90 protein-coding genes, 4 tRNA genes and 3 pseudogenes (2 of these 97 running past the window's edge) are annotated in these 115343 nt (G+C 70.3%); 46 read left to right on the forward strand and 51 right to left on the reverse strand.

The window, feature by feature from the left end; genetic code table 11:
- From mmsA to KQY30_RS23625, 4 genes are all read left to right on the forward strand, one after another.
- Positions 1 to 936, forward strand: the 3' portion of a protein-coding gene (mmsA, locus tag KQY30_RS23610) for a CoA-acylating methylmalonate-semialdehyde dehydrogenase (RefSeq protein ID WP_046504268.1). 564 nt of this gene lie to the left of the window's left edge; 936 of the gene's 1500 nt are visible here — the last part of the coding sequence; the start codon falls outside the window, past its left edge; it ends in the stop codon at positions 934 to 936.
- Between the two features lie 351 nt (positions 937 to 1287).
- The gene (asnB, locus tag KQY30_RS23615; RefSeq protein WP_217308542.1) at positions 1288 to 3129 is read left to right on the forward strand and encodes an asparagine synthase (glutamine-hydrolyzing); all 1842 of its coding nucleotides are present in this window, start codon (positions 1288 to 1290) and stop codon (positions 3127 to 3129) included.
- A gap of 204 nt (positions 3130 to 3333) precedes the next feature.
- Positions 3334 to 5979 carry an alpha/beta fold hydrolase gene (locus KQY30_RS23620; protein WP_217308543.1) on the forward strand — a complete coding sequence of 882 codons (2646 nt, stop codon included), beginning with the start codon at positions 3334 to 3336 and terminating at the stop codon, positions 5977 to 5979.
- The gene (locus KQY30_RS23625) at positions 5976 to 6833 is read left to right on the forward strand and encodes an ABC transporter permease (protein ID WP_217308544.1); all 858 of its coding nucleotides are present in this window, start codon (positions 5976 to 5978) and stop codon (positions 6831 to 6833) included. The genes KQY30_RS23620 and KQY30_RS23625 overlap by 4 nt, the downstream gene beginning before the upstream one ends.
- Positions 6834 to 6912: 79 nt before the next feature.
- Here KQY30_RS23625 and KQY30_RS23630 read toward each other — a convergent pair whose 3' ends face one another.
- Positions 6913 to 7722: a DNA-binding response regulator gene (locus KQY30_RS23630; protein ID WP_217308545.1), complete on the reverse strand. Its 810-nt coding sequence runs from the start codon at positions 7720 to 7722 to the stop codon at positions 6913 to 6915.
- A 347-nt stretch (positions 7723 to 8069) separates the two neighbouring features.
- On the opposite strand from KQY30_RS23630, the gene KQY30_RS23635 reads away from it, so the two are divergent.
- Positions 8070 to 8531 (forward strand): DUF1772 domain-containing protein, encoded by a 462-nt coding sequence (locus KQY30_RS23635; protein ID WP_046504277.1) that lies wholly within the window; start codon positions 8070 to 8072, stop codon positions 8529 to 8531.
- A gap of 41 nt (positions 8532 to 8572) precedes the next feature.
- On the opposite strand, the gene KQY30_RS23640 is transcribed toward KQY30_RS23635, so the two are convergent.
- Both KQY30_RS23640 and KQY30_RS36650 read right to left on the reverse strand, forming a co-directional pair.
- Positions 8573 to 10030 carry a multicopper oxidase family protein gene (locus KQY30_RS23640; RefSeq protein ID WP_217308546.1) on the reverse strand — a complete coding sequence of 486 codons (1458 nt, stop codon included), beginning with the start codon at positions 10028 to 10030 and terminating at the stop codon, positions 8573 to 8575.
- A 349-nt stretch (positions 10031 to 10379) separates the two neighbouring features.
- Positions 10380 to 10793 (reverse strand): fasciclin domain-containing protein, encoded by a 414-nt coding sequence (locus KQY30_RS36650; RefSeq protein WP_254407294.1) that lies wholly within the window; start codon positions 10791 to 10793, stop codon positions 10380 to 10382.
- 10 nt (positions 10794 to 10803) lie between these two features.
- Between KQY30_RS36650 and KQY30_RS36655 the strand changes: the two genes are divergently transcribed.
- From KQY30_RS36655 to kdpC, 5 genes are all read left to right on the forward strand, one after another.
- Complete coding sequence (locus KQY30_RS36655; RefSeq protein ID WP_254407295.1) at positions 10804 to 11019, forward strand: hypothetical protein; 216 nt, start codon at positions 10804 to 10806, stop codon at positions 11017 to 11019.
- 732 nt (positions 11020 to 11751) lie between these two features.
- Complete coding sequence (kdpF, locus tag KQY30_RS23650) at positions 11752 to 11841, forward strand: K(+)-transporting ATPase subunit F (RefSeq protein WP_217308548.1); 90 nt, start codon at positions 11752 to 11754, stop codon at positions 11839 to 11841.
- Positions 11842 to 11878: 37 nt separating this feature from the next.
- Positions 11879 to 13543 (forward strand): potassium-transporting ATPase subunit KdpA, encoded by a 1665-nt coding sequence (gene kdpA, locus KQY30_RS23655; protein WP_217308549.1) that lies wholly within the window; start codon positions 11879 to 11881, stop codon positions 13541 to 13543.
- Between the two features lie 131 nt (positions 13544 to 13674).
- The gene (kdpB, locus tag KQY30_RS23660) at positions 13675 to 15768 is read left to right on the forward strand and encodes a potassium-transporting ATPase subunit KdpB (protein ID WP_254407672.1); all 2094 of its coding nucleotides are present in this window, start codon (positions 13675 to 13677) and stop codon (positions 15766 to 15768) included.
- Positions 15769 to 15835: 67 nt separating this feature from the next.
- Positions 15836 to 16459: a potassium-transporting ATPase subunit KdpC gene (gene kdpC, locus KQY30_RS23665; protein WP_217308551.1), complete on the forward strand. Its 624-nt coding sequence runs from the start codon at positions 15836 to 15838 to the stop codon at positions 16457 to 16459.
- A 20-nt stretch (positions 16460 to 16479) separates the two neighbouring features.
- On the opposite strand, the gene KQY30_RS23670 is transcribed toward kdpC, so the two are convergent.
- Entirely contained in the window at positions 16480 to 17547 is a 1068-nt protein-coding gene (locus KQY30_RS23670; protein ID WP_217308552.1) for a YbhN family protein, read from the reverse strand.
- 244 nt (positions 17548 to 17791) lie between these two features.
- Between KQY30_RS23670 and KQY30_RS23675 the strand changes: the two genes are divergently transcribed.
- Positions 17792 to 17995 carry a hypothetical protein gene (locus KQY30_RS23675; protein ID WP_217308553.1) on the forward strand — a complete coding sequence of 68 codons (204 nt, stop codon included), beginning with the start codon at positions 17792 to 17794 and terminating at the stop codon, positions 17993 to 17995.
- 72 nt (positions 17996 to 18067) lie between these two features.
- Here KQY30_RS23675 and KQY30_RS23680 read toward each other — a convergent pair whose 3' ends face one another.
- The 3 genes from KQY30_RS23680 to KQY30_RS37185 all read right to left on the reverse strand — a co-directional run bounded on the left by KQY30_RS23680 (position 18068) and on the right by KQY30_RS37185 (position 22340).
- Positions 18068 to 20104, reverse strand: coding sequence for a tetratricopeptide repeat protein (locus KQY30_RS23680; protein WP_217308554.1), 2037 nt, complete (start codon positions 20102 to 20104; stop codon positions 18068 to 18070).
- Between the two features lie 272 nt (positions 20105 to 20376).
- On the reverse strand, positions 20377 to 21033 hold the full coding sequence (locus KQY30_RS23685) for a response regulator transcription factor (protein ID WP_217308555.1): 657 nt from the start codon (positions 21031 to 21033) through the stop codon (positions 20377 to 20379).
- The gene (locus KQY30_RS37185) at positions 21030 to 22340 is read right to left on the reverse strand and encodes a sensor histidine kinase (RefSeq protein ID WP_302185335.1); all 1311 of its coding nucleotides are present in this window, start codon (positions 22338 to 22340) and stop codon (positions 21030 to 21032) included. Before KQY30_RS37185 ends, KQY30_RS23685 begins: the two co-directional genes overlap by 4 nt.
- A gap of 132 nt (positions 22341 to 22472) precedes the next feature.
- Between KQY30_RS37185 and KQY30_RS23695 the strand changes: the two genes are divergently transcribed.
- Positions 22473 to 23243 (forward strand): class I SAM-dependent methyltransferase, encoded by a 771-nt coding sequence (locus KQY30_RS23695; protein WP_217308557.1) that lies wholly within the window; start codon positions 22473 to 22475, stop codon positions 23241 to 23243.
- 196 nt (positions 23244 to 23439) lie between these two features.
- Entirely contained in the window at positions 23440 to 24933 is a 1494-nt protein-coding gene (locus tag KQY30_RS23700) for an immune inhibitor A (RefSeq protein WP_217308558.1), read from the forward strand.
- Between the two features lie 100 nt (positions 24934 to 25033).
- Here the strand turns inward: KQY30_RS23700 and KQY30_RS23705 are convergent.
- From KQY30_RS23705 to KQY30_RS23745, 9 genes are all read right to left on the reverse strand, one after another.
- A tRNA-Arg gene (locus KQY30_RS23705) sits at positions 25034 to 25106 on the reverse strand.
- A 233-nt stretch (positions 25107 to 25339) separates the two neighbouring features.
- Entirely contained in the window at positions 25340 to 27559 is a 2220-nt protein-coding gene (locus KQY30_RS23710) for an FdhF/YdeP family oxidoreductase (RefSeq protein WP_254407675.1), read from the reverse strand.
- Positions 27560 to 27708: 149 nt separating this feature from the next.
- A complete protein-coding gene (locus KQY30_RS23715) occupies positions 27709 to 28221 on the reverse strand; it encodes an SRPBCC family protein (RefSeq protein ID WP_217308559.1) in 513 nt (170 codons plus the stop codon).
- 229 nt (positions 28222 to 28450) lie between these two features.
- Positions 28451 to 28810: a DUF6510 family protein gene (locus KQY30_RS23720; protein WP_367997433.1), complete on the reverse strand. Its 360-nt coding sequence runs from the start codon at positions 28808 to 28810 to the stop codon at positions 28451 to 28453.
- Between the two features lies 1 nt (position 28811).
- Entirely contained in the window at positions 28812 to 29570 is a 759-nt protein-coding gene (locus KQY30_RS23725) for a ferredoxin reductase (RefSeq protein WP_217308560.1), read from the reverse strand.
- A complete protein-coding gene (locus KQY30_RS23730) occupies positions 29540 to 30139 on the reverse strand; it encodes a molybdopterin-dependent oxidoreductase (RefSeq protein WP_217308561.1) in 600 nt (199 codons plus the stop codon). The genes KQY30_RS23725 and KQY30_RS23730 overlap by 31 nt, the downstream gene beginning before the upstream one ends.
- Before the next feature lie 143 nt (positions 30140 to 30282).
- Entirely contained in the window at positions 30283 to 31839 is a 1557-nt protein-coding gene (locus KQY30_RS23735; protein ID WP_217308562.1) for a PP2C family protein-serine/threonine phosphatase, read from the reverse strand.
- A 295-nt stretch (positions 31840 to 32134) separates the two neighbouring features.
- The gene (locus tag KQY30_RS23740) at positions 32135 to 32281 is read right to left on the reverse strand and encodes a hypothetical protein (protein ID WP_217308563.1); all 147 of its coding nucleotides are present in this window, start codon (positions 32279 to 32281) and stop codon (positions 32135 to 32137) included.
- 404 nt (positions 32282 to 32685) lie between these two features.
- Positions 32686 to 32758, reverse strand: a tRNA-Arg gene (locus tag KQY30_RS23745).
- Between the two features lie 307 nt (positions 32759 to 33065).
- On the opposite strand from KQY30_RS23745, the pseudogene KQY30_RS23750 reads away from it, so the two are divergent.
- From KQY30_RS23750 to KQY30_RS23780, 7 genes and pseudogenes are all read left to right on the forward strand, one after another.
- Positions 33066 to 34663, forward strand: a pseudogene (locus KQY30_RS23750) (dynamin family protein).
- A gap of 151 nt (positions 34664 to 34814) precedes the next feature.
- Positions 34815 to 36629, forward strand: a complete 1815-nt coding sequence (locus tag KQY30_RS23755) for a YfjP family GTPase (RefSeq protein ID WP_254407296.1) — start codon at positions 34815 to 34817, stop codon at positions 36627 to 36629.
- A 137-nt stretch (positions 36630 to 36766) separates the two neighbouring features.
- The gene (locus tag KQY30_RS23760) at positions 36767 to 37345 is read left to right on the forward strand and encodes a single-stranded DNA-binding protein (RefSeq protein WP_217308564.1); all 579 of its coding nucleotides are present in this window, start codon (positions 36767 to 36769) and stop codon (positions 37343 to 37345) included.
- 225 nt (positions 37346 to 37570) lie between these two features.
- Positions 37571 to 38995: a Cys-Gln thioester bond-forming surface protein gene (locus KQY30_RS23765; RefSeq protein ID WP_254407297.1), complete on the forward strand. Its 1425-nt coding sequence runs from the start codon at positions 37571 to 37573 to the stop codon at positions 38993 to 38995.
- 334 nt (positions 38996 to 39329) lie between these two features.
- Positions 39330 to 40994 carry an energy-dependent translational throttle protein EttA gene (gene ettA, locus KQY30_RS23770; protein WP_217308565.1) on the forward strand — a complete coding sequence of 555 codons (1665 nt, stop codon included), beginning with the start codon at positions 39330 to 39332 and terminating at the stop codon, positions 40992 to 40994.
- A 2-nt stretch (positions 40995 to 40996) separates the two neighbouring features.
- Positions 40997 to 41512 carry a thioesterase family protein gene (locus KQY30_RS23775; RefSeq protein WP_217308566.1) on the forward strand — a complete coding sequence of 172 codons (516 nt, stop codon included), beginning with the start codon at positions 40997 to 40999 and terminating at the stop codon, positions 41510 to 41512.
- A 14-nt stretch (positions 41513 to 41526) separates the two neighbouring features.
- Positions 41527 to 42279, forward strand: coding sequence for a hypothetical protein (locus tag KQY30_RS23780; protein WP_217308567.1), 753 nt, complete (start codon positions 41527 to 41529; stop codon positions 42277 to 42279).
- Positions 42280 to 42447: 168 nt separating this feature from the next.
- Here KQY30_RS23780 and KQY30_RS23785 read toward each other — a convergent pair whose 3' ends face one another.
- Positions 42448 to 42852: a globin gene (locus KQY30_RS23785; protein ID WP_217308568.1), complete on the reverse strand. Its 405-nt coding sequence runs from the start codon at positions 42850 to 42852 to the stop codon at positions 42448 to 42450.
- A 207-nt stretch (positions 42853 to 43059) separates the two neighbouring features.
- On the opposite strand from KQY30_RS23785, the gene KQY30_RS23790 reads away from it, so the two are divergent.
- Positions 43060 to 44160, forward strand: coding sequence for a methyltransferase domain-containing protein (locus KQY30_RS23790; protein ID WP_217308569.1), 1101 nt, complete (start codon positions 43060 to 43062; stop codon positions 44158 to 44160).
- Between the two features lie 168 nt (positions 44161 to 44328).
- Here the strand turns inward: KQY30_RS23790 and KQY30_RS23795 are convergent, their stop codons facing one another.
- The 14 genes and pseudogenes from KQY30_RS23795 to KQY30_RS23860 form a co-directional block, all read right to left on the reverse strand.
- Entirely contained in the window at positions 44329 to 45537 is a 1209-nt protein-coding gene (locus KQY30_RS23795; RefSeq protein WP_217308570.1) for an FHA domain-containing protein, read from the reverse strand.
- Between the two features lie 235 nt (positions 45538 to 45772).
- Positions 45773 to 47131: a VWA domain-containing protein gene (locus KQY30_RS23800; RefSeq protein WP_217308571.1), complete on the reverse strand. Its 1359-nt coding sequence runs from the start codon at positions 47129 to 47131 to the stop codon at positions 45773 to 45775.
- A gap of 124 nt (positions 47132 to 47255) precedes the next feature.
- The gene (locus tag KQY30_RS23805) at positions 47256 to 48671 is read right to left on the reverse strand and encodes a PP2C family serine/threonine-protein phosphatase (protein WP_217308572.1); all 1416 of its coding nucleotides are present in this window, start codon (positions 48669 to 48671) and stop codon (positions 47256 to 47258) included.
- Positions 48672 to 48675: 4 nt separating this feature from the next.
- Complete coding sequence (locus KQY30_RS23810; RefSeq protein ID WP_217308573.1) at positions 48676 to 51369, reverse strand: serine/threonine-protein kinase; 2694 nt, start codon at positions 51367 to 51369, stop codon at positions 48676 to 48678.
- On the reverse strand, positions 51366 to 52718 hold the full coding sequence (locus KQY30_RS23815) for a hypothetical protein (RefSeq protein WP_217308574.1): 1353 nt from the start codon (positions 52716 to 52718) through the stop codon (positions 51366 to 51368). Before KQY30_RS23815 ends, KQY30_RS23810 begins: the two co-directional genes overlap by 4 nt.
- An 88-nt stretch (positions 52719 to 52806) precedes the next feature.
- Positions 52807 to 53889, reverse strand: a complete 1083-nt coding sequence (locus tag KQY30_RS23820) for a glutamate ABC transporter substrate-binding protein (protein ID WP_254407298.1) — start codon at positions 53887 to 53889, stop codon at positions 52807 to 52809.
- Positions 53890 to 53900: 11 nt separating this feature from the next.
- Positions 53901 to 55304, reverse strand: coding sequence for a hypothetical protein (locus tag KQY30_RS23825; RefSeq protein ID WP_254407299.1), 1404 nt, complete (start codon positions 55302 to 55304; stop codon positions 53901 to 53903).
- A 298-nt stretch (positions 55305 to 55602) separates the two neighbouring features.
- Positions 55603 to 56570: pseudogene (locus tag KQY30_RS23830) on the reverse strand (N-acetylglucosamine kinase).
- Between the two features lie 77 nt (positions 56571 to 56647).
- Positions 56648 to 57913, reverse strand: a complete 1266-nt coding sequence (locus KQY30_RS23835; protein ID WP_217308575.1) for a 6-phospho-beta-glucosidase — start codon at positions 57911 to 57913, stop codon at positions 56648 to 56650.
- Positions 57914 to 57919: 6 nt separating this feature from the next.
- Entirely contained in the window at positions 57920 to 58831 is a 912-nt protein-coding gene (locus tag KQY30_RS23840; protein ID WP_217308576.1) for a carbohydrate ABC transporter permease, read from the reverse strand.
- On the reverse strand, positions 58831 to 59778 hold the full coding sequence (locus KQY30_RS23845; protein WP_217308577.1) for a carbohydrate ABC transporter permease: 948 nt from the start codon (positions 59776 to 59778) through the stop codon (positions 58831 to 58833). The genes KQY30_RS23840 and KQY30_RS23845 overlap by 1 nt, the downstream gene beginning before the upstream one ends.
- An 18-nt stretch (positions 59779 to 59796) precedes the next feature.
- On the reverse strand, positions 59797 to 61131 hold the full coding sequence (locus KQY30_RS23850) for an ABC transporter substrate-binding protein (protein WP_217308578.1): 1335 nt from the start codon (positions 61129 to 61131) through the stop codon (positions 59797 to 59799).
- Between the two features lie 135 nt (positions 61132 to 61266).
- Complete coding sequence (locus tag KQY30_RS23855; protein ID WP_254407300.1) at positions 61267 to 62508, reverse strand: ROK family transcriptional regulator; 1242 nt, start codon at positions 62506 to 62508, stop codon at positions 61267 to 61269.
- A 159-nt stretch (positions 62509 to 62667) separates the two neighbouring features.
- A complete protein-coding gene (locus KQY30_RS23860; RefSeq protein WP_217308579.1) occupies positions 62668 to 63768 on the reverse strand; it encodes a mechanosensitive ion channel family protein in 1101 nt (366 codons plus the stop codon).
- 268 nt (positions 63769 to 64036) lie between these two features.
- On the opposite strand from KQY30_RS23860, the gene KQY30_RS23865 reads away from it, so the two are divergent.
- Complete coding sequence (locus KQY30_RS23865; protein ID WP_046504717.1) at positions 64037 to 64573, forward strand: HNH endonuclease; 537 nt, start codon at positions 64037 to 64039, stop codon at positions 64571 to 64573.
- Positions 64574 to 64685: 112 nt separating this feature from the next.
- Here the strand turns inward: KQY30_RS23865 and KQY30_RS23870 are convergent, their stop codons facing one another.
- Positions 64686 to 67664, reverse strand: a complete 2979-nt coding sequence (locus KQY30_RS23870) for a beta-N-acetylglucosaminidase domain-containing protein (RefSeq protein WP_217308580.1) — start codon at positions 67662 to 67664, stop codon at positions 64686 to 64688.
- A gap of 281 nt (positions 67665 to 67945) precedes the next feature.
- On the opposite strand from KQY30_RS23870, the pseudogene KQY30_RS37480 reads away from it, so the two are divergent.
- The 3 genes and pseudogenes from KQY30_RS37480 to KQY30_RS23880 all read left to right on the forward strand — a co-directional run bounded on the left by KQY30_RS37480 (position 67946) and on the right by KQY30_RS23880 (position 70607).
- Positions 67946 to 68136 (forward strand): annotated as a pseudogene (locus KQY30_RS37480) (hypothetical protein).
- Positions 68137 to 68151: 15 nt separating this feature from the next.
- Entirely contained in the window at positions 68152 to 70353 is a 2202-nt protein-coding gene (gene malQ / locus KQY30_RS23875; protein ID WP_217308581.1) for a 4-alpha-glucanotransferase, read from the forward strand.
- Positions 70354 to 70373: 20 nt separating this feature from the next.
- Complete coding sequence (locus KQY30_RS23880) at positions 70374 to 70607, forward strand: hypothetical protein (protein WP_046504706.1); 234 nt, start codon at positions 70374 to 70376, stop codon at positions 70605 to 70607.
- Positions 70608 to 70784: 177 nt separating this feature from the next.
- Here KQY30_RS23880 and KQY30_RS23885 read toward each other — a convergent pair whose 3' ends face one another.
- Both KQY30_RS23885 and pepN (KQY30_RS23890) read right to left on the reverse strand, forming a co-directional pair.
- Positions 70785 to 71798 (reverse strand): MASE1 domain-containing protein, encoded by a 1014-nt coding sequence (locus tag KQY30_RS23885; RefSeq protein ID WP_367997434.1) that lies wholly within the window; start codon positions 71796 to 71798, stop codon positions 70785 to 70787.
- A gap of 153 nt (positions 71799 to 71951) precedes the next feature.
- Positions 71952 to 74528: an aminopeptidase N gene (gene pepN / locus KQY30_RS23890; RefSeq protein WP_217308582.1), complete on the reverse strand. Its 2577-nt coding sequence runs from the start codon at positions 74526 to 74528 to the stop codon at positions 71952 to 71954.
- Between the two features lie 128 nt (positions 74529 to 74656).
- Here pepN (KQY30_RS23890) and KQY30_RS23895 point away from each other — a divergent pair, with 128 nt between their 5' ends.
- The 3 genes from KQY30_RS23895 (at position 74657) to KQY30_RS23905 (ending at position 76615) form a co-directional block, all read left to right on the forward strand.
- The gene (locus KQY30_RS23895; RefSeq protein ID WP_046496803.1) at positions 74657 to 74887 is read left to right on the forward strand and encodes a ribbon-helix-helix protein, CopG family; all 231 of its coding nucleotides are present in this window, start codon (positions 74657 to 74659) and stop codon (positions 74885 to 74887) included.
- Positions 74874 to 75221 carry a type II toxin-antitoxin system PemK/MazF family toxin gene (locus tag KQY30_RS23900; RefSeq protein WP_217308583.1) on the forward strand — a complete coding sequence of 116 codons (348 nt, stop codon included), beginning with the start codon at positions 74874 to 74876 and terminating at the stop codon, positions 75219 to 75221. The genes KQY30_RS23895 and KQY30_RS23900 overlap by 14 nt, the downstream gene beginning before the upstream one ends.
- Positions 75222 to 75379: 158 nt before the next feature.
- Positions 75380 to 76615, forward strand: a complete 1236-nt coding sequence (locus tag KQY30_RS23905; RefSeq protein WP_217308584.1) for an MFS transporter — start codon at positions 75380 to 75382, stop codon at positions 76613 to 76615.
- Here the strand turns inward: KQY30_RS23905 and KQY30_RS23910 are convergent.
- Positions 76596 to 77633 carry an aspartate-semialdehyde dehydrogenase gene (locus tag KQY30_RS23910; RefSeq protein WP_217308585.1) on the reverse strand — a complete coding sequence of 346 codons (1038 nt, stop codon included), beginning with the start codon at positions 77631 to 77633 and terminating at the stop codon, positions 76596 to 76598. The two genes, KQY30_RS23905 and KQY30_RS23910, sit on opposite strands and share 20 nt — an antisense overlap.
- Positions 77634 to 77838: 205 nt before the next feature.
- Positions 77839 to 81144 carry a S8 family serine peptidase gene (locus tag KQY30_RS23915; protein ID WP_217308586.1) on the reverse strand — a complete coding sequence of 1102 codons (3306 nt, stop codon included), beginning with the start codon at positions 81142 to 81144 and terminating at the stop codon, positions 77839 to 77841.
- A gap of 270 nt (positions 81145 to 81414) precedes the next feature.
- Here KQY30_RS23915 and KQY30_RS23920 point away from each other — a divergent pair, with 270 nt between their 5' ends.
- Positions 81415 to 81870 carry an NUDIX hydrolase gene (locus tag KQY30_RS23920; protein ID WP_217308587.1) on the forward strand — a complete coding sequence of 152 codons (456 nt, stop codon included), beginning with the start codon at positions 81415 to 81417 and terminating at the stop codon, positions 81868 to 81870.
- 89 nt (positions 81871 to 81959) lie between these two features.
- The gene (locus KQY30_RS23925) at positions 81960 to 83123 is read left to right on the forward strand and encodes a serine hydrolase (protein ID WP_217308588.1); all 1164 of its coding nucleotides are present in this window, start codon (positions 81960 to 81962) and stop codon (positions 83121 to 83123) included.
- A gap of 294 nt (positions 83124 to 83417) precedes the next feature.
- On the opposite strand, the gene KQY30_RS23930 is transcribed toward KQY30_RS23925, so the two are convergent.
- Both KQY30_RS23930 and pepN (KQY30_RS23935) read right to left on the reverse strand, forming a co-directional pair.
- Complete coding sequence (locus KQY30_RS23930; protein ID WP_217308589.1) at positions 83418 to 84488, reverse strand: hypothetical protein; 1071 nt, start codon at positions 84486 to 84488, stop codon at positions 83418 to 83420.
- 181 nt (positions 84489 to 84669) lie between these two features.
- Positions 84670 to 87294, reverse strand: coding sequence for an aminopeptidase N (pepN, locus tag KQY30_RS23935; protein WP_217308590.1), 2625 nt, complete (start codon positions 87292 to 87294; stop codon positions 84670 to 84672).
- A 204-nt stretch (positions 87295 to 87498) separates the two neighbouring features.
- On the opposite strand from pepN (KQY30_RS23935), the gene KQY30_RS23940 reads away from it, so the two are divergent.
- Positions 87499 to 88122, forward strand: a complete 624-nt coding sequence (locus tag KQY30_RS23940) for a DsbA family protein (RefSeq protein WP_302185336.1) — start codon at positions 87499 to 87501, stop codon at positions 88120 to 88122.
- Between the two features lie 164 nt (positions 88123 to 88286).
- Here the strand turns inward: KQY30_RS23940 and KQY30_RS23945 are convergent, their stop codons facing one another.
- On the reverse strand, positions 88287 to 88928 hold the full coding sequence (locus KQY30_RS23945) for a superoxide dismutase (protein WP_217308592.1): 642 nt from the start codon (positions 88926 to 88928) through the stop codon (positions 88287 to 88289).
- Between the two features lie 260 nt (positions 88929 to 89188).
- On the opposite strand from KQY30_RS23945, the gene KQY30_RS23950 reads away from it, so the two are divergent.
- The 4 genes from KQY30_RS23950 (at position 89189) to KQY30_RS23965 (ending at position 92778) form a co-directional block, all read left to right on the forward strand.
- Complete coding sequence (locus KQY30_RS23950; RefSeq protein ID WP_217308593.1) at positions 89189 to 89773, forward strand: biotin transporter BioY; 585 nt, start codon at positions 89189 to 89191, stop codon at positions 89771 to 89773.
- A gap of 139 nt (positions 89774 to 89912) precedes the next feature.
- The gene (locus KQY30_RS23955; RefSeq protein WP_046501248.1) at positions 89913 to 90401 is read left to right on the forward strand and encodes a ribose-5-phosphate isomerase; all 489 of its coding nucleotides are present in this window, start codon (positions 89913 to 89915) and stop codon (positions 90399 to 90401) included.
- Between the two features lie 112 nt (positions 90402 to 90513).
- The gene (locus KQY30_RS23960) at positions 90514 to 91398 is read left to right on the forward strand and encodes an Fpg/Nei family DNA glycosylase (protein WP_217308594.1); all 885 of its coding nucleotides are present in this window, start codon (positions 90514 to 90516) and stop codon (positions 91396 to 91398) included.
- Between the two features lie 78 nt (positions 91399 to 91476).
- Positions 91477 to 92778, forward strand: coding sequence for an aminotransferase (locus KQY30_RS23965; RefSeq protein ID WP_217308595.1), 1302 nt, complete (start codon positions 91477 to 91479; stop codon positions 92776 to 92778).
- 74 nt (positions 92779 to 92852) lie between these two features.
- Here the strand turns inward: KQY30_RS23965 and KQY30_RS23970 are convergent, their stop codons facing one another.
- On the reverse strand, positions 92853 to 94088 hold the full coding sequence (locus KQY30_RS23970) for a GNAT family N-acetyltransferase (RefSeq protein WP_217308596.1): 1236 nt from the start codon (positions 94086 to 94088) through the stop codon (positions 92853 to 92855).
- Positions 94089 to 94192: 104 nt separating this feature from the next.
- On the opposite strand from KQY30_RS23970, the gene KQY30_RS23975 reads away from it, so the two are divergent.
- Positions 94193 to 95338: a PP2C family protein-serine/threonine phosphatase gene (locus KQY30_RS23975; RefSeq protein ID WP_217308597.1), complete on the forward strand. Its 1146-nt coding sequence runs from the start codon at positions 94193 to 94195 to the stop codon at positions 95336 to 95338.
- Between the two features lie 262 nt (positions 95339 to 95600).
- Here KQY30_RS23975 and KQY30_RS23980 read toward each other — a convergent pair whose 3' ends face one another.
- The 5 genes from KQY30_RS23980 to KQY30_RS24000 form a co-directional block, all read right to left on the reverse strand.
- Positions 95601 to 96854, reverse strand: a complete 1254-nt coding sequence (locus KQY30_RS23980; RefSeq protein WP_217308598.1) for an MFS transporter — start codon at positions 96852 to 96854, stop codon at positions 95601 to 95603.
- 149 nt (positions 96855 to 97003) lie between these two features.
- Complete coding sequence (locus tag KQY30_RS23985; protein WP_217308599.1) at positions 97004 to 98299, reverse strand: DegT/DnrJ/EryC1/StrS aminotransferase family protein; 1296 nt, start codon at positions 98297 to 98299, stop codon at positions 97004 to 97006.
- Complete coding sequence (locus KQY30_RS23990) at positions 98293 to 99348, reverse strand: NAD(P)-dependent oxidoreductase (RefSeq protein WP_254407301.1); 1056 nt, start codon at positions 99346 to 99348, stop codon at positions 98293 to 98295. Before KQY30_RS23990 ends, KQY30_RS23985 begins: the two co-directional genes overlap by 7 nt.
- A 431-nt stretch (positions 99349 to 99779) precedes the next feature.
- On the reverse strand, positions 99780 to 100640 hold the full coding sequence (locus KQY30_RS23995) for an oxidoreductase (protein WP_217308600.1): 861 nt from the start codon (positions 100638 to 100640) through the stop codon (positions 99780 to 99782).
- An 82-nt stretch (positions 100641 to 100722) separates the two neighbouring features.
- Positions 100723 to 101304: a winged helix-turn-helix domain-containing protein gene (locus KQY30_RS24000; protein ID WP_217308601.1), complete on the reverse strand. Its 582-nt coding sequence runs from the start codon at positions 101302 to 101304 to the stop codon at positions 100723 to 100725.
- Positions 101305 to 101494: 190 nt separating this feature from the next.
- Between KQY30_RS24000 and pstS the strand changes: the two genes are divergently transcribed.
- A complete protein-coding gene (pstS, locus tag KQY30_RS36670) occupies positions 101495 to 104284 on the forward strand; it encodes a phosphate ABC transporter substrate-binding protein PstS (RefSeq protein ID WP_254407302.1) in 2790 nt (929 codons plus the stop codon).
- Positions 104285 to 104512: 228 nt separating this feature from the next.
- Here the strand turns inward: pstS and KQY30_RS24020 are convergent, their stop codons facing one another.
- Positions 104513 to 105124 carry a TetR/AcrR family transcriptional regulator gene (locus KQY30_RS24020; protein WP_254407303.1) on the reverse strand — a complete coding sequence of 204 codons (612 nt, stop codon included), beginning with the start codon at positions 105122 to 105124 and terminating at the stop codon, positions 104513 to 104515.
- A gap of 97 nt (positions 105125 to 105221) precedes the next feature.
- Between KQY30_RS24020 and KQY30_RS24025 the strand changes: the two genes are divergently transcribed.
- A complete protein-coding gene (locus KQY30_RS24025; protein ID WP_217308603.1) occupies positions 105222 to 105692 on the forward strand; it encodes a nuclear transport factor 2 family protein in 471 nt (156 codons plus the stop codon).
- Here KQY30_RS24025 and KQY30_RS24030 read toward each other — a convergent pair whose 3' ends face one another.
- Positions 105693 to 106259 carry a TetR/AcrR family transcriptional regulator gene (locus KQY30_RS24030; RefSeq protein ID WP_217308604.1) on the reverse strand — a complete coding sequence of 189 codons (567 nt, stop codon included), beginning with the start codon at positions 106257 to 106259 and terminating at the stop codon, positions 105693 to 105695.
- A gap of 107 nt (positions 106260 to 106366) precedes the next feature.
- On the opposite strand from KQY30_RS24030, the gene KQY30_RS24035 reads away from it, so the two are divergent.
- A complete protein-coding gene (locus KQY30_RS24035) occupies positions 106367 to 107275 on the forward strand; it encodes an NmrA family NAD(P)-binding protein (protein ID WP_217308605.1) in 909 nt (302 codons plus the stop codon).
- Positions 107276 to 107352: 77 nt separating this feature from the next.
- On the opposite strand, the gene KQY30_RS24040 is transcribed toward KQY30_RS24035, so the two are convergent.
- Together KQY30_RS24040 and KQY30_RS24045 are read right to left on the reverse strand one after the other, a co-directional pair.
- On the reverse strand, positions 107353 to 107715 hold the full coding sequence (locus KQY30_RS24040) for a DUF397 domain-containing protein (protein WP_217308606.1): 363 nt from the start codon (positions 107713 to 107715) through the stop codon (positions 107353 to 107355).
- Entirely contained in the window at positions 107675 to 108526 is an 852-nt protein-coding gene (locus tag KQY30_RS24045; RefSeq protein WP_217308607.1) for a helix-turn-helix transcriptional regulator, read from the reverse strand. Before KQY30_RS24045 ends, KQY30_RS24040 begins: the two co-directional genes overlap by 41 nt.
- 152 nt (positions 108527 to 108678) lie before the next feature.
- Here KQY30_RS24045 and KQY30_RS24050 point away from each other — a divergent pair, with 152 nt between their 5' ends.
- Positions 108679 to 109089: an ATP-binding protein gene (locus tag KQY30_RS24050; protein WP_217308608.1), complete on the forward strand. Its 411-nt coding sequence runs from the start codon at positions 108679 to 108681 to the stop codon at positions 109087 to 109089.
- Here the strand turns inward: KQY30_RS24050 and KQY30_RS24055 are convergent.
- Complete coding sequence (locus KQY30_RS24055) at positions 109075 to 110286, reverse strand: cation:proton antiporter (RefSeq protein WP_217308609.1); 1212 nt, start codon at positions 110284 to 110286, stop codon at positions 109075 to 109077. The genes KQY30_RS24050 and KQY30_RS24055 overlap by 15 nt on opposite strands.
- 249 nt (positions 110287 to 110535) lie before the next feature.
- On the opposite strand from KQY30_RS24055, the gene KQY30_RS24060 reads away from it, so the two are divergent.
- Positions 110536 to 110730: a hypothetical protein gene (locus tag KQY30_RS24060; protein WP_046498879.1), complete on the forward strand. Its 195-nt coding sequence runs from the start codon at positions 110536 to 110538 to the stop codon at positions 110728 to 110730.
- A gap of 96 nt (positions 110731 to 110826) precedes the next feature.
- Here the strand turns inward: KQY30_RS24060 and KQY30_RS24065 are convergent.
- Positions 110827 to 110900: transfer RNA gene (locus tag KQY30_RS24065), tRNA-Gly, on the reverse strand.
- A gap of 167 nt (positions 110901 to 111067) precedes the next feature.
- Here KQY30_RS24065 and KQY30_RS24070 point away from each other — a divergent pair.
- The 5 genes from KQY30_RS24070 to clpX form a co-directional block, all read left to right on the forward strand.
- Positions 111068 to 111144, forward strand: a tRNA-Pro gene (locus KQY30_RS24070).
- Between the two features lie 184 nt (positions 111145 to 111328).
- Positions 111329 to 112756 (forward strand): trigger factor, encoded by a 1428-nt coding sequence (tig, locus tag KQY30_RS24075; RefSeq protein ID WP_217308610.1) that lies wholly within the window; start codon positions 111329 to 111331, stop codon positions 112754 to 112756.
- A 298-nt stretch (positions 112757 to 113054) separates the two neighbouring features.
- Positions 113055 to 113660 carry an ATP-dependent Clp protease proteolytic subunit gene (locus KQY30_RS24080; protein WP_217311289.1) on the forward strand — a complete coding sequence of 202 codons (606 nt, stop codon included), beginning with the start codon at positions 113055 to 113057 and terminating at the stop codon, positions 113658 to 113660.
- Positions 113661 to 113733: 73 nt separating this feature from the next.
- A complete protein-coding gene (locus KQY30_RS24085) occupies positions 113734 to 114414 on the forward strand; it encodes an ATP-dependent Clp protease proteolytic subunit (protein ID WP_269801364.1) in 681 nt (226 codons plus the stop codon).
- A gap of 147 nt (positions 114415 to 114561) precedes the next feature.
- A protein-coding gene (gene clpX / locus KQY30_RS24090) for an ATP-dependent Clp protease ATP-binding subunit ClpX (RefSeq protein WP_046498884.1) crosses the window boundary here: on the forward strand, positions 114562 to 115343 show its 5' portion. The gene runs 511 nt beyond the window's last position; the window shows 782 of its 1293 coding nt (coding positions 1–782); it begins with the start codon at positions 114562 to 114564; its stop codon lies off the right edge, out of view.

Consider the following 115343-nt stretch of genomic DNA (forward strand, 5'->3'; position numbering starts at 1 on the left):
GCCGCCGAGGCGGGGCTGCCCGACGGGGTGCTGAATGTCGTCCATGGCGACAAGGTCGCGGTGGACGCCCTGCTCGCGCACCCGGATGTGGCGGCGGTCTCCTTCGTCGGCTCCACGCCGATCGCCCGCTACATCCACGCGACGGCCTCCGCCAACGGCAAGCGGGTGCAGGCGCTCGGTGGCGCCAAGAACCACATGCTGGTGCTGCCCGACGCCGACCTGGACGCCGCGGCGGACGCGGCCGTATCGGCGGCGTACGGTTCGGCCGGCGAGCGGTGCATGGCGATCTCGGCGGTCGTGGCGGTGGGCGCGATCGGTGACGAACTGGTCGCCAAGATCCGGGAGCGCGCCGAGAAGATCAAGATCGGCCCCGGCAACGACCCGTCCTCCGAGATGGGCCCGCTCATCACCAAGGCCCACCGCGACAAGGTCGCCTCCTATGTCACGGGAGCGGCGGCCCAGGGTGCCGAGGTCGTTCTGGACGGCACGGGACACACCGTCGACGGCTTCGAGGACGGCCACTGGATCGGACTGTCCCTGCTCGACCGGGTCTCCACCGACTCCGACGCCTATCGCGACGAGATCTTCGGCCCGGTGCTGTGCGTGCTGCGCACGGCGACGTACGAGGAGGGCGTGGAGCTGATCAACGCCTCGCCGTTCGGCAATGGAACGGCCATCTTCACCCGCGACGGCGGTGCGGCCCGGCGCTTCCAGTTGGAGATCGAGGCCGGGATGGTCGGGGTGAATGTGCCGATCCCGGTGCCCGTCGGCTATCACTCCTTCGGCGGCTGGAAGGACTCGCTCTTCGGCGACCACCACATCTACGGCAACGACGGAGTGCACTTCTACACGCGCGGCAAGGTGGTCACCACCCGCTGGCCCGACCCGTCCGAGGCCCCGGCGGGCGTGGACCTGGGATTCCCGCGCAACCACTGAGTCCCGGAGGAGGTGGGACTCCGGCGCACAGGAGACTCCGGAGCATGTGAGCGGCGGCCCGTACGGACATCTCGTCCGTACGGGCCGCCGCTCGTCGTGGGCCGTTCGGGAACGGTTGATGAAGTCTTTGCCCGCTCCCCACCGCTACTCCGATCAAGCCTCCGGGCCACTTCAACGGCCGTGCCCCGCCCCGCGAGCCCCTCCCCCACCTCCTGCGGGGGACCGCCCGGACCGCCCGCTCCCGTGACCGGTGGCGCGACGGCCGCGTTGACCGGGCGCGGGCGTGGATACACGCTCGTAAGTTAGATGCTGGATACAACTGGTCCGGCGACCGGAAGCAGGAGGACACACATGTGTGGCATCACCGGTTGGGTCTCCTTCGACCGTGCACAGCTCGACGCCTCCGCGACGCTCGACGCGATGACCGCGACGATGGCGTGCCGGGGCCCCGACGCGGGAGGCACCTGGGTCAGCGGGCCCGCCGCCCTCGGACACCGGCGGCTGGCGATCATCGACCTGCCCGGCGGGCGGCAGCCGATGACCCTCGCGACCCCGCGGGGCACGCTCGCGCTCGTCTACTCCGGCGAGACCTACAACTTCACCGAGCTGCGCCGGGAGCTGGCCGGCCGCGGCCACCGCTTCCTCACCGACTCCGACACCGAGGTCGTCCTGCACGGCTATCTGGAGTGGGGGGAGGCCATGGCCGAGCACCTCAACGGGATGTACGCCTTCGCCGTCTGGGACGCCAGGTACGAGAAGCTCGTGCTGATCCGCGACCGGATGGGCATCAAGCCCCTCTACTACTTCCCGACCGCCGACGGAGTCCTCTTCGGCTCCGAGCCCAAGGCGATCCTCGCCAACCCGCTCGTCCGTGCCCGGGTCGGCCTCGACGGGCTGCGTGAACTGTTCGCCTTTGTGAAAACCCCTGGTCACGCGGTCTGGGACGGGATGCGCGAGGTGGAGCCAGGCACGGTCGTGACCGTGGACCGGAGCGGACTGCGCCGCCAGGTCTACTGGTCCCTGGAGACCCGGCCGCACCCCGACGACCAGGACACCACGGTGGCGCGGGTACGGGCGCTCCTCGACGACACCGTGCGCCGCCAACTCGTCTCGGACGTACCGCGCTGCACGCTCCTGTCCGGCGGGCTCGACTCCTCCGCGATGACCGCACTGGCCGCCCAGCAGCTCGCAGAGAGCGGCGAGAAGGTCCGCAGCTTCGCCGTGGACTTCGTCGGCCAGACCGAGCATTTCGTCGCCGACGCACTCCGCACCACCCCGGACACCCCCTTCGTCCACGATGTGGCGCGTGCGTCGGGCACGGTGCACCAGGACATCGTGCTCGATTCGAACGCCCTGGCCGACCCCGAGGTGCGGAGGCGGGTGATCAAGGCCCGTGACCTTCCCATGGGGCTCGGTGACATGGACGCGTCGCTCTATCTGCTCTTCCGGGCGATCAGGGAACACTCGACGGTCGCGCTCTCCGGCGAGTCGGCGGACGAGGTTTTCGGCGGGTACCTCCAGTTCTTCGACGAGGAGGCCAGGCGGGGCGACACGTTCCCCTGGCTGGTGCGGTTCGACGAGATGGTCGGGGACGACGCCACTGTGCTGCGGTCCGACGTGAACGCCGTCCTGGACATGCCGGGATTCCTGCGCGACAGCTATGCGACGGCCGTCGCGGGAATCGCTCGCCTCGACGGCGAGAGCGATTTCGAGTACCGGATGCGAAGGATCAGCTATCTCCATCTAACCCGGTTCGTACGGCTGCTGCTCGACCGGAAGGACCGGATGAGCATGGCCGTCGGGCTGGAGGTGCGGGTGCCGTACTGCGACCACCGGCTGGTCGAGTACGTGTACAACGCCCCCTGGTCGCTGAAGTCCTTCGACGGCAGGGAGAAGAGCCTGCTGCGGGAGGCGACGGCCGATCTGCTGCCGAGGTCGGTCTACGACCGGGTGAAGAGCCCCTATCCCACCACCCAGGACCCCAAGTACGGCATCGCTCTTCAGGAATACGCCAGGGATCTGCTCGCCGACCCCTCCCACCCGGTCTTCGCCCTGCTCGACCCCGCCAAGGTCCGCAGCGCGGTGGAACGGCACACTCCACAGGTCACCATGGCCTCCCGGCGCGGTCTGGAACGCACGCTGGATCTGGCGCTCTGGCTGGAGATGTACCGCCCGGAAATCATGCTGGACTGATCGCCGACTCCACCGTCCCGACTGCTTCTGACTACTCCTGCTCGCTTTTGACTGCCAAGGTGCTGAGGACTGCTCGGCGCCGCTCGGTACGGTGCGCGTACCGCGTCTGGAGTACATGGCGCAGCTTCCCTACTACCCGAGAAGGCCGCCCAGTTCCGACCGGCGCCAGCAGCGCCGGTGCCAGGGCCCGTTTAGGGTTCAATCATGGAGACCCGAACCCCCCACCGGTCCCGGTGGCGCCCGCGCTGGCTCGCGGGCGTGGCAGCCCTTGCCGTGCTCGCCGGAGCCGGTACCTGGACCGCCGTCGCCTCGGACGGCCCGCCCGCCGTGCACCAACAGGACCAGGTGCTGGACATGCCGGGCGCGCGGATCGACACCTCGTACTTCACCTCCGGCACCTCCGGCGACGGGCGCAGGCCCGCCGTGCTGATCGGGCACGGCTTCGGCGGCAGCAAGGACGATGTGCGGGCCCAGGCCGAGAAGCTCGCGCGCGACGGATACGCGGTACTGACCTGGTCCGCGCGTGGCTTCGGCAAGTCCACCGGAGAGATCGGGCTCAATGACCCCGCCCATGAGGTCAAGGACGTCTCGCGGCTGATCGACTGGCTGGCGAAGCGGCCCGAGGTCCGGCTCGACTCCAAGGGCGACCCCCGGGTCGGGGTGACCGGCGCCTCCTACGGCGGCGCCGTCTCCCTGCTCGCCGCGGGATACGACCGGCGGGTCGACGCGATCGCCCCGTTGATCACCTACTGGAACCTCGCCGACGCCCTCTTCCCCGAGGGCGTCTTCAAGAAGCTCTGGGCCGGGATCTTCTTCTCCACCGGTGGCGGCTGCACGACCTTCGAGAAGCAGCTCTGCGCGATGTACCAGCGGGTCGCCGTCTCCGGCACGCCCGACGCCGCCGCCCGTGAACTGCTGGAACAGCGCAGCCCGTCCGCCGTCGGCGACCGGATCGATGTGCCCGCGCTGATCATGCAGGGCCAGACCGACTCCCTCTTCCCGCTCGGCCAGGCCGATGCCATGGCGAAGGCGATCAGCGCCAATGGCGCCCCCGTCGATGTCGACTGGCTGGCGGGCGGACACGACGGCGGGGACCTGGAGACCGACCGGCTCGAAGGCCGGATCTCCTCCTGGTTCGACCGCTATCTCAAGGACGAGAAGGGCGCGGACACCGGACCCGCGTTCCGGGTCAGCCGTACCGGAGGAATCGACTCCACCGATGGTGAGACCAAGCTCCGGGGTGCGAGCAGCGACCGCTACCCGGGGCTGGAGAGCGGCGCCACCACTGTCCCGCTCAGCGGCGGCAGCCAACCCCGGACTTTCGCCAACCCGGCCGGCGCGAATCCGCCCGCCGTCTCGGCCGTACCGGGCCTGACCGGCGGGATCTCCCAGCTCTCCACGCTCGGCGTCGGGCTCTCCCGTGACTTCCCCGGGCAGTTCGCGGCCTTCGACTCCCGGCCGCTGGACCACTCGCTGCGGATCACCGGCTCGCCGACCGTCCGGGCCACGGTCAGCTCCAGCAGCGGCGACGCGGTGCTCTTCGCCAAGGTGTACGACGTGGGTCCCGACGGCCGGCAGCAGGTGCTGCCCTCCCAGCTCGTCGCGCCCGTACGGGTCACGGACGCTAAGCAGGGAAGGACCGTGGAGCTGACGCTGCCTGCCATCGACCACCAGGTCGTGCCCGGGCACCGGCTGCGGGTGGTCCTCTCCGCCACCGACCTCGGCTATGCCTCGCCGGTCACTCCGGCCGTCTACCGGGTCTCCCTGGACAGCCCGCTGACCGTGCCCACCGTGCCCGCCCTCACCACCGGATCCGCCGCGCTGCCCTGGTGGATCTGGGGGCTCCCGGCTGCCGGCGCGCTGATCGCGGCCGCGCTGCTGCTCACCGCACGCCGCCGTACCAGCGCCCCGGCGCCCGACCCGGCGCTCGCCGAAGTGCCCCTCCAGATCACCGGCCTGACGAAGCGGTACGCCAAGTCCTCCGACCGGTACGCGGTGAAGGACCTCTCCTTCCGGGTCGACAAGGGGCAGGTGCTCGGTCTGCTCGGCCCGAACGGCGCGGGCAAGACCACCTCCCTGCGCATGTTGATGGGGCTGATCAGCCCGGACGCGGGCGAGATCCGGGTCTTCGGCCATGCCATACGGCCGGGCGCCCCGGTGCTCTCCCGGGTCGGCTCGTTCGTCGAGGGCGCGGGCTTCCTGCCCCATCTCTCCGGACGCGCCAATCTGGAGCTGTACTGGCAGGCCACCGGCCGCCCCGCCGAGGACTCGCACATCGACGAGGCGCTGGAGATCGCCGGGCTCGGGGACGCGCTCGCCCGGGCCGTACGCACCTACTCGCAGGGCATGCGGCAGCGGCTCGCCATCGCCCAGGCCATGCTCGGTATGCCCGATCTGCTGATTCTCGACGAACCGACCAACGGTCTCGACCCGCCGCAGATCCGTGAGATGCGGGACGTGATGATCCGATACGCGGCCGGCGGAAGGACGGTCATCGTCTCCAGCCATCTCCTCTCCGAGGTCGAACAGTCCTGTACGCATCTTGTGGTCATGCACCGCGGGCAGCTCATCCAGGCGGGCCCGGTCGCGGAGATCACCGGCTCGGGCGACACCCTGCTGATCACCACCGCCGAGCAGGTACCGGAGCCCGTCGTCGAGAAGATCTCCGCACTGGCGGGGATCGGCTCGGCCGTACTCACGGACGCCGGACTGCTCGTACGGCTCGACGGCGCGAGCAGCAGCTCGCTGATCACCGAGCTGGTACGGCTGGACGTACCCATAACGGGCGTCGGGCCGCACCACCGTCTGGAGGACGCGTTCCTCACCCTGATCTCAGGAGGCTCCGCATGAGCGCGCTGATCGAGTCGGCCCCCGGCTACCGGGCAGGGCGCACCCTGCCGCTACGGGTCGAGGCGCTGCGCCAGCTCAGGCGGAGGCGGACCGTGGCGATGGCGGGCGTGCTGGCCGCGCTGCCCTTCGTCCTGGTCGTGGCCTTCGCCATCGGCGGCACTCCGGGCCCGGGCGAGAACAACCGGGTCACCCTGATCGAGACCGCGACCGCTTCCGGCGCCAACTTCGCCGCCACCTGCCTCTTTGTCTCCGCGGGCTTTCTGCTCGTGGTGCCCGTCGCGCTGTTCTGCGGGGACACGGTGGCCTCCGAGGCGAGCTGGTCCTCGCTGCGCTATCTCCTGGCCGCGCCCGTGCCCCGGGCCCGGCTGCTCTGGAGCAAGCTGGTGGTCGCGCTCGCCATGAGCGCGGCGGCGATGGTGCTGCTGCCACTGATCGGTCTGGTGGTGGGCACGGCGGCGTACGGCTGGCGGCCCCTCGAACTGCCGACGGGCGGCTCCCTGGCCTCCGGTGACGCACTGCCCCGGCTGGCTCTGATCGTCGCGTTCATCTTTGTCTCCCAACTGGTCACCGCGGGGCTTGCGTTCTGGCTGTCGACCAAGACCGACGCGCCGCTGGGCGCGGTCGGCGGCGCGGTCGGGCTCACGATCGTGGGCAATGTGCTGGACGCCGTCACGGCGCTCGGCTCCTGGCGGGAATTCCTGCCCGCGCACTGGCAGTTCGCCTGGGCGGACGCGCTTCAGCCGCAGCTCGAATGGGGCGGCATGCTGAAGGGCGCCGCGGTCTCGGTGACCTATGCCCTGGTCCTCTTCGCCCTGGCCTTCCGCGGCTTCTCGCGCAAGGACATCGTCTCGTAGCACCACCGTCTCGTAGCACTGGTGCGCATACGGGGGCAGCGCCCGTACGCGCACTCGCATCCTCAGATCCACCGGATCCTCAGATCCACCCCCTTCGAGCCGCTTCCGCGCCCGCCCGGAAGCGGCTCGTCGTACCCAGGGCGGTCAGCAGATCGCCCACGCGCCTGCTGTACGTACGGCTCGACATCCCCAGCCGCGTCGCCGCCGTCTCGTCCGTGAGCCCGGCCAGCAGTGCTTCCAACACGGGCCGCAGTTGTCCCGGCAGCACCCCGGGGGTGGGGAGCGCTGCCGTGGGAAGCTCCTCGCCGGTCTCCCACCAGGCCTGGTGCGTACGGACCAGAGCCTGGACGACCACCGGATCGCGGATCAGAAGCACTCCGTGATAATGGAGTTGGAGATCGATGGGGATCGCGGCGACCGTGCGGTCGACCAGGATCATCTTGAACGGGATGGAGTCCGTCTGCCTGGCCCGGCCGGGAAGCTGGCGCGGCAGCGGATACGGAAGCCCGGCCAGCCCATGCCGGGGCACGATTCTGCGCACACCGACCGAGGGCGCCCGCGCCCGTCCCTTACCGCCGGAGCCCGTTCCGGCGCCGCGACCGGGACCGGCACCGCCGTCCTGCCAGTCCTGGTCGCCCGCCGCCCGTACGCAGGCGCCCGCGAACTCAAGGAACTGCTCGGGAATGCACTGGCCCAGACAGCTCCCCGGATCGTCGAAGACCAGCAGCTCACGACGGGCGGAGCGGACCAGGGCCGTCAGTGTGGCCATCACCTGACGCACCCCTCGGATCTGCCGGCCGGGAGGGTGGAGCGTGTCCACCACGTCCTCCCGCACCACCGCCAACGACAGTGCCGACCTGTTGAGCACGGACCCTGGAACATCCGCCACGGCTGACCACCCCCGCCATCCCCTCGGAGCCGTACGCCACTCCATGTACGCACATCATCGCTCACCGTGACAAGTGCAGTTCAGAGAGTGGCGACTCCATGCCAGAGCCTCGGTAATCCGCCCTTTCCGGGGCACGCTGGTGATCACTTGGTATGAAACAAGACAAGCCGTCCGGGACAACCCGTGACAAGCGAGACAGACGAGACGGAGGGAGAACGGCCATGGGCAGCCAACGAGCCGTCTGTTGTTCACCGGCGGGAATGACCCGCACAGGTGACCGTCCACCCTGATCGAGGAGCACTCAAGAACGGCTCCACGCAGGGTTCTTGTACGAGATGATGGGCCCCATGCCCACTTTGCTGCTCGCGCTTTCCGCGATCTCGACGGGTCTGTACGCGGGGAACTTCCTCATATTCCAGACCGGTGTCATGCCCGCCCTCGCCCGGCTGACGGACGAGCAGTTCGTCCCGGCCATGCGCAGGATCAACGAGCTGGTGCCGCGCCCGCTCTTCCTGCTGACCTTCTTCGCCATAGTGGGCTTCCCGATAGCGGCCCTCGCCGTTCCCGTCGACGGCCGCTCCGAGAACCAGAAGTGGCTTCTGGTGGCAGGACTGGTCTGCGTGGTCCTCAACCACTTCATCACCATCGGCGGCAATGTCCCGCTCAACAACCAGCTCGCCGCGTCGACTTCCTCTCCCGACAGTGTGGTGCGCAAGGCGTTCGAGTCGCGCTGGAACGCCTGCCACCGGGCCCGCACCTTCTTCTCCGTCGTCGGCTTCATCCTGGTGGTCAGCGCCACCCTCTCGTAACGAGTCGGCGAAGGCGGGCGGGGCGGCAGGGCCGCGGGGCGTCAGACGACCTTGAAGTTGGCCATCATGCCCATCCCGCCATGGTCGATCAGATGGCAGTGATACGGGAACACTCCGCGATGACTGTCGAACGTCACCAGGAGTTTGACGGTCTGACCGGGCATCACCACCACGGTGTCCTTGCGCCCCGCCTCCGAGGCGGGGACCGGGCCCCCGTCGCGTTCGAGGACGCGGAACTGCACCAGGTGCATATGGAAGTTGTGCGGTATGAGCGTGCTGGCGTTGGTGACGGTCCAGATCTCGGTGGCGCCCCAGTTCACGGTCGTGTCGATACGGTTCGGGTCATAGCCCTTGCCATTGATGTAGCCCTGCTGAGTGGCGCCCGTTTCGTCCATGCTGAGCTGGAAGCTCCGCTCCACGGTGGCCTTCCGCGGCGTCGGCAGTGAGGTGAGAGTGGCGGGGACCCTGCTCGGGTCGTGCACCCGGGCACCGACGTCGAACCGCATGACCTGGCCGACCTCCTCCACCGGCCCCGGACCCATCACGTTCTTCAGGACGAGCTGGGTGCCCGGGCGGTACTGGGCGAAGTCGACGACCAGATCGGCGCGTTCACCGGGAGTGAGCAGAAGCTGTGTGGTCGGGACCGGCTTCTCCAGCAGTCCGCCGTCGGAGCCTATCTGGGTCATCGGGCTGCCGTCGGAGAGCTCAAGCGCGAAGAACCGCAGATTGGAGGCGTTGACCAGCCGGAGGCGGTATTTGCGCCCCTTGACCTTCATCACCGGCCAGGGCCTGCCATTGACCAGGATCGTCGTCCGGTTGAACGCGTCGTCCATCTCATAGACGAGCTGCGCGTTGGCGTCGAACCGCGCGTCGCGCAGGACCAGCGGCATCTCGAACTCACCGGACGGCAGCCCGAGGGCGTCCTCCCTGTCGTCGCCCAGCAGATAGACATTGGACAGCCCGCGGTACACATGCTCGGACTCCATGTGGTGCGCGTGGTCGTGCATCCACAGGGTCGCGGCCGGCTGGGCGTTGGCATAGGTGTACGTGCGGCTCGCACCCGGCGCGATCGTGTCCATGGCGCCGCCGTCGTCGGCCGGGGGGTTGTTGCCTCCGTGGAGATGCACCGAGGTCGGCATGGTCAGCGAGTTGACCTGCTTGACCACCACGGTCCGCCCGGAGCGGGCGCGGATCGTGGGGCCCGGGAAGGAGCCGTTGTAGGTGAACAGTTCGGTGGCGGTGCCCGGGAGGATCTCGCGCCGCGCCTTGGTCATCACCACCGAGTAGTAGTCGGTGGTCGCCGATCTGCGGACCGGTTCCAGGACCGGGGGCCGGGTGAGGGGCACACCGAACGGGGTGACCTGAGCAGCGGTCGAGGCCCCTGCCGTACTCCTGGCGCCGCGGCTGCTCAGCGCCTGGGCCGTCCAGCCGGTGGCACCGGTGACGCCGAGGGCTCCCGCGGTGAGCCCGATCCGTATCGCACGACGACGAGAAAGCACAAGGAAAACCTTTCCGGGATGCCGGGGAAAAGGAGTCGGTCCCCGTTCCGATCGCGGGGATGCTACCTATCCGAAAGCGAACTCCCGGTGGTGATCAATCCTGTGTGATGGGCGGTCATGCCGTTTGTGCCGTCTATCGCCGATTAGGGGTCCAGCACGGATCCAGTACAGGTCCAGCGGAGATCCAGCGCTCCTCCACCGGAATTTAGCGATTTCCGGCCAACTCCCCGTCGGTCGGGGGCCGGCCCAGGGAGCTGGGCGTACGGGCACGGCAAGCTCCTCGTACGCGCGTGACCGGCGCCCGGTCCCCTCCTGGAGGCCCGGGCGCCGGCGGGATGCGCCGGGGTGGTCAGCTCGGCGGCATCAGCACGGTGTCGACCGCGTACACCGTGGCGTTCTCGGTGGCGATGTCACCGCAGACGATGTTCGCGGTGTTGTCGACCTTGAACGACTGACCGGAGCCCGACGTGGTGAGCGTGCTGCCCTCCAGGGTCGTGAAGCGGCCGTCCGGGAGCTGCTCGGGGGTGATCTTCTTCTCCGCCACGGTGTAGTTCAGGAGTCTCCTGAGCTGCGCCTCGTTGGTGCGGAACTGGTCGAGCTGCGACTTGGAGAGCTTGGCGAAGGCGTCGTTGGTCGGGGCGAAGACGGTGATGTCCTTCGCGGAGTTCAGCTTGCCGGCCAGCTTGGCCTTCTCCACCAGGGCGACAAAGGTGGAGAGATGCGTGTTCTCCGCCACCGCGGTGACCAGCGGCTGAGTCGCCATCCTGGCGAAGGTGCCGTTGACGCCCTGCCGCAGCAGCGACGAGCACTCCGGGCCGAAGGGGGCCGCGCCGGGGGACACCGACGCGCTCGGCGAGGGCGATTCCGAGGTGCTCGGCGACACGGGCGGGCTCGGGGACACGGATGCACCGGGCGACGTCGGGGTGGTGGGCGACATCGGCGTACCGGCCGAGGGGGAGTGGCTCGATGCCGGGGCGGCGAGGGCCTGAGGTGCCAGGACTCCCAGCGAGACCGGGAGGGCCACCGCGGCGGCCGCGGCCATGGCTGTGGTGCGGAGACGGGTCCGGTTCATGGTTCGATTCCTCTTCCTGCGGGAGGAGGGCCCCGGCTCGGGCCCGGAGTCGCGCCCGGAGGCGTCGGCGGCGGCTGGGGCCGACGGGTCCTGGGCGGCGGGTCCTGAGACGGCCGGGGGAGCACGGGCCGGAGGTGCGGGCCCGGGGAGGGCGGCCCGGGGGTGCCCGGGCGTGATGCCGGAGGGGGCGCTCTCACCCGTCCGGCCTGTCACTTGTGCCGATCGTCTGCCGATCGATTGTTGGCCGTTGCTGTGTTCGATTGTGGTGTTCGATCAAGCCGCCCGTAAAGCGTAGTCCCGCCTCTCCGACCTCGGCATCTCGGGCGGAACACCCGGATCGCTGGTATGGGCCGCCTGCTCGGCTCAGTTCCCGCGCGGGTCGGCCGTGGGCCGGAACCCGCTCCGCCGCTTGTCCGGCGGCCCGTCCGGCCCCCGGTCGGCCGCCCGCCACTCGATCGGCTCCGGCGTGTCAGGAGGCGGCCAGTCGAGTGGCCGATAGCGTCGAATGCCCGCCGTCGGCAGGCGCCGCGCCCGGCCTCCCTTTTACCGTCCCACGTCACGGGGTGCAGATGTCCGACCTCATCTACATCGTGCTCACACTCGCGGTCTTCATGCTGATCGGCCTGGCCGCGAAGGGGGCGGGCCGGCTGTGAGCGCCGAGAATCTGGCCGGGCTGGCCATCGCCGTGCTGCTCGTCGTCTATCTGGTCTTCTGCCTGCTCTTTCCCGAGCGCTTCTAGGCCTCCGGCACGTGGAAAGGTCCAGGAAAGGTTCTTCATGAACGACCCCCTCGCCGGGTGGCTCCAGATTCTCGCCCTGGTGGTGGCGCTCGCCCTCTCCTTCCGGCCGCTGGGCGACTACATGGCGTACGTCCTGACCTCCCCCCGGCACTGGCGGACGGAGCGGCTGCTCTACCGCCTCGGCGGGGTCGCCGCCGACGCCGACCAGACCTGGGCCGCCTTTCTGCGCAGTGTGCTCGCCTTCTCGCTCGTCTCCGTACTGTTCCTCTACGCGTTCCTGCGATTGCAGAACCATTTTCCGCTCGCGCTGAACACCCCGGCCATGAACGCCGATCAGTCGTTCAACACGGCCGTTTCCTTTGTCACCAACACGAACTGGCAGTCCTACTCGGGCGAGTCGGCGCTCGGTCATCTCGTACAAATGGCAGGGCTCGCCGTACAGAACTTTGTCTCAGCCGCCGTCGGCATCGCCGTGGTCGCCGCTCTCATCCGGGGTTTCACCCGGCAGAAGACCGACCGGGTCGGCAATTTCTGGGTGGATCTCACCAGGATCGTGCTGCGTGTTCTGCTGCCGATCTGTGTCGTCTTCGCGATCGTGCTGGTGGCGTCGGGAGTCGTGCAGAACTTCCATGGAATTCAGCCGATCATGACTCTTTCCGGTGACATGCAGAGCATTACCGGCGGCCCGGTCGCCTCGCAGGAGGTCATCAAGGAACTGGGCACCAACGGCGGTGGTTTCTACAACGCCAATTCCGCCCACCCCTTCGAGAATCCGAGCGGCTTCACCAACTGGCTGGAGATCTATCTGCTGTCGGTGATCCCCTTCTCACTGCCGCGCACCTTCGGCACGATGACCGGCGACCGTCGCCAGGGGTACGCGATCGTCGGCGTCATGGCCCTGATCTGGGCGGCCTCCGTCGTCATCGTCACAGCGAACGAACTGAACAGCGTGAGCAGTTCGGCGGGCCATACGGCCGGCGGAATGATGGAGGGCAAGGAACAGCGCTTCGGCATCTGGTCCTCGGCGCTCTTCGCCGCGGCCACCACACTGACATCCTGCGGCGCCGTCAATTCCTTCCACGACTCGTACACACCGGGCGGCGGCGGAATGACGATCTTCAACATGATGCTGGGCGAAATCGCCCCGGGCGGCACCGGATCGGGCCTCTACGGCATTCTCGTCCTGGCGATCGTGGCCGTCTTCGTCGCCGGACTGATGGTCGGCCGTACGCCCGAATACCTGGGCAAGAAACTGCGCGGCCGGCAGATGAAATTCGCCTCGCTCTATATCCTCACCACCCCCGCCGTGGTGCTGACCGGCGCGGGGATCGCCATGGCGCTGCCCGGCGAACGGGCGGCGATGCTCAATCCGGGGCCGCATGGTTTCTCCGAGGTGCTGTACGCGTTCACCTCCGCCGCCAACAACAATGGCTCGGCCTTCGCGGGGCTGTCCGCCAATACCGTCTGGTACAACACCGCCCTCGGTCTGGCGATGCTCGTCGGCCGCTTCCTGCCCATCGTCTTCGTCCTGGCCCTCGCCGGATCCCTCGCCGCGCAGCAGCCGGTCCCCGTCACCGCGGGCACGCTGCCCACGCACCGGCCGCTCTTCGTCGGCCTGCTGACGGGCGTGATCCTGATCGTCGTCGGCCTCACCTACTTCCCCGCACTCGCGCTGGGGCCGCTCGCGGAAGGGCTGCGCTGATGCCCACGAACCCGGACCCGAAACCCGACGACGCCAACCCGGGCGGTACCGCCTCGGGTTCCGTGCCGGACCGGCCGCCAGCGCCGAAGGACCCGCTCGCGCCGAACACCCGCCGGATCTCCGGCGGACTGATGGACCCGCGCCAGTTGGTCACGTCCTTCCCCGGCGCGCTGCGCAAGCTCGATCCCCGCCTCATGTTCCACAGTCCCGTGATGTTCGTCGTCGAGGTGGGCGCGGTCTTCACCACCGTCTCGGCGATCATCAACCCCAGTGTGTTCGCATGGGTGATCACCGTCTGGCTCTGGCTGACCACGGTGTTCGCCAATCTCTCCGAGGCCGTCGCCGAGGGCCGGGGCAAGGCACAGGCCGAGACTCTGCGCCGTACGAAAACCGACACCGTCGCACGGCGGCTGCCCCGCGGTTGGAAGCCGGGCACACAGAACCCGGTCGAGGAGCAGGTGTCGGCCACACAACTCCGGCTCGGCGACCATGTGGTGATCGAGGCGGGACAGATCATCCCGGGCGACGGAGATGTGGTCCAGGGTGTCGCGAGTGTGGACGAGTCGGCGATCACGGGCGAGTCGGCACCGGTCATCCGTGAATCCGGCGGCGACCGTTCGGCGGTGACCGGCGGAACGAAGGTGCTGTCCGACCGTATCGTCGTACGGATCACCTCCAAGCCGGGCGAGACCTTCATCGACCGGATGATCGCCATGGTCGAGGGCGCGGCCCGGCAGAAGACCCCCAACGAGATCGCGCTGAACATCCTGCTCGCCTCACTGACCATCGTCTTCCTGATCGCGGTGGTGACCCTCCAGCCCTTCGCGATCTACGCGCACGCGGAGCAGCCGGTCGTCATCCTGATCGCCCTGGTCGTCGCGCTGATCCCCACCACCATCGGCGCGCTGCTCTCGGCGATCGGGATCGCGGGCATGGACCGGCTGGTGCAGCGCAATGTACTGGCGATGTCGGGGCGGGCGGTCGAGGCGGCCGGGGACGTCAACACGCTGCTGCTCGACAAGACCGGCACGATCACCCTGGGCAATCGGCAGGCCGCCGAATTCCTGCCGGTGGAAGGGGTCGGCGTCGAGGAACTCGCCGATGCCGCCCAGATCTCGTCCATCGTCGACGAGACCCCCGAGGGCCGCTCGATCGTCGTACTCGCCAAGGAACGGTACGCGCTGCGCGGCCGGGAGGAGGGCGAGCTGGCGGACGCGCAGTTCGTACCGTTCACCGCGCAGAGCCGGATGAGCGGGGTTGATCTGACGCTCCCCGACGGCGGCACCCGCTCCCTGCGCAAGGGGGCCGCCGCGGCGGTGATGCGCTGGGTACGCGAGAACGCGGGCGGCGGCGAGGCGGGCGCGGCCACCGGTACGGCCATGAGGGCGGCCGGCGGGATGGTGGACGGGATCTCGGCGGGCGGCGGCACTCCGCTGGTTGTGGCCGAGGCGATGACCAGCGGCGACGCGCGTGTGCGAAGTGCTCGGGTGCTGGGGGTGATCCATCTCAAGGATGTGGTGAAGGAGGGGATGCGGGAGCGGTTCGACGAGCTGCGCCGGATGGGCATCCGTACGGTCATGATCACCGGCGACAATCCGCTGACGGCCAGGGCGATCGCGGAGGAGGCGGGGGTGGACGATTTCCTCGCCGAGGCCACGCCCGAGGACAAGATGGCGCTCATCAGGAGCGAACAGGGCGGCGGAAAGCTGGTCGCGATGACGGGGGACGGTACGAACGACGCCCCCGCGCTGGCGCAGGCGGATGTCGGAGTGGCCATGAACACGGGGACATCGGCCGCCAAAGAGGCCGGGAACATGGTGGACCTGGACTCAAATCCAACAAAACTGATCGAGATCGTCGCCATCGGCAAACAGCTCCTGATTACGCGGGGAGCGCTGACGACCTTCTCGATCGCCAATGATGTGGCGAAGTACTTCGCGATCATTCCCGCGATGTTCGCGGTCGTCCATCCGGGACTCGACAACCTCAATGTGATGAGACTGCACAGCCCGACCTCGGCGATCTCGTCCGCGATCATCTTCAACGCGCTGATCATCGTGGCGCTGATCCCGCTGGCGCTGCGCGGGGTCCGCTACCGTCCGTCGTCGGCGTCCGCGCTGCTGAGCCGCAACATCTGGCTGTACGGGCTGGGCGGACTGGTGCTTCCGTTCGTGGGGATCAAGGTGATCGATCTGATCATTCAATTCGTCCCTGGTTTGCGCTGACCGGTCGGAAACGGCCTGAGCTGCGGAAAATCAATCTGATCGACGAGAAAGCGACTGCCTCGTGTCCGTGTCCTTCCGTACTGTTCTGCGGCATCATCTGTCGGCGCTGCGGATGCTGCTGGTGCTCACCGTGATCACGGGAGTCTGCTATCCGCTGGTGATCACGGGGATCGCTCAGATCGCCTTTCCCTCCGAGGCCAACGGCTCGCTGATCATCGATCACGGCGAGCCGGTGGGGTCGCGGCTGCTCGGCCAGAACTTCGATCTGCCGAAGAGGGGCGGGCGGCCCGGTGGACCGGACCCCAGATGGTTCCAGCCGCGCCCGTCGGTGGCGGGTGCGAGGGGGTACGACCCGACCAGCTCGGGCGCTTCCAATCTGGGTCCCAACAATCCCGTCCTGATCAAAACGATCAAGCAGCGCAGGGCCGCGGTGGCCGCCTTCGACGGCGTGGACCCGAGCCACGTGCCCGTGGACGCGCTCACCGCCTCGGGCTCGGGGCTCGACCCGCATATCTCGCGTGCGTACGCGAACCAGCAGGTCGAACGGGTGGCGCGGGCGCGCGGACTGAGCCCGGCGGTGGTACGGAAACTGGTCGCGGACCGGGTGGGGGGCGGGAGCGGCGGGTTTCTGGGGCAGGGGCAGATCGTGAATGTGCTGGAGCTGAATCAGGCTCTCGTGGGGGTGGGGTGACGTCGGCGGCAGGACAGAGCCTATTCAGAGGGGCGCTCGTGGGATGGCCTTTCTCGGTCCGGCTGCTGCGGCTGGTCCGGCTGCTTTGAGGGTTCTGGTTCGTGCCGGCGGCCGTTCCGTTTCAGGGTCAGTACGAGCCCCATCGCCCAGCCGACCGGCTGAAGCGCCCAGAAACTGACCACTCGGTAGAGAAGCGTGACCGCGATCGCCTCGTCGGCGCGCATTCCGTACAGGACGAGCAGCGCCGTAAGACTCGTCTCGACCACGCCGAGGCCCCCTGGCGTCAGGCGCAGGCTTCCGGCGAACTGCGTCAGCCCGTAGGCCACGAGGATTCCGGGCCAGGGCACGGCGATGCCGAGGCTCCACGTACAGGCGATCAGGCAGGCGAGATCGAAGCCCCAGTTGAGGAGGGCGAGAAGAAAAGGCCAGCCCCAGGGGCGTACCCCCGGCCGTGTACTGCGGATCTGCCGGCCCAACTGGGTCAGCGACTCCTCGATTTCGAACAGCCGCCGGGACCGCAGACCGATCCGCCGCCAGACCCGCCACGCGCGCCGCCTCACCCGGGGAAACCGCGCCAGACCCGCTGTCACGCCTGCCACCACGGCGACGAAGACCAGCACTCCGATGACCAGCGGCAGCGCTCCGGCCACCGGCCCCGACGTACCGCCCGCGAGCACGCCGGCCAGCAGCAGTACGAGCAGGCTCAGCGCGGACAGCAGCCCCGAGACCGCCAGCACGGTCCCGGCGAGCACCTGCCCCACCCCCCAGCGTCTGAACCGCCGGAACACCCACGCCACGGCGAACGCGGCCCCGCCCGGCAGCGCCCCGGCGATGGCATTGGCCGCCAGTACCACGGCGGACACCGGCCCCAGCCCCAGCCGCGCTCCGCCCGCGCGCAACAACCACCGCTGTAGCGCCGCCACGCAGACCAGCGAGGCCGCCTCGAAGGCGGCGGCCAGGATCAGCCGGGTCGGGTGGACGTGAGAGATCAGGCCGAGGGCGGTGACCAGTTCGTGGCGCCGGGTGATGGCGACGACCACGGCGGCGGCGACAAGTACGACGGCGACGACCCACCACACAGGCCGCACCGCCCGGGGCCCCCCACCCCCGGGGCCCCCGTCCCCCTGCTGATCGTGCCCCCGCTGGCGGGCCTCCACAGAGCCCACGATACGGCGCGGGGGTGCGTTGTACCTGTGCGTGGCACGCGGCACCTATCACCATGATCGACTAACCGCAAGCTGGCGTTTGAGCAGGCGCAACGCCCGTTACTGTTGGGCCGAACGGGGACGGGAGCGGGTTCTGAAAGGGCCCGCCGATACATGTAGGAGAGCTGTGTTCCCTGGCCGTGCCACTTTCGCCGCGGCAGTCGTCCGCACCCTGTCCGCCGCCGCTGTCACCGCCGCCGTCGCCGTCGCTGTGATCGGGATCGGTGCGACGACGATGTCCTTCGGTGGCTCCTCCGGCAGTTCCTCCGAGCGGTCGGGTTCCGACCGGTCGAGCACTGTGCTGGCGCTCGATGCGCGGTGGATGTGGTGACGCCGATGGACGGGGTCGGTCGCGTGGGCCCCTGACCGTCGTGCCACCCGGCGTACCGGCTCCCTGACCGCTTCAGGAGCCGGTCACGCCCCATTCGGCCAGAAGGTCCCGCAGCCCCTGCGCCTCGGTCCCGGCGTCGAGGCCCTCGTAAAGAGCGATCGCTTGATCGCCGTAGTGGCGCGCCGACGCCATGCCGTGGGAGGACAGCGCGAGGTGCGTGAGCCCGGCGAAGGCATGCGCCGTACCGAGCGGGTAGCCGATGCCCTGGGCTATTTCCAGGGCCTGTTCGTACAAGGCGCGCGCGGTTGCGAGCCGTCCCGACTCGCGCTGCATGTCACCCATGCCGAGCAGCGCGCGCTGCCTCTCGTGCGTGTTGTCGATGCTCCGGGCCACTTCCTCCGCCATCGTGAAGTGCAGCAGTGCCTCGCCCCTGCGGCCGGTGTCCGCGTAGGCCGTGCCCATACTGATCAAGATGCTGGCCTCGCCCATTCGGTCACCGCTGGCCCGGTCGCTCCTGAGCGCACGCTGGTAGTGGGCAAGCGCCAGGTCGGTGTTCCCCGTCGCCTGGTGGACGGCGCCCAGATTGGTGTCCAGGATGGACAGTTCCTGTCGTCCGCCGCGGAGCAGTGCGAACACCCGCGAGCGTTCGTAGTAGCGGCGGGCCTCCGCATGGCGGCCCTGGATGTAGCGCAGTTCGCCCAGGTTGTTCAGAGCCTTGGTCTGGCCCAGCAGATCACCGAGTCGCTCATGGATGGTGAGCATGGTCCGCACGCGTTGGTGGGCCGCTTCGTACCGTCCCGCGTAGTACAGGGCGATGCCCTGGACATTGAGGCATTCGGCCTCCCCGCGGAGGTCCTCGACCTCCCGGTACAGCCCCGCTGCCTCCTCCAGTACCCGTAGCGCCTGCTCACCCCGCCCCGCCGCCATGTGCGCGCGGCCCGACTGGAGCAGGGCGTCGGCGCGGCCTTGCGGGTCCTTGAGGTCCTGGAAGAGGGACAGGGCCTCGCCCGCGTGGCGCTGCGCCTCGTCGTGGTCCTTCTGCGCCAGCACATCCGCGTGTTCCACCAGCGTCCGCGCCAGCGCCGCGCGGTCGTTGTCCGCCCGGAGCGCCGACGCCGCCGCGCCGTACAGTTCCGCCGCGATGTCCCACGTACCCCAGAGTTTGAGCGAGGTGGCCAGTACGTGGGGGAAGAGGGCCGCGTACGCCGGAGCTTCGGCGGCGGCGCGGCGGGCGACGGCGAGGAGGTTGGCGCGTTCCACGGTGAGCCAGACCGACGCCTCGTCCGTGTCGGCGAACCGGAGCGCGTACGGGGATTCCTGCTCCGGCGCCAGGGGGCGCGTATGGCGGTGGGGGTGGGCGACGCCGTCGGCGCGGTGAGCGGTGGTCAGGTAGTACGCGAAGAGCCGGTCGACCGCTTCGTCGCGCTCCTTGTGAAGGCGCCGGTGTGTCGTGCGGTAGAGGGCGAGCGCCTCGTCGGGCCGGCCCGAGCGGTAGAGCGCCAGCATCAGCGAGGCGATCACCCGCTGGGCGAGGGGATTCTGCGCGGCCAGTTCGTGCAGTTCACCGATGAGGTCGGCGTGCCGCCCCAACTCCAGTTCCAGTCGTATCCGTTCCTCCCGTACACGCCGGTAGTCCTCGGTCAGCCGGGCGCGGGTGGTTGCGGCCCAGGCACTGGTGAATTCGGCGAGGGGCTCGCCACGCCAGTGGTGTTCGGCGGTACGCAGCAGGCCGAGGGCCAGATCGCGTTCGCCGCGCCCGGCCGCCGCCCCCGCGTCCTTGCGCAGCCGCTGGAAGCGGAGCAGGTCGATGTCCTCGGGATCGACGAGGAGTTGGTACTGCCTCGGGGAGGGCCGCTTCACCTGGGCCAGGTCGCCGACGCCCCGGCGCAGGCGGCCCCTTAACCGGGACAGATAGGCATGCAGGGTGTTCAGGCCGGTGGCGGGCGGGACGCCGTCCCAGACGCGGTCCATCAGGGCGTCCACCGTGACCGGTTCGCCCCGGGCGTGGACCAGTACGGCCAGCACGCAGCGTTCTTTCACCGTACCGAGCCCGAACTGCCGTCCTTCGTGCCACAGTTCCAGGGGTCCCAGAGCAAGAAGGTCCACCATCGCCCCCGATGCGTGTGGTTCTTCCTGCCGAATCCGGCAGCGCCCGCACGTTCGCGCGTAACCCGGCCCAGTCTTGCCGCACCGGCCGGGGAGCGGCAGACGCGCATGGAGGCGTGCGAGGCGCATGGCCCGGATTACCGAGGCGCGGTTACGGGTAAGGACGCGCGCCCCGCGCCGCTCTTTTGCCGCCGCGGTCCGGTCGTGTCGTACGGCTGCGTACCCCAGAGCGCACACCGGCCGGGCCGGACCGGGCCGGACCGGCACGGCGCAGGTCAGTCGTCGGTGCCGAGGCCCGCGTCGCGGGCCAGGAGGGCGGCCTGGACGCGGTTGCCGGCGTCGAGGGCGGTGAGGATTCGGCTGACGTGCGCCTTGACGGTGCTTTCGCGCATGCCGAGTGCTTTCGCGATCTCCGCGTTGGAGTCGCCGAGGGCCAGCCGGGCCAGTACGTCGGCCTCACGAGGGGTCAGCCGCGACACCTTGGCACGCGCTTCCAGGGCGGCCGGGCGGGCGGCGTGGTGGTAGTGGTCGATCAGCCGGCGGGCGGCGGCGGGGTGCAGCATGCCCTGGCCGCCCGACACCACATGGACCGCCCGGATGATCTCGCGCGGATCCGTGTCCTTGAGGAGGAAGCCGTCCGCGCCTGCGGTGAGCGCGTCGTACACATACTCGTCGAGGTCGAAGGTGGTCAGGGTGATCACCCGGGGCGGGGAGGGCAGTGCGCGGAGGTGGCGCGTGGCGGTGATGCCGTCCATGCGGGGCATCCGTACGTCGACGAGGGCGATGTCGACCAGGTGCCGGCCGGCCTCCTCGATGGCGGCCAGCCCGTCCGCGGCCTCGGCGACGACGGTGAGTTCCGGATCGGTGGCCAGCAGGTCGACCAGGCCCAGCCGCACCAGGGCGTCGTCGTCGACCACCAGGACGTTGATCATGAGACGGACACCTGGGGGAGAACCGTGCCCGGTGCGAGATCAGAGCCGGAGCACGGGTTGGCCGAAGACACCGGCAACCGGGCTGAGAGCCGCCAGCCGCCGCCCGTCGCCCCCGTGTACAGATGCCCGCCCAGCGCCGAGACCCGCTCCGCCAGACCTATCAGGCCATAGCCGCCGGACAGGGCGGAATCCGCGGGCAGCGCGGGTTCCGCGGGCGCGGTGGACGGCTCCCGTACCGCCGGAGGTTCTGCTACGGGACCATCGGCCGCGGCCTCGGGCGCCGTGAACTCCTTGGCGTCCACGACCGGACCGTTGACCACTTCGACCGTCGTGGCCGGCGGTCCGTAGTGCACCCGTACCCCGACCGGTGCCGTGCAGGCGTGCTTGCGGGCGTTGGTCAGGGCTTCCCGTACGAGCCGGTGTACCGCGAGCCGGTGACTGGTGGAGGCGCTCGCCGCGTCACCCGACACCTCCGAATCGATCAACTGGCCCGCGGCGCGCGCCTCGGCGAGCAGCTCGGCCAGATCCTGGAGCGCCGGTGCGGTGACAGCCTTCGTACGGCCCGTCCCCGTCGGGGCCTCCGAGCGCAGCGCTCCCAGCACCTCCCGCAGATCGTCCAGCGCCTGTCCGGCCGTGCCGCGCAACAGGTCTATCCGCGCGACGACCGCGGGCGGCAGTGACTGCGCATGCATCTGAAGCACCCCCGTGTGCAGCATCAGCAGGCTCAGCCGGTGGGCGAGGACATCGTGCATCTCGCGGGCGATCCGCGCCCGCTCCGCCGACCGGGCCTGTTCGGCACGGAGTTCGCGCTCCACCCGGAGCTGTTCGACCTGGCCCCTGAGCGCCTCCATCAGCCGGCGCCGGCTCCCCGCCCACATTCCGAGGGCCAGGGCCAGGCCCGCCAGCACGGGATTGCCCAGTCCGGTCCATGTGGTCACCCGCCCTTCGAGCAGCGACTGCCCCCGCGCCAGGGCGATGGCCAGCCAGGGCACGCCGGCGACGACGGCGATCGCCAGGCACACCCACATCTCGCGCAGCCGGCCGCGCGAGGTGAAGTGGTACAGCATCACCAGGAGGGGCAGCACACAGCCGCACGCGACGGAGGCCAGTGCGAGAACCGCCGTGGTACGGGCGATCCGGTAGCGGCCGAGGGCGGCGAACGAGGCGATCGCCCCCACCCAGGGGGCCGGATCGGCCAGCGTGCCCCCGGCCGAACGGAAGCCTTCCAGGATGGACAGGAGGGCGAGCACCACCACGGACGGCGCCTCCACCCACAGCGGAATACCGCGTCCGGGCTCGGATTTCACCGTGCCATCGTAGGGATCCGCGAAGAGGTCCGTCCCCGGCCGGACGGGCACGGGCACCCCCGACTTTCGTCGGGCATCGCCGTCGCACAACAGCCGATTCCGCTGCATCCGGCACTCCCTAGCGTTCTGGACATGGCACTTCCTTCGCTCCGTACCTCAGCATCCGGCACCTCGGCGGCCAGGCAGACCCGGGACCGGCGTACCCCGGCCCGGCGGTTCGCCGACCGCCGGCTGTTCTTCGCCGAGACGTTCCGGACGTTCCGTACGACCGGGGCCGTGACCCCCAGCGGCCGGCGCCTCGCCGAGGCACTTGCCGCGCCGCTGGCGCAGCCTGCCGGGAGGCCGCGCGCGATACTTGAGGTCGGGGCGGGGACCGGTGCGGTCTCCCGGGTGCTGGCCGGTCTGCTCGGCCCTGAGGACACGCTGGATCTGGTCGAGTCCAACCCCCGTTTCGCACGGGTGCTGGAGGCGGATCTGCATACCGACCCACGGCTGGCGCGCCATGGGAAGCGCATAGGCCTGATCGCCAAGCCGGTGGAGGAGCTGGATTCCGAAGCCCGTTACGACGTGATCGTGTCCGGGCTGCCGTTCGCCAACTTTCACCCCGGAGAGGTGTCCGACTTGCTGACGCGGTATCTGGCGGTACTCAATCCCGGCGGTCAGTTGACGTATTTCGGTTACCGGGGCACGGCACGGTTTCGCGCGCTGGTGGGTTCCTCACGCAGTCTGGCGCGGCACGGCGGGGTCGTGCATGTACTCGACTCGTTCCAGCAGGCTTATGCCACCGGCTGCCGCACCGTGTGGGCCAATGTCCCGCCGGCGCGCGTGTGGAGCCTGTCCGCCGGCCATGCCCGGCCGGACGCGGCGATACCGCCGCCCAGGTCCCCGGAGCATGACTTCTGACCGGGCCGTACGTCTCGCCACCCGTCGGCACTCGTCCCGCGTCCCTGCTGTGCGGCGCGGGCCTGTGGCGGGCGGTTGTTATTGCCATGTACCGTTCAAAGACTCGTTACTTGGTGGCGTATCGCCCGATGATCTACGCGCGGAGAGTAGGCCCTCTGTACGCCCACCGCCCCCCTCGTACACGGAGGTTTGACGGATGCTCGGATCAGGGAATTCCCGCCGCCGCAGACTCATCGGTGCCACCGTCGTTCTCGGTGCGCTCACCGCCGGGACCGCGGCTCAGACCGCCCAGGCCGTCCCGGCCGGCCAGGCCGCTCCGGGTGCTCAGGCGGCACCGGCCGCCGCCGCGGCCGCCCACCGGGTGCTGTTCGACAACGCCCATGCCGAGACCGCCGGCAACGCCGACTGGATCATCAGCACCAGCCAGCCCGACCCGCTGGGCCAGAACTCCTCGCCCACCTCGGACACCTCCTGGACCGGAGCCCTCTCGTCCTGGGGCGTGGCCCTCCAGCGGACCGGCGACTACAGCCTCAAGACCCTCCCGTCCAGCGGTTCGATCACGTACGGCTCGTCGAGCTCCACCGACCTGACGAACTTCGACACCTTCGTACTGCCCGAGCCGAACGTCCTGCTGACCTCGGCCGAGAAGACCGCGGTGATGAAGTTCGTGCAGAACGGCGGCGGCCTCTTCCTGGTCGCCGACCACACCGGCGCGGACCGCAACAACGACGGTGAGGACGCCGTCGAGATCATCAACGACCTGATGTCCAACAACAGCGTGGACAGCACCAATCCGTTCGGCTTCTCCGTCGACACCCTCACGGTCGGTTCCGACTACCCCCGTGCGATCAGCGACAGCGGCAACCCGGTGCTGCACGGTTCGTTCGGTACGGTCACCAAGAGCCTGATCGCGAGTGGCACCACCGCCACCCTCAGGCCCGCCGACAACTCCTCCGTCAAGGGCCTTCTCTACCGCACTGGTTACTCGGGCAACACCGGAGCGTTCTTCGCCACCAGCACCTTCGGCAGCGGCCGGGTCGCCTTCTGGGGCGACAGCTCGCCCATCGACGACGGCACCGGCCAGTCCGGCAACACCCTCTACGACGGCTGGCGGGACAGCGGCGCCACCAACGCCGCTCTCGCCCTCAACGCCACCGAGTGGCTCTCCTCGGGGACCGGCGGCGGTGGGGACGACGGCGGTGACGGAGGCGGCGGCGGCACCTGCACCGCGGCCCAGCTCCTCGCCAACCCCGGCTTCGAGTCCGGCAGTTCCTCGTGGACGTCCTCCAGCGGTGTCATCACCAACAGCACCGGCCAGGCCGCCCGCACCGGCTCGTACAAGGCATGGCTCGGCGGCTACGGCACAGCCCGCACGGACACCCTCTCCCAGACCGTGACCATCCCGTCCGGCTGCGCGGCCACCTTCAGCTTCTATCTGCACATAGACACCGCGGAGACCACCAGCACTGCCTACGACACCCTCAAGGCACAGGTGCTGAACAGCTCCGGTACGGTCCTCAGCACCCTGGCCACCTACTCCAACGCCAACGCCGCCTCCGGCTACACGCGGCGGAGCTTCGATCTCAGCGCCTACGACGGCCAGACCGTGACGCTCAAGTTCACCGGCGTCGAGGGATCCAAGCTCCAGACCTCGTTCGTCATCGACGACACGGCGCTCAATGTGAGCTGACGACGGGCCGCCGACACCCGGCTCCGGCTCGGCGGAGGGGGTGGTACGCGGTGTTCGTGCCGTGTACCACCCCCGGTACCAGGCGCTTCGCGCGTAGAAGTGCCCCCGGCAGGGATCGAACCTGCGGCCAAGTGCTTAGAAGGCACCTGCTCTGTCCACTGAGCTACGGGGGCTCGCTGACCTGCACAAACGCAACCCTCCGGCGCGGACCCGGCACCGGTGGGTACCTCCCTACAATATCTTTACAGCGGGCCTTCCGGAGGATGTCACTGTTCGGAGTGCTCGCTCATGGTGAGGACGTCCGGCGCGGCGGCGCGAACGCGGCTCGCCGGCGGCTGAACCGACGAAACCGACGGCGGCACCGGCCGGAGCCGGCGCCACCCTGATCCCCCCGTGGCTCGTACGGTTACTTCGCCACCCGCCGCATGGAGGGTTCGAGGCGGATGACGATCCCTTTGGAGGTCGGTGTGTTGCTGATCTCAGCGACGCTGTCCAGCGGCACCAGGACATTGGTCTCGGGATAGTACGCGGCGGCGCAGCCACGCGCGGTCGGGTACGAGACAAGGCGGAAATTGTCCGCGCGCCGCTCGATTCCGTCGCGCCACACACCGATGAGATCCACCTGGCTGCCGTCGATGAGGCCGAGTTCCTTGAGATCGGCCGGGTTCACCAGAACGACCCGCCTGGACCCGTGGATTCCGCGATAGCGGTCGTCCAGGGTGTACGGGATGGTGTTCCACTGGTCGTGGGAACGCATGGTCTGGAGTACCAGATGCCCTTCGGGAGCCTCCAGCATCTGGAATTCGTTCGCGGTGAACATGGCCTTGCCGCTCGGGGTCGGGAAAACGCCTTCGTTCACCGGGTTGGGCAGTCCGAAACCCCCGGGACCGGTCACGCGCTCCGTGTAATTCTCGAACCCTGGGACCACGCGGGCGATCCGCTGCCGGATGTTGTTGTAGTCCGCCTCGAATTCGGCCCAGGGCACATCGGCTGCGTCCGGCCTGTCGCGAAGGGTGAGCCGGGCGAGCTTGGTGAGGATGGCCACCTCGCTGAGCAGCTTCTTCGAGGCCGGTTCGAGCCGTCCGTGCGAGGCGTGCACCTGGCTCATCGAGTCCTCGACGGTGATGAACTGTTCGCCGCTCGCCTGCCTGTCCTTTTCGCTGCGGCCGATGGTCGGCAGAATGAGCGCGATGTCGCCGCAGACCGTGTGCGAGCGGTTCAGCTTGGTCGAGATATGGGCCGTGAGACGGCACCGGCGCATGGCCTGCTCCGTCGCACGGCTGTCGGGCGTAGCCCGTACGAAGTTGCCCGCGAGGCCCAGAAAGACCCGGGCGCGGCCGTCGCGCATGGCCCGGATGGAATTGACGGTGTCCCAGCCGTGCTCGGCCGGCGGGGTGAACGAGAATTCGCGCCCCAGTGCGTCCATGAAATTCTGTGGCATCTTCTCCCAGATGCCCATCGTGCGGTCGCCCTGGACATTGCTGTGGCCGCGCACCGGGCATGCGCCCGCACGGGGTTTTCCGATATTCCCGCGCAGCAGCAGGAAATTGACGATCTCCCGGATCGTGGGCACCGCGTGCCTGTGCTGTGTCAGGCCCATCGCCCAGCAGACGACGATCCGTTCACTGCGCAGCACCAGGTCGCGTACCTTCTCGATCTCGGGGCGCCCAAGTCCGGTGGCCGCGCGAACATCGCGCCAGGACAGATTGCGGACATGTTTGTCGAACTCGGTGAAACCGCTGGTGTGGTTCTGGATGAAATCATGGTCGAGCACTGTGCCGGGACGGGCGTCCTCGGCCTCCAGCAGCAGCAGATTCAGCGCCTGGAAAAGGGCGAGGTCGCCGCCGACACGGATATGCAGAAACCGGTCGGCGATCCGGGTGCCCCGGCCGATCACACCGCGTACCTCCTGCGGGTGCTTGAACCGGATGAGTCCGGCCTCGGGCAGGGGATTCACGGCGACGATATGGCCTCCGTTGAGCTTGGTCTGTTCCAGGGCGGTGAGCATACGAGGGTGATTGCTGCCCGGATTCTGGCCCACCAGAAAGACCAGATCGGCGTGGTGGATGTCCCGTAGACTCACATCCCCCTTGCCGACGCCAAGCGTTTCGTGCAGCGCCGCACCGCTCGACTCGTGGCACAGATTGGAGCAGTCGGGAAGATTGTTGGTGCCGAAGGCGCGTGCGAAGAGCTGGAATACGAAGGCCGCTTCATTACTGGCCCGCCCCGAGGTGTAGAAGACGGCTTCGTTGGGGGACTCCAACTGCCGTAGTTCTCCGGCGAGCAGGCCGAGCGCTTCGTTCCAGTTGACCGGCTCGTAATGGTCGGAGCCGGCGCGCTTCACCATGGGTTCGGTGAGCCGCCCCTGCTGGTTGAGCCATCGGTCCGATTTCCCGGCCAGCTCACTGACCGAATAACGCTCGAAGAACGGCGCCCGGATCCGCCGGGAGGTTGCTTCGTCATTGACGTGTTTGGCGCCGTTCTCGCAGTACTCGTTCTTGGTCCGATGCCCGGGTACGGGATCCGGCCACGCGCAGCCCGGGCAGTCGAATCCCCGGGTCTGGTTCATGTTCAGCAACGTCAGAGCCGTACGCTGGGGCGAGGTCTGCTCCAGTGAGTACTCCATGGCGTGCACCACCGCGGGCACACCGGTCGCCCAGGTCTTGGGGGAAGTGATGCGTGGGTTGTCACCGCTCGGGTCGGCGACCGGTGGTTTTCTCTGCACAAGCCTCAGCCTTTCGCATAGGGAATTCCGCCAATTCCGCCATCCGCCGCTCAGCCCGTGGGCCAGGTCGGAACCAGCGGGCAGCCCAGTGCGGGGTCGGGCCGTACTCGTCCGGACCGGATCTCGCCCCGCCAACTCCCGGTCTCCCGCCCCTGTACCTCGATGAATTCCTTGAAGGACTCCATCCCCCGGTCGACTCGGCGCTGTGCGAGATTCAGGGCACTTCCAGTTTTGTGGACCACTCCGCACGGCGTGAGATCCAGCCGCAGATTCACCCGTGTACGCCCGGAGTCGAGGGATTCGAAGGTGACCGTTCCTTTGTGCCGGGGCTCGGTCAGCATCAGCCAGGACAGTCGGTCATCGGGATGCTGTTCCACGATCTCCGCGTCGAACTCACGGGTGACCGCGCCGACTCGGGCGATCCAGTGGGTCAGCGCGCGCTGGGGCTGCTGAATGCTCTCCACCCCTTCCAGGAAGCGGGGAAAACTTTCGAACTGCGTCCACTGGTTATAGGCGGTACGGACGGGAACGTCGATGTCTATCGACTTCTCGATGATGGTCATACCGGCTGATCCCTCCGCTGCCAGTAACAGGGCGATTAGGAATGCGCGTGTCACGGGGATAGTCATGGGGATAAGTAATTTTCATTAGATACCGATACGAATCGGTGTGCATGTCGTCGGAACCGGACGTGTGTCGAACGGGTGACGGGAGGCCGGGGCTACGCACGCCAGGCCGCGCAAGCCCGGGGCGCACACATTGGGCCGCACACGTCCGGCCGTACGGGCGTCTTCAGGGGCCGAGGGGGATTCTGAGCGTGGTGGCTCCCCGCAGATCGAGCCACGCGCTCTCGGTTCCGCGGACCAGCCGCATGATCACCTGGTCGCAGTCGGGGCAGCGGGCCACCAGCCCCGGGGCTCGCCCGTACACCCGCAGCCGCGCCACCGGGCCCGTACTGCCGCAGTGGGCACAGCGGCTGAGGGCGCCGGTCAGATCGACGGCGAAGATCTCGGAGAGCGGCCCCGCGAGCGCATTGCCGTCTTCGTACGCGTACACCATGGGCTCTTCGCCGCGGGTCGGGCCGTGCGCGATTGGGCCGTGCGCGGTCTGGCCGTGCGCGGTCGGGTCGTGCGTGGGGTCCATCGGGTCCATGTCAGCCTCCGGTGGGACCGAAGCGTTCGGTACGAATGCGCTCCGGAGCATGGTTGTTGCCGACCAGATATGTGGCCGCCGTCTCGACAAAGCCCGTGGGGCCGCAGACGTAACAGGTCGGCTCGAAGTCCTCCGGCCACCCCCAGCGCGCCAGGTCCTCGCCGGTCAGCCGGCCTGCCGCCCGGGGCCAGCCGGACGGTGTGGTGCGCGTATACAGAAAGGTCGTGTCGAGTCCCGGTTCGCCGTGGCTCAGTTCCGGTACGTAGATACGGTCTTCGCTGCCGCGTACGGAGTACACCAGCCGGAACGGCACGCGGCTGCCCACCGCCCGGCGCACCCGGATCATCGACATCAGCGGCACCAGCCCGGATCCCCCGGCCACCAGCAGCACCGGCTCGGACTGCTCTTCCGGCCGCCATACGAACCAGCCGCCGACCGGGCCGCGTACCTCGACCGGATCCCCGACGGCCAGGTCGTCCGTCAGATACGGGGAGACCTCACCGTCCGCCACCCGCTGGACCGTCAGTTCGATCCGGTCGCCGTCCGGCGCGGAGGCCAGTGAGTAGCTGCGCTGGGTGCTGTAACCGTCCTCGGCGGTCAGCCGCAGGTCGAGATGCTGCCCCGGCAGATGGCCGGGCCAGCCGGGAACGGCCAGGGCCAGCGTCTGCGCCGTCGCCGATTCGTACCGCCGCTCGACCAGCTCGGCCGTACTCCAGCGCAGACGGTCGCCTAGTCGCCTTGGTACCGCTGTTCGCGCCATGGGTCTCCGTAGTCGTGGTAGCCGGCGCTCTCCCAGAAGCCCGGATCGTCCTCGGGCATCAACTGGATTCCGTGCACCCACTTCGCGGACTTCCACAGATACAGATGCGGGACCAGCAGCCTGGCCGGACCGCCGTGCTCCGGGGCGAGTGGGGCTCCGTCGTACTCGTACGCGATCCATGCCCTGCCGTCGAGGAGGTCCTCCAACGGGAGGTTGGTCGTGTAACCGCCGTACGAAAAGACAAGCGCGAAATCGGCGGCCGTTTCCACATCGGCGAGCAGGAGATCCAGCGACACGCCCTTCCAGGTGGTGTCGAATTTCGACCACTTCGTGACGCAGTGCAAATCCACTGTCGGCGTCTCCGCGGCCAGGTCCATGAGCCGGCCCCAGTCCCAGGCGTGCCGGACGCCGGTCTCGGTCGTGATCGTGAACTCCCATTCCTCGCGGCTCACGCGCGGCGTGGGCCCGGCGGACAGAACGGGGAAATCGAAGGTTTCGTACTGCCCGGGAGGCAGCTTCCGCCCTGACTCGGGACGTCGCCCGTGAAAACCACGCGAGATGACAGCCATGCTCCGCTCTCCTCCCTGGAGGATCGGCGATCGGGCGGTCGGCGGTACAGAACTCCCGGTCGGCGGTACCGAACTCCAGGGTGCGCCTTTCGCTCCGCTTTGTTCCACTCGGGTTCCGCTGGGGCGATCGGTCGGCTGAGCTGTCACCGAGGTCCGGTGCGTGCGAGCAGCAGTGCGACATCGTCCGAGGGCGCCTTCGGGCCGATCATCGTGTCGACGGTGTGGTGGCACAGCTCGGCGAGATCGGACACCGGTGCCATCAGTGCTTTTCTGAGCCGGCCCAGTCCCATGTCGATATCGGCGTTCCGGGTCTCGATGAGTCCGTCCGTATACAGGGCGACAATGCTGCCCTCGGGAAGTCCGACATCGATCGATTCGTAGGGTTCATAGGGCGAGAGGCCATAGCCGATTCCGGTTCCGCCGGGGACATCGACGAGAGCGACCTCGCCGGAAGGAGTACGGACCATGGGCGCCGGGTGGCCGGCCCGCGCCATGGACCAGATTTTCCGGGACGGGTCATAGACGGCATAGAGGCAGCTCGCTACGACGGTGCCATTGAAGCCGTCGGCGTTCTCGTTCTCATTGGACAGACGAACGGCCAAGGCGTCGAGGCGGGTGAGAAGTTCGTCCGGTGGCAGGTCCAGGGTGGCGAGGGTGTGAACGGCGGTCCGCATCTGGCCCATGGTCGCGGCCGCGCCAATGCCATGGCCGACCACATCCCCTATGACCAGGGCGACTCGGCCGCCCGTCAGCCGAATGACGTCGTACCAGTCTCCGCCGACTCCTTCGTGCATGTCCGAGGGAAGGTAGTGCGACGCCACCTCCACCATCGGTCCTCCGTAAAGGTCATGAGGAAGAAGATTGCGCTGAAGCGCGAGCATCGCTGACCGCTCGCGGGTATAGAGATGAGCTTTGTAGACATGCAAAGAAGCCCGGAGCACCAGCTCCTCGGCGAAAAGCAGGTCGTCGCGGGAGAACGGTACGGGATTGTCATTGCGTACGAATACGGCTATCCCCAGGACTTCGTCGCTCGTCTTCAGCGGCACCATCATCACCGAATGCATCCTGGTTCTGTTGATGACCTTGGCGCGGATGGGATCTTTGTCCAGCCAGGTGCCGCGCGACGTGTCCAGCACCGGTTCGAAGTGGGAACGGCCCGACTCCAGCGCGTTCAGAAAGGGCGAGGGCCGGGGCACATAGACCGCCTCGCCGAGGGCGAACGTGGACTCCGGCAGGCCGGGGTGGATCGATGCGACACCGGCGCGGCGGAATACCGGGATCCGCGCCCGTACCGGCTCCAGGCGATTGAGCGGCGGGGTCTCGCCGATGGGGACGGCGTCGGCGAGATCGACCGTTGCATAGTCGGCGAGGAGGGGCACGGCCATGTCCGCCAGTTCCTGCGCGGTCGTCATGACGTCCAGGGTGGTGCCTATACGCCTGCTCGCCTCGCTGAGCAGGGCGAGACGGCGCCGGGCGCGACTCCTCGTAACGTCGGTCAGTGTCATACAGACACCGATGCCGCTTCCGGCTGTGCCGACGACGGCATCGGCGGAATCCATTGAATCCAGGGCATCGATGGAATCGACGGCATCGATTTTCCAGAGCGACAACGAAATCACGCGGTCCTCGCCATAGCCGGAGACCAGCGGGAATTCATGATCGATGATCGGTTTCCCGTCCCGCAGGACTTGGCCGACCATCCGTTCGACGCTTCCTGCCCCGAATCCGCGCATGGCGTCACGCAGAGGCAGTCCCAGTACGCTCTGTGTCCCGAGCCGGTCCTTTGTGAACAGGGAGCTGAGCCATACACACCGCAGTCGGTGATCCCACACGCTCATGAGACCGGGAGTCCGGTCCAGGAGCGCACGTATGGTCATGGTTCCCACTTCCGGCCTGGGGCTCCGGCGGATGGCGTCCGACGCCCGTTAGATCGGCGTTAGAACGGCCAAGGGTACGGCCCACGATATCCAGCGCGGGAAAAGATGTCCTCGGGCGCTATTCGGAGAAGAGGGCGACGGCGCGTGGGAGCGTGTCGCGGTCGGTCCTGGAGAGCGGGTCGAGAAGAAAGGTGTGGATCGTCCGGACGTACGGACCGTCCCGGACGTGCGCGGGGTCGGGTCCGCCGCAGGACGGCATGGCCACGATCGGTGCGGACGACAGAGGGCGCGCCTGGGCCGCAGGTCCGAGTGGACGAGGCGAGGCAGCGCGCGGTGTGAACTCCCGTGTGCGGAAGAGTCCTTGACAGGTGCGCATACGGGAAGTCCTGCTACGGGGAGCGGTTGGCGCGGGACGCGACGACGGCGGTGCCGGCAGGAGCGGGCGTTCACGATGCCTGCCGCACTACCACACGCGAGCGGTTCCGTCGTAACGCCCTTCGTGGGACCGGCCGTTGGGCGCGGTCCGGAGCCCGGTTTCCGGTTCGCGCGACCCCGGATTAGGCTGATGCTGTCAACCCCGGTCCCGCCCCGTTGAAGAACGCGCCGTGACGGCTGCGAGGGCTGTGGACAAGCCCTCCGTGGGGGAGGGCCGTGCATCGCGCGTAGAAGCGCCCCCGGCAGGACTCGAACCTGCGGCCAAGTGCTTAGAAGGCACCTGCTCTATCCACTGAGCTACGGGGGCCGGGCGGTGGCCTCGGTGGCCTGGAGCCCTGGGTGGGTGGTTCCGTGACCTAGCCGGGACAAGGATAGGGCTCCGATCGCCTTGACCCGGTTGCTTCACGTGCGTGGCACGATGTGGAGGTTCGGTGAAGCGAACCGATAATCGCAGGCAGGTGCGATTTGCGCATCGCTTTTGGCCTCCCGCGCCCCGGGTGTTGTGCACTCGTTATGCCTGCGCCCCACTCGTCCCGTCTGTCCCCTGTGCTTGATCGGCGCGCAGAGATGCCTATACGCTTCAAAAAGGCTCCAAAATTGGGCATTCTTCGCATGTGGTGACCTTGGATGTACGGCCCGAGCTGATCGACGCACTTTCCGCACTGCGCGACTGTGTCGCTGCCGTGCGTCTGCCGCTGCCCCTCCCGGGCGCGCCGCGTGCCCGGCAGACCAGGGCCGAGCTGCTCGCGCAGCTCGACGACTATCTGCTGCCGAGGCTGCGGGACCCCGAGGCGCCCCTCCTCGCGGTCGTCGGCGGATCCACCGGTGCGGGAAAGTCCACACTCGTCAACTCCCTTGTGGGGCGGCGGGTCAGTGAAGCGGGGGTGTTGCGGCCCACCACACGTACCCCCGTTCTTGTGTGCCACCCCGAGGACCACCACTGGTTCGCCGGAATGCGGGTGCTGCCACATCTCACCCGGGTCTGGCTGCCGCAGCAGGAGGAGGACGGGGGGCCCGGCGCGGACACCCTGGGGAAGAACATGATCCGGGTGGAGACCGCCGCCTCCCTGCCCCGGGGGCTGGCGCTGCTGGACGCTCCGGACATCGACTCGCTCGTGGTGGACAATCGTTTGCTCGCCGCCGAGTTGATCTGCGCCGCGGACGTCTGGGTCATGGTCACCACCGCCTCCCGGTACGCGGACGCCGTCCCCTGGCATCTCCTCCGTACCGCCAAGGAGTACGACGCCTCGCTGATCACCGTTCTCGACCGGGTCCCGCACCAGGTGATCAACGAGGTGTCGCGGCAGTACGGGGCGCTGCTGAGGCGGGCGGGACTCGGCGACGTACCCCGGTTCACCGTCCCCGAGCTGCCCGAGTCGGCGGGCGCCGGGCGCGGGCTGCTGCCGGCCACCGCCGTCGCGCCGCTGCTGGGCTGGCTCGCGCACCGGGTGCAGGATCCGGCCGCCCGCCAGCAGGCGCTCGTACGGACCGCGGCCGGGGTGATCCATTCGCTGAACGTACGGATGCCGGAGCTGGCCGGGGCGGTGGCCGCACAGTACGCCGCCTCCGTGCGGCTCACCGCGGCCGTCGAGGAGGCGTACGCGGCCGAGGGCGAGCGGGTGCGCAGACAGCTTCAGCGCGGGGCGGTGCTTGCCGGGGACGCCCGTACGCGCTGGCGCGGCTACCCCCGGGACAGCTCGGCCCGGGAACTGCTCGACTCGCTGGCCGAGAGCCTGGGCGCGCTGCTGCAGTGCGCCGTCGCCGCGGCCGAGGAGCGGGTCACCGAGGCATGGCAGCGCGAGCCGGCGGCCGGGGCGCTGCCCGCACCGAGCCCGGACGGCGAGGGGGCGGAACGGGTCGGGATCGCCGTACGCCGCTGGCGCCGCGTCCTGGAGGAGCTGGCCGAGGAGGAGGTACGGCGCATCGAACGGGGCTCCGCGCCCGACGCGGAGACCGTGGCGGCCCTGCTCGCGGCGGCCCTGCTCGGGGGCGCCGGTCGCGGGCCGCGGGGGAGCGGCTCGCGGAGCGGATCGGGGCGAGGGGCGCGCTGCGGCTGCGCGACCGGGGCGGGGCGCTGGTGACGACGTACATCGACCGCGTGCTGCACGGGGAGCGCGACCGGCGGCTGGCGCCGCTCGACGCCCTTGACGTGACGCCGGAGCCGCAGGCCGAACTTATTGCCGCGCTGTCCGTACTCCAGAAGGAGAGATGAGACCGAAGTGGCTGATGTGACCTCTGTTACGGACAAGGCCGATAAAGCCAATGGATCCAGTGGGGCCGATAAAAATACCAGGGCGGATTATGTGAGTAATGCGGTCGATATGAATAAAGCGAATGTTGATAATAGTTCCGTTGCTGGGGGCGTGGTCGAGCCAGGCGTCTCCGGCGCTTCCGGCGAGGCATCCGGGGGCTGGGACGACGGACTGATCGCCCGTCGCGTCGCTGAGAAGGGCGCCGACAGCGAACTGGACGGCGTGGGCGATCTCAGCGGAGTGCAGGGCACGTACGGGACGCACGGCGTCCAGGGCCTGACCGGTGTCCAGAGCGGCGGTGACGCCGCCCCCGGCGAGAGCGGCGCGCACATGCCCATCGGCGGGATGTACGAGGGTCCGCTGCGGAGGCGTCTCGACGCGCTCGGCGAACTGCTCGGGCTCTCCAGGGCCCGGCTCGACGGCTCGCTCCTCGCCGAGGCCGGGCGGGTCCTGGACGAGGCGTCCGCCCGCCAGCGGCTCTCCGCGCACCACACGGTCGTCGCGATCGCGGGAGCCACGGGCAGCGGCAAATCGACCCTGTTCAACGCGCTGGCCGGGGTGCCGATCTCGGAGACCGGGCTGCGCAGGCCCACCACCTCCGCCCCCATCGCCTGTATGTGGTCGGACGGCGCGGCCGGGCTGCTCGACCGGCTGGCCATCCCGGGGCGGCTGCGGCGCAGACCGCTGGCGGGCGGCGACGGCGACGACCAGTTGCAGGGCCTCGTCCTCGTGGATCTCCCGGACCACGACTCGGCGATGGTCCACCACCGCGAGCAGGTGGACCGGGTGCTCGCGCTGGTGGACGCGGTGATCTGGGTCGTCGATCCGGAGAAGTACGCGGACGCGGCCCTGCACGAGCGCTATCTGCGGCCGCTGGCCGGGCATGCCGAGATCACCTTCGTCGTGCTCAACCAGATCGACCGGCTCCCCGGCGAGTCCGCGGACCTGGTGCTGGATGATCTGCGCCGGCTGCTGGACGAGGACGGCATGGCCCTCGGCGAGCACGGCGAGCCGGGCGCCACCGTCCTCGCGCTCTCCGCGCTCAGTGGGCAGGGCGTGGGCGAACTGCGCGAGCTGCTGGGACGATTCGTCCAGGAGCGGAACGCGCCGGCGCGGCGGCTCTCCGCCGATGTGGACGCGGCGGCCCTGCGGCTGCGCTCCGCGTATGTCGCGAAGGGGCGGCCCGGGCTCGGCGAGCGCTCACGCGAACAGTTCGCGGACCGGCTGGCGTGGGCGGTCGGCGCGGTCGCAGCGGGCGAGGCGGCGGAGCGCGAGTGGCTCAGGAACGCCGGGCGCGCGTGCGGGACCCCGTGGCTGCGGCTGTGGCGGTGGTACGAGAGCCGGCGGATGCCCGGCTACAAGCCGCCGCGGCCCCCGGTGGTGGTGGAGGAGGAGCTGACGGCGCGGCAGCGGGTCGAACAGGCGGTGCGTACGGTCGCCGAGGAGGCGTCCGCGGGGCTGCCCGCGCCATGGGCGAACTCGGTGCGCGAGGCGGCGGCACGGGGCGCGCGCGGGCTGTCGGAGGCGCTGGACGAGCTGGCGGCGAAGGCGGCGGCCCCGGGCGGCCGGCCGCCGCGGCCCGCCTGGTGGCCCGCCGCCGTGATGGCACAGGCCGTTATGACGCTGCTTCAGATCTTCGGCGGGCTCTGGCTGGTGGGGCAGATCGTCGGCGTACTGCCACCGGGGCTGATCCCGCCCGTGCTGGTGATGCTCGCGGGGATCATCGGGGGGCCGCTGGTGGAATGGGCGTGCAGTACCGCGGCGCGCGCACCCGCGCGGCGGTACGGGCAGGACGCCGAACGGAGACTGCGGGAGGCGGCCGCGGGTTGCGGACGGGCGAGAGTGCTCGACCCGATCGCGGCGGAGCTGATGCGGTACCGGGAGGTGCGGGAGCAGTACGTGGCGGTGTCCAGGGCGGGACGATGACGGGCGCCTCCTGGTGGGGCGGGTGACGGGGTTTTCCACAACTGGCCGGTAATACACAGGCTTCAGCGCGTTCTTTCCGTCCCGTGCAGCATGGAATCAGTCAATGAGCCAATGCGGCAGGGACGGGAGGAGCCGTTATGAACGACACCGTGGTGACGGTGGTGGGGAATGTGGCGACGGGCGTGGAATTCCGCGAGTCGGCCTCGGGCGGGGTGGCGCGCTTCAGATTCGCGGTGACCGCGCGCCGCTGGGACCGGCTCAAGAACGCCTGGGCGGACGGGCCGACGAGTTTCTACACGGTGTGGGCGTGGCGGACGCTGGGGGCGAATCTGGCCGCGTCGGTCTCCGTCGGCGAGCCGCTCGTGGTGCACGGCCGGCTGCGGGTGCGCGAGGACGAGCGGGAGGGGCAGCGCAGGGTCTCGGCGGACATCGACGCGTTGGCGGTCGGACACGATCTGACGCGCGGGACCTCGGCTTTCAGACGTGTGGCCAGGGCGGCTGTCTCCCTGACGGAGCGTCATAAGGCAACGACACAGGGGCAGGAGGGGCCGTTACGGGAACGGCCGCGGGAGCGGCACGGACCGGAGCGGCACGGCCGGGAGCCGTTCCCCGAGTCGGTCGCGGAGCCCGTGGCGGCGGGTCCGGCCGGGGGTGCGGGGGCCGTGGTGCCGGATCGGGGAGGTGGCATGATTCCCCGCGCGATCCCCGTTGCCTGAGCGGCAGTTGTGGAAATTTGTCGATATACCCAGGCGTATTCCATGGTTGCCTCGGAGTGTCGATAACGATTCCGATTCGGAACGGTTGCCGGGGCGTATGAGCGGGCATCCGTGGTTCCCTCCCTCCATAGGATTCGCGAGTACTCACGGGGCACTTGAGTCTGCCGGCGAGGCATCCCCCCAACGCGTTCTCACGCGACAGAACCTCGCCCGAAGGGGAATTCTGTGTTTTCTGCGATATCTGCGTCATCCGTACGGAGGCGAGGCACCGCCCGTCTTGCCGCCGCGGTTCTCGTATCGGGTCTGGTCGCGCTGGGCTCGCTGGCCGGTGCCGGTACGGCCGCCGCCGACGGGACTCCCCAGCACCCGGGCGGCGCCGCCGCGACCCTCGACGGGCTGAAGACCTACGACGGTGCCGTCCTCCACATCAACGGCAAGGACCAGCAGCTTCCCGCCGGACTGTTCGAAATGACCGTCGACGGCGGCGGCAAGCTCAAGACGTACTGCATCGACATCCACAACCCGACCCAGGAACAGGCGAAGTACCAGGAGACGCCCTGGGACCAGACCTCGCTCGGCGCCAACAAGAACGCCGGGAAGATCCGCTGGATCCTGGAGCACTCCTACCCGCAGGTGGACGACCTTCCGGCGCTGGCCGAGGCCGCGGGCACCGGGCCGCTCACCGAGAAGACCGCCGCGGCCGGCACCCAGGTCGCGATCTGGCGCTACTCGGACGACGCCGATGTCGACGCGAGCGACCCGCAGGCCGAGAAGCTCGCCGACTGGCTGGAGAACAGCGCCCAGGACAGCGCGGAGCCCAAGGCCTCGCTCACCCTGGAGCCCGGCGCGGTCTCCGGCAGGGCCGGTGAGCGGCTCGGTCCCGTCACCGTCCGCACCGACGCGGACAGCGTCACGGTGACGCCGCCCGCCGACGCGTCGGTCACCGGGGTCAGGATCACCGACAAGGACGGTGCTCCGGTCAGCACCGCCGCCAATGGCACGGAGCTGTACTTCGACGTGCCGTCCGACGCCTCCGACGGCACGGCCTCGCTCGGGGTCCAGGCCACCACCTCGGTGCCGGTCGGCCGGGCCTTCGCCGGGGTGACCAAGAGCCAGACGCAGATCCTGGCCGGTTCCAGCGACTCCACGGTCACCGCGGCCGCCACCGCGACCTGGGCCAAGCAGGGCGCGATCCCCGCGGTCACGGCGGAGAAGAACTGCGCCGAGGGCGGCGTGGACATCACCACCACCAACACTGGCGACGAGCCGTTCACCTTCGAACTGAAGGGCGTCGAGCACACCGTCGCGCCGGGGACCACGGAGACCGTGACCGTGCCGGTCGGCGAGGACGAGGCGTACGACATAACGATCACCGGCCCCGCCGGGTTCACACAGAACTTCACCGGTGTCCTGGACTGCGCGACCACCGGCACGCCCGGTCCGGTGACCGAGCAGCCCTCCTCGCAGCCCAGCGCTGCCTCGGCCGGCGGGGTCACCGCGGTCAGCTCGGGCAGCACGGGCGGGCTGGCCGAGACGGGCTCGTCCAGCGCGACCCCGATCATCGCGGGCATCGCGATCGCCCTGGTGGTCCTCGGCGGCGCGGCCGTCTTCTTCCTCCGCAAGAAGAACGCCTCGGCCCCGGAGGAGTGACCGGCTCCCCATGAGGTGACTCACGAGTGCTTGATGCCCCGAGAGTGAGCGCACCCCGGCGCTGAGTAACACGGCGCCACCACTGGCCCCCGGCATGCGACAGCGCGCTGGGGGCCGTCTCCGTACCGCACCGGGCGTGCGGCACCGGTCGTACGACACGGGCCGCACGGCACCGGCCGTACCGATACGCCCGTACTGATGCCCCCGTGCCGCTGTGCCCGTGCCGCCGTGGTGCTGGTTTCCATCGGGGGGTGGACGTCAGGCAAGATTGGTGTATCTGCCCTCACGCGGCGGAGCCGCACATTGGCCCTTCTCGACTGCCGGACGGTTTCTCTTGGCTGAGTACATCTACACGATGCGCAAGACGCGTAAGGCGCACGGCGACAAGGTCATCCTCGATGACGTGACGCTGAGCTTCCTGCCGGGAGCGAAGATCGGTGTGGTGGGTCCGAACGGCGCCGGCAAGTCCACCGTGCTGAAGATCATGGCGGGCCTGGAGCAGCCGTCGAACGGCGACGCGTTCCTGTCCCCGGGCTACACCGTCGGCATGCTCCTCCAGGAGCCGCCGCTGGACGAGTCCAAGACCGTCCTGCAGAACGTCCAGGACGGCGCGGCCGAGGTCATGGGCAAGCTCCAGCGCTTCAACGAGGTGGCCGAGCAGATGGCCACCGACTACTCCGACGCGCTGATGGAGGAGATGGGCAAGCTCCAGGAGGACCTCGACCACGCCAACGCGTGGGACCTGGACACCCAGCTCGAACAGGCCATGGACGCGCTGGGCTGCCCGCCCGGCGACTGGCCCGTCACCAATCTCTCCGGTGGTGAGCGCCGCCGGGTCGCGCTCTGCAAGCTGCTGCTCGAAGCCCCCGACCTGCTGCTCCTCGACGAGCCCACCAACCACCTGGACGCCGAGTCGGTCCAGTGGCTGGAGCAGCACCTCGCCAAGTACCCCGGCACCGTCGTCGCCGTCACCCACGACCGGTACTTCCTCGACAATGTCGCCGGCTGGATCCTTGAGCTGGACCGCGGCCGCGCCATCGGCTACGAGGGCAACTACTCCACCTACCTGGAGACCAAGCAGACCCGGCTCAAGGTCGAGGGCCAGAAGGACGCCAAGCGCGCCAAGCGGCTCAAGGAAGAGCTGGAGTGGGTCCGCTCCAACGCGAAGGGGCGCCAGGCCAAGTCCAAGGCCAGGCTGGCCCGTTACGAGGAGATGGCCGCCGAGGCCGACAAGATGCGGAAGCTGGACTTCGAGGAGATCCAGATCCCGCCGGGCCCGCGGCTCGGCGGCGTGGTCGTCGAGGTGGAGCATCTGTCCAAGTCGTTCGGCGAGAAGGTCCTGATCGACGACCTCTCGTTCTCGCTCCCGCGCAACGGCATCGTCGGCGTGATCGGTCCGAACGGCGCGGGCAAGACCACGCTGTTCAAGATGATCCAGGGCATCGAGGAGCCCGACTCCGGCACGATCAAGATCGGTGACACGGTCAAGATCAGCTATGTCGACCAGGGCCGCGCCAACATCGACCCGAAGAAGTCGCTGTGGGCCGTCGTCTCGGACGAGCTGGACTACATCAATGTCGGCCAGGTCGAGATGCCCTCGCGCGCCTATGTCTCCGCCTTCGGATTCAAGGGCCCGGACCAGCAGAAGCCGGCCGGGGTGCTCTCCGGCGGTGAGCGCAACCGGCTCAACCTGGCGCTGACCCTCAAGCAGGGCGGCAATCTGCTGCTCCTCGACGAGCCGACCAACGACCTGGACGTCGAGACCCTGTCGTCCCTGGAGAACGCGCTGCTGGAGTTCCCGGGCGCGGCTGTGGTCGTCTCCCACGACCGCTGGTTCCTGGACCGCGTCGCCACGCACATCCTGGCGTACGAGGGCGACTCCAAGTGGTTCTGGTTCGAGGGCAACTTCGAGTCGTACGAGAAGAACAAGATCGAGCGGCTCGGCGCCGACGCGGCCCGTCCGCACCGCGCCACCTACAAGAAGCTCACCCGGGGCTGAGGATGGCCCGGCACCTCTACCGCTGTCCCCTGCGCTGGTCGGACATGGATGCCTTCGGGCACGTCAACAATGTGGTCTTCCTCCGCTATCTGGAGGAGGCCAGGATCGACTTCATGTTCCGGCTGGCGCCCGGGGACGGCTCCCCGTCGTTCTCCGGCGGGTCCGTCGTGGCCCGCCACGAGATCGACTACAAACGCCCGCTGGTCCACCGGCACACGCCGGTGACCGTGGAGTCCTGGGTGACGAAGATAAACGCCGCGTCGCTGACGATCGCGTACGAGATCAAGGACGACGAGTACGCGGACGAGGTGTACGTACGGGCCTCGACGGTCGTCGTGCCGTACGACCTCGCGGCCGGGCGGCCGCGCCGGATCACCGAGGAGGAGCGGTCGTTCCTGCTGAAGTATCTGGACGACGACCACACCGGTACGGCCGGTAAGCCCGATGGCCCGGACAACACCGACAACCCGGACAACACTGGCAACGACGACGACAGCAAGGACGCCCTCGCGGCATGACGGTGCCTGTACCCATGACTGTGCGGAAACTGGAGTTCGCCGACGCGAGGGAGGCGGCCGATCTCGCCGCCTTCCTCGCCCGGCTGATCCACTACGACCGTGCCGCCGCCGTCCGGCTCCAGGCCGGGGGCGGCGCGCTCGCGGTGTTCGGCCGGCCCGCGTCCTTCGAGGTGCTGGCGATCCGTACGGCCAGACTCGCCGGGCCGTACGAGTTGGACATCACCGTCTCCGCCGGTGAACTGCTCGAAGCCATCGACGAACAGGCCGGCAGCGCGATGGTGCCCGCCGCCGTCACCGGGCCGCCCTGGGCCGGGGTGCTGCCGCCGCGCGGCGGCTGGCAGCGGGTGGCGGGGCTGCCGGGCGAGGAGGCGATCCGGGGCGCGCTGTCGGCGGCGGTCGCCGAATTCCGTTCCCGGGACGAGGGGTTGACGCCCGGCGACCGGACCCGGGCCGCGCGCGACCGGATCGGCCGGGAGATCTGGTCCCGTACCCTCGGCGACACCCGGCTGCCGCTGCGGGCGGTGCACGCCGCGCAGTCGCTGGGATTCCTGCGGCCGGTACGGGCGATGGTGTCCGCCCCGGCGGCGGCGTCGGCCACGGCGGTTCCTCCGGTGTCCGAGAAGCAGACGCAGCAGTCGAAGCCCGCGGTCCCCGAGCGGCCGTTGGCGCTGCTGGAGTCGGGGAGCTGGCTCCGGCTCCGTACGCCGTACGGCTCGATAGCGGTACGGCGCGCGGGACTCGGCGGCCTGACGGTCACCCCGGCCTGATCCCGCCTCCCGGCCTGATCCCGCTTCGTGCGGGATCGCGGTCCGTACTGAGCCTTGGTTTGCTCGGGATCCCGGCTCGTACGGGGTCCTCGCTCGTGCGGAATCGCGCGTCGTACGGAATCGCTCGCCCGTACCGGGTCCCGGCTCGTATCGAACCGTCCCCCGGCGTCAGCCTTCCGCGTTCACCATCGTGGCGGCGGCGTAGGTCAGATACTTCCAGAGCTGCCGCTCGTGCTCCTCGGACAGCCCCAGCTCGTCGACCGCCACCCGCATGTGCTTCAGCCAGGCGTCGTGCGCGGCGCTGTCGACGGTGAACGGGGCGTGGCGCATCCGCAGCCGGGGATGGCCGCGGTTGTCGCTGTAGGTCCGGGGACCGCCCCAGTACTGCATGAGGAAGAGCGTGAGGCGCTCCTCTGCGGGGCCGAGATCCTCCTCCGGATACATCGGGCGCAGCAGCGGATCCTCCGCGACTCCCTGATAGAAGCGGCGGACCAGGCGTCGGAAGGTCTCCTCGCCGCCGACCTGCTCGTAGAAGGTCTGCTCCTGAAGCGTGCCGTGCGGAATCTCGTTCACCCGTCCATCGTCTCAGACCGACCGGCCGAGGACCTTCGCCCTAGGACCGGCCCCTGATACGGAACCGACCCCTCCGAAAACGCACGGGCAGGAACCGGAACCGTACGGGGCGGGAACCACCCGCGCGCGTGAACCGCCCCCGGAATGAACCACCTCCACCTGCCGGGCCCACTCGCTTCCTGGGCGCTCACCCAGGACAGTGGAAGGATGGGCGCACACCGTGACGACGCGTACGGTCCCGACGACCCCGAGGCGGCAGAGGCACGCGCCGGGCTGGTCGCGGAGATCGCGCTGACCGGAGCGCTGGACGACCCCGCCTGGCGGGCGGCGTTCGAGGACGTGCCGCGCCATCTGTTCGTGCCGTACTACTTCGTGGGCCGGCCCGGCGGCTACGACCGGCTGTGGGGCGGGGACCGCGATCCGGTACGGCGGCGGCGCTGGCTGCACGGAGCCTATGTGGACGGGCCGCTGGCGACCCGGGTGCGCGACGGCGAGCAGATCTCGTCGAGCAGTCAGCCCTCCCTCATGGCCCGCATGCTGGCGGAGCTGGACGTACGGGACGGGGACCGTGTCCTGGAGATCGGCGCGGGCACCGGCTACAACGCTGCGCTGCTCTGCCACCGGCTCGGCGACAAGCTGGTCACCACCATGGATCTGGACCCGGAGATCACCGAGTCCGCCCGGGCGCATCTCGCGGCGGCCGGCTACCGGCCCGCCGTCGTCACCGGCGACGGCGCGCGCGGCTGCCCCGAGCGCGCTCCGTACGACCGGATCATCGCGACCTGCACCCTGCCGTCGGTGCCGACGGCCTGGCTGGAGCAGTGCCGTCCCGGGGCCCGGATCCTGGCGCCGCTCGCCACCGGGGTGATCGCGCTGCGCGTCGGCGGGCACGGCGGTACGGCCGGTGGAACAAGCGGCGCAATGAGCGGCGGTACGACCGGGGACGGTACGACCGGCGGCGGAACGGGCCGGGAGGACGAGCGCGGCACCTGCGCCGAGGGGCACTTCCTGCACACCGCTGCCTACTTCGTACCGCTGCGGGGCACACCGGGCACCGCGCTGATGCACCGGCCGCTCGGCGGACTGCCCCGGCGCGCCGTCGAGAACGACCTCTTCCGCTTTCTGCTCGCGCTCACCGCGGGCAGCCTCGATCCGCACGAGGCGCTCTCGCTCTGGGAGCGCGAGCGCCGCCCCGGGCGCGAGCGGTTCGGGGTCACGATCGCCGACGGCCGGCAGTGGGCGTGGCTGGACGACCCGGCGGGGCCGTACGCCTGGCCCCTGAGCCCGAGCCGTATCACCCGCGCGTGAGCCCGCGAGCCCCGGCAGCCCGCAAGCTCCGGTAGTCCCCCGAGCCCCGGCAGCCCGGCGAGCGCTGAGCGGCACCGGCCGGATGGTCGACCGCTCAGCCGCTCAGCCGCGCTCAGCCACTCGACGGCTGAGCCGACTCAGCCGCTCAGGCGCTCATGCCTCAGCCGCTCAGCCGCGGCGGATCGTGATCGTCGTCCACGCGCCCACATGGACCCGGTCGCCGTCCTTGAGCGGGACGGGGACATAGGGCTGTATCGGGTCCTCGGCGCCATTGAGCGTGGTGCCGTTGGTGGAGTTCTGATCGACCACGGACCAGGTGCCGTCCGGCTGGTGGACCAGGACCGCGTGCTGGTGCGAGACGCCCGGATCCTCCGGCGGGACCGACAGATCGATGTCGGGGGACTCGCCGGTGGAGTGCCGGCGGCGGCCGATGGTGATCTGGTTGCCGGAGAGCGCGAGCTGCTGCTCGGGGGAGTACGCCGGGAGGTTCAGCCCGGTGGCCTCGGGGCCGCTGCGCTGCATCATCGCCCTGAAGTACTCGCGGTCGGGTCCGATGACCGCGGTCCAGCCGGCCGGCGGCCCCGGCTGGTACGGCCGGGCAGGATCGGGGCGCTGGGATCCCGGCTGCTGGGACCTGTCCTGGCCGGGCGGGCCCACGGGACTCCGGCCGAGCGGTGCCTGGGCCTGAGGGCCCTGGGCGTGCGAGGGCGGCGGCAGCATCCAGTCGTCGTCGCCGGTCTGCTGCGGGCGCGGCGGGGCCGGGGGCGCCGAGGACTGCTGCTGGAAGACCGGGGGCGGCGGCGGACCCTGCTGCTGATACGGCGGCGGGGGCGGCGGGCCCTGTGACGACGGCGGGGCGGGCGGCTCGGGCGCCAGCGGCTCCGCGGGCCGGTTGAGCTGGGAGGGACGCGAACTCTGGTAGTCGTACGGGTCCGGCGGCCTGGGCGGACCCTGCTGGGCCTGGAAGCCCGGCGGCAGATTCAGCCCGGGCACCGGACCGAGCGGACCGCCGGGACCGCGCCCGCCGGGGCCTGCCGGGCCGCCCGGCCCACCGGAGCCGCCCGGACCCGTCGGGCCCGTCGAGTGCTGCGGAGCCAGCGGCGTGTAGGACGTCGCCGTATTGGTGAGGAAGTTCCAGCGGCACTCCTCGCAGTACGGAGCCATCGGCTCGCGCGGGGTGCGGCACTGGGGGCACAGCTCGGCCTGCGCGGTGGCCTCCGGGCCCGGGCGCGGAAAACCGTAACCGGGCGCGGGCGGCGGCGGGGGAGGCGGCGGCGGTACGGCGCCGGAGGCGGCGCCCGGTCCGGCCATGCGATGGCCGCAGACCTCGCACCAGTCCTCGGAACCCGACTGGTGTCCGTTCGGGCAGGTCGGCATGTCGGCGCTTCCCCCTCTCCTTGTCCGGCCCGGAGGCCGCGTACTTGTTGTCACCGCGCGTGGGCCGGTGCTTCTCGGCCCTGCCGGTGGCCTGCATCCCGGCGTGTTCCCGGTCTGCCTCGGTCTGCTTCGGTCTTCTTCTGTCTGTTCCGGATCAGTTCCGGACCTGATCAGGATCTGTTCCAGGCCTGTTCCGGATCAGTTCCGGGCCTGCTCTTGACGCTGTTTCGTGACGCTACTTCTTGACCCGGACGGTCTTGGTGGAGCGCGTTTCGAGTGTCATCTCGTCGGCGTCCGCGACCTTGGCCTTCAGTCGCACAGTACCTGTCGCGGCGTCGACCACGTCCACCACCTTCGAAAGGAGTTTCGCCGTATCGGCGTTTCCCGACGACGCGGCGAGCTGGACGGCGCGCCCCAGTTTCGCGGTCGCGCCATCGAAATCTCCTGATTTGCGGGCGTCGAGGCCCTGTTGGATGACCTGCGCCAGTTCGGCCTGGCCGGTGTAGTGCGCGACCTGCGGATTTATGGCGGTGGAGGCCGCCATGTCATCCGTCCACACCGCCCGTACCAGCCCCTGCGACAGCACTTCCGGGGCGCCGCCACCGGGCGCGGGAAGGATCAGGGAGACCCGCGCGGCGAGCATCTCCTGGCCGATCCCGGCTTCCGGAACCCGTACACACACGTGGTAATCCCGCGATTCGTCACCCCAGGAACCGGTCGGATAGTCACCCGCCCTCGGCCCCGCCTCGGTGCGCCGGCCCGTCAGGTCCTCGACCGTGGGCGCCACCTGCTTGACGAAACCGATCTCCGCGCCGACGGGCGTCCACAGCCGCAGCGCGACATCCGCGACCTCCTTGCCCATCGCGTTCTCCATCATCTGTCTGAAGTCCGCTGCCAGGCCTGCCGGGTCGGCGACGATGTCGGCGGTCCCGAGCAGCGCGGAGGCGATACCGGTGACCTCCTTCACCTCCCAGTCCGTACCGACGCCCCGCGCGTCACAGGTGAAACGGCCCGCGCAGGCGTCGAGCGTGGCCCGCAGATCGGCCGCCGACTCGTGTTCGTTGCGGCCGTCGGTGAGCAGGATGCCGTGCCGGATCGGAACGTCGGCGGTGGCCAGCAGCCGGTCGGCCAGCCGCAGCCAGGTGCCGATCGCCGTGCCGCCGCCCGCGCCGATGGCACGCAGGGACTCCTTGGCCATGCGCCTGGTCCCGGCGTCGGCCGTCGCGAGCCGGCCGTCGCCGGGGTAGATCTCCTTCGCCACATGCGTACCGCCGACGATCGCGAAGGCGACTCCGTCGCGCAGGGTGTCGATGGCCGCGGCGGTGGCCTCGCGCGCGTTGCGCATCTTCGTCGCCGGGTAGTCCATCGACCCCGAGCAGTCGACCATGATCACCACGGCCGCGTCCTGGCTGCTGCCCGGGCTCGGGGTGCGGGTGACGGGGCCTCCGGTCAGCGGGACTCCGCCGGTTGTGCCGCCCCCGGTGGAGGTGACCGTGACGATCGCGTTGACCTCGCGCCCGCCCTCGGGCAGATACGCGTTCTGGTACACGTCGACGGAGAACCGCGGCACGGTCGACTTGGAGAACTTCGCCATCTGTATCGGCTCCTTGACGCTCCACACAGCAGGGGCAAGCGGTCGGGGTCGGGGGTCGGTGACAGGTGATCGCACGTGCTACGGGCAGAGGGCCGGCAGCGCCGTGCGTACGGGCGGAGCGGGGTCACGCCGTGCTGCGGCCCTGTCCGGCGGATCCTGCCCCTCGTGGTGGTACGGCGAACGGCAGTACCGCCACTGTTACGTTGTCGTGGCCCCCGCCGTCCAGCGCGTGCCCGACCAGTACCCGCGCGGCGTGCAGGGGCCGTTCGGCGGCGTCGGGCGGCAGGGCCCTGGCCATCTCGTCGGCGCCCTCCGCGTAGTTCCACAGGCCGTCCGTGCAGACCACCACCACACCGGGGCGGTCCGGTTTGAACGACACGGTGTGCGGCTCCAGTTCGTACGCGTCGGCGCCGAGCCAGCCGGTGATGGCGTGGGCGCGCTCGTCCGCGTACGCCTCCGCCTCGTTCATCAGGCCCGCCGCGACCATCTGCGCGGCCCACGAGTCGTCCTCGGTGAGCCGGGCGGGCGGGCCCTGGCGGTCGTCGGGCACCCAGTACGCCCGGCTGTCGCCGATCCAGCCGACGATCAGCAGTCCGCTCGCGACCACCGCGCCGACGATCGTGCACGCCGGCGCGTTCTGATGGCGGTGCGGATCGGCGTCCAGGGCGCTGGAGGGCACCGGGGCGAGGGAGTTGACCGCCTCGGCGGCCACGACGATCGCGTCGTGCATGGCCTGCTGCGGATGCGTACCGCGCTCCAGCGCCCCGAGCAGGGACTCGTTGGCCGATTCGGCGGCGGCGGCCGAGGCCTCGTCGGGGCGGGTCGCCGACGAGACGCCGTCGCAGACGACCGCGACCACGGCGGGCGAGCCGTCGGGGAGGGCCGCGCACGACACGGCGAACGCGTCCTCGTTGCGGTGGTGGCGCAGACCGCGGTCGCTGACGGCGGCGACCGCGCCCAGTTCCTGTTCCACGTGGTCGCGCTCGCGCGGCTGGGCGTGCCCGCAGTTCTCGCAGTAGCCGTCGGTGTCGACACGGCCGGCGCGGCAGGCGACACAGAGCTTGGCACCGGCGGGCGAGGCCGGCGCGGGACCCCCGGGACCGGCCTGGGCCCCGGGAGCGGCAGGACCGGGCGGGTCGGCGAGGACCGCGGTGCGCGGATCGGCCGGTACGGTCCGGCCGCCTCCGGCGCCCAGTGGTCCTCCCGTCGCGGGAGCATGCGGCGCCGGCAGCTCGAAGTCGCCCCCGGGCCCGGGCAGCCGGGCCCCCGCCGAGTCCAGGCCCGGCAGTTCCTCCGGCCGGTGGACGGGCGCGGCCGAGCCGTCCGTACCGGCCGCGGCCGGCCAGTCCACGCCACCCGTGCGGGTACCGGAATCCGACGGCCCCATGGCGTTCATGACCAGGGTGGGACGGTCGGACGGGCGCGGCGGCACGACCGACAGGTCGTACCCGCAGGCTCCGCAGAACAGGTCACCGGACTCCAGCGGCTCCGTACAGCCTGGGCAGGTCGGCAGGTCGGCCGAATCAGGCATCTGGGACATCAATTCACACCCACGTCCGGGGGCGGAAACGGTTGGCCCGCTCCACCAGTTCGATCCTTTCCTCGCCGCGCTGAGCGAGCCGGGCGAGCACCCGGTACGAGCGTTCCAGTCCGAAACGCAGGCCGCGCTCGTCCAGTTCACTGCCGAGGAGCACGGCCTGTACCGGGCGGGACCCGGGACTACCGGAGAGTACCCAGTCCAGTGCCGTGCCCAGTACCTCCGTCGAGAGCCGCTCGCGCCGCACCGCGTCCAGACCGAACTCCCGCAGCGCGGACACCTGTTCGGCCGCGGCCGTCAGATCGTCGATCAGCGGGGCGTCCGCGCCGGGGCCGTGGGCGGGCGTGGCGAGGGACCGCTGCCGCAGTCTGGCCCGTACGGCGGCGACCCGCGCGGCCGTGTAGTGGATCGACGACTCGGGCACGGACTCCAGGGTCCGCACGGCACCGGCCCGGTCGCCGGAGGCGAGCTGGACCCGGGCCAGACCGAACGCCGCGCTGACATTGCTCGGGTCGGTCGTCCACACCAGCCGGTAGTACTCGGCGGCGTTGTCGAGTTGACCGAGCACCTCGGCGCAGACGCCCAGCGCCAGCTTGGGCGCGGGCTCGCCGGGGAACGCGTCGTAGACCGCGTCGAAGGAGAGCGCGGCCGTCTCGTGGTCGCCGGTGGCGAGCGAGGCGATTCCGCGGTACCAGACGACCCGCCAGTCGTCGGGGCGGTACTCCTCCAGCGCGGTCAGTGCCTCGGCGGCGGTGGCCAGATCGCCCATCTCCAGCCGGGCACGCAGCTCGCGCAGTCCGCGCTCGACGGACTCGGCGGGGGCCGCGGCCAGCGCGGAGATCACTTCGGCGGGTGCCGAGGCCAGCAGACCGGCCAGGAACCCGGCGTTCGGATCGTTCGGATCGACGAGCGGTACGGGCAGGGCCAGCGCGGTCGCGGCGGCGTCGAGCGGCGCCAGCCGGGGTCCGCTCGCGACGGCCGTGCCGAGGGGCGCTTCGATACGTGGTACGGGGAACTGGGCCGGGGCGTACGGCACTCCCGCGCCCGGGGTCCCCGGCAGGGCAGGCGTGACGGGTGCGCCCGGGACTCCCGCCGCTCCGGCTCCCGCCACTCCAGTGCCTGCCGCTCCGGCGCGTCTCGCGGATCTGCCGCCGCGTCCCGGCCGCCCCGTCCGTGCCCCCAGCCGGGAGACGTCCTCGGTCAGCTCCGCGAACAGCTCCGTGTCCGTGACCCGCAGCTCCGGGCCGAACAGCGTCGAGAGCGCGGGGCGCGGCCGGCCCGTCTGGAGCGCGACGACCTCCCGCAGCACTCCCATGAGCTGCTCGGCCATCTCCTGCGCGGACGCGAACCGCCGTCCGGGATCCGGGTCCGTCGCCCGTACCAGCAGCCGGTAGAAGGACTCGTACGTCCGGAACACCTCGATGTGGTCCGGATCGGGGAGCGAGTCCACGAAGACATTCGTATAGCCCTGGAAGTCGAAGGTCAGCACCGCCAGGGTGCGGGCGACCGTATACAGGTCGGACGCCACCGACGGGCCGGTCTCGGCGACCTCCGGGGCCTGGTAGCCGACGGTGCCGTAGATCGCCGACTCGTCGTCGTCCATCCGGCGGACCGCGCCCATGTCGATCAGCTTGAGCTGGTCCCCGGTCTGGATCGCGTTGTCGACCTTGAAGTCGCAGTACAGCAGGTTCCTGCTGTGGAGATGGCCGAGCGCCTCCAGCACGTCGATGCCGTACGCGCAGGCCTGCTCGACCGGCAGCGGATCGCGCCTGCCCGCGGTGGTCCTGCGCTCGTTGGCGATCTCCTTGAGCGACTTGCCGCCGACGTATTCCATGACGATATAGCCGTCCATGGAGCCGGTCCGCTGGTCGAGATGCTCCACGAAGTTGTAGATACGGACGATGTTGGAGTGCTCGATCTCGGCGAGGAAGCGGCGCTCGGAGATGGCCGCCTCCATCGCGTCCTGGTCGCCGGTGTCGAGCAGGCCCTTGAGGACCACCCAGCGGTCCGAGACGGCCCGGTCGATCGCGAGATAGACCCAGCCCAGACCGCCGTGCGCCAGACAGCCCACGACCTCGTACTGCCCGTGCACCACCGTGCCCGGATACAGCTTCGGTATGAAGGAGTAGGGATGGCCGCACTTGGTGCAGAAGCCCTCCGTCCGCCCCGGGCGGTCGCCGCGCGCCCGGCCGACCGGTGCGCCGCAGTCGGACCGCGAGCAGAACCGCTTGCGCTCGGGCACCTCGGGGCGCTCCATCACCGCGGAGCGCGGTTCGGGACGGGGCACGTCCGGTACGGAGACCAGGCCCGCGCCCAGCCGGTTGCGCCCCGAGGTGGAAGTGGCCGCGCCCGAGCTGCGCACCGACACCGAGCGGGCCGACAGCCGCCCGGACAGCGAGCGCGACAGCCGGCCGGAGACCGAGCGGCGTGAGGTGGAGGAGCGAGAGGAGGTACGGGACGAGGACCGCGCCGAGCCCCGGGAGGACGACGAACGCCCGCTTCCGGAGCCGCTCTTCGAGCTGCTTCCGCTGGACCTGCCGCCGCCCGCGATGCCCGTGGGCGGCGAGGAGAGCGCACCGCTGGGTGCGACGACGGGGGCCAGACCGCAGGTGTCGCAGTACAGCTCGCCGTCGCCGACGTCCTCGTACGAGCCCTCGCAGCCGGGGCGCTGGCATGCGGCCGTCCCGCTCGTCCCGCTCATCGGTCCCCCCGTTCCCCTTCTGTCATCTCCGCGTGGTCCCTGGGCTCCGGTACGCGCGTGACCAGGGCGTCCGCCGCGGCCTGCTGATAGCGCAGCACCGCCTGCTCGGCGACGCGCAGATCGCAGGGCGCGCTCCACAGCATCCGGCGCGCCGCGTCGTACCGCTCCATCAGTACCGGGTCCTCTGCCATGCCGTGCCGGGCGACCTTCGCCTTGTACGCGTCGAGCCGGCCGCGCAGCTCCGCGCGGACCGCCAGCGGCGCGGTGACGGCGGTGAGCGACTCGCGGGCGCGCAGCAGCTCGTCCTCGGCCTCCCGTTCCAGCGATTCGAGGAGCGGCGAGAGCCGGTGCCACTGGGCATGCCTGCGGTACTCGGCGGCGGTCGACAGCCGCTCCTGGAGCACGGTCGGCGGGCCGCTGACCGCGGGCACCTCGGTCGCCGCGATCTTCGCCAGCACCTCGCCCCGGGCCGATCTGGCCTCGGTGAGCGTACGGTCCGCGCGCGACAGGACGTCCCGGAGCCGCATCAGCCGCTCCTCGGAGTCCTTGCGCACCGCGAGGACCGCCTCGATCTCCCGCCGGACGTCCTCCAGCGCGCGGGCCGCCCTGTCGTACCGCTCGGTGTCCGGCCGGCCGCCGCCGGGGGCCGAACTGCCGGGCGCGGGGCGCCAGAAGGCCAGCGGGTCGGACACCACCTGGGCGCGCAGGGTGCTCAGTTCATGGGTGATCGACTCCAGGTCGTCCCCGGCCGGGTGCTCGCCCGGCCGTACGCCGACGGAGTGCGCCAGTGAACGGGTGCGCTGCAACTCGGCGGAGAGCAGATCGATCCGGGCGGGCAGTGCCGACCAGACGGCGTCGGCGGCCACGACCATGTCAAGGGAGCGCGCATACAGTTCATTCATCCGGGTGACCAGCTCGGCGAGCGTGAACTGCTCGGAGAGCTTGGCGGGCTCGTTGAGGGCGGCGAGCTGGTGCCCGGGGGCGCCCGCCACGGTGACTCCGCGCCCGCGCAGGGTCTCCGTCAGCTCCAGCAGATCGTCGCGGCTGAGCCAGCGCCGCCTGGCGCGGGTCTCCCGGGCGGCGGTCAGCGTGGCGGTGTAGCTGTCGAAGTAGGTCCACAGCAGGGCGATCGACTGCTCGGCGGAAGCCCAGCGCTCCTTCGTGATCCCGGTCAGCTCGGCGCCTTCCAGGAGTCTGCGGCCCGCGTGGTCCTGGAGGGCGAGGAGCGAGGTCTCGATCGCCTCATGCTCCGCCTCCAGACGTGCCAGGGCACGGTCCACCTCGTCCCGGTCCATCACCGGTCCCGGTGGCCTCCCCGTCGAGCCGGGAAAGGAGTCCGCGCCGCCCATCGATCACCTCTCCGCTTCTCGCACCGGCCCGCGAGCCGTTCCGTACCCGTTCCCGGCCGGCCGTCTCCGGCCGGCCCCGTTACCGCCGCTACTTGTACAGGGGTGCCGGAGGTCCGGCGGTCGGCCCCAGATCTGTCCGCAGCCACTTGCTGTACGACGTCATCCAGGGACTGTTCGCCCCTCCGGCGCGATACCCCACCAGCACCTGGTTCACCCTGCGTATCAGGTCGTCATTCCCAAGTTTCGCCGCGATTCCGTAGTACTCCTCCGTGAACGGCTTGCCCTTCAGCTCGACCCCGGGGTCCTGGGCCGCCTGGCCCGCCGCCAGCGCGTTGTCCGTGACGACCGCGTCGACCTCGCCCAACTGGAGCCTGACCAGGCAGTCGAGCTGGTTCGGCACGGTGTTGTCCTTGAACACCGCGCCGTACGACCGCTTCTCCAGCTCTTCGTACGCCGTCGAGCCCGACGCCGTGCAGACCCGCTTCCCGGTGAGCGAGTTGTTGTGCCCCGTGACCGGCGAGCCGATGGGTGCGAGGACCTGCTGGCCGGCCTGGAAGTAGGCGGTGGAGAAGGCGACTTGCTGGATCCGGTCGCAGTTGATCGTCATCGTCCTGACGACCAGGTCCACCGTGCCGTTCTGAAGGGCCGGGATCCGCAGATTGGTCGGGATGGCACGGAAGATGATCGCGTCCGGGTCGCCGAGGATGTCCTCGGCTATCGCGCGGGCGAGATCGATGTCGAAGCCTTCGAGTTCGCCGGTGGCCGAGTTCCGGTAGCCCCAGCGGTAGCTGTTCTGGTCGACCCCGACGGTCAGCTTCCCCTTCTGCCGGATCCGCTCGATGGCGGGGCCGTCGGCGGTGGAGGGCCGCAGACTGGCTTGCGGGTTCTCGCACTCGGCCGCTGCGGTGGCGGGCACGGCCGTGGCGGTCCGCTGTGCGGACTTCGCGGAGCTTTCGACGTCTTCGTCGACCTGGCGGGACAGCGGCAGCAGGGTGAGCGAGGCCGTCAGCACACAGGCCGCTGCCATGGCGGACACACCGCCCCAGCCCCGGAGCCGGCGGGACAGCAGCAGCGCGAAGTGCGGCAGGGGGCCGCGGAACGGACCGGTGCTGCCGGACGGCCGGGGCCCGCGGGGCGGACGGAGCCCTTCCATGGAGTCCTCGGAGTCCATCTCTCCCCCTCTCACCGGTACTCCGAAAGCCTGCGGCCTATGCCGAGGACCGCGCCCACCGCGGACACCAGGGCCAGTGCGCCCGCCCCGACCGCCAGTCCGGTCAGCGCGCCGCGCCCGTCCGAGGCGGACCGGGTGAACTCGGTCTGTTCCTGGGCGAGTGCCCGGTCGAGGGCCGCGTCCACCTGATCGAACGACTGGCCCGTCGATTCCTCGTTCCCGATGACCTTCTCGAGCGCGGTCTCGTAGTCACCGGCCTGGTCGGCGGCGCTGGCCGAGGCATGCCGCTCGCTCCACTGGGTGACGGAGGAGATCGCCTCGTCCACCGGTTCGCCGCCCGCGCTGTTGTCCGCGAGCTTCTTGGCCTCGCCCAGTGCGGAGCGGAGCTCGGCCATGCCCGAGCTGTAGTCCGCCTCGTAGGCGTCCTTGCCGTCCGCGGTGACGACCGCGCCCCGGGCGACCAGGGTGAGGTTCTCGTTCGCCCTGGCCCTGAGCGAGTTGATCCGGGCATCACTCAGGACACTGAGCGACTGCTGGCCGTGCGCCTGCGCGTTGTCCAGCTCGGCGCGCGCCACGGACTGGCCCACGGCCAGCCACAGCAGCAGCGCCGTGGACGCGGCGGTGGCGGCGAGCAGCCCGTGGTTGAACACCCGGTTCGTCCGCAGATAGGCGCGGCGCTGGGCCCAGAAGAGACCGCCGAAGGCCAGTACGCCCAGCGCCAGCGAGACATACGGCCACAGCCGCGCGTCGTCGTTGTCCTGGGCGAGGCGTTGCGTCTCGGCCTCGTACAGCTTCTCGGCGACCGGGAGCAGCTCGTTGGTCATCTGCTGGTTCGCATACCGCAGATAGGCGCCGCCCAGCGGCAGTCCCTGGCGGTTGTTGGCGCGGGCCCGCTCTATCAGGCCGGTGTAGCGCGGGAGCCCCACACTGAGCGCGGCTATGTTCCGGCCGGACTCGGTGGTGCTGTCCGTATGGGTGGCCGCCTTGACCAGCAGCCTGGACGCGGTCTCGATGTCGCGCTGATACCGCGCCCGCACCTCGGCCGGTTCCTGGGCGCCCGCCAGGAAGCCGGTGGCCGCGGCCGTGTCGGCGTCGGCCAGCGAGCGGTAGAGATTCGCCGCGTCCGCGCTGAGGGGCTGACTGCGGCTCACCACATCGTCGGCGGAGGTGAACCGGGCGGACGCCTCCCACGCGGTGACTGCCCCGAACGCCACCACCAGCAGGGCCAGGGCGGCACCGATGATGCGCAGCCGCCCGGGCTCGGTCGTCGCCGAGGCGCGCAGCCGCTCCGCGGTCTCGGCCCAGGCGCTGTGACGGGCGGGCGGTACCGGCGGGGGTGCGGCCGGAGGCGGAGGCACGGGCGCATGCGCCGGAGCCGACGGCGGCGCGCTGCGCGCATGCGGCAGATTTGTCATGTGACCTCCCCCTCGGTCATCCGACGACAACGCCCCCCGGCGGGGCGGGGGACACCTCCCGGCCGCCAGTATGGACGCAGGGGACCGACAACCACACCCGGCTTGACTGGATCTTGTACGGATCCGCCTCCGCCCCCGGCTGTCCGGTCCCGCTGCCCCTGCTCTGCCCGGCCTGTCCGTCTCCCCCACCGTGAATACGCCCGGGACCCGTGGGCGGTTCCCGTTCAGGGGAGTTCGTACGCGTTCGAGTGAACCGCCCCTCTCGCCCCGCCCGGAACTCCCGGACCGCCCGCGCCCCTCAACCGCTGTAGTGCGCCCCCAGCCGGGCGTGCGCCTCGGCGTCCGCCCGTACCCGGTCGAGCCCCAGCAGCCCCGCGCCCAGCACCGGCGGCGCCGTCACGACCCCGATGACCGCCTTGGGCGCCTTCGCCGCCAGCAGCTCCGCGATCCCCTGGTCGAGCTGCGGATGACGGGCGGCCAGCACACTGCCGCCCAGCAGGACCGGCACCTCCTCGTCCAGCAGACCGAGCTTGCCCAGCGCGACCGTCGACAGCGCGACGACCTCCTCGGCCAGCCGGTCCACCAACGACCGCGCCACCGGGTCGCCCGCCGCGCTCGTCGCGAACAGCACCGGCGTCAGCTCATGCCTGCGCTCGAACGGGATACGCCCCAGGTGCAGCGCCTCGATCAGCTCGTACATCGAGGCCAGCCCGAAGTGGCCGGGCAGCGTCCGTACCAGTCCGGTGGGCACCCCCGCCCGTCCTCCGCCCGCGCCGCGAACCACAGCGCCTCCTCCGCGAGCCCCGAACCGCCGCCCCAGTCACCGGAGATACGGCCGATCGCCGGGAATCTGGCCGTCCGGCCGTCCGGCAGCATGCCCACGCAGTTGATGCCCGCGCCGCAGACCACCGCGACCCCCCGGGGCTCGGCGCCGCTCGGCAGCCCGGCCCGCAGGATCGCGAAGGTGTCGTTCCGTACGTCGGTGGTACGGCCCCACCCCCTGGCCTGCACCGCTTCGGCCAGCTCCCGCTCCTCGACGGGGAGATCGGCGTTGGCCAGACAGGCCGACACATGCTCGGCGACACCGCGCTCCGGCAGCCCGGCGGCCGAGGCGGCCTCGGCGACCGCCTCCGCCAGGATGTCCACGGCCGCCTCGATCCCGACCACCGGCGGCTGGAAGCCGCCCCCGCGCGCTGTGCCCAGCACCGAACCGTCGGCGCCGATCACTGCCACATCGGTCTTGCTGTTCCCGGCGTCGACGGCCAGGACACTCGCGCGTCCCGCCCCCGGCGCCGTACCGGCCGTGCGTCCCGCCGCCGTACCGGCTCTGCTCCCCGCCCCGCTCACACCCACGCGAGATGCTCCCGGTTGTGCGCGATCAGCTTGTCGGTCAGCGCCTCGGCGTATTCGAACTGGCCGATCAGGGGGTGCGCCAGCAGCGCCTTGAAGACCCGGTCCCGGCCGCCGCGCAGCGCCGCGTCCAGGGCGAGGTCCTCGTACGCCGTGACATCCGCGACCAGCCCCGCGTACAGCGGGTCCAGCGCGGGCACCGCCAGTGGCTCCGCACCCGAGGTGCCCACGCGCGCCTGCACCTCGATCACCGCGTCGTCCGCCAGGAACGGCAGCGTCCCGTTGTTGTACGTGTTCACCACCTGGACCGGGCTGCCGCCGCCGCGCAGCAGCGAGGCCGCCAGATCCACCGCGGCCTCCGAGTAGAAGGCACCGCCCCGCTTGGACAGCAGCTCCGGCTTCTCGTCCAGGGCCGGATCGCCGTACATCGCCAGCAACTGCCTCTCCATCTCGGCCACTTCGGCGGCCCGTGACGGCTTCGTGCCCAGCTCCCGTACGACCTCGTCGTGTGCGTAGAAGTAGCGCAGGTAGTACGAGGGCACGACACCGAGGCGGTCCAGCAGCACGGGCGGCAGCCGCAGACCGGCCGCGAGCGCGTCGCCGTGCTCCGCCAGCAGCTTCGGCAGCATGTCCGTACCGCCGGGTCCGCCGAGGCGCACCCCGCGCTCCCAGGTCAGATGGTTGAGCCCGACATGCTCCAAATACACCTCGGACGGCGCCACATCGAGCAGCTTCGCGAATCTGCGCTGGAAACCGATCGCCACATTGCACAGTCCGACCGCCTTGTGACCGGCCTGGAGCAGCGCCCTGGTCACGATCCCCACCGGGTTGGTGAAGTCGATGATCCAGGCGTCGGGGCTGGTACGGCGGACCCGCTCGGCGATGTCCAGGACCACCGGGACCGTGCGAAGCGCCTTGGCGAGACCTCCGGCGCCCGTGGTCTCCTGGCCCACGCAGCCGCACTCCAGCGGCCAGGTCTCGTCCTCGTTCCGCGCGGCCTGTCCGCCGACGCGGAGCTGGAGCAGCACCGCGTCGGCGTCGGCGACGCCCGCGTCCAGATCCGCCGTGGTGGTGATACGGCCGGGATGGCCCTGCTTGGCGAAGATCCGCCGGGCGAGTCCTCCGACCAGTTCGAGCCGGTCGGCCGCCGGGTCGATCAGCACCAGTTCCCCGATCGGCAGGATGTCCCTCAACCGGGCGAATCCATCGATGAGTTCGGGTGTGTAGGTGGATCCTCCGCCCACCACTGCGAGCTTCACTTTTTCTCAGCCCTTCACTCCGGTCAGTGTGACTCCCTCGACGAACGCCTTCTGTGCGAAGAAGAAGACGAGGATCACAGGGGCCATGACCAGAACGGTCGCGGCCATGGTCAGGTTCCAGTCGGTGTGGTGCGCGCCCTTGAAGGATTCGAGGCCGTAACTGAGCGTCCAGGCGGCCGGGTTCTCCGAGGCGTAGATCTGCGGTCCGAAGTAGTCGTTCCAGGCGTAGAAGAACTGGAAGAGCGCGACGGCCGCGATCCCCGGTCTGGCCATCGGCAGTACCACCTTGATCAGGGTACGGAGTTCACCGCAGCCGTCGACCTTCGCGGCGTCCAGGTACTCGTTGGGGATCGTCAGCAGGAACTGCCGCAGCAGGAAGATGGAGAACGCGTCGCCGAACGCCAGGGGGATGATCAGCGGCCAGAGCGAGCCCGAGAGATCGAGCTGCTTCGCCCAGAACAGATACATCGGGATGATGATCACCTGGGGCGGCAGCATCATCATCGAGATGACGAGCATCAGCGACAACTGCCGCCCGCGGAACCGGAACTTGGCGAGCGCGTAGGCCACCGGCAGCGAGGAGACCAGGGAGAGCACCGTGCCGAGCCCCGCGTACAGCAGGGTGTTCTTCCACCAGGTCAGAAAGCCCGGCGTGTCGAAGACCCTGGCGTAGTTGCCCCATTCCCAGGTGTTGGGGGTGAGATCGCGGGTGAGCGCCTGCTGGTCGCTCATCACCGAGGTCAGGAAGAGGAAGACGAACGGCAGCACGAAGAAGAGGGCCGCGGCGATCCCCAGGGAGTGAATGCCGATCCAGTGCAGCAGCGCCCTGCGGCGCGCGGTCCTGGCAGCGGGGGTACGGTCCCGGGCGGACTCCGGCGCGGTGCCGGGACGCTCGGCGGGTACGGGTACGGAGGCCATCAGTCACCCGCTCCGATCAGTCCGCCGCGCCGCCGCATCAGCAGCGCGGTGAAGGCCATGGCCAGCACGAACAGGACCAGCGCGACCACACAGGCCGATCCGTAGTCGAAGCGCTGGAAGCCCAGGTTGTAGACCAACTGGGGCAGGGTCAGCGTGGACTTGTCCGGATAGCCCGGCTCGAACTGCTGGCCCGAGCCGCCGATGATGCCGGAGGCGACCTTGCCCGCCACCAGCGGCTGCGCGTAGTACTGCATCGCCGAGATCACCCCGGTGACCACCGCGAACATCACGATGGGCGAGATGTTCGGCAGGGTCACGAACCGGAACCGCTGCCAGGGGGACGCGCCGTCCAGCTCCGCCGCCTCGTACTGCTCCTTCGGTACGTCGAGCAGCGCGGCCATGAAGATCACCATGAGATCGCCGATGCCCCAGACGGCCAGCAGGGTGAGGGCCGGCTTGGACCAGGCGGGGTCGTTGAACCAGCCGGGGGTGGGCAGCCCCAGATCGCCGAGGATGGTGTTGACCGGCCCCGTACCCGGGTTGAGCAGAAAGACGAAGGCCAGGGTCGCGGCCACCGGCGGCGCCAGATACGGCAGATAGAAGAGGGTGCGGAAGATCCCGGTGGCCGTCTTGATCTTGGTGATCAGCATGCCGACACCGAGTCCGAAGACCACCCGGCAGGCCACCATGATCACCACGAGCCAGAGGGTGTTGCGCAGCGACGGCCAGAACATCGGGTAGTCGGTGAAGACGTACGACCAGTTCCGGAGGCCCTTCCAGACGGGCGGATTGAAGCCGTCGTACTTCATGAAGGAGAAGTACACGGTCGAGATCAGCGGATACGCGAAGAAGACGGTGAAGCCGATCAACCAGGGCGACATGAACGCCGCCGTACGCAGCGCCGACCTGCGGCGCTTCGAGCGGAGCGTGGGGGCGTGGGTGGACATCGGTGACCGCCGGGCCCGTCAGCCGGCCTGCTCGATGTCACGGTCGATCTGCTGGGCGGTCTGCTCCAGACCCGCCTGGAGATCCTTCACCTTGCCCTGCTCGTACTGGTACCCGAAGTCCTGGAGCGTCTGCTGATAGGCCGCGCCGTTGACGGCGGCCGGCGGCGTGTTGGAGTCGGGGTGCTGCGCGATGTCGAGGAAGGTCTTGAAGCGCGGGTCGAACTTCAGGTCCGGGGACTTGAGCGCCGCCAGCGTCGACGGCACATTGCGGATGCCGTTGGCGAACTGGACGACCGCCCGGGTGTCGGTGGTCATGTACTTCACCAGCTCCCAGGCCGCGTTCTGCTTCTTGCTCTGCGGCGCGATGCCCATGATCGTGCCGGAGAGGAAGCCCTTGCCGTAGCTGTCCGCCTCGTCGTCCGCGACCGGCATCGGCGCGACCCCGATCTCGAACGGGACCTTGGCGTCCTCCGCCATGCCGAGCCGCCACTCGCCGTCGAGCTGCATCGCGACCTGGCCGGTCTGGAACGGGTGCTTGGCGCCCCACTCGTCACCGAAGGTGCTGCGGAACTTCTCCAGCTTCTGGTAGCCGCCCAGCTCGTCGACGAGCTTCTTCTGGAAGGTGAACATCTTCGCGAAGGCCGGGTCCTTGGCGATGTTGGACTTGCCGTCCTTGTCGAAGTACGTGTGGTCCCAGCTCGACATGTAGTGGTCGACGACCGTCTCGTAGCCGTGGTAGGTCGGCATGAAGCCCACCTGCTCATAGCTGTCGCCCTTGGGGACGGTGAGCTTCTTGGCGTCCTCGGCCAGCTCCGACATCGTCCTCGGCGGGGCGGCGATTCCGGCCTTCTTGAAGGCGTCCTTGTTGTAGTACAGCCCGTACGCGTCGCTGAGCAGCGGCAGCGCGCACCGCTTGCCCTCGAACTGGGTGTACTCCAGCAGCACCTTCGGGAACGTCTTCTCCAGATCGAGCTTCGACTTCTCGATGAACGGCGTCAGATCGGCGAAGGCGCCCGACGAGCAGAACTTGCCGACGTTGGAGGTGGTGAAGGAGGACACCACGTCCGGGCCCTTCGAACCGCCCGCGCGCAGCGCCTGGTTGAGCTTGTCGTCATTGATGTTGCCGACGACGTTCACCGTGATGTTCGGGTGGGCGTTCTCGAACCGGTCGATGTTGTCCTGGATCGCCTTCACCTCGGCCGGCGCGCTCCAGCCGTGCCAGAAGGTGATGGTCGTCTTGGCGTTCGGATCGTCGGACGCGGCGGAGCCCGACTGGCCGGTACAGGCGGTGGCCACCACGGATATCGCGGCGACCGCCACGGCGGACACGGTGAGACGGCGGTTTCTGAGCATGGCGGTACTCCCGGAAGAGGTGTCGGGGATCTGAGCTATGCGGCTGTACGGGTGTGCGGGGTCTGTGGGGTGGGGGGTACGGGCTTGTGCGAGGTCTGGGGGGTGTTACGGGGGGTACGGGCGTACGGACGCGGGCTAGCGGGAGGTGTCGAAGACCTCGTCGCGGGTGGCCGCGAGCGCGCTCTCCAGCGCGCCGCGCAGGACGGGATGGCGCTGGACCTCGCCGATGAGGAGCCTTGGGCGGGAGGCGGCCAGCTCGGCCAGCTCCGCCTGCACGAGCGCGCGCAGCGGTTCGCCGCCCGCGGCGGTCACCCCGCCCGCGAGGACGATCAGTTCGGGGTCGAGCACGGCCGCGACGGAGGCGAGACCGGTGGCGAGCCGCTGCGCGAACTGCCGCAGCAGCCCGGCCAGTCGTTCGTCCTCGCCGTGCCCGGCCGCGGCGCGCGCCAGCAGCCCGGCGGCGACCTCGGCGTACGGCTGCTCCGGGGTGTCGATGCCCAGGGTCCTGGCCAGCCGCGGTACGGACTGCGCGCCCGCCAGCTCCTGGAAGCCACCGCTGTTCGCCCTCACCACCTGGCGTACCAGCGGAGTGCCGGGGACCGGCAGGAAGCCGACCTCGCCCGCGCCGCCGGTGAAGCCCCGGTGCAGCCGGCCACCGATGACCAGGGCGGCGCCGAGGCCGTCCTCGTTCCACAGCAGGACGAAGTCGTCGTGACCGCGGGCCGCGCCGAGGCGCTGCTCGGCGACCGCCGCGAGGTTCACGTCGTTCTCGTACTCGACGGGCATCGGCAGGACCGCCGCCAGCTCGTCGAGCAGGGCGGGGGAGTGCCAGCCGGGCAGATGGGACGCGTACCGCAGGCGGCCGGTCGACGGGTCGAAGGCGCCCGGTGTGCCGATCACCACCCGCTGCACGTCCCCGCGCGCCAGTCCGGCGGCCTTGACGGCACCCTCCAGGGCGTCCGTGACCTGCTGTACGACACTGCCGGCGCGGCGGCCGCCCTCGGCGCGGCGGCCGGGCGTCGGCAGTTCGAACTCCCCGACGGTGGCGCCGGTGATGTCGGCGACGGCGGCGAGGATCCGCAGCGGGTTCACATCGAGCCCGGCGGCGAACGCGGCGCGCGCGTTGACCGCGTACAACTGGGCGTTGGGGCCCGGCCGGCCCTCGGTGGTCCCGGTGGCGACGACCAGTCCGGCGGCTTCGAGCCGGGCCAGGAGCTGCGAGGCGGTCGGCTTCGACAGGCCGGTCAGCTTGCCTATCCGGGTACGGGAGAGCGGCCCGTGGGCCAGCAGCAGATCGAGCGCGGCCCGGTCGTTCATGGCCCGCAGCACACGTGGCGTCCCCGGTGACGGAGTGGGTGGCCCGGTCACATCGGTCATGGACTGGACACCTGCCTTTCGCCGCTCGCTCTTCCACACTGTTAGGAAAGTTTCCTATTGGGGTGCGAGGAAGGTAAGCCGGACGTCAGGAAGGCGTCAATACTCTCCGGCAGAACACGCCCCCGGGGCAACCAAAGCGTTACCTCGGGGGCCATGGGGCTATTTGGACAGATTCGACGGCGACGGCGACGGGCCGGGCAGATTCGCCGGCACGGGATTGAGGGGCGCCGCCGCCTGCGACTGCGGCGAGGACGGGCTGGCCAGCGCGGAGGGCGCGGACATGGCGGCCGTCGGATCCGGCGCGGGCGCCTGCTCCATGACCGGCGGGAGGCCGCCGACGATCTGGATCCCCGCCTCGTCGAAGGCGCGCTTGATCCGCCAGCGCAGTTCCCGTTCCACGGCCAGCGACTTGCCGGGCATCGTCTTCGCGGAGAGCCGTACGGTCATCGAGTCCAGCAGCACCGAGTCCAGCCCCAGGATCTCCACCGGGCCCCACAGCCGCTCGCCCCACACCTCGTCCTGGGCCATCTTCTCGATGACCCGGCCCAGCACCGCCCGTACCCGGTCCAGGTCCTCCGACGGCCGGACCATCACGTCCACGCCCGCGGTGGCCCAGCCCTGGCTCAGATTGCCGATCCGCTTGACCTCGCCATTGCGTACGTACCAGATCTCGCCGTTGTCACCACGCAGCTTGGTCACCCGCAGCCCGACCTCTATCACCTCGCCGGAGGCCACCCCCGCGTCGATGGTGTCGCCGACGCCGTACTGGTCCTCCAGGATCATGAAGACCCCGGACAGGAAGTCGGTGACGAGATTGCGCGCGCCGAAGCCCAGTGCCACACCGGCGACGCCCGCGGAGGCCAGCAGCGGGGCGAGATTGATGTTCAGCGCGCCCAGCATCATCAGCGCGGCCGTGCCCAGGATCAGGAACGAGGTCACCGAGCGCAGCACGGAACCGATCGCCTCGGAGCGCTGACGGCGCCGCTCGGCGTTGACCAGCAGCCCGCCCAGGGTGGTGCCCTCGACCGACTGGACGCTGCGGTTCATCCGGTCTATGAGCTTGGTCAGCGCCCGCCGGATCACATGGCGCAGCACCAGCGCGATCACCAGGATCAGCACGATCCGCAGTCCGATGCTCAGCCAGGTCGACCAGTTCTCCTCCACCCAGCTCGCCGCGTCGGTCGCCCGGTCCGCCGCTTCGTCGAGGGTGACGGGGTCGGACGACGAGGGGCCGGCGGCCGGCAGGGCGGACCAGGACACGTCAGAACCTCCAGGTATCGCGAGCGGTCCCACCACACTAACGGGGCAGTGCGGCCGGGCCCGTGCCCCGACGGGCGGAGAGACACGGCTCACGCAGGTCGCGGGCGTGTCGCGCGGCGCGCCGGACGCGGGGGGAGAGGCCGGTGTGGTCGAAAACACTCCGAGCCCGTTACCTGCACGTGGTGGCGTTTCCACCTGGCATGAGGAGAGACTGAGAGCAGATCGTCCCGGCGCGAGCCACGCGCCGCCGGCGTTATAGGAGGCATCCGTGCCGCATGTCCTGGTCCTCAACGCGTCGTACGAGCCGCTCGGCGTCGTACCGCTCCGCCGCGCGCTCGTCCTCGTCCTGGAGAACAAGGCCCTCTGCCTCGAGGAATCCGGCGCCTTCATGCACAGTGAGACCCGAGTCATCCCAGCACCCAGCGTCGTACGGCTGAAGCGGTTCGTACGGGTCCCTTACCGGGGGCCCGTTCCACTGACACGCCGTGCGCTCTTCGCCCGCGACGGCGGTCGCTGTATGTACTGCGGTGGTGTCGCAACCAGCGTCGACCACGTCATTCCGCGCAGCCGTGGCGGACAGCACGTGTGGGACAACGTGGTGGCGGCCTGCCGCCGCTGCAACCACGTCAAGGCGGACCGGCACCTGCGGGAGCTGGGCTGGAGACTCCACCAACAACCTGCCCCGCCATCGGGCCTGGCATGGCGGATCATCGGGACCGGTCACCGGGATCCTCGGTGGTTGCCGTACTTGCAACCGTATGGCGCGGAAGACGCGATGGCTCGGATCGACGGCATTTCAGCCTGAGACCCGGGCCTTTGTCGTCCCCGAGGGGCCGCTGTGTCCTCGGTCGCCGGACGGGCTTGCCCTTGCGCACCCGGCAAGAACAAGCCCGTCCGGCGACCGAGGACACGTGCCGTCAGCCGGCCACCGCATACGCCTCGACCGTGTACAGCGAGTAGCCGAAGCGGGTGGCGCGCTCGTCGCCCTGAATGCGGACGAAGCGGGTGTCCTTCGCGTCCATGCCGATGGCCTCCCGGCCGCCCCGGCCCGCGTTCACCGTCGCCGCCGTGCGCCAGGTCCGGCCGTCGGAGGAGACCTGGATGCGGTAGCGGGTCGCGTAGGCGTCCTGCCAGTGGAGGACGATCTGGCCGAGACGGGCGGCCTGCGGGAGTTCGAGCTGCCACCACGCGCCGTCCTCCGCAGGGGACGACCACCGTGTGGCCGGGTCGCCGTCGAGCGCCGCGGCGGCCGGGAAGTCCGGGGTCTCGTCGCCGGACGAGGCCGCCGTCGCCGTACGGGCCAGATCCGGGCCGCCCGTCCGCGGCGAGGCGCGGACCGTCAGCGTGCGCTCGTCGCCCGCGAAGGCGAGCGGTACCTCATAGGTACCGGCCGGTGTCCCCTCGGGCACGCTGACCTCGACCGGCACATTCTTCTGCGCGCCCCGCGGCACCGTCGTCGTCCGCGGCACCGTCACCCGGATCCCCGACGGCGCCTTCGCCGTCAGCGCGCCCCGCACCTCGCCCGGCCGCTGCGCCGCGAGCCGCGCCTCGACCTTCTGGGGCTTGCCGCCGATCTGCGCGTCCGCCTCGTCGCGGACGAGGTCCAGCCGGGCCCGCGGCTCGTCGGCGAACCAGGGGACGACATGCCGTACGGAGGGCGCCGGCGCCCCGGGACCCGCCACGCCCGGACCCGCGCCCGGCGACACGATCCGTACCGCGTCGATCCGCAGCCCCTTGGTGTCCGACTCCGTCCAGCCGCTCGTCGACAGCGGCCCCAGCGCGCGCCAGCCCTGCCCCGGCACATGCGCCTCGACGGTCGCGCCCACGCCCGTACCCGGCTCGGACATGGTGTTCACGGCCTCGACGGGTCTGGCACCGCCCAGATCGACGGTGTACGAGCGCGCGTCCTGTGTGACGTTCCCGGTGTCCCGGTCCGTCGCACGGTCCGCGCCCGTCCACGCCGAGGACTCCTTGACCGCCCGGTCCAGGAACGGCCCGAGCACGCCCTCGCCGACCGTCGCCCGGCTCGTACGCGCCGCCTCGTGCAGCGGTTCCAGACCGAGGGACGCCTGCCAGGCCGCCGCCCCGTCGCCGCGGTCCTGCGCGAGGAGCATGTCGACGGCCAGTTCGCCCGCCGCGCCGTACCGCGCGAGCTGGTCGAGCCAGGGCCGTACCTCCTCGTCGAGCTGCCCGTCCGCGATCCCCGCGAGCCGCTCCGGCGCCTCGCGCATCACCGTGAAGGCGGCCCGCAGCGCGCTCGCGGCGCTGGTTCTGGTTCCGCGGTCCGTGGTGGTACGGGACTGCCAGAAGTCCGTGAGCAGCGGCTTGAGATACGCGGACTCCGCCGGGCCGAGGATCGACGACGCGTCGTTGCCCGCGAGCGCGGTGAGCGCCTCACGGGCCCTGATGTCGCCGCCCGCGAGATCGTCCAGCGCGGCCCGCCAGGACTCCCGCGGGTCGTAACCCCGGGGATTCCAGGCGTAGTCCGCCGCCGTGAACAGCGCGATACGGGACGCCGACGCCTGCTCCATCGCGTTGGCGAGCAGCGCTGCCGAGCCGGTCGCGACGGCCGGTTCGCGGCCGGTGTACGGACCGAGGAAGATACGGTCCTGCTCGTAGTCGTTGACCGGATAGTTGTCCATGGTGACCAGCGGACGTCTGAACGCGGCGCGCGCGCCCGCCAGTTCCTGCCCCGTGATGGTGCGCGGTACGACCCCGACCCCCGTCCACGCCACCTGTACGCGTGTGTCGAGCGCGTCCGCGAGCGCCTCGCGGTAGTCCGTCGTGCCGTCCTGGTAGTACTCCGTCGGCATCACCGTCAGCGGCTCGGCGCCGGGATGGCGCTCCGCGAGATGCCGCGCGACCGCGTTCGCCACCCGGGCCTGCGCCACCGCGGCGGCCCGGGGTCCCGAGCCGAAGGCCTCCGCGTCCTCGCCGCAGTGCCACTCCGTATAACTGACGTCCTGGAACTGGAGCTGGACCGCGCGCACCCCCAGCGCCCACATCGCGTCGATCTTGCGGGTGAGGTCCCGGAGATCCTTCCGCGAGGTCATGCACATGGCCTGGGCGGGGGCCACGGCCCAGGCGAGCGTCACATGGTTGCGCCTGGCGCGCTCGGCCAGCTCGCGGAACTCCGTGCGCTGCGCGGCGGGATACGGCTCGCGCCAGCGCGCCTGGCGGTACGGGTCGTCGCCGGGCGCGTACAGATAGCGGTTCTGCTTGGTGCGGCCCATGAAGTCGAGCTGGGAGAGCCGCCGCCGGTGGTCCCAGGGCTGCCCGTAGAACCCCTCCGCCGTCCCCCGTACGGCCGTGCCCGGCCAGTCCCGTACGACCACGCCAAGGACGGCGGGCCGGCCGGACCGCTCGACGACGAGCTGGCCCAGGGTCTGTGCGGCGTAGAACAGGCCGTCGCCGTCGACGCCGTCCAGGGCGACGGTGTCACGGCCGGCCACCGTCCCCACCGCCAGGCGGTAGCCCCCGGCGGGCAGATCGGCGCTGTCGGGCGCGCGCAGGGCCCGCAGCGCCTCGCGCGCGGCGGCGCCGCCCGCGAGGACCAGCGGTCCGGTGGCGGGCGCGGCGGAAGCGGTACGTACGGTACGGACACCCGCCCCGCGCAGGATCTCCGTCAGAGCGTCCACGGCGTAGGCATCGGCGTCCGCGCCCGCCACGACGGTCACGTCGTCGCCGAGGGGCACCAGCCGGCCGGCCGCGCGGATCGTCTGCGGCCGGGGCCAGACCGGGGGCACTTTCCCCGCGCCCTCGCGCTCGGGAGTGGTCGCCGCGGGGGAGCCCGGCTCGTGCGGGGCGGCCAGCGCGCTCGGCGCGGTGCCGAGAAGACCTCCGATGACGGCGACCGCGACGGCGGTCGCTGTGCCCTTTCGCTGCCCGAGCCGCATGTTCTGCTCCTCTCGTGCCTCCGGGTCCCGCACAGGTCCCGTCGGACAGGACCTGGTCCCGACCCACGCGGCAACGAGCCCACCACCCCCGCGGTGAGGGTGTCAATGCGCGTGGCCGTTGTGTCGCGATTGCCGGTTTGTGATAGGCAGGACGTCAACTGCCGCACAGGGAACGGATCGTGACTCGGCACACGTTTACCGGCCGCAAACGTCTGCGGTTCCGCCCGCTGGGTAGGGCTGCTGTGTCCTGTCCTGTTTCCCTGTCCACTGGAGGCGCCGCCATGGCCGCATCCGCACAGCTTCTGCCGACCGCACCTTCAAAACAGACGGACCCGACCCCCTCACCAGCGAGCCGCCGCTCGCCGACGCAGCCCCGCTCACCAGCGAGCCACCGCTCGCCGACACCGCTCCGCTGACCAGCGAGCCGACCGCGCCCGGGACGGCCGGCGGCACGGAGTCCCCCGGAGTCTGACCCCCTGGAGTGCGTATGAGCCTGGCCGGACTCGCCGAACTGCATGGTGTCGCCACCTCGTACGCACCGTCGCCGGGCGTCAGTGTCCCGGTCCCCGACTCGACCGTTGTACTGGTGCTGGCCGCGCTTGGTGTCGACGCCTCCAGCCCGGCGGCGGTGGACAAGGCGCTGAAGCGCGCCGAGTCCGCCGCCGCGCGCCGCCTGTTGCCGCCGACGCTGGTGGTGTGGACGGCCCGGGGCGCACCGGAAGCAGCCGGGCACGACGCGGTCACCGCGCCCGCGAGCACCGAGCCCCTGCTGCCGCCCGCCCTGGCCGCGCTGCCGGACGGCTCGGTGCTCCGGGTGGAGACCGAGCAGGGCGGGTCGGTGGAGCTGCCCGCGGGGCCCGGCGCGGCCGCCGGCTGGGCCCGGCTTCCGCTGGGGGTGCACCGGCTGACCGTCCGCGCCCCCGCCGCCGCGGGCCGCGGAGCCGCCCGGGGCCGCGGAGCCGCCGGCGGCCACCGGGAGGACCGGGCCGCGCTCGTCGTCGCCCCCGACCGGGTGCCGGAGCCCTCCGCCCGCGCGTACGGCTTTCTGGTGCAGCTCTACTCCCTGCTCTCCCGGCGCTCCTGGGGCATGGGCGACCTGGGGGACCTCGCCGAGCTGGCCGCCTGGTCGGGCCGGGCCCTCGGCGCCGGGTTCGTGCAGATCAACCCCCTGCACGCCGGGGTGCCCGAGGTGCCGGCCGACCCCTCGCCGTACCGCCCCTCCTCGCGCCGGTTCCCCGATCCGGTGCATCTGCGGATCGAGGCCGTACCGGAGTACGCGTACGTCCACGGCGAGGACCGCGAGCGGCTCGACCGGCTCGTCGAGCGGGCCGCCGCGCTGCGCACGGCCGTGCTGGACCCGGCCCCGGGCAAGGGCGCGCTGATCGACCGGGACGCGGTGTGGGAGCTCAAGCGGGCCGCCCTGGAGATCCTGGCCACCGTCCCGCTCGGCCCCGGCCGCCGCGCCGAGTACTGCGACTTCCTGGCCGAGCGCGGCCGGGCCCTGGAGGACCACGCCACCTGGAACGCGCTGGCCGAGGTGCACGGCCCCCAGTGGCGCTCCTGGCCCGCCGGGCTGCGCGATCCACGCTCCGCCGAGACGGCCGCGGCCCGGCGCCAGCTCCTCGACCGGGTCGACTTCCACTGCCGGCTGGCCTGGCTGACCGACGAACAGCTCGCCGCGGCCGGCCGGGCGGCCCGGGACGCGGGCATGGGCGTCGGGATCGTGCACGACCTCGCCGTCGGCGTCCACCCCGACGGCGCCGACGCCTGGGCGCAGCAGGACGTCTTCGCCGCCGGCATGTCCGTGGGCGCCCCGCCGGACGCCTTCAATCCGCGCGGCCAGGACTGGGGGCTGCCGCCCTGGCGCCCCGATGTGCTGGCCGCGTCGGGCTACGCCCCGTACCGGAGCCTGCTCCAGGGCCTGCTGCGGCACGCCGGGGCGCTGCGGATCGACCATGTGATGGGCCTGTTCCGGCTCTGGTGGGTGCCCGAGGGACTGGACCCCACCCGGGGAACGTATGTGCGGTACGACGCCGAGGCGATGCTCGCGGTCCTCGCCCTGGAGGCACACCGCGCGGGTGCCGCCGTCATGGGCGAGGACCTGGGCACGGTCGAGCCCGGGGTGCGGGAGGCGCTGGAGCGGCGCGGGGTGTTCGGCACCTCGGTCCTCTGGTTCGAGCGCGACTGGGACGGCACGGGCGGGCCGCTGCCGCCGGACCGCTGGCGCACGGGATGCCTGGCCACCGCCACGACCCATGATCTGCCGTCCACCGCGGCCCGGCTCACCGGTGAGCATGTGGAGCTGCGCCACCGGCTCGGCCTGCTCACGGGACCGCTGGAGCGTGAGCGGTCCGAGGCACAGGCGGAGCTCGCGGAGTGGCTCGGCCGGCTCACCCGGCTGGGACTGCTGTCCGGCGACGACGAGGAGGAGCGCGTCCGCGCCGTCTACCGCTTCCTGCTGCGCACCCCGGCACGGCTGGTCGGGATCTGGCTGCCGGACGCGGTGGGCGACCGCAGACCGCAGAATCTGCCGGGCACCTGGGACCAGTACCCGAACTGGCGCCTGCCCGTCGCGGACGCCGAGGGCCGCCCGGTGGCCCTGGAGGAGCTGGCCGCCTCGCCCCGGCTGCACGCCCTGATGGAGGTGTTCCGGCCGGGTACGGCACCCCCGCCCGCGAGGCCGTCCTAGCCGTTCGCTACTTTTGCGGGGTGGACAAGAAGAACGCTCTGCGCGCCGGCGCCCTGGCGGCCGGTACGACGCTGATGATGCTGCTCCTGTCGTCCCCGGCGCTCGCGCTGAGCCGGGACGACGGCGACGACCCGGGCCCCGGCCTGAGCATCGCCGAGACGCTCGGCCTGTATGTGGTGGCGCCGCTGGTGATCTTCGGCATCATCGCGGGCCTGGTCATGGTCCTCGACAAGTCCCACAAGCAGCACGTCTGACCGACCCCGAGCGGGTCTCACGCGCGGGTCTCATAGGGCGCGCCGGGCGCGGACAACCGACCGGCGGCGCCCTTTCCGTGCGTCTCCACCAGCCTCGACCTGCGTACGCACCGACCTTGGCGTACGTACGCACCGGCCGCGCCCTTCACATACGTACCGCTCACGTACGCAGCGTGCTCACGTACTCCCCTCGCTGCCCTCCACGGCCTGCTGGCGCCGTGGCCGCAGCCTCGCCCCCTGGCCGGGCACGAGCCGCTCCACCACCTCGGTCAGCTCGTCGCAGGCCTCCTCGATCTTCTGGTGGATGTTCTTCTGCTCGGTGACGATCGCCGTCAGCAGCAGTGAGGTCAGCGCCAGGGAGCCGTTGAACGCCTGAAGGGTGATCATCCGCTCGACCAGGGTCTGATGGGCGAACGCCCCCGCCGGATTGGCCGCCTCCCAGATCGCACGGAGGGACACCGCGAGCGCGAACGGAGCGCTCCCGGCGAGATGGAAGCGCAGCGCCGCCCAGATCAGCACGGGGAAGACGAGAAAGAACAGCGTGAAGGCGCTCATGGTGGCCAGCCAGGTGATCACTACGGCGGTGATCACCAGCGCGGACACCTCGGCCCACCGGTGGAAGTGCGGAGGCCACCGCAGCCGGCACAGCAGGAGCAGGAACGGTGTGACCAGCAGGACGCCCATGGCGTCGCCGGTCCACCACACCAGCCAGGCCGTCCAGAATCCGTCCGGCAGCGTGACGCCGCGGAGCCACATCGTAGCCACCGGCACGGTCGCGGCGACCAGCATTCCGGCCAGGCCGCCGAGGAAGACCAGCGCCACCCCGTCCCGCAGCCGGTCCAGCTCGACACGGAATCCCACGCGCCGCAGAAGCAGCAGGGAGGTGAGCGGCGCGAGGGTGTTCCCGACCGTGATCGCGATCTCGATTCCGCCCACCGGGCCGAGCGGCAGGAAACCGACGAGGGTCCCCAGGGCGATCCCCGGCCAGACACCGGCGCCCAGAAGCAGCAGAGCGGTCAGGGCGATGCCCGTGGACGGCCAGAGCGGTGTGAGAGCGGTGCCGTCGACCTTCAGGACTTCCTTCTGCAGGCCGATCCAACCGCCCACGCAGTAGAAGACGGCGACGCCGAGGATCCGGAGGGCGGCCACGGTCGGACGTCGGAGTTGCTCGGTACGCACCACAGCGGCCATGAGACATCGCGCCCCCACCCGGCCCGGCCGTGACACGCACTGCGGGGCCGCGCAAGTCACCCGGTGCCCCGGCGACGGAGCGCTTCGGGGCCGGAGTGCTTCGGTGAGCTTTGGGGTGGGGGCGGCCCGCTCGGGCCGCCCCCACCGGCCGCGTTACGCGGTGGCCGCCGCCTCGTCCGCCCGCTGCGCCCGCAGCGCGCGCTCGACACCCGACCTCGACTCCGAGACCAGCCGCCGCAGCGCCGCGTTCGGGCCCGCCGAGGCGAGCCAGGCGTCCGTCGCGTCCAGCGTCTCCGGGGAGACCTGGACGGCCGGGTAGAGCCCGACCACGATCTGCTGGGCCATCTCATGGGAGCGGGACTCCCAGACGTCCGAGACCGCGGCGAAGAACTTCTCCGTGTAGGGCGCCAGCAGCTCGCGCTGGTCGGTCTGCACGAAACCGCTGATCACGGCCTCCTGGAGGGCGTTCGGCAGCTTGTCGCCCTCCACCACCGAGGCCCAGGCCTCCGCCTTGGCCTCCGGCAGCGGGCGCGCCGAGCGGGCCGCCGCCGCGTGGCGCTCGCCCGCGGCGGTCCTGTCGCGCTCGTACTCCGCCGCGATCTCGTCCTCGTCGTGCAGTCCCACCGCCGCCAGCCGCTGTACGAACGCCCAGCGCAGCTCGGTGTCGACGGCCAGACCCTCGATCGTCTCCGTACCGTCGAGCAGCCCCTGCAACAGATCGAGCTGTTGGGGGGTGCGCGCGGTCGCCGCGAACGCCCGCGCCCACGCGAGCTGGTGGTCCCCGCCGGGCTCGGCCGCGCGCAGATGCGCCAGCGTCGCGTCCGTCCACCGGGTCAGCCCCGCTTCGCGCCACGCGGGCGCCGCGTACAGATCGAGCGCGACCTTCACCTGGCGGTGCAGCGACTGCACCACCCCGATGTCCGACTCCTTCGTGATGCCCGACAGCACCAGCTCCAGGTAGTCGCGGGTGGCCAGCTCGCCGTCGCGCGTCATGTCCCACGCCGACGCCCAGCACAGCGCGCGCGGCAGCGACTCGGTGAAGTCCCCGAGGTGCTCGGTGACGACCCGCAGTGACTCCTCGTCCAGCCGGACCTTCGCGTACGACAGGTCGTCGTCGTTGAGCAGGATCACCGCAGGGCGCGCGGTGTCCGCCGGGAACGGCACCTCGGTGCGCGCGCCGTCCACGTCCAGCTCGATCCGGCTCGTACGGACCAGCCGCCCGCTCTCGTCCAGGTCGTAGCAGCCGACCGCGATCCGGTGCGGACGCAGGACCGGCTCACCCTTCGCGCCCGTGGGCAGCGCCGGCGCTTCCTGCAACACGGCGAAGGAGGTCACATGCCCGGCCGCGTCCAGCTCGATCTCCGGGCGCAGGATGTTGATGCCAGCTGTCTCCAGCCAGGCCTTCGACCAGGTCCGCAGATCGCGCCCGGAGGTCTCCTCCAGCGCGTCCAGCAGATCGGAGAGCCGGGTATTCCCGTACGCGTGCGCCTTGAAGTACGCCTGCACGCCACGGAAGAACTCGTCCTGCCCGACATACGCGACGAGCTGCTTCAGTACGGACGCGCCCTTGGCGTAGGTGATGCCGTCGAAGTTGACCAGCACATCGTCCAGATCGCGGATGTCCGCCATGATCGGGTGCGTGGACGGCAACTGGTCCTGGCGGTAGGCCCACGTCTTCATCGAGTTGGCGAAGGTCGTCCACGACTGCGGCCAGCGCGAGCCCGGCGCGGCGGCCAGGCAGGCGATCGAGGTGTAGGTGGCGAACGACTCGTTCAGCCACAGGTCGTTCCACCACTCCATGGTGACCAGATCGCCGAACCACATGTGCGCCAGCTCGTGCAGGATGGTCTCGGCCCGCATCTCGTACGCCGCGTCCGTCACCTTCGACCGGAAGACGTACTGGTCGCGGATGGTCACCGCGCCCGCGTTCTCCATGGCGCCCGCGTTGAACTCCGGGACGAAGAGCTGGTCGTACTTGGCGAAGGGATAGGCGTAGTCGAACTTCTCCTGGAACCAGTCGAAGCCCAGCCGGGTCACCTCGAAGATCGCGTCCGAGTCCAGGTACTCGGCGAGCGAGGGACGGCAGTAGATGCCCAGCGGCACGGACTGCCCGTCCTTCTCGTACGAGCTGTGCACCGAGTGGTACGGGCCGACGATCAGGGCCGTGATGTACGAGGAGACGCGCGGGGTCGGCTCGAAGCTCCAGACGTTCTCCTTGGGCTCCGGCGTCGGCGAGTTGGACACCACGGTCCAGCCCTCGGGGGCCTTCACGGTGAACTGGAAGGCCGCCTTGAGGTCGGGCTGCTCGAACGAGGCGAAGACCCGGCGGGCGTCCGGCACCTCGAACTGCGTGTAAAGATAAGCCTGCTGGTCGACCGGGTCGACGAAGCGGTGCAGGCCCTCACCGGTGTTGGTGTACGCGCAGTCGGCGACGACCGTCAGCTCGTTCGGGCCCTGGAGCAGATGCGGCAGCGCGATCCGCGAGTCCCGGAAGACCGCGGCGACATCGAGCGCGGTGCCGTTCAGTACGGCCTCGTGCACGGCGGGCGCGACCAGATCGATGAAGGTCTCGGCTCCGGCCTCGGCGCTCTCGAAGCGCACGGTGGTCACGGACCGGTAGGTGCCGCCCTCCTGCGCGCCGCTCAGATCGAGATCGATCGCGTACGAGTCGACGGTGATCAGCCGCGCCCGCTCCCGCGCCTCTTCACGGGTCAGATTTGTGCCTGGCACCCGGTTCATCTCCTCGGTTCGTGACGTTTGGGCCCATCCTTCCACGCGGGCAGGGCCGGACGCCCGGGAGTAATCCGGCGGGGCATTCGGGGTGGCACGGTCATTCCTACCCGGGTAGCATCTTGAGTATGAAGATCAGTGTGAGCCTTCCGGAGGAGGACGTCTCCTTCGTCGACCAGTACGCGGCGGCCTCGGAGTCGGCGTCGCGGTCCGCGGTGATCCACGCCGCGATCGAGCTGCTGCGCGCGTCCCGGCTGGAGGAGGACTACGCGGCCGCGTTCGAGGAGTGGGACGCGAGCGACGACGCGGCGTTCTGGGAGCGGACGGCCGGGGACGGGCTGGCCGATGCGCAGGGGTGACATCTTCCTGATCGACTTCGAGCCGGTGCGGGGGAGCGAGGCCAACAAGGCACGGCCCGCCGTCGTCGTCTCCAACGACGCGGCCAACCGCTCCGCCGAACGGAGCGGCAAGGGGGTCGTGACGGTGGTCCCCGTCACCTCGAACACCGCCCGGGTCTTCGCCTTCCAGGTCGCCCTGCCGGCGGAGGAGTGCGGGCTGACCAAGGACTCCAAGGCACAGTGCGAACAGGTACGCGCGGTGTCGCCCGACCGGATGCGGCAGCGGCTCGGTGCCGTACCGAAGCAGCGGATGACCGAACTCGACGCGGCGCTGCGGCGGCATCTGGCCCTCTGAGCACCCGATGACGCGGCGGCCGGGCTGCCTGTGACCCGGGGAAACGGCCCTGGTAAACGGTCCGGCGATACGGTCCCGGGGAACGGGAGGGAAAAGGGTCGGCCAAGGTCGTTCCAGCCGCGTTGTACCGCGCCGGGGCCCGGCGAAGGCTGGGGCCCATGGAAGAGACCGCCCGCCGGACCGGGGACCCGCGTCCGTTACCGCCGTCCGTCTTCGCCCTCGCCACCGCCACCTTCTGTGTCGTCACGACGGAGATGCTGCCGGTGGGGCTGCTCACCTCGCTCGGGGACGGGCTGCGCACCTCCGACGGTACGACCGGGCTCACCGTCACCCTGCCCGGCCTGGTCGCGGCGCTCGCCGCGCCCCTGCTGCCCGTCGCCGTGCGCCGCGCGGACCGGCGGACCGTGCTCTGCGCGCTGCTGGCCGTGCTGGCCGCGGCGAACGCGCTCTCCGCGCTCGCGCCCGCCTTCGCGGTGCTGCTTGTGGCGCGGGCCCTGGTCGGGGTCTGCATCGGGGGCGTCTGGGCCGTCGCCGCGGGACTCGGCGCCCGGCTGGTACGTGCCGAATCCGAGGCCCGCGCCACCGCCGTGATCTTCAGCGGGATAGCCGTGGCGTCGGTGCTCGGAGTGCCCGCCGGGACGCTGATGGGCGGTTCGGCCGGCTGGCGCTGGGCCTTCGCCGCGCTGGCGCTGCTCGCGCTGGCGGTCGCGGCGCTGCTCGCCGTACTGCTGCCGCCGCTGCCCCCGGCCGGCGCGGTACGGCTCTCCGAGGTCGCCGGAGTGGTCCGTGTCCCGGCGGTACGGGCCGTACTGCTGGTCGTGGCCTTTCTGATCACCGGCCACTTCGCCGCGTACACCTATGTACGCCCGGCCCTGGAGCGGGTGCCGGGCCTCGGTACGGAAGCGGTCGGCGCGCTGCTGCTGGCGTACGGAGCCGCGGGCATCGCGGGCAACTTCGCGGGCGGCGCGGCCGCCGCCCGCGATCCGCGCCGGGCACTGCTGGTGATCTCGGCCGTACTGGCGGGCGCGGTGCTGCTGAGCGTCCCGGCGGGCGGCTCACCGCCGGCCTCGGTGGCGCTGCTGGTGGTGTGGGGGCTGGCGTACGGCGGGGTCTCGGTCAGCGCGCAGAACTGGCTGATGGCCGCCGCGCCGGACCGCCGCGAAGCGGGCTCGGCGCTCTTCGCCGGGCTGTTCAACGCGGCGATCGCGCTGGGCGCGCTGCTCGGCGGCCGCGCGGCCGACCGCTATGGCGCGACGGGCGCGCTCTGGCTGGGCGGCACGCTGGCGCTGGCGGCCACGCCGATGGCCCTGAGGCCGCGCGGTCCACGACCGCGCCGTGTCCTCAAGCGCCGGACGGGCTGGCTGTGCCGTGTCCTCAAACGCCGGACGGGCTGAGTTCCGCCGCCACCAGCTCCGCGATCTGCACCGCGTTCAGCGCCGCCCCCTTGCGCAGATTGTCGTTGGACACGAACAGCGACAGCCCGTTCTCCACCGTCTCGTCCACCCGGATCCGGCCCACGAACGACGCGTCCTGGCCCGCCGCCTGGAGCGGGGTCGGGATCTCCGACAGCGCCACGCCCGGCGCGTCCTTGAGCAGCTCGTACGCCCGCTCCACGCTCAGCGGGCGCGCGAACCGCGCGTTGATCTGGAGCGAGTGGCCCGTGAAGACCGGCACCCGCACACAGGTCCCGGAGACCTTCAGCTCCGGGATCTCCAGGATCTTGCGCGACTCGTTGCGGAGCTTCTGCTCCTCGTCGGTCTCGAACGACCCGTCGTCCACCAGGTTGCCCGCGAGCGGCACCACGTTGAAGGCGATCGGCCGCTGGTAGACGGCCGGCTCGGGGAAGTCCACCGCCGTGCCGTCGTGCGTGAGCCGGTCCGCCTCGTCCACGACCTTCCGCGCCTGGCCGTGCAGCTCGGCGACCCCGGCGAGGCCCGAGCCCGAGACGGCCTGGTAGGTCGCGGCGACCAGCGCGGTCAGCCCGGCCTCCGTGTGCAGCGGGCGCAGCACCGGCATCGCGGCCATGGTGGTGCAGTTCGGATTGGCGATGATGCCCTTGGGCCGGTTCTTGATCGCGTGCGCGTTGACCTCGGAGACGACCAGCGGGACCTCGGGGTCGCGCCGCCAGGCGGAGGAGTTGTCGATCACGACGGCGCCCTGCGCGGCGACCTTCTGGGCGAGCACCTTCGAGGTGGCGCCGCCGGCCGAGAACAGCACGATGTCGAGCCCCGCGTAGTCGGCCGTGGAGGCGTCCTCGACGGTGATCGTCCGGTCCTGCCACTCGATGGTGGTGCCCGCGGACCGGGAGGAGGCGAACAGCCGCAGCTCGGTGAGGGGGAAGTCCCGCTCGGCCAGGACCCTGCGCATGACCGTACCGACCTGACCGGTGGCTCCGACGATTCCGACCTTCACTGGGGCTCCTCACTCGCGACTGTCCCGGGGAACGCGTTCCCACATCATGCGTCTGTCCCGGGCCGGGTTGTCCAATCCATTGTCCAAAGGACGGAACGGTCCGGACGGAACGGTTCCGGCGCGGGTACACGGAACTGTCCCGGACGTGGGAATGCGGAAGGGGCGGGCGCCCGCGTGGGCGCCCGCCCCTCCATTACCGCACGGGTTACGGAGTGACGCTCCCGATGATCACGCTGCCGGTGCCCGCGGCCGTACCGCGCGCGTTCAGCAACTGGACCTCACCGAAGAACTGTCGGCCCTCCGGAGCCGCGCTCTTCACCAGCACCTCGGCCGCGACCTGCGCCGAAGCGCCGCTGTCGAGCTTGACCGCGCCGCTCGCGCTGATCGTGCCGAGCCCGTCCGAGTAGTACACGTCGCGGTAGTCGTACGCCGTGGTCCCGGCCGGGACCGAGTAGGCGTCCACCACGGCCGTGTACGTACCGGCGGCCGGCCTGGTCAGGCTGACCGTCTCGTCGGCGCTGGCGCTGGTCGAGGCGCCGACCTGCACACCGTCCCGGAAGACCAGCAGGTCCAGGTCGGCCCCGTTGTCCGAGGCACCGCCGATGGTGAAGTCGAGCTTCTCGACACCCGCGCCGATGGTGACCGTGGACTCGATCTGGTCGCCGTCCGCGATCGTCGGGCGGGTGACCTTCGCCGAGCCCAGCGAGCCGCCGCCGAGCTTGCCGTCGATGGCGGCGAAGCCGTTGGTGACCTTCCACTCGACCGGCGCCGGAGTGCCGATCTTCGCCGACGGAATCGTGGTGACCGCCGGGTCGAAGACCGCGCCGAGTACCGACACGTCGAGCTTGTACGGGTTGTCGAGCAGCGGCGACGTACGGCGTGCCTCGACCTCGATCTCCCAGACACCCGGCTGCGGGTTCTGGTACGACCGCAGGTCCGGGCGGCAGGTGTTGCTCGGGTTGTTGTAGTTCGGGTAGCAGAAGATCGTGGAGCTGTCCTCCATCTGCGTACCGTACGGGTGGATGGAGATGAACCGGGTCTGGCTGCCCGTGGCCAGCCCGCCCAGCGCCACCTCCAGCGTGCGCGCGCCCTGAGGCACGGTCAGGAAGTACGACGTCGAGCTGTTGCGCTGCACCGAGTCCGACGCCGTGAAGGCGTACGCGGGCGCGGCCAGCGGCTTCGAGACGACCACGGTGGCGAGGATCTGCTTGTCCACGCCCTCCGAGTCACGGTCGTCCAGCTCCAGGATCGCGCTGTGGACACCGGCGGAGCCGGGCTTGGCCTCCACGGTGACCGTGACCGGGTGGTTGAGCGGCAGCTCGACATTGTGGCTGCCGACCAGCCGGAAGGTGCTGTCGTCGTTGTACTTCCACTTCAGCCGGTGCTCCACCGGGCCCGCGGGGCCGGTGGTCCGGGTGATGGTGATGTCGTACGTCCTGCTCTGGCCGGCCCGGAGGCCGCCCTCGCGGTCGTACAGACCCGTGCCGAAGCCCGGGGTCTTCAGGAACTCGTCGATCGCGGTGTCGACCGGGGCCTTCACCGTGTACTCGTACGAGCTGGGGTCGCGCTGGATGGCCTTCCACGCCGCCACGACATCGATCAGACCCGCGCCCTGCTCATGCGCCTGGAGACCGTCGATCTTCTCGGCGGTGCTGGTGAGCGCCGTGCGCAGCTTGGCGGGGGTGAGGTCGATGTGCTTCTGCTTGGCGGCCGAGATCAGCAGCGCGCTGGCGCCCGCGGCCTGCGGGGAGGCCATCGAGGTGCCCTGGAGCATCGAGTAGCCGGGCGGCAGGGTGTAGCCCGCCTCGGCGACCGGCGCGCCGGGCAGCCAGGTCTGGGTGCTGTTGATGGCGGCGCCCGGAGCGGTGATGGTCGGCGTGAAACCGCCGTCCTCACGCGGGCCGCGCGAGGAGAACGGCAGCAGGCCGTACTCCTTCGTCACCCCGGAGCCGTAGTTGGCGGCCCAGGTCTCCTTGGAGATCGACGCGGCGACGGAGATCACCTTGTCGGCCAGGGCCGGGTCGCTGATGGTGTTGGTGCCGGGGCCGTCGTTGCCGGCCGAGATGACCAACTGCACGCCGTAGGTGTCGATGAGCCGGGTGTACAGCTCCGACCTGGCGTTGTTGCCGTCGTTCAGCGGGGGCAGACCGCCGATCGACATATTGACGATGTCCACACCGCGGTTGACGACGAGGTCGATCATGCCCTCGGTGAGCGCGATGCTGGTGCAGCCGCCGCTCCAGGTGCAGGCGCGCGAGGACACCAGCTTGGCGCCCGGCGCGGCGCCGTTCATCTTGCCGCCGAACAGCCCGTTGGCAGCGGTGATACCGGCGACGTGCGAGCCGTGCGCGCCCTCGATGACACCGATGCTGACGAAGTCGGACTTCGCGCCGGCCGCGTTGTAGACGACGTCCTTGCGGATCTCGACGACGAACGGGATGCGCTCGGCCACCGGGGTGGCCGGGTTGTCCGTACCGAAGTAGCCGATCTGGAAACCGTCCTTGTACGGCTTCATCGCGGTGTCGTCGGTGAAGTCGCCGTCGTTGTCCAGATCGACGCGGACGGTGCCGGCGGCCGGGTCGTACAGCACGCCCCAGACATCGGTGGTGTCGCCGTCGCGGTTGAGGTCGCCCGCCATCTCGCCGCCGAGCGTGGCGTTCTCGCGGAACAGGTTGAACCTGTACGAGCCGGCCGGAGCCGTCCACGTACGCCCGCCCAGTGTGAACGTCGGCCCGGACGCGGCGGTGTTCATGATGCGCCAGGTGCCGTCGCCGTCCGAGACCGGGTCGGTGGCGGTCACCCAGTCGACGATCTTGCGCTCGCCGGTGGTGGTCTTCTGGAGTGCCGGGTGCCCGAGGTCGACGCCCGAGTCCAGGATGCCGATGGTGACACCGCGGCCGTCGGCCGTCGGATTCTTCCGGACGAAGTCGACCGCACCGGTCTCGAAGGACGGGTTGTACGGGTTCTCCGCGGCGGTCTTGCTGCTGGGCGCCGGGTACTTCTCGGCGTCGCCCGGGCTCTTGGCGCTCTTCGGACCCTGGGCGGTGTCGGCCGCCGGCCGCGGGTCGTCGAGCTTGATCTCCTGGTTGAGATCGATGCCGTGGACGGAGGAGAGCTTCTGCGCGGCCTTGATGGCGGCGTCCGCCCGGGCGGTGGGCAGCGTCGCCCGTACATAGCCGAGCTTGTCGTACGTCTTGCCGACCACGGCGCCGGGTACGGCGTCGAGCTGGCCGGCGACCTGCTCGGTCGCCCCGGGAGCGGTGGCGACCATGACTGAGACGTTCTTCTCACCCGCGGCCTCGGCCTTGGCGAGCAGATCGGCGTCGGCCGCCCCCAGCTTGTCGGAGGACGACTTGACGGGGGCGGGGACGGCGGGGCCGTCGGTGCCGGTCGCGGAGAACGCGGGGACGGCGCCGGAGGCGATCAGCGCGGCCACCAGGCCGGCTGCCGCCGCGACCCTGGCCACGCGTCTCGGCCCGGATATGGACTCGGATTCGGAGGTCATCAGCATCCCTGAGTGGTGAAAGAGACAGTCCGGATTTCGGTACCGGATGACCGCTCAGCTTTTCGTAAGAGAGGGGGGTTTGTGGAGAGTCGTCAGGGGCGTGATTCGGTCATGGCGGACATCCGCCAGTGCGGCGGTTGCGCCATGGGGGATCAATGGGGCGAGAGGTGCGAAGGGGGTGCGGCGGTGCGAGCGTCCGGCACCGGCCCGCACGGGTCCGGTACTGATCCGCCCAAGTCCCGGGCCCGAGGCCGTTCCCAGTCCTACTCTCTCGGGATGAACCAGGAGCTACGAGTGGCCGCCTATGCCGTGTGCGTCCGGCATGAACAGATCCTTCTCGCCCGCTGGGTGGCCCGTGACGGCACAAAGCGCTGGACGCTCCCGGGCGGGGGCATGGAACACGGCGAGGATCCCGTCGAGACGGCGGTCCGCGAGGTCGAGGAGGAGACCGGCTACGACGCCGAGATGACCGTGCTGCTCGGGGTGGACTCAAGCCGCCGCCGCTACCCCCGCAAGCTGGGCACCTACGCGGACTTCCAGGCCCTGCGCATCATCTACGAGGCCCGGATCACCGGCGGTTCGCTGCGTCCGGAAACAGGCGGTTCCACCGATCTGGCGGCCTGGCACCCGCTCGCCGCGGTCGAAGACCTGGACCGGGCCGAGCTCATCGACACCGGCCTGAGATTGTGGCGTGAGCGGCCCGCTCTCGGCCGCTTCGCGGTGAACGGCTGAAAACGGGTCAACTCGTTCGGAGCGGAAAACCCTTCCGCCGCTTCGGGCGTCCTGCCTGCCGATCGCATCGGTACAACAGGGGAGTTCACATGGCAGTACGTACGGTCCGGATCGCGCTCACCGGCACACTCGCCGCGGTCGCCCTCGCGAGCAGCGCCCTTGTCGCGCCCGCCGTGGCGAGCACGGCGCCGGACAGAACCGCCGCCGCCCACCGCGCCACCCAGGAGGCACTCGACGCCGCCGTCGCGGAGGGCGTACCGGGAGCGCTGGCCCGCGCCGACGACCGCAAGGGCACGTGGAACGGCTCCGCGGGCGTCGCGGACCGCACGACCGACCGGCCGCGCCTTCCGCAGGACCGTTTCCGTGTCGGGTCCATCACCAAGACCTTCGTCGCGACGGTCCTGCTCCAGTTGGAGGCGGAGGGCCGGGTCGATCTGGACGACACCGTCGACAGCGTGCTGCCGGGAGTGGTGCGCGGCAACGGCAACGACGGGCGGAGGATCACCCTGCGCCAGCTTCTCAACCACACCAGCGGCATCTTCAACTACACCTCGGACGAGGAGCTCCAGAAGAAGATCTTCGGGGAGGGCTTCTTCGAGCACCGGTACGACACATGGAAGCCGCGCGAGCTGGTCGACATCGCTCTGGCCCACCAGCCGGAGTTCGCGCCCGGCACGAGCTGGAGCTACTCCAACACGAACTTCGTCCTCGCCGGGATGGCCGTCGAGAAGCTGACGGGCCGCCCGTACGCGACCGAGATCGAGCGCCGGATCCTGCGGCCCCTGGGTCTGCGTGCCACGACCGTCCCGTCCACGGACCCCCGGATGCCGCAGCCGTCGGGCCGGGCGTACTCGGTCCTCGTCCTGGACCCGGCCGCGCCGATCCACGACGTCACCGAACTCAACCCGTCGGTGGCGGGGGCGGCGGGCGAGATGATCTCCAACCCGGCGGATCTGAACCGCTTCTACAGCGCGCTGCTCCAGGGCAAGCTGCTGCCGAAGCAGCAGCTCAAGGAGATGAAGACGACGGTCTCGATGGGCGACGAGGCCCCGCCGTCCAACGGGTACGGCCTCGGCCTCCAGGTCCAGGAACTCTCCTGCGGCGTGCGGGTTTGGGGGCATGGGGGCGGGATCCACGGGTCGTCGTCGGGCGCGGTGACGACGGAGGACGGTACGCATTCGCTGTCGCTGAACTTCAACGCGGACTGGGTGGGGGATGCGGGCGCGGTGGTCGAAGCGGAGTTCTGCGCCTAGCCCTGCCCGGGGCTTCGTCCTCAATCGCCGGACGGGCTCTATTTGTGCCCCCGGCACCGGCGTCGGCCGGTCCGTCCTCAATCGCCGGACGGGCTTGTTTTTGCCGACCGGCGCCGGGTGCGGGCAAATTCAGCCCGTCCGGCGCCGGGTGCGCATCCGGCGTCGGTCGCGGGCAATTCCAGCCTGTCCGGCGATTGAGGACGGAACCGTTCGCCTGGACGCCGGGCGATCATTGCGCCCGGCCGCAGGCCGGAAAATCCCAGCCCGTCCGGCGATTGAGGACGCGCGGGGGGCCTAGCGCGGTAGGGCCAGGAGCTTTGCCGCCGGGTCCCTCGCGTCCGCCGTCATCAGCGCCGTCCGCACCACCGTCGCCTGTTGGTCCAGCGATTCGCGCAGTTTTCGCGGGGTCAGATGCACCACCGTGATGCCCAGCCGCTCCAGATGCTCCCGCTTGCGCACCGCCTCCGCCCACCCCGCCCCGTCGTCGTCCTCGTCCGCCGCCGCCCTCGTGTCCAGTTCCACCGCGACCGCGAACTCCGGCCAGTACGCGTCCACGGTGCCCAGCTTCGCGCCGCCCGGCAGGCGCAGTTCGACGTTCCAGACCGGCTCGGAGAGCCCGTACGCGCGGACCATTTCGTACAGGCGGCCCTCCGCCAGCGTCCGGCCCTCCGCGAGCAGGGTGTCCACGGCCTGGACCACATGGGGCCGGGCCAGCAGCCCGGACAGGGTGAGTTCCCGTACCACCACGGCCGGTTCGCAGTGCCCGCCCCGTACCGCCTCGGTCAGCACCGCGACCACCGTGCGCGCCTCGGAGAGGTCCGCGATCGCGTCGGCCACCGCGCGGGCCACGGGCGCCACCGGCAGCCCGGTGACCTGTTCGGGCCGGGGCAGGGCGTGCGCACGGATGAGCCGGGCGCAGCCGGTGGACCGCAGCCGCCGGGTGCGGGGGACCAGCACGTCGATACGGTCCAGCGAGAGCAGCCCCGGCGAGGAGGAGAAACCGTACAGCGCCAGCGCCGCCGGCCCGGTGATCATCACGGAGTCGTACGCGGGCGCGTCCGGCCCCGCCTGAGCGGGCACCGGCACCGCCTTCGCGGCCGGCCGCCCCGCGTACAGCAGCACCGCGCGCAGCCGCTCCTCGCTGGTCGGTGTCCCCGGGTGCAACAGGAAGACCCCCGGCAGCAGTTGCTGCCAGGGGCCACCGGGCCGGCACTCCGCGGCGGCCCGGGGACCGCCCACCCCGTGCTCACGCAACTGCGCGAGCGTGAGCACACGGCGGCGCACATCGCGGGACGCGGAGAGATCGCCGAGCGGAGCCGACGAGCCGGAGGACAGGGGGGCGAGGGGGGTGGTGTTGTTGTTCATGCCCCGGTCATCCCCGGCTTCGGCCGCTCCTCTAACCCCCTGTTACGACTTCGTCGACAAAAATGGACAAGCTCGGCCTAAAGTACGGGCGTTCGACTGCCGATGATGCGCGACTCGTCGTACGAATCAGACGGGCCGCACATCCCCGCGCGCGCCCCCGATCACGCCGCCACGCCCCCGATCACGCCACCCCGTCCCGCTCCGCCGCCCCGTCCCGCTCCTGCGCCCGCAGCGCCCGTGCCAGATCGTCCCCCGCCTCCAGCACCAGCCTGCGCAGCGCCGGCGCCGCGTCCTCGTGCGCCGCGAGCCACGCCTCCGTGGCGTCCAGGGTCGCCCGGTGCGCCTGGAGCGCCGGGTACAGCCCCCGCACCACATGCATGGCGATCTGGATCGAGCGCTCCGCCCACACCCGCTCGATCACCTCGAAGTAATTCGCCGCGTACGGCGCGGTCAGCTCCTGCTGCCCCGGCCGCGCGAACCCGGCGATCACCGCCTCCACCAGCGCGTTCGACAGCGCGTCCGACTCGACGACCTGTGCCCACGCCTGTGCCTTCACCGCCGCCGAGGGCCGCGCCGCCAGACACCGCACCTGGTGGCGCCTGCCCGACGCCGTGTCGTCCAGGGCCAGTTCCGCGTCGATGACCGACTCGTCCGCCGCGCCGTGCGCGGCCAGCGGCTCCAGGAACGCCCAGCGCAGCTCCTGGTCGACGTGAAGTCCGTCGATCTTCGCCGTACCGTCCAGCAGCCCGCGCAGGAACTGGAGGTCCTCCTCCGACGCCGCGATCGAGGCGAGGAACCGCGCCCAGGTGAGCTGGTGCTGACTGCCCGGCTCGGCCGCACGCAACTGTTCGAGCGCGTTCCCCGACAGCAGCCGCCGGCCGTGCTCGCGCCACTCCGGCGCCACGTAGTGGGTGAGCGCCGACCGCGCCCAGGCGTGCACCATCTGGAGCACACCGATGTCCGTCTCGCGGCCCGCGTGGGCGAGCACCAGGGCGATGAAGTCCCGGGCCGGCATGCGCGCGTCACGGGTGAGATTCCAGGCCGCGGACCAGCACAGCGCCCGGGCCAGCGGATCGCTGAGATCGCCGAGGTGCGCGCGCAGGGTGTCCAGCGAGGCCGTGTCGAAGCGGATCTTGCAGTACGTCAGGTCGTCGTCGTTGACCAGGATCAGATCCGGGCAGTCGGCCCCGGCCAGCCCGGGCACGTCCGTACGCGGCCCGTCGACGTCCGCCTCGGCGCGCGCGTACCGTACGAGCGCGCCCTCCGGCGTGTGCCGGTACAGCCCCACCGCGACCCGGTGCGGCCGCAGCTCCGGGTGCGATCCGGCCGCCTCCTGCACCACCGCCAGTTCGGTGATCCGCCCGTCGTCGCCGTAAGCGGCCTGCGGGGTGAGGGAGTTGACCCCGGCGGTCTGGAGCCAGGACCGCGCCCAGCCCGCCATGTCCCGCCCGGAGGTCTCCTCCAGTACGGACAGCAGATCGCCCAGCTCGGTGTTCCCGTACGCGTTCCGCTTGAAGTAGCGCCGGGCGCCCTCCAGGAACGCGTCCTGTCCCACGTACGCCACGAGCTGCTTCAGCACCGACGCGCCCTTGGCGTAGGTGATGCCGTCGAAGTTCAGCTTGGCGTCCTCCAGATCACGGATGTCGGCCGTGACGGGGTGGGTGGACGGCAACTGGTCGGCGCGGTACGCCCATGCCTTGCGGTTGTTGGCGAAGGTGATCCAGCCGTCGGTGAAGCGGGTCGCGCCGACGAGCGCGAACGAGCCCATGAAGTCCGCGAAGGACTCCTTCAGCCACAGGTCGTCCCACCACCGCATGGTCACCAGATCGCCGAACCACATGTGCGCCATCTCGTGCAGGATCGTCGTCGCCCTGCGCTCGTACGACGCCCGCGTCACATAGCCGCGGAAGATGTACTCCTCGCGGAAGGTCACCAGACCGGGGTTCTCCATCGCGCCGAGGTTGTACTCGGGCACGAACGCCTGGTCGTACTTCCCGAAGGGGTACGGGTAGTCGAAGTGGTCGTGGAAGAAGTCCAGGCCCTGCTTGGTGATCAGGAAGATGTCGTCGGGGTCGAAGTGGCGGGCGAGCCCCTTGCGGCACATCGCGCCGAGCGGGATCTCCAGCACCGTGCCGTCCTCGAACGTACGGCGGTACGAGTCGGTCACATAGTGGTACGGGCCCGCCACGACGGCCGTGATGTACGTCGAGATCGGCGCGGTCTCGGCGAAGTGCCAGACGCCGTCGGTCAGGGTGCCCGCGCCGTTGCTCCAGACCGTCCAGCCCTCGGGCGCGGTCACCTCGAAGCGGTACGGCGCCTTGAGGTCCGGCTGCTCGAAGTTGGCGAAGACCCGGCGGGCGTCGGCCGGCTCGTACTGCGTGTACAGATAGACCTCGCCGTCCTCCGGGTCGACGAAGCGGTGCATGCCCTCGCCGGTCCTGCTGTACGCGCACTGCGCGTCCACCACCAGGACGTTCTCCGCCTGGAGGCCGTCCAGCGCGATACGCGAGCCGTCGAAGACCGCGGCCGGGTCCAGGTCCGTGCCGTTGAGGGTCACGGAGGTGACGACGGGCGCGATCAGGTCGGCGAAGGACGAGGCGCCGGGGCGTGCGCAGCGGAACCGGATGGTCGTGACCGAGCGGAAGGTCCGGGGACCGGCGGGCGCGGCGGTGTCCTCCGGAGCAGCGGCCTCGTCCGGGGCGCCGTCCACCGCCGAGCGCAGGTCGAGGCGGACCTCGTACCCGGTTACGGACAGCAGGCCGGCCCGTTCACGGGCCTCGTCGCGGGACAGGTTCTCACCGGGCACGGTCACTCCTTCGTGGCTCGCCGCGTGGCTGGCGGTGCTGGGGGCGCCTGGCAGTGCTTGTGGCGCTGGGCGGCGCTTGTCTCGAACCCGGCGATCCTCCCATGTGTGCCCGGCCGGCGGCAGCGGGGAATGCCCCCGGCCGTCCGGGGCGTTCTCGCAAGGAGGTGTATCCGAGATGTGTTCACCGCCTTCATGAGGAGAGTCATGTCCGAGAAGACCCCCGTCGACTTCTGGTTCGATCCGCTGTGCCCCTGGGCCTGGATGACCTCACGCTGGGTGCTCGAAGTGGAGAAGGTCCGCGACATCGAGGTGCGCTGGCATGTGATGAGCCTGGCCGTGCTGAACGAGGACAAGGACGTGCCCGAGGAGTACCGCGAAGGGCTCGCCAAGGCCTGGGCCCCGGTCCGTGTGGTGATCGCCGCCCAGCAGAAGCACGGCGACGAGGTCGTCGGCAAGCTGTACACCGCGCTCGGCACCCGTTTCCACAACCGCGGCGAGGGCGCCACCCGCGAGGCGATCGCCGGGGCCCTGGACGAGGTCGGGCTGCCGGCGGACCTGATCGATTTCGCGGACTCCGACGCGTACGACACGGAGCTGCGCGCCTCCCACAAGGAGGGGATCGACAAGGTCGGCCAGGAGGTCGGCACCCCGGTCATCGCGGTGCCCGGCTCGGACGGCGAGCAGATCGCCTTCTTCGGCCCGGTCGTCACCCCCGCGCCCAAGGGCGAGGAGGCCGCGAAGCTGTGGGACGGCACGCTGATGGTGGCGTCGATCCCGGGCTTCTTCGAGATCAAGCGGACGCGGACGCAGGGGCCCATTTTCGACTGACCCGCCCGGCGGTGGACCGGTCCGCGCGTTGATCCTTTACGCGGAAGGACCCTTTACGCGGGGCGCCTTGCGCGGAAGGGCCCCCACGAGTCACGTCCTCGTGGGGGCCCTTCCTCATTCCGTCCGCCCGTGAAGGCTGAGAAGACGATCACGAGCAGGACGCCTCAGGGCGCGAGCAGCAGAATGTTCGCGCGCTCCTTGGCGGCGGCGTGGCGCTTCGCCACGTCCTGCCAGTTGACGACCCGCCACATCGCCTCGATGAAGTCGACCTTCTGGTTCTTGTACTGGAGATAGAAGGCGTGCTCCCAGGCGTCGAAGACGAGGATCGGCACCGAGCCCTGCCCCACATTCCCCTGGTGGTCGTAGATCTGCTCGACGATCAGCCGCCCGCTGAGCGGCTCGTACGCGAGCACGCCCCACCCCGAGCCCTGCGTGGTCGCCGCAGCCTTGGTGAGCTGCGACTTGAAGCCCGCGAACGAGCCGAAGGACGCCGTGATGGCGTCCGCCAGCTCGCCGACCCCGTCCTCCGCGAGCGGTTCGCCGCCGCCGTCGCCGGTCATGTTGTGCCAGTAGATCGAGTGCAGGATGTGGCCGGAGAGATGGAACGCGAGGTTTTTCTCCAGCCCGTTGACCGCCCCCCACGCCTCCTTGTCGCGCGCCTCCGCGAGCTGGTCGAGGGCGTCATTGGCGCCCTTCACATAGGCGGCGTGGTGCTTGTCGTGGTGCAGCTCGATGATCTGCGGGTTGATGACCGGTTCGAGCGCTGCGTAGTCGTACGGGAGTTCAGGAAGCGTGTACGTGGCCATGTGTCCGAGCCCTCCGACCTCTTATTGCAAGTCTTATGCATGTGCACGCTAGCAGCAACACGCATGGCTGCGTGCCGTGGCACTTTGTGTCACCCCCGACAAGCCCCTGACCTCCGCTTTGTGGACGACTGACGGTGATTCGGCGTGAACCGGTGGGTTACGGTCGGGCAGTCCCGGCGCACCCGTCAGGACCGACCCTGGTGGACGCACCTGTTCCGCCGCGTCACCTGCCCGCCCGCCCTCTCGACCCCGGAGCCCCCATGACCACCGCCGCCGCAGCTCCCCGTACCGGAGCGGTCCTCGCCGATCTGCTCCCCGCCACCCGTGCCCGGGACATCGCCCTGGTCGTCGGCGGTGCCGTGCTCACCGGACTGGCGGCGCAGCTCTCCGTACCGGTCCCCGGCTCCCCGGTGCCCGTCACCGGCCAGACCTTCGCCGCGCTGCTGGTCGGCACCTCGCTCGGCGCCGGCCGCGGCTTCCTCGCGCTCGCCCTCTACACCCTCGCCGGATCGGCGGGGCTGCCGTGGTTCTCGGCCGGCTCGTCCGGCGCGGGCGGGGCGTCCTTCGGCTATGTCCTCGGGATGCTGCTCGCGGCCACGGCGGTGGGCGCGCTGGCCCGCCGTGGCGGCGACCGTTCCGTACTCCGTACAGCGGGGACGATGGTGGCGGGCTCCGCGATCATCTACGCCGTCGGCGTCCCGTACCTGGCCGTCGTCGCCGGTCTGTCACCGAGTGCCGCGATCTCGGCGGGGCTGGTGCCCTTCCTCCTCGGCGACGCGCTGAAGGCGGCGCTGGCGATGGGGGCGCTGCCGGCCGCCTGGAAGCTGATGGGCCGCCGCGGCTGACCCGGTGGGCCCGTGCCGGGAAGGTGCTTTCCGGAGCGTTCACGGAGCCCTTGCGGAGCGTTTCCGCGGGGTCGCGACGCCCTTACGGTCCGCGACCCCGCTGACCGCTGCCCGGCGTCCCGCGTGCCACACTCGGATCATGCGCGTGTATCTCGGTTCCGACCATGCCGGCTTCGAACTCAAGAACCATCTCGTCGAGTGGCTCACCGAACACGGCCACGAGCCCATCGACTGCGGCCCCCACATCTATGACGCCGAGGACGACTACCCGCCCTTCTGTCTGCGCGCCGCGGAGCGTACGGCCGCCGACCCGGACAGCCTCGGCGTCGTCATCGGCGGCTCGGGCAACGGCGAGCAGATCGCCGCGAACAAGGTCAAGGGGGTACGGGCCGTCCTCGCGTGGAGCGAGCGTACGGCCGCTCTGGGCCGCGAGCACAACAACGCCAATGTGATCTCGGTCGGCGGCCGGATGCACACCCGCGACGAAGCGGTCTCGTTCATCGAGGTCTTCCTCAAGACGCCGTACTCGGGTGCGGAGCGGCACACGCGCCGGATCGAGATGCTCACGGAGTACGAGGCGACCCACGAGCTGCCGCCGATCCCGGCGCACCACCCGCAGAAGGACTGACCAGCCGTACACGTGCCGCCGGCGGGACCGTGGCCCGGCGGCACTGTCATGCCCGTGGCCACCAGACCAGCCCGTACAGAGCACCGTACAGAGCAGCAGAACAGGAGAGACCGTGCCCGAGGGGCATACGATCCACCGCCTCGCCGAGGACCATCTCGACCGCTTCGGAGGCAGGCCGGTACGGGTCAGCAGCCCGCAGGGCAAGTTCTCCGACAGCGCGGCCCTGCTCGACGGCCGGGTCTTCGAGCGCGTGGACGCTCACGGAAAGCACCTCTTCCTCGGCTTCGGCGGCCCGGACGGCAAGGACAGCCCGGACGGCGGCGGCCCGGACGGCGGCGGCGAGGACGGCAGCGGCGAGGACCTGGGCTGGGTCCATATCCATCTCGGCCTCTTCGGCAAGGTCGCCTTCGGTGCCGCGCCCGCCCCGCCGCCCACCGACGCCGTCCGGCTCCGGCTCGCCTCCGCCACGGCGTACATGGATCTGCGCGGCCCCACCACCTGCGCCCTGATCACCGCCCCCGAGAAGCGCGCGATACACGACCGCCTGGGCCCGGATCCGCTGCGCCCCGCCGACGACGGCGAGAAGGCCTGGGCGCGGATCTCCCGCTCCCGTACGACCGTTGCCGCGCTTCTGATGGACCAGAAGGTCATCGCGGGCGTCGGCAACGTCTACCGCGCCGAGGTCCTCTTCCGCCACGGAATCGACCCGTACCGCCCCGGCAGGGACCTCACCCGCCGCGAGTGGGAGGCGGTCTGGGCGGACCTGGTGGCGCTGATGCGTGAGGGCGTACGGAACAACCGCATCGACACCGTCCGCCCCGAGCACACCCCCGAGGCCATGAACCGCCCGCCGCGCGTCGACGACCACGGCGGCGAGGTGTACGTCTACCGCCGCGCCCGGATGCCCTGCCACCTCTGCGCCACCGAAATCCGTACGGCCCCGCTCGCCGCCCGCAATCTCTTCTGGTGCCCCGTCTGCCAGCCACCAGTAAACTGAACGAATCGCATAAATCGAATAAGCGGTTGAGGAGACACCGAGTACGAAGGAGTCCTTATGTCTCCACAGTCGGTAACCATGCTCGAACCCCACACTCCTCTCTATCTGGCAAGCGAACCGCATGTGATCGTCCGTGGCGAAGGCGTGCGGGTATGGGACAGCGAAGGCCGTTCCTATCTCGACGGTCTCTCCAGCATGTTGTGCGCGAATCTCGGCTACAGCGAGCCCCGGCTCATTCAGGCGGCCACGGATCAACTGGCGAAGCTGCCGTTCTACGCGTCGTACGGACACCGCACCACCGATGTCGCACTGGCTCTCGCCGAAGACCTCGCCCGGATCTCCCCGCTGCGGATGGGGCGTACGTTCTTCGCCAATTCAGGAGCCGAGGCGAATGACAGCGCGTTCAAAATCGCCTGGTACTACCACCGCGCTCTGGGACGTCCCGAGCGGGTGAAGATCATCTCCCAGACGAAGGGCTATCACGGCACCACCGTGGCCGCGGCATCGGCCACCGGTATCAGCCATATTCACGAGGGATTCGGTCTTCCCCTGCCGTATTTCCTGAAGGTGCCCTGCCCCGATCCTCTTTCGCCGCAGGCCCAGGGCATGACGAATGATCAATTCGTCGACTGGCTTGTCGCGCAGTTGGAGGATCTCATCAATGACGAGGGCGCCGACACCATCGCCGCGTTCATCGCGGAACCCATAATCGGCGCCGGCGGGATAATTATCCCGCCCCCGGGCTATTACCATCGGGTCGAAGAGGTGCTGGCCCGTCACGACATCCTGTTCATCGCCGATGAAGTCATCACCGGATTCGGCCGTACCGGTTCGATGTTCGCGACGACGGAATTCGATCTGACTCCGGACATGATCACTCTCGCCAAGGGGCTCTCCTCGGCCTACATACCGATCTCCGCCGTCATGCTGGAGAAGCGAGTGGTCGACGCACTGGTCAAAGGCTCCGCCGAACTCGACGGATTCGGGCACGGCTTCACCTATTCCGGACACCCCGTGGCCGCGGCCGTGGCGCGTGAGTCCCTCGCCATTCTCAGGGAGCGGGACATCCCGGGCTATGTACGGACGACCGCGCCGATGCTGGCGGACGGACTCGGGGCCTTTCGCGGCGCGGAGCTGGTCCGTGATGTACGGGGCCACGGCTTCCTCGGCGCCATCACCTTCGACCCGTCCGCCGCCGGGACGGCGGCCGGTGAACTGGGCACGGCCCTGATGGCCCGGTCGGCGGAACACGGCCTGCTCATACGGGCGATAGGCGACACCATCGCCTTCGCGCCCCCGCTGATCAGTTCCGACGCCGAACTCAAAACAATGATCGACTGCTTCGGCGCGGCGTACCAGGACGTTCTCAACGGACTGTAGGGCCGGGACCGCGAGGCCCGGACCCGTCAGCCCCGGCGGGACCCGGCCGGCCCCGGCCGGGCCGCCGGGCGGCCTCAGAAGCCGTGGGGGAGCCAGGGGGCCGGGTCCGAGGAGAAGGCCGTGGAGGCTTCGGCGAGGGCTCCCGGGCGGTGTTCCAGGACGCGGCCCGCCTGGGACAGGGCGGTCAGGGAGATGCCGCCCAGGTACGCGGCGCCCAGGTCCGCCACCGACAGGGTCAAGTCCGCGGTGTCCGTGGTGCGTTCGCACGTCGCGCCCTTCGCGTCGCCCGCCAGCCGCCAACGCCCCTCGTTCCAGGGGCAGAAGCCGTCCTCCACCGCCAGGACCACATCGACCGGAGCCCGGTACGTACGGGCCTCCAGCGCCGCGCCGACCTCGACCAGCCGTACGTACAGCGAGTCCCGCAGCACCAGCCCGCAGCGGCGGATGTCCGAGGCCAGGTACTGGAACGCGTCGTCCTCCGGCCGGTTACGGGCACGGATCGTCGACGTCAGATCGATATCGGCGAGGAAGCGCCACAGCGACGCGTACGCCACCGGGTCCAGCGCGTACAGGTCCTGGAGTTCGATCGTCCCCTTCGGTCCGGAATTATCCCAATCAGGGCGACTTCGGAAGAGTGTGAATCCCACCACCTTGCCCGCCCGTTCCGCCAGTACGCACCGCAGCGCCGACGCCCCGTCCAGCTCCTTCTCGGCGTCCGCCACCGGCAGCCGCTCCCAGCCGGGCCGACGGGCGAGCATCCCCGGCCGGGCGGCGACCTCCGCCGCGTACACGGCCTCACAGGCCTTCTGTACGGCCGGATCCCCGGGCCGTACCGCGCGCAGCCGGATGTCCTCCGCGCCCTCCGGCACCTCGAACCGCACCCGCGACGTGTCGATGTCCGCGAGGAGCTGGCGCGTCGCCGCGCCGTACCCGTACCGGCCGTAGATCGGCGGCTCCGACGCCGTCAGCACGGCGAGTGATTCTCCCCACGTCCGCACATCGTCGAGCTGGCGGCGCATCATCGAGGTCAGCACCCCGCGCCTGCGGTGCGTCGCCGCCACGCTGACCATCGTGACGCCCGCCGCGGGCACCAGCGCGCCGCCCGGCACGGACAGCCGGAAGCTGAACGCCCCTGCCGTGCCTACGCATTCGTCCCCGTCCCAGACCCCGACCGACCGCTCGCATTCGGTCAGCGACTCCATCAGCGCGCGCTTCTCAGGCGACTCCACGAGCCCTCCGAAGGCGACTTCCAGTGTCCGGTACCAGTGGTCCCATTCGGCCGGATTCAGTACCCGCAGCTCAGTAGTCATATGCCATCAGTAGCAGGATGATGTCGACGAAGCGACCCGATTTCGAACGCAATGTCTCGGGGTCCCCCTGCACGCCCGTCGGCCGGATCGGTAGGGTCCACACGATGGCCGGTGTCGCGCGAGCGGAGTCTTATTCGGCCCGGTTGCGCAGGAAGCTGCACCGGGTCCGCAACAGCGTGCGAAAATCCGGCGTCGACTACTTCCGGGGCGACGGCTCCGACTGGATCGCCCTCGCCGGCCTGTTGCTGACGATTCCGGCGATCACGCTCACCACCATCGCCTTCCCCGTCTGGTGCGCGCCCTCCGCGCTCGTCCTGCCCATCGTGGCGGGCGGCGTGCTGCTGCGGCCGTCCAGCCTGCTCAGCCTGTACGCCGCGGCGGCCGCCGCGCTGATCGTCGAGTCGATGGTCCTCGGCCCGTATCCGGACGGCCCCGCCCGGGTCACGCCCGGCACGGTCCTGGTGGTGGCGGCCTGCGGTCTGTTCGGTTTGCTGATCGCGCAGTTCAGGGCGCGCGTCGGGGTGCCCTGGCGGCGTGGCGGAACGATGCTCTTCGACCTGCGCGAGCGCATCCGCGTGCAGAGCGCCCTCCCGCGCCTGCCCAAGGGCTGGCACCGGGAGATGGCGCTGCGCCCGGCGGGCGGCCAGTCGTTCTCCGGCGACTTCGTCGTGGCGGCCCGTACGAACGGCGGGCGCACGCTCGAAGTCGTCCTCACCGATGTCTCCGGCAAGGGCATGGACGCGGGTTCGCGCGCCCTGCTGCTCTCGGGCGCCTTCGGCGGGCTGCTCGGCTCGCTCCCGCCGCACGGCTTCCTGCCGGCCGCCAACGGCTATCTGCTCCGGCAGGACTGGGACGAGGGGTTCGCCACCTCCATCCATCTGGTCCTCGACCTGGACTCGGGCGACTACGAACTGCTCTCCGCCGGGCATCTGCCCGCCCTCCAGCTCCACGCGGGCAGCGGCCGGTGGGAGGAGAAGTCGGGCGAGGGCCCGCTGCTGGGGGTGTACGACGGGGCGCAGTTCGACTCGGCCAAGGGCACACTCCGGCCGGGCGATGTGCTGATGCTGTTCACGGACGGCCTGGTCGAGGCGTCGGGCCGGGACCTCGGCGAGGGCATCGACCGGCTGACGGGCGAGGCGGACCGATATGTGGCGCCGGGGTTCCGGGGCGCGGCATGGCACCTGATCGAGGCGGTGGCGAAGGACGTGAACGACGACCGCGCGCTGCTGCTGATCTGCCGGGAGACGTAGGCCCCGGGGCGCCAGGGCCCGGGACCCCGGGCCGGGCCCCGCGAGCCCGGCAAGATCGGCGAGACACCCAACGCGGCGAGGTGCCGCCCGCCGCGGCAGCGGCTGCTGTCACTGCGGCATTGCGGGCCCGCGAAGATCCGCCGGACAGGGCCTGCCCCAAGGCCTCCCGGGCCGTCTCAGGGCCGCGCGGTGGCCGGGAGCGGGCTGCGGCTGCGCGGGGCCGGTCGGGGCGAGGCTTCCTTCTTCAGAGGCTCGTGCCGCGTCAGCGGCGGCGCAGGCTGAGCGAGAGGAGGGCCATCACGCCCATCAGCGCGGGCAGCACGAGCATGGCGGCTCGCAGGTCCACCGCCTCGGCGAGGCCGCCGATGACGGGCGGCCCGGCCAGGAACCCGACGTACCCGACCGCCGAGACCGCGGCGATCGCCGGACCCGGACGGTCCGGCCGGAGCCCGGCCGCGTGGCTGAAGACCACGGGGATCACCGCCGCCATGCCCAGCCCGAGCAGCGAGTAGCCGGCGAACCCGGCGGCGGTGGTGGGCACGGAGATCGAGACCACCGCCCCGGCCGCGGCGACGAGGGCGCAGCCGAGGGTGAACCGTACGGTGCCGGTACGGGCACGGATCCGGTCGGCGCAGAGGCGCCCGACGACCATGCCGGCGGAGAAGAGCGCGAATCCGATGCCCGCCGCACCGGGCGACGCGCCGGTCACGTCGTGGAGATAGACCGCGCCCCAGTCGTTCATGACACCTTCGCCCATCAGGGCGCAGAACGCGACGAGTCCGGGGATCCACAGCCCGGCGCTGGGCAGGGCGAAAAGAGGACCGGCGTCCTCGGCCCGCCCCTGCGGCTCGGGGATCAGGGCGGTGGCCGCCCCGGCGACCACCACGCACAGGACGAGCGCGGTCATCGTGAAGTGCGGGCGGGTACCGATGCCCGCCGAGGCCGCGAGACTGCCGGCCACGGCGCCCGCGATCCCGCCGAGGCTGAACATGGCGTGGAATCCGCCCAGGATGTTGCGTCCGTAAGCACGTTCGACCAGTACGCCCTGGGTGTTCATGGAGACGTCGACGGCGGTGTTGCCACAGGCGAACAGGGCCAGCGCCACGGTCAGCGTCGGCAGGTCGGGGGCGAACGCCAGACCGGTCAGCGCGGCCAGATAGACCGTCATACCGGCGAACAGCACCGCCCGGCTGCCGTACCGGGCCACCAGACCGCCCACCAGCGGAAGGCCGAGGAACGCCCCGCTGCTCAGCCCCACCAGCGCCACCGCGAGCTGCCCCTCGGACAGCCCGAGCCGGTCCTGGATCGCGGGGACGCGCGCGGCCCACGTGGCGAAGGCCGCCCCGGTGACGAAGAACACGGCGCACACGGCCACGCGCGCCGCGCGCGGGGGCGTGTGCGTGGGCGCCGAGGGGGGAGGACCGGACTCCCCCGGCCGGGAGCCGGGCCGGGGGGCCGTCTCCGCGCCCGGTAAGCCCGAGGTCAGGTCGTGCGTCGCGTCTGGCTTGTTTCCCATGGAGTCGTGCGTCCTTCTGTTCGGTCCGGTCGATGCGTGCCCCCGGCAGCCCCCGGCAGTCTCCACTGCCGGGGAACTGCCGGGGGACACCCCGCCGCCGCTCCCCGCGGCGCTCTACGGAGCGTCCGGCCCGCCGCGGCGGGCGAGGTTCAGGCCATGCCGCGGGCGAGCGAGATGAGCGCGTCGCGTTCTTCCACGAGCACCTTGTGGAACACCTCGGCGAACATCAGCATGGTCCGTTCGTCGTTCGGCGGCCCGAGGGAACTGAAGCTCTGCCCGAGGACCAGTCTGCGCCGGCAGATCTCCTCGGCCACCGGGTACTCCTCGGGCCGGTAGGCGTGTCCCGCGGCGGCGTGGCCGCAGGACCACGGGCAGCCGCGTCCGTAGCCGCGCATCTCCTGGAACAGGGTCTGGGCCGGGACGGGCTGCGGCTGCCAGCGCATGATGCCGAGCCCCTCCGCGTTCACCGCCCGCGCCAGCGCGTCCCGGAACGCCTCCACCGGGATGTCGTCCAGACCGAGGTCCTCCGGCTGGACCAGCAGCGGGTAGAAGAAGTACACGTGTGTCAGGCCGTCGGGTATGACGGGCGGTCTGATGCCGGGGATGCCGGCCAGTGCCGTTGTGAGCGCCGCGCCGTTCGCCTCGCGGATCCGTGACATCTCAGCCAGACGAGTGAGCTGGGAGCGGGCGAAAGCCGCCGCGAGGACGTCGATCCGGTAGTTCCACCCCATGATCCGGGCGTTGTAGTCGCGGCCCTGGCCCGGCAGTTCCTCGCCGAACATCAGCACCCTCCGGGCAAGCCGGTGCTCATCCGCGTCGCGGGTCGCGAACAGTCCCCCCTCACCGAGGGCCGAGAGGCATTTGGAGCCGTTGAGGCTGGCTCCGCTCATGGACCCGAGACCGCCCACCGGCCGGCCGTGATACGTGGCACCGTGGGCCTGCGCGGCGTCCTCGATCAGGTGCAGACCATGGCGGTCGGCGATCCCGCGCAGCGCGTCGTAATCGGCGGGCAGACCGTTGAGGTCGACGGCGATGATCGCGCGGGTACGGTCCGTGATCCGCGCCTCCACCAGGCCGGGGTCGATGTTGAACGTCTCGATGTCGGTGTCGACGAAGACCGGTATCGCGTTCGCCTGGAGGACGCTGGACGCCGAGGCGAGAAAGGTGTCCGCGGGTACGAGCACTTCGTCGCCCGGCTCGACGCCGGCCGCCGCGATCGCCATGTGCAGTGCGGCGGTTCCCGAGTTGGCGGCGAGGACATAGGGCATCCCCGTGAACTGCGCCCAGGCGTCCTCCAGTTCCTGTACGGCCTTCATCGGCCAGTGCCATGGAGTCGCCTGGTCGAGGGCGCCGAGCACGGCCTTCCGGTCCTCGTCGAGGATGTGCGGCCACGGTGCCACCGCGCCTTCGGGGATGACGCTCCCGCCCCCGTCCAGTGCTAGCACGACGCCACCGCTTCCGCCGCGCCCGGGCTCGCCGCCAGACGCCTCCTCGGCGGCGGCTCCCTGCGGAAGACCGCCTTGGCCGTGGGCAGTTCGGGGAAGCGGCCCAGCTCCTCGGCGAGCGCGGTGAGCCCCGCGTCCAGGGTGACCTGCGGTTTGAACCCGAGGGCGGTCAGGCGTGAGATGTCGGCGACCAGGGTGAAGCTGTCTTCGAGACTGCTGTTGTCGGCCTCCAAGCGCGCCGGCCGGCCGGTGGCCCTCGTCACGGCTTCGGCCAGTTCACGCATGGACACGTCCGTGCCACTGCCCAGGTTGTAGATCTCGCCGTCCGTCCCGCGGTCGGCGAGCGTGATGAGCGCGCGGCACAGATCGTCGACATGGATGAAATCCCGTGTCTTGCGGTCGATGTCCCCGACGACCGGAATCGGCAGGTCGTTGAGATGCCAGCGAAGGAACTGGGACACTTCGCCACCGGCCTGACGCGGGTCCTCGCCCGGACCGTAGATCACGAAGGACCGTCCGATGACGGCCGGCAGTCCGGTGGTTCGGTGCAGGCTGCGCAGTGTGAGTTCGCCCGAGAGTTTGGAAGCGCCATAGGGCAGGAACGGCCCTGTGGGATGGTCCTCACGTATGGGTGCGTGCTGCGGAGTGCCGTACACAATGGCGGAGGAGAGGTAGACCAGCCGCCGCACTCCGAGTTCGAGCGAGGCGTTGCCGACGTTGCAGGTCGCCAGCGCGTTGAGATGAAAGTCGTGACGCGGTTTCTCGACGGACAGTGTCCCGCTGGCGTTTCCCGCCAAGTGGAAGACGGCGTCGGCTCCCTGGAGGGCGAGAAGTGTCTCGCCGTAGTCACGTAAGTCGGCGCGTACATGCCGGACGCCGGGCAGCGAAGCGATGTCCTCGCCGAGAACGGCGTGGTCGACGACGGTGACCTTCTTGTCCAAGCGGCTCAAGGCTGTGACGAGATGGCGCCCGACGAACCCGGCTCCGCCGGTCACCACCACCTCTTCGTACTCCCGCAGAACGCCGAACGTGTCTGATGTGTGGATCAAGGTATCTCCCGCATTGATGGTGCCCTTGCTTTTGCGAAGACTTGACCATGCAACGCGTTGAAGTTCCTCAGACGCAAGCGGATATCTGGGAATGGCCAATTGATGACCCTGGCATCCGGCGGGGAATGTTCTGTTCCATTCATGCGCTCTTCATCGGCGGCCGGGAATTTCTACGCCGGGAAACCCGCTTCGCGCCCGCGCGCCCGCGGTGCGCTTGGCGCGACGCCGGGATGTGAATCCGCAAACTCGCCTGAGTAATTCCGCTTTCTCGTTGACCGCTCCCGGGTGACCACTCCCGGATTTTGCTTCGAGTGGCGCTGTTTCTCGGAAATCTTTCTCATTCGAACGGATGTGGAGATTCTGAAGGCCTTTGTGAAGCGGGGGCAACGGATGTGCGGGGGAGCGGAATGAGGCGCCGGGGCGCCAGGGGGTTACGAAGCGGTCGCCGACTGGTCGGCGTGGTCGGTCGCGACTGCCACCGCTCGCCAGGCGTCGAGGTCCTTCCGTACCTGATCGAGCTTGGCCGATACGCGCTCCACACAGTCCGCGCCGAGCTGGAACCGCATCGGCGGTTCGGTGCCCTCCGGCAGTTCCGCCAGATCGACGATCGCCGCCGCGGCCTTGGCCGGGTCGCCGCGCTGCGCGTGGTTGTACGAGGCGGGGACATCGCGGGTGGCGCCGGAGGTCGTCGCATAGTCGTCGATCGTGTGAGGCTCGGTGTGCAGGCTCGTACCGTCCAGGAAGTCCGTACGGAAGCCGCCCGGCTGAACGATCGTGACGCGTACGCCGAGGGGCGCCAGCTCCGCCCGCAGCGACTCGGACATGCCCTCCAGGGCGAACTTCGTCGCCGCGTACAGGCCCCATCCCGGGGAGCCGGTGAACCCGCCCACCGAGCTGATGTTGATCACATGCCCGGAGCGCTGGGCGCGCAGCGCCGGCAGGACGGCGCGCTGGGTGGTGAGCACGCCGAAGAAGTTGGTGTCGAACACCGCGCGGGCGGCCTCGTCCGAGACCTCCTCGGCGGCGCCGATCAGCCCGCGCCCTGCGTTGTTGACGAGGACGTCGATCCGGCCGAAGCGGGAGACTGCGGCGTCCGCGGCGGCCCGGACGCTCGGTTCGTCGGTGACATCGGCTGCGAGGGCGAGAAGGGCGTCGCCGGAGTCCGGGAAGGCGCGACGGAGGGCGTCCAGATCGCGTCCGGTGGCGGCGACCTGATGGCCGCGGGCCAGGGCTTCCCGGGCGATGGCGGCGCCGAGGCCGCGCGAGGCGCCGGTGATGAACCACACACTCATCTTGTTACTCACTCACTCTCTGGGGGTTTTACGGGCTGTACGGCCGGTCCACGGTGTCTACGGGCGGCCTGGTACGGCGCGTCTAGGGGCGGCCCGGTACGGCGCGGGTGAAGGTGAAGACGGTGCCGCGCTCCTGGCCGTCGTCGGGCAGTTCGCGATCGGCCCACCGGTCGACGACCGCGCCGATCTCGGCGGCGAACTGCGCGAGTTCGGCGTCGGTGACCCGCAGCCACGCCTCGTTCGAGAACGGCCCCAGCGGCCACCGCGCCTGCTCGGCCTGCGGCCGGTCGGCCCAGCGCCGTACATGCCCGGTCTGCCGTTCCAGATTGAGCGAGTCGACGGCGTGCGCGACGGCCTCCCCGGCGGCGTCCTCGGCGAAGTCCGCGGAGGACCAGCACAGTTTGGGTGTCGTACGCCGCCACCACCGCTCCCGCCGGTCCCGCGCCAGCTCCGGCGCCTCCTCGATCAGCCCCGCCTCGGCCAGCGCCCGCAGATGATGACTGACATTCCCCACGGCCTCCCCGGTCTGCTGCGCCAGCCCACTGGCGGTCGCGGGCCCGTCGAGCTTGAGCAGATCGAGCAGCCGCCGCCGGGCGGGATGGGCCATGGCGGCGAGGACACGGGAGTCGGTGATGGAACGGTCGCGGTCGTCGTGGTCGGACATGCGGACGAAGTTATATCCACAAGAGCTGTTGTGCAATGTTCGTTGTGCAACACCTCTTGCGGAAGTGCCGAGGCCTCAGCGCTCAAGGGGCCCAACACCCTTGGGGGCGAGTCTGGTTCGCGCCCGCTGTCCGGGGATCGGTACGCTCGCGGGCGGCACTTGCCGGGCGGAAGCGGGGGAGTGGGGGGCCGTGGTGAAAGCTCTGGCGGTGGGGGATCCGGAGTCGGTGGGGCCCTATCGGCTGACCGGGCTGCTGGGTGTCGGCGGGATGGGCCGGGTCTATCTCGCGGCCTCGCCCGGCGGGCGGCAGGTGGCCGTGAAGGTCATCCGGCCCGAGCTGGCCGACGAACCGGGCTTCCGTGAACGGTTCGCCCGCGAAGCCTCCGCCGCGCAGGCCGTCAGCGGCGCCTTCACCGCCGCCGTCGTCGGCGCCGACCCGCACGGCGAGGCGCCCTGGCTGGCCACGCTGTACGTACCGGGCCTCTCCCTCGCCGAGGCGATCGGGCGGCACGGCCCGCTGCCCGAATGGTCCGTGTACGCCCTCGGCGCCGGCCTCGCCGAGGCGCTCCAGGCCATCCACGCCGCGGGGCTGATCCACCGCGACCTCAAACCCTCCAACGTACTGCTCGCCTCGGACGGCCCCCGCGTCATCGACTTCGGCATCGCCATGGAAGCCGGTTCCGACGCGCTCACCAGCACCGGCCTCATCGTGGGCACACCGGGGTTCATGGCCCCGGAACAGTTCACCCGCCGGAACGTCGGGCCCGCCGCCGACGTGTTCTGCCTGGGCGCGGTACTGGCCTTCGCGGGCACCGGGCGCGGGCCCTTCGGCACCGGCTCGTCCCACGCCATGGGCTATCGCGTCGTCCACGAGGAACCGGATCTGTCCGGGCTGCCCCCGCGCGTACGGGATGTCGTCGCCCGCTGCCTCGCCAAGGATGCCGACGCCCGACCGACCGTGCCCCAACTCCTGCACGAACTCGCGGGACTTGTCGCCGCCGGGCCCCAACCCGAAGCAGACGCAGCGCCGTTGACCACCGACCGTACGCAGACCCTGGCCCTCGCCCTGCGCGAGTCCCCGTGGCTGCCCTCGCCGCTCGCCGCGGCGGTCGGACTCGCGGATGCGGATACGGGTACGAGTACGGCGGGCGGTACGGGTACGAGCAGCGGTACGGGTACGACTCCGCCCCCGGCCCCCGCACCGCCCGAGCCCGCCCCCGCCGAGCCCACACCGACCGCGCCCGCCGCCCCCGGCACCCCGTCCCCGAGCGCCGACACCGCGCCCGCCGCCCAGCCGGTCCCGATGGACAAGCCCCCGGCCGACGAGCCCGCCCCGGCCGAGAAACCGGCCTCCGCCGAGACCACCAGGATCGTTCCCGCCGCGCGCCCCGCACCCGCCAGGCCAAGGCCCGTCCCCGCGACCCCCGCGCCCCGGCCCGCGGCACGCCCCGCACCGGACGGCGACTCCTCCAACGCCCTCCCCGACGCCCGTATCTCGCCCACCGCCCAGCCCCGGACCTGGTTCCGCAAGCACCGCGCCCGGGTACTCATCGGCGCCCTCCTCGTCGCCGCCGTGGCCTCCCTCACCCCGGTCCTCAACGACGCGTTCTTCGGCAAGGGCAATGCGAACGACCCGGGCAGCTCAAGCGGCGGCCAGTCCGGCCAGTCCCCGGACACCACCGGCGGCTCCAGCAGTCCCGATGCCAAAGCCTCCTCCTCCGCTCCCGTCTGCGCCGACAGCGGCCAGACCCTCCTGGCCTCGGGTTCAAGCGGCCAGAGGGACGCCATCGACGCCTGGGTCAAGGACTACACCGCGGCCTGTCCCGCCACCCAGATCAACTACAGCGCCAAAGGCTCGGGTGCCGGCATAGCCGAGTTCCTCCAGGGCACCACCGCTTTCGCGGGCTCCGACTCCCCGCTCGATCCGGCCGAGGCCGAGCAGTCCAAGGAGGTCTGCCAGGGCGGCGGTACGGGCATCAACCTGCCCATGCTCGGCACCCCGGTCGTCTTCGCCTACAACCTCGCCGGCGTCGACGACCTCGTACTGGACGCTCCCACCCTCGCCAGGATCTTCGCCGACGAGATCACCACATGGAACGACCCCGCCATTGCGGAACTGAACCCGACCGCCGCGCTGCCCAACAAGCCCATCACGGCGTTCCACCGCTCCGACGAGTCCGGCGTCAACTTCACCCTCGGCACGTTCCTGGTGGCCGCCGCCGGGTTCGAGAACTGGCCGTACACCGACGGCAACAGGTGGAACGCCCCCGGCGGCCAGAGCGTCGCCACCTCCGGCGGACTCATGGAACAGGTCCAGCAGACCGACGGTGCGATTGGTTACGCGGAGCTGAGTTACGCGGCCAACCGCAGCCTGAACACCGTCAAACTCGACACAGGTGCCGCCGAGCCCGTAGCGCCCACCCCGGCCACCGCCTCCCAGGCCCTCGCCGGCGCCCGGGTGGCCGGTACGGGCAAGGACCTGGCTCTGGACCTCGACTACACGATCGCCGCCAAGGGCGCGTACCCCCTCCTCGGTGTCACATACGAGATCGTTTGCGACACGGGCAACCGGGCCGCCACCCTCGGCGCCCTGAAGTCCTTCCTGACCTACACCGCAGGCACGGAAGCCCAGCAAACACTCGCCGGACTTGGCTACGCCCCCTCCCGGCTCCCCTGGCGGCCAAGGTCAGGGAAACCACCGGGTCCATCGCCTGAGCACTGCGGTCCTGCGCGGATCCGAAGAAGACCGGCTTCCGTGTGCTTGCGGGCCCGAAGGAGGGGCAAGCGCAGGTCCAGGAGGTTGATGACAATGGTTCCCCTGCTTCTGGTACTTCTGCTGGCACTCATCCTCTTCGGCGCCGGATTCGCCCTGAAGGCACTGTGGTGGATCGCGGTCATCGTCGCCGTCGTGTGGTTGCTCGGCTTCGTCGTGCGCCCCGCGGCCGGCGGTGGTCGCAGGGGTCGCTGGTACCGCTGGTAGACGCCTGCGCGAGCGTCGACTTGGGCCCGGCACCTGTGGATCGGGTGTATGATCATCTCGTAACTCCGGTTCACCGCAAGGGAAACGGACGTCACGCGTCTGTGGTCCAAGGAAAGACGCCCACCAGCCGGTGGGAAATGTAGGTGCAAGGCCTGCCGGGCGCTCCACACGAAAGGCCCCTCCTCACCCGAGGAGGGGCCTTTCGCATGCGTCAACACGCCCACACCCCTACCGCGTCCACCACACCGGAGCGGCGGCGCTCACCGCTTCGACCAGTTCGTCGCGGCCGACGCTGTCGTCCGACAGCCAGGCACGCAGCGCTCCGGCGAAGCCGTGCGCGAGGAACTGGGCCACGATCCGGTGGTCGATCCCCTCGGGCGGCGCGTGGCCCGAAGTACGCATGAAGGCGAGGCTGTAGTCGGTGAAGTGCTCCGTCAGCGCGTCAAAGACACCACGGTCCGCCGGATCGTGCCGCGCCTGCCGGTAGACCTCCCGATAGCGCTCGACATGGTCGACGATGTCGCCCGTGGCCAGGCGCAGGGCGACATCCGGCGGCTCCGTGCCGCCCGCCCGCCGTTCCTCGTCCGCGGCACGCAGCGCCCGCAGATCGGCGCGCAGTACGCGGGTGAGGGCGTCCAGCGGTGTCGTGTAGCGGTTGTAGAACGTGGCGCGGCTGACGCCCGCCGCCTCGGCCAGCTCGGAGACGCTGATCCGGGAAACGGGCCGGGCGGACGCGAGCGCGATCACGGCGTCCTCCGTGGCGCGCTCCGTCCGGACGATCCTCGGGTCCACCATCCGCCGGTCCACCATCCGCCGGTCCTCCACCTGCCGGTCCACCATGCGCCGGTCCTCCTTCCCGCGGTCGGCGACGGCCATCGTCGCATGTCGAGTACGCTATTGGACACCTGTCAAATAGTTGCCCGACCGAGGAGACCCCATGGGCATCCACGCCGCCGTATCCATGTCCGAGCGGGAAGCCGCCGACCGTGTCGCCCTGCGTGAACTCGTCGACGCGTACGCGCGCTGTGCGGACACCCGGGACGCCGAGGGCCAGATGGCGCTCTTCGCGAAGGACACGCACTTCGTCGTCCACATGGACAGCCGCTCGCCCGAACCCACGCAGGAACTGCACGGCCGCGACGCGCTGGCGCCGGTCTTCGCCAACCTCAACACCTACGACGCCACAACGCACTTCAACGGCCAGTCGACCGTGACCATCGACGGCGACACCGCCACCGGCGAGACCTACTGCCTGGCACACCACGTCTGGCACCCGGACGGCCGGCGCACCCTGATGGTCGCCTCCATCCGCTACCTCGACACCTTCACCAAGCTGGACGGCCAGTGGTTCTTCGCCGAACGCAAGCTCATGGTCGACTGGACCGAGACCCGCCCCTCCACCCCCTGATCACCCCCGCGGGCTGATTCCTCGCACCGTCAGGGCGAGCAGGCGGTGGGCCTCGGTGGTCGGGTTCGGGTGGTGCTCCGTGGCCAGGGCGATGCCTGTGACCAGGGTGACCAGGTCGGTGACGGTCACGTCCGGGGCCACCGCGCCGGCCTGTGCGGCGTGGCGCAGCAGGGGGGCGACCGCGCCGTTGAGCTTCGCCGAGCAGGCGTTCACATGGGCCGGGTCGTCGGTCGCCATGCCGTCCTGGACCAGCGCGTCGGCCAGGCCGCGTGCGGACGCGGCGTACGTGGTGAGCGCGCCCAGCCACTCCAGCAGCGCGGTCCGCGCGTCGCCCGCCCCGGCCAGTTCCTCGGCGCGGGCGCACAAAACCTCGATCCGTTCGCTGAACACCGCTTGCAGCAGCGCCTGCCGGCCCGGGAAGTGCCTGCGCACCGTGGCCGAGCCGACTCCCGCGATACGGGCGATCTGCTCCAGGGAGGCGTCGGCGCCGTGCGCGGCGACCTCCTCCTCGGCCACGGCGAGGATCCGCGCGTAGTTGCGCCGGGCGTCCGCGCGCTGGACGGGCATGGCGTCATCTCCGGGATTGCTAAGTGGCGGGGTCCTCCGTATCGTACCGGAAGGTAAGTGGCGGGCCTCGCCACTTAGCTGTGCGTGCCACCACCCCGAGGTAATCCATGTCCACTGATTCCGCACCTGTCCTGGTCACCGGCCCCACCGGCCGGCAAGGCGGCGCCACCGCCCGTGCCCTGCTCGCCGCCGGTATTCCCGTACGCGCCCTGGTCCGCGACCCCGCCACCGACCGGGCCAAGGCCGTCGAAGCGCTCGGCGCCGAACTGGTCACCGGCGATCTCGACGACCGCGACTCACTGGCCCGTGCCGCCGAAGGCGCCCGCGCCGTCTTCTCCGTGCAGATGCCCGACATGAACGGACGTGCCTTCGAAGGCGAGTTGGCCCAGGCGGTCAATCTGATCGAGGGCGCGAGGGCCGCCGGAGTGCCGCAGTTCGTGCACACGTCCGTCTCCGGCGCCGGGCAGCACACCGAGTGGGTCAAGGGCCGTTGGGCCTGGATGGAGCCCTACTACGCCGCGAAGACCGGGATCCAGGACCGGGTGCGCGAGGCGGGCTTCACGCACTGGACGCTCATCAAACCGGGCTTCTTCATGGGGAACTTCCACCCCTCCGAAGAGATCATGTTCCCCCGCGGGATCGAAGGCGGCCTGGTGAGCCTCCTGAAGCCCGCGACCCGGCTGTCCCTCATCGCGGTCGAGGACATCGGCCGGGCAGCCGCCGCGGCCGTCGCCGCGCCCGAGCGGTTCCACCGTGTCGAACTGGAACTGGCCGGCGACCACCTGACGATGACCGACATCGCCGCGATCCTCTCCCGCGCCCTGGGCACCGAGCTGACCGCGCCCGACATGACCGAGGAGGAGGCGACCGCCGCCGGGATGCCCGACATGGGCTTCGGGCAGTCACACATCAACGAGCACGCGCAGCCCGCACTCCCGGAATTCGCACGGGACCTCGGCATCCCGCTCACCAGCTTCGAGGAGTGGGCACGGGAGCACCTGCGGACCGCGGCCTGACCCGGCTGCGCAGGGCATGGGGCGAGGCCGGTACGGGGCTGGGGGACAGGACCGTACCGGCCTCTGGTTGTGGGTGGTTACGGATGTACGGGGGTCAGCTCGCCGGTTGCGGTGGCGGTGACGAACGTGGTGAAGGCGTGAGGGGCGACGGCGAACGCCGGGCCCTCGGGGTTCTTCGAGTCGCGTACGGCGACGGCGGCGGTGCAAGGGGCGACCTCAACGCACTGTCCGCCAGTGTCGGCGCTGTGACTCGACTTCTGCCAGGCGACGGTTCCGACGGTGGCGCACTCGACGCACTCCCCGCCGGTGTCGCTGCTGTGGCTCGACTTGCGCCAAGCGGCGTCGCCGATCGGCGCACACTCGATGCAGTCGCCGCCGGTGTCGCCGCTGTGACTCGACTTACGCCAAATCGCGCCCGTCGAGATCGGGTTGCTCTCCATAGCGTTCCTCCATTACGCGGGCGATCATCGCCGCCGAGTCCTCCACGGAGAGCGCGGCGGCCTGCAAATGATCGTAACGGAGCGAACGGAGCTTGACTTCGTGCGGATTGGCCGTTGGATGACCGGACTCGTAGCCCTCGGTGTAGGCGATGTCGGGGTCACCGCCGTCGAAGCGCAGGACGTTGAACGAGCCCATCAGCCCGGCATGTGCACCGGCCGCGAACGGCAGTATCTGGATCTGCACCCACTCGGCGTCCCGAAAGCTCAGCAGATGTGCGAGCTGCTCCCGCATGACCTTCCGATTGCCGACTTCCCCGTACAGCACCGCCTCGCTCAGCACTGCCCAGACCAGCGGCGGATGCTCCCGCGTGAGGACGCTCTGGCGGTCCATCCTGGCTGCGACATGCGGATCGAGCTTGTGCTTGCTCATGGCGCCCAGTACGCACCTTGCGTATGCCTCAGTCTGGAGCAAGCCATGCACTACCTGCGCCTGGAAGGTGCTGATGTACGACGCCTTCGCTTCCATGTCCGCATACGGCTGGAACCACGGCGGAAGTTGGCTCCTCAGCACCAGCGGCAACAGGCGTGTGAACGTGCCCCCCGTCCCCAGCGCCGCGTCAACCGACTCCGAAAATGGCCTGGTTGGGACCTTGTGGGCCGTCTCGATCTGGCCCACGAGTGAGCCCGTACAGAAGATCGCCTCGCCCAACTGCCTCTGGTTGAGTCCCTGCGCCTCGCGCAGTCGCCGTAGCTCCGCGCCGTAGTAATCCAGGGGTGACGCGCTCGGGTCCAGGTCTCGGGTGTTCTTCACGACTGCCTCCAACGTTACGGAGCGTTCCGACTGGTCCGTGGCCGAGAGTAGTCGAGTCGTCGCAGTCTTGGGGGGTGAATACGACAACCCGTCCCCGACGACCTGGAGTTAGCGTGCAGACGAGCGCTGATTTTCCGCCCAGTTCCTACGGCATGAGCTTCACTGTCGGTGAGCATTCGGCCCGGCATCTGCGTCGGATCGTACGGACGTACCTCTGCGCGTGGGACCTGGAAGAGCTGTGCGAGGGCGCGGAGTTGGCGCTGACCGAGCTGCTGGCGAACGTGGTCCGGCATGTGCCGGACCGGCACTGTTCGATCCTTTTTGTGTGGCAGCCGGACGCGCTGCGCGTCGAGGTGACGGACAGGGCGCCCGGCGTGCCATACGTAAAGCAGCCAAGCTCGGCCGGCGAGCCGGTCGACGAACTGGCCGAGGGCGGACGGGGGTTACTGCTGGTGGAGGCCGTGACCGACCGGTGGGGGGTGACTCCGCGGGCGAGGGGCGGGAAGACGGTGTGGTTCGAGTGTGTGGCGAAGGTACGGGCGCCGGACTCAGCCCGCGGCTGACGCCTCTTCCAGGCGGCGCGGTCCGTCGGACCGTCCGCCGCCGTCACCGTCGCCGCCACGGCGCCCGCCCGGCAGTACGCGGGCCAGCCAGTGCGACCGGCCGGCCGCGAGCGGGCCCAGTACGGCCAGGATCAGCACGTAACCCGCGATGAAAGGGGCGAGCCGCACGTCGAGGCTCGCCCCGGCGGCCATGGTGGCGAGGATCAGGGCGAACTCGCCGCGCGCCAGCAGGGTGGTGGAGATATTGGCCGCCGGTCCGGCTCCGAAGCGGAAGATCCGGGCGGCGGAGAGGCCCGCCAGGATGTTCATCACCAGCGTCACGGCGACGGCAGCCAGCACCGGCCACAGGACGGTGGGCAGATCGCCCGGATTGATCGACAGGCCGAAGGCGAAGAAGAAGATGGCGCCGAAGGCGTCGCGCAGCGGGTGGACGAGCTTGCGTATCCGGTCGCCCGAGGTCGTACCGCCGAGCATCAGGCCGACCATGAACGCGCCGATGGCGTCCGCGACTCCGAACCACTCGGACACGCCCGCCACGAAGACCGCGATGCCGAGGAAGGAGATCACGAGCAGTTCGTCGTCCTTGGTGGCGATGAACCGGCCCACGAGCTTCGTTCCGTACCGGGCCGCGACCGCCAGGGCCAGCAGGAAGCCGAAGGCCTTCGCTCCGTCCATCACCGCCGCCGAGAGGCTGTCGGCGCCGGACAGGATCGGCTGGAGGGCCGCGAGATAGAGGGCCAGGAAGATGTCCTCGACGACGATGATGCCGAGGACGGGCCTGGTCTCCGGGTTGCCGATACGGCCGAGGTCGACCAGGACCTTGGTGACGATGGCGGACGAGGAGATGCCGAGCACCCCGGCGAGGACCAGCGCCTCGCTCGTACCCCAGCCGAGCGCGAAGCCGAAGCCGAGTCCGGCGCCGACGTTCAGGGCGAGATACGTGCCGCCCGCGAGGGCCATCTTCCGGCCGCCCGCCTTGAGGTCGTCCAGATGGAATTCGAGGCCCAGATAGAAGAGGAGCAGGACCAGGCCCAGGGCGCTGAGCATCTCCAGGTCGTGCGGATCGGAGACCAGCACGATGCCGGGCGTGTGCGGGCCGAGCAGGATCCCGGCCAGGATGAAGAGGGGGATGGTGGGCAGCTCGATACGGCTGCCGAGGCGTGCGAGTACGGCGGCGGCGAGGAAGGCCCCGCCCATGGCTATGAGGGTCTCCGCGTGTCCGATGGGATCGCTCCTCCGCTAGTCAAGGAAGTGTCAAGGAATCGTCAATAATTAGTTTACCAAACGACTTGAGGGCGGCTCTTGGCGTGGGCGGATCCCGGTGAAAGAAAGCCGTCACCCGACAACATCTGCGCGGGAGTTGATGGCACCATGGTCCAAGAGGGGTGTACGTCGCGTGTGTTGCGCGGCAAGGGCTGGGTGAACCGACCAAGGGTGTGATCAGTTGTGGCCATTTCACTGTCTGTGGTGCTTCTCTTGGCGATCATCATGGTGGTGCTGATCCGCGGCGGTTCCCTCAAGGGCGGTCCGGCGATCGTGGCGATCCTCTTCGGCTTCTTCCTGGCCTCCACCAACATCGCGCCCTCGGTGAATCGATTTCTCAATTCGCTGGCCGAGATGATCAACCAGATACGTTTCTGAGGCGCGCCGGCCGGCACGTACCGGCACGGCACAAGCCCGCGAAAAGCCTCCGGCCCGACCGCTGAAGTACGCGGTCGGGCCGGAGGCTTCGGAACATGGAGCGGGCGACGGGAATCGAACCCGCGTAGCTAGTTTGGAAGACTAGTGCTCTACCATTGAGCTACGCCCGCACAGCGCGTGCCGTGGACCGAATCGGCCCCGGCACGGACAACATCGTAGCGGGTACGGACCACTCGCCGCACACCTGGCGAGAGGCCGGGGCGAGGGCCCCGTACAAAGCCCCGTACAAAGAGGCCGACGTGGTGCCTGCGGGCATGTACCCTACGTGTCGCACCGACGGGGTGTGGCGCAGCTTGGTAGCGCGTCCGCTTTGGGAGCGGAAGGTCGTCGGTTCGAATCCGGCCACCCCGACCATTCAGGCAGGACCGCGGCGCGGCAGCGCGTTGTTGGCGGCTTCCCGCTTGCGGTTACTATGCAAGCTGCGTGCCCGTGTGTCTGAAGAGTCTCTGACGAGCCGGGCGGGCATCCGCTGGGGCCTCCGCCGGACAGGGCGCGGGCACAGCAGAACCCCTGAATCAGCCACCAAGGAGACCGAACCGTGAAGAGCGCCGTGGAGACCCTGAACCCGACCCGGGTTCGGCTCACTGTCGAGGTGCCCTTCGAGGAGCTCAAGGACAGCCTCGACGCGGCGTACAAGAAGATCAACCAGCAGGTCACGGTGAAGGGCTTCCGCAAGGGCAAGATCCCGGCCCGGATCATCGACCAGCGGTTCGGGCGTGGTGCTGTGCTGGAGGAGGCGGTCAACGACGCCCTCCCGAAGTTCTACACCGACGCGGTCAACGAGGGTGAGCTGAATGTCCTCGGTCAGCCCGATGTCGACATCACCGAACTGAAGGACGGCGAGCTGCTCGCCTTCACCGCCGAGGTGGACGTCCGCCCGGTCATCGAGATCCCGGACTACTCCGGCATCGCGGTCACCGTCGACGCCGTCGAGGTCAGCGAGGAGGACGTCGACAAGGCCGTCGAGCGCCTGCGCGAGCGCTTCGCCTCCACCGCCCCGGTCGAGCGCGCCGCTGCCGACGGCGATGTCGTGACCGTCGACCTGGAGGCCCGGGTCGACGGCGAGGTGCTGCCGGACGGCGTCGCCAGCGGCATCCAGTACACGATCGGCTCCGGCGAGCTGCTCGACGGCATCGACGAGGCCGTCATCGGACTGGAGGCGGGCGGCGAGGCCACCTTCACCTCCGAGCTGAAGGGCGGCGCCGCGGAGGGCAAGGAGGCCGAGGTCACCGTCAAGGTGTCGCAGGTCTCCGCCCGCGAGGTGCCCGACCTGGACGACGACTTCGCGCAGATGGCCAGCAAGTTCGACACCATCGAGGAGATGCGTGCGAACGAGCGCAAGCGCCTGGAGAACGAGAAGCAGTACGACCAGGCCACCCAGGCCCAGGAGCGGGTCCTGGACGAGCTGCTGAAGCTGGCCGAGGTGCCGATCCCCGAGAAGCTCCTCGCGGACGAGATCAACACCCGCAAGCACAACCTTGAGCACCACCAGCTCGGTCAGATGGGACTCGACCTCGCGAAGTACCTGGAGATCCAGGGCAAGACCGAGGAGGAGTTCGAGACCGAGACCAAGGAGCAGGCGGTCAAGGGCATCAAGACGCAGTTCATCCTCGACGAACTGGTCAACAAGGAGAAGCTGAACGTCAACCAGGAGGAGCTGACCGAGCACCTCATGCGGCGCGCGCAGTCCTCCGGGATGTCCCCCGACGAGTTCGCCAAGGCGGTCGTCGAGGGCGGCCAGGTGCCGATGCTCGTGGGCGAGGTCGCCCGGGGCAAGGCGCTGGCCGTGGTCGTCGAGTCCGCGAAGGTGACGGACACCAACGGTGAGGCCGTCGACCTGCGGGACGAGGACGACGCCGAGGACGAGGGGGAGGCCGTCGAGGCCGCCGCCGAGGCTCCGGCCGCGGAGGCCGCGGACAGCGCCGACGCCGCCGCCGCGGACAAGGCCGACAAGCCCGAGGCCTGAGCCGTTCTCCCGTAACGGCTCCGAGCCGCTGTGAACGCCAGGAAGGGCCCCGGACGCGCCACGCGACCCCGGGGCCCTTCCCGTCGGCGCCCAGGCCCGCAGCGGGCCGTACAGCCGTTTGCGCTCCTCAACTACCTTGCGCTCCCAGCGAACAGCCCCGGAACCGGGATGGCGCCCGCCGACCAGCGCGTTAGGGTCCATGAATACGAGGGCTGGGGAGTCTCCCGTCCCCGGTACGAAGACGCTGAGACGGCCAAAGCCGTCAGAGACGAGCAGGTGTATACGCGTGACGAATCTGATGCCTTACGCCGCCGGTGAGCCGTCCCTCGGTGGTGGCCTCGGCGACCAGGTCTACAGCCGGCTGCTCGGAGAGCGGATCATCTTCCTCGGCCAGCAGGTCGACGACGACATCGCCAACAAGATCACCGCGCAGCTCCTCCTCCTCGCGGCCGAGCCCGAGAAGGACATCTACCTCTACATCAACAGCCCCGGTGGCTCCGTGACGGCCGGCATGGCCGTCTACGACACCATGCAGTACATCCCCAACGACGTGGTGACCATCGGTATGGGTCTCGCCGCCTCCATGGGCCAGTTCCTGCTGACCGGCGGCACGGCGGGCAAGCGCTTCGCGCTGCCGCACACCGACATCCTCATGCACCAGGGCTCCGCGGGCCTCGGTGGCACCGCCTCCGACATCAAGATCCAGGCCGAGCAGCTTCTCCGTACGAAGAAGCGCATGGCCGAGATCACCGCTCGTCACACCGGCCAGACCGAGGAGACGATCATCCGCGACGGTGACCGCGACCGCTGGTTCACCGCCGGGGAGGCCAAGGAGTACGGCATCATCGACGAGATCATCTCCGCTGCTTCGGGCGTTCCGGGCGGCGGCGGCACCGGGGCCTGAGCGCGCCCCCGAGCAGGAGCGCCGCCCCGTACCAGCCGGCCACGAGCCCGCCACGACCACCGAACGCCACAGGATGGTGAACACCCACATGCACATGAACAGCAACTCCGCGAGCGGCCTCTACACCGGCCCTCAGGTGGACAACCGTTACGTCGTTCCGCGCTTCGTGGAACGCACCTCGCAGGGTGTGCGCGAGTACGACCCGTACGCGAAGCTCTTCGAGGAGCGTGTGATCTTCCTCGGCGTGCAGATCGACGACGCCTCCGCCAACGACGTCATGGCGCAGCTCCTCTGCCTTGAGTCGATGGACCCCGACCGGGACATCTCGATCTACATCAACAGCCCCGGCGGCTCGATGACGGCGCTGACCGCCATCTACGACACGATGCAGTTCGTGAAGCCCGACATCCAGACCGTGTGCATGGGCCAGGCCGCGTCCGCCGCCGCCGTCCTGCTCGCCGCCGGCACGGCCGGCAAGCGGCTCGCCCTGCCCAACGCGCGCGTGCTGATCCACCAGCCGTCCAGCCAGACCGGCCGTGAGCAGCTTTCCGACCTGGAGATCGCGGCCAACGAGATCCTCCGGATGCGCGCCCAGCTCGAAGAGATGCTGGCCAAGCACTCCACCACGCCGATCGAGAAGGTCCGCGACGACATCGAGCGTGACAAGATCCTCACCGCCGAGGACGCGCTCGCGTACGGACTGGTCGACCAGATCGTGTCGACCCGCAAGACCACGGCCGCTGCGGCCGCCTGACACACCGGACACACCCGGCGCCCTTGGCGCGGTGAGCGTGAACCGCGCCAAGGGGGGCCCGAACGGGGGCCCGGGCAAGGTACCGTCGGATATGAGGCACAGGAGCCGCTGAACCAAAGCTGCTCCCAGGCGAAGGGGAAGCACCTCGTGGCACGCATCGGTGACGGCGGCGATCTGCTCAAGTGCTCGTTCTGCGGGAAGAGCCAGAAGCAGGTGAAGAAGCTCATCGCGGGTCCCGGTGTGTACATCTGCGACGAGTGCATCGACCTCTGCAACGAGATCATCGAGGAGGAGCTGGCGGAGACCTCCGAGGTGCGGTGGGAGGAACTGCCCAAGCCCCGCGAGATCTACGAGTTCCTCGAGGGCTACGTCGTCGGGCAGGAGCCCGCGAAGAAGGCGCTCTCGGTGGCGGTCTACAACCACTACAAGCGGGTGCAGGCGGGCGAGACAGGAAGCGGGTCCGGTCGCGACGACGCGATCGAGCTGGCGAAGTCGAACATCCTGCTGCTGGGGCCGACCGGGTCCGGCAAGACACTGCTCGCGCAGACACTGGCCCGGATGCTGAACGTACCGTTCGCCATCGCGGACGCCACGGCGCTGACGGAGGCCGGGTATGTCGGCGAGGACGTCGAGAACATTCTGCTGAAGCTGATCCAGGCCGCCGACTACGACGTCAAGAAGGCCGAGACCGGGATCATCTACATCGACGAGATCGACAAGGTCGCGCGCAAGAGCGAGAACCCATCGATCACACGCGATGTGAGCGGCGAGGGCGTGCAGCAGGCGCTGCTGAAGATCCTGGAGGGGACGACCGCGTCCGTACCGCCGCAGGGCGGCCGGAAACACCCGCACCAGGAGTTCATCCAGATCGACACGACGAACGTGCTCTTCATCGTGGGCGGCGCGTTCGCGGGTCTTGAGAAGATCAT

It is taken from the genome of Streptomyces sp. GMY02 (genome assembly GCF_019056675.1).
GTDB lineage: Bacteria > Actinomycetota > Actinomycetes > Streptomycetales > Streptomycetaceae > Streptomyces > Streptomyces odonnellii.

What these genes read in the sequence shown, in the direction of transcription:
- asnB (WP_217308542.1), top strand. Translation starts at nt 1,288, where the DNA reads ATGTGTGGCATCACCGGTTGGGTCTCCTTCGACCGTGCACAGCTCGAC.
- KQY30_RS23620 (WP_217308543.1), top strand. Translation starts at nt 3,334, where the DNA reads ATGGAGACCCGAACCCCCCACCGGTCCCGGTGGCGCCCGCGCTGGCTC.
- KQY30_RS23625 (WP_217308544.1), top strand. Translation starts at nt 5,976, where the DNA reads ATGAGCGCGCTGATCGAGTCGGCCCCCGGCTACCGGGCAGGGCGCACC.
- KQY30_RS23635 (WP_046504277.1), top strand. Translation starts at nt 8,070, where the DNA reads ATGCCCACTTTGCTGCTCGCGCTTTCCGCGATCTCGACGGGTCTGTAC.
- KQY30_RS36650 (WP_254407294.1), bottom strand. Translation starts at nt 10,793, where the DNA reads ATGGCGACTCAGCCGCTGGTCACCGCGGTGGCGGAGAACACGCATCTC.
- kdpA (WP_217308549.1), top strand. Translation starts at nt 11,879, where the DNA reads ATGAACGACCCCCTCGCCGGGTGGCTCCAGATTCTCGCCCTGGTGGTG.
- kdpB (WP_254407672.1), top strand. Translation starts at nt 13,675, where the DNA reads ATGGACCCGCGCCAGTTGGTCACGTCCTTCCCCGGCGCGCTGCGCAAG.
- KQY30_RS23680 (WP_217308554.1), bottom strand. Translation starts at nt 20,104, where the DNA reads ATGGTGGACCTTCTTGCTCTGGGACCCCTGGAACTGTGGCACGAAGGA.
- KQY30_RS23685 (WP_217308555.1), bottom strand. Translation starts at nt 21,033, where the DNA reads ATGATCAACGTCCTGGTGGTCGACGACGACGCCCTGGTGCGGCTGGGC.
- KQY30_RS23695 (WP_217308557.1), top strand. Translation starts at nt 22,473, where the DNA reads ATGGCACTTCCTTCGCTCCGTACCTCAGCATCCGGCACCTCGGCGGCC.
- KQY30_RS23700 (WP_217308558.1), top strand. Translation starts at nt 23,440, where the DNA reads ATGCTCGGATCAGGGAATTCCCGCCGCCGCAGACTCATCGGTGCCACC.
- KQY30_RS23710 (WP_254407675.1), bottom strand. Translation starts at nt 27,559, where the DNA reads ATGGAGTACTCACTGGAGCAGACCTCGCCCCAGCGTACGGCTCTGACG.
- KQY30_RS23715 (WP_217308559.1), bottom strand. Translation starts at nt 28,221, where the DNA reads ATGACCATCATCGAGAAGTCGATAGACATCGACGTTCCCGTCCGTACC.
- KQY30_RS23720 (WP_367997433.1), bottom strand. Translation starts at nt 28,810, where the DNA reads ATGGACCCGATGGACCCCACGCACGACCCGACCGCGCACGGCCAGACC.
- KQY30_RS23725 (WP_217308560.1), bottom strand. Translation starts at nt 29,570, where the DNA reads ATGGCGCGAACAGCGGTACCAAGGCGACTAGGCGACCGTCTGCGCTGG.
- KQY30_RS23730 (WP_217308561.1), bottom strand. Translation starts at nt 30,139, where the DNA reads ATGGCTGTCATCTCGCGTGGTTTTCACGGGCGACGTCCCGAGTCAGGG.
- KQY30_RS23735 (WP_217308562.1), bottom strand. Translation starts at nt 31,839, where the DNA reads ATGGTCGGCCAAGTCCTGCGGGACGGGAAACCGATCATCGATCATGAA.
- KQY30_RS23760 (WP_217308564.1), top strand. Translation starts at nt 36,767, where the DNA reads ATGAACGACACCGTGGTGACGGTGGTGGGGAATGTGGCGACGGGCGTG.
- KQY30_RS23775 (WP_217308566.1), top strand. Translation starts at nt 40,997, where the DNA reads ATGGCCCGGCACCTCTACCGCTGTCCCCTGCGCTGGTCGGACATGGAT.
- KQY30_RS23780 (WP_217308567.1), top strand. Translation starts at nt 41,527, where the DNA reads ATGACTGTGCGGAAACTGGAGTTCGCCGACGCGAGGGAGGCGGCCGAT.
- KQY30_RS23790 (WP_217308569.1), top strand. Translation starts at nt 43,060, where the DNA reads ATGGGCGCACACCGTGACGACGCGTACGGTCCCGACGACCCCGAGGCG.
- KQY30_RS23795 (WP_217308570.1), bottom strand. Translation starts at nt 45,537, where the DNA reads ATGCCGACCTGCCCGAACGGACACCAGTCGGGTTCCGAGGACTGGTGC.
- KQY30_RS23800 (WP_217308571.1), bottom strand. Translation starts at nt 47,131, where the DNA reads ATGGCGAAGTTCTCCAAGTCGACCGTGCCGCGGTTCTCCGTCGACGTG.
- KQY30_RS23805 (WP_217308572.1), bottom strand. Translation starts at nt 48,671, where the DNA reads ATGTCCCAGATGCCTGATTCGGCCGACCTGCCGACCTGCCCAGGCTGT.
- KQY30_RS23810 (WP_217308573.1), bottom strand. Translation starts at nt 51,369, where the DNA reads ATGAGCGGGACGAGCGGGACGGCCGCATGCCAGCGCCCCGGCTGCGAG.
- KQY30_RS23815 (WP_217308574.1), bottom strand. Translation starts at nt 52,718, where the DNA reads ATGGGCGGCGCGGACTCCTTTCCCGGCTCGACGGGGAGGCCACCGGGA.
- KQY30_RS23820 (WP_254407298.1), bottom strand. Translation starts at nt 53,889, where the DNA reads ATGGACTCCGAGGACTCCATGGAAGGGCTCCGTCCGCCCCGCGGGCCC.
- KQY30_RS23825 (WP_254407299.1), bottom strand. Translation starts at nt 55,304, where the DNA reads ATGACAAATCTGCCGCATGCGCGCAGCGCGCCGCCGTCGGCTCCGGCG.
- KQY30_RS23840 (WP_217308576.1), bottom strand. Translation starts at nt 58,831, where the DNA reads ATGGCCTCCGTACCCGTACCCGCCGAGCGTCCCGGCACCGCGCCGGAG.
- KQY30_RS23845 (WP_217308577.1), bottom strand. Translation starts at nt 59,778, where the DNA reads ATGTCCACCCACGCCCCCACGCTCCGCTCGAAGCGCCGCAGGTCGGCG.
- KQY30_RS23850 (WP_217308578.1), bottom strand. Translation starts at nt 61,131, where the DNA reads ATGCTCAGAAACCGCCGTCTCACCGTGTCCGCCGTGGCGGTCGCCGCG.
- KQY30_RS23855 (WP_254407300.1), bottom strand. Translation starts at nt 62,508, where the DNA reads ATGACCGATGTGACCGGGCCACCCACTCCGTCACCGGGGACGCCACGT.
- KQY30_RS23870 (WP_217308580.1), bottom strand. Translation starts at nt 67,664, where the DNA reads ATGCGGCTCGGGCAGCGAAAGGGCACAGCGACCGCCGTCGCGGTCGCC.
- malQ (WP_217308581.1), top strand. Translation starts at nt 68,152, where the DNA reads ATGAGCCTGGCCGGACTCGCCGAACTGCATGGTGTCGCCACCTCGTAC.
- KQY30_RS23885 (WP_367997434.1), bottom strand. Translation starts at nt 71,798, where the DNA reads ATGGCCGCTGTGGTGCGTACCGAGCAACTCCGACGTCCGACCGTGGCC.
- KQY30_RS23895 (WP_046496803.1), top strand. Translation starts at nt 74,657, where the DNA reads ATGAAGATCAGTGTGAGCCTTCCGGAGGAGGACGTCTCCTTCGTCGAC.
- KQY30_RS23900 (WP_217308583.1), top strand. Translation starts at nt 74,874, where the DNA reads ATGCGCAGGGGTGACATCTTCCTGATCGACTTCGAGCCGGTGCGGGGG.
- KQY30_RS23905 (WP_217308584.1), top strand. Translation starts at nt 75,380, where the DNA reads ATGGAAGAGACCGCCCGCCGGACCGGGGACCCGCGTCCGTTACCGCCG.
- KQY30_RS23915 (WP_217308586.1), bottom strand. Translation starts at nt 81,144, where the DNA reads ATGCTGATGACCTCCGAATCCGAGTCCATATCCGGGCCGAGACGCGTG.
- KQY30_RS23920 (WP_217308587.1), top strand. Translation starts at nt 81,415, where the DNA reads ATGAACCAGGAGCTACGAGTGGCCGCCTATGCCGTGTGCGTCCGGCAT.
- KQY30_RS23925 (WP_217308588.1), top strand. Translation starts at nt 81,960, where the DNA reads ATGGCAGTACGTACGGTCCGGATCGCGCTCACCGGCACACTCGCCGCG.
- KQY30_RS23930 (WP_217308589.1), bottom strand. Translation starts at nt 84,488, where the DNA reads ATGAACAACAACACCACCCCCCTCGCCCCCCTGTCCTCCGGCTCGTCG.
- KQY30_RS23940 (WP_302185336.1), top strand. Translation starts at nt 87,499, where the DNA reads ATGTCCGAGAAGACCCCCGTCGACTTCTGGTTCGATCCGCTGTGCCCC.
- KQY30_RS23945 (WP_217308592.1), bottom strand. Translation starts at nt 88,928, where the DNA reads ATGGCCACGTACACGCTTCCTGAACTCCCGTACGACTACGCAGCGCTC.
- KQY30_RS23950 (WP_217308593.1), top strand. Translation starts at nt 89,189, where the DNA reads ATGACCACCGCCGCCGCAGCTCCCCGTACCGGAGCGGTCCTCGCCGAT.
- KQY30_RS23955 (WP_046501248.1), top strand. Translation starts at nt 89,913, where the DNA reads ATGCGCGTGTATCTCGGTTCCGACCATGCCGGCTTCGAACTCAAGAAC.
- KQY30_RS23965 (WP_217308595.1), top strand. Translation starts at nt 91,477, where the DNA reads ATGCTCGAACCCCACACTCCTCTCTATCTGGCAAGCGAACCGCATGTG.
- KQY30_RS23970 (WP_217308596.1), bottom strand. Translation starts at nt 94,088, where the DNA reads ATGACTACTGAGCTGCGGGTACTGAATCCGGCCGAATGGGACCACTGG.
- KQY30_RS23975 (WP_217308597.1), top strand. Translation starts at nt 94,193, where the DNA reads ATGGCCGGTGTCGCGCGAGCGGAGTCTTATTCGGCCCGGTTGCGCAGG.
- KQY30_RS23980 (WP_217308598.1), bottom strand. Translation starts at nt 96,854, where the DNA reads ATGGGAAACAAGCCAGACGCGACGCACGACCTGACCTCGGGCTTACCG.
- KQY30_RS23995 (WP_217308600.1), bottom strand. Translation starts at nt 100,640, where the DNA reads ATGAGTGTGTGGTTCATCACCGGCGCCTCGCGCGGCCTCGGCGCCGCC.
- KQY30_RS24000 (WP_217308601.1), bottom strand. Translation starts at nt 101,304, where the DNA reads ATGTCCGACCACGACGACCGCGACCGTTCCATCACCGACTCCCGTGTC.
- KQY30_RS24020 (WP_254407303.1), bottom strand. Translation starts at nt 105,124, where the DNA reads ATGGTGGACCGGCAGGTGGAGGACCGGCGGATGGTGGACCGGCGGATG.
- KQY30_RS24025 (WP_217308603.1), top strand. Translation starts at nt 105,222, where the DNA reads ATGGGCATCCACGCCGCCGTATCCATGTCCGAGCGGGAAGCCGCCGAC.
- KQY30_RS24030 (WP_217308604.1), bottom strand. Translation starts at nt 106,259, where the DNA reads ATGCCCGTCCAGCGCGCGGACGCCCGGCGCAACTACGCGCGGATCCTC.
- KQY30_RS24035 (WP_217308605.1), top strand. Translation starts at nt 106,367, where the DNA reads ATGTCCACTGATTCCGCACCTGTCCTGGTCACCGGCCCCACCGGCCGG.
- KQY30_RS24040 (WP_217308606.1), bottom strand. Translation starts at nt 107,715, where the DNA reads ATGGAGAGCAACCCGATCTCGACGGGCGCGATTTGGCGTAAGTCGAGT.
- KQY30_RS24050 (WP_217308608.1), top strand. Translation starts at nt 108,679, where the DNA reads ATGAGCTTCACTGTCGGTGAGCATTCGGCCCGGCATCTGCGTCGGATC.
- KQY30_RS24055 (WP_217308609.1), bottom strand. Translation starts at nt 110,286, where the DNA reads ATGGGCGGGGCCTTCCTCGCCGCCGCCGTACTCGCACGCCTCGGCAGC.
- KQY30_RS24080 (WP_217311289.1), top strand. Translation starts at nt 113,055, where the DNA reads ATGCCTTACGCCGCCGGTGAGCCGTCCCTCGGTGGTGGCCTCGGCGAC.
- KQY30_RS24085 (WP_269801364.1), top strand. Translation starts at nt 113,734, where the DNA reads ATGGTGAACACCCACATGCACATGAACAGCAACTCCGCGAGCGGCCTC.